Genomic DNA, 115,343 nt, shown 5'->3' with positions numbered 1-115,343 from the left:
CTGCTTTTTCTCTGCGCCTGTTTCACCATACATACCACCTAATTGAACCCAGTACTCAGGTTTATTGTATAGCTTCACTAATCGCTCTAGCACTTCAACCACTTTGTCAGATTGATTGAGTGAGTAGTACATTGCACGTTGTAAAATTAGCCAGTTTTCTTTTGGCATTTCACCTTTGCTGTCAGCTTCTGCAATAGCAAGGTTTATGTTTTCAATGCCTTTTTGATAATCTTTAAGCTGATAATAAGCTTGAGATTTTAATACGTAATACGCATCTGTTTTTGGCTTATCATTGATTTTATCCCACTGTTCCAAATACGTAATTACTTTATCGTAGTCACTATTTGCCATCGCTAATTGCGCTAAACTAAACGTGGTACTTACGCGCAATGTTTCAGGGATTTCTTCTTCTGCCACGACTTTTTCGAACGACGCAATTGCTTTACCAAGATCGTTTTCGTTGTAGTAAATAAAGCCGTAGAAATTATGCATCATAGCAATTTCATACGAGTTCATACTTGATGAACGCTCTTTTATGCTATCTAAGGCAGCAAGACCCGCTTTTGCATCACCATCATCAGCCAGCTTTTGAGCACGCGCCAATTGGCTATACACTTTTTCACGCAGTGCGGGTACGCGTTTGGTTTTTTGCTCTTCGGCATAAGCTGTAGCCAATGTTACCCCAGGTAACATACTAACAACGCTTGGTACTACAAGGCTGCTTGTGAAAGCAGCCGCGCAAATCACGGCAACTTTTAAAGGTTTCATAATCGCATTCCTCTTCTCTAACCGTTAATCTGGAAAGAAATTTTGTTCTGTACGCCCGCCACTTCAACGGCTTCACCGTTAACAACGCGCGGTTTATATTTAAATTTAAGTGCAGCATCCATTGCAGCGCGGTCAAACAGTGACTCAGGTTCCGCTTTAATCACTTTAGGGTCACGCACGGTGCCTTGCTTGGTTACTGTAAACTCAACAATTACATAACCTTCGATACCACGCGATAGTGCTCGGCGCGGATATACAGGCGCTACCTTTACAATGGGTAAGTATTCACCGTCGCTTGATTCAAGTGCTAAACCACCGGATAAGTTAACGTCAGCTTCAACGCTTGCACCAAAGTCAAAGTTTGCATTGCTTGCATTGGGATCACTGTTTTGCATTTGCGGTGATTCCATTGGCGGTGGTGGCTCTTTTGGCGTTGGTGGCTTTTGTGGTTTACGCTCTTTCTTTTGCACTGTCTCTTCTTTTTTCAGACGAACAAAATCAAGTACGTTCCCTTTTACTGGCTCAGACATGGCCCCTTCACCGCCGGTGATCAGTGCCTGCATGCCTAAAAACAGCATGACAGTCACGATACCAGCGATGATTAATGCAACTATATAACGCATCGCTCACATTCCTTATGATGCTTCTTGCGCAGCAATCGACACATCAAATGCGCCTGCAGCTCGCGATGCATCCATAACTTTAATCAGTACATCGGTTGTGGCTTTTTTATCAGCTTGAATAACCACGCTACCTTGAGGGTTTTCAGCTTTTAAGCGCTCAATATTTGCTTGTACCGCACGGATATCTACTTGGCGTTTGTTAATCCAAATTTCACCCTTGTCTGAAATAGCAACTAAAATGTTGGCACGCTCTTTTTTCACAGCGGTTGCCGCTTCAGGGCGGTTAACATCAATACCGGCTTCTTTTACGAATGATGCTGTTACGATGAAGAAAATAAGCATGATAAAAACAACGTCTAGCATTGGTGTCATGTTGATTTCTTCTGCATCGTCTTCTTGAAATAAGTTACCTAGTGGCGCTCTCATTATTTGTCTCCTAGTGGGTGGTGTTTTACATCACCCTAAAATTCATTTAGTGGTCTAAGACCATATTGTCTTCAAGTAATTGCACTTCGCGTTTTGCACGACGTTGTAAATACGTTGATGCAAACACCCCTGAAAGTGCACCCACCATGCCCGCCATTGTTGGGATAGTGGCTTTAGACACCCCTGACGCCATCGAACGCGCACTGCCTGTGCCTGTGATTGCCATTACATCAAATACTTCGATCATGCCGGTAACAGTACCTAACAGACCTAAAAGTGGACATAACGCAACCATTACGTTGATTAGCGCAAGGTTATTATTTAGTTGCATGCCAGCGCGTGAAATCATCGCTTGGCGAATTTGCTCTGCGTTCCAGCTGTTACGCTCTGCTCGATTGTTCCAAGTGCTTTTTACGTCTTTCTTGTAGCGTTTAAAGCCACCAAAGAAATACATAAAACGCTCAAGTATCAATAACCACATCGCGAAGATGAGGACCCCGATGACCAAGAGAACTTGGCCACCCGTGTCGAGGAAATCACGTAGAGCATTGATTGCATCAATCAATAGCACCATGATTTACGCTCCTTTCTCGCTTCGCTCTGCAATGATACCTGCGCTTTGCTCTTGTAAAATTAACAGCATGTTTTTAGAGCGCGTGTTAAGAAGTGTGTATAAAAATACCGTTGGAATAGCCACAACCAGACCCAGTACTGTTGTTACAAGTGCCTGAGAAATACCACCAGCCATTAGTTTAGGGTCACCTGTACCGAACAAAGTAATAGCCTGGAAGGTATTAATCATACCGGTTACCGTACCAAGTAGACCCAATAACGGAGCTACCACAGAAATAATCTTAATGAGCGTTAGGTTACGGGTAATTTTTGGCATTTCACGAATAATTGCTTCGCTTAATTTAAGCTCAAGAGTGTCGTACGCTACATTTGGGTATTGATCTTTCACTTTCATTACACGACCAAGTGGGTTGTCATCACGTGCAACCGTGTCTTTAAGCTGACGACGGATTTTGCCACCCATAATCATCAGTGATACAAAACGCTCAAGTGCGATTAATAAGGCAATTAAACCAACACCTAAAATGATGTAACCGACAGTACCACCTTGGTGAACTTGCTCTTCGGTGTCTGGAGCTTGAACTAAAAGACCTAAGATTGAACCACCTGTTGGGTCAAGTGCAAACGGCACAACACCTGAGTTAGCTTGTTGAAGATCCGATGCCGTCGCTGTGTATCGGCTGCTTGGTTGGCGAGTAAGCTGGCTGATTGTGTTGGTCGCTGGCGTGTACTCTAGGTATTTACCATCCGCGATTAAGTTAAATGCACCAACACGCACCACTTCTTTTTGTGCTTTGCTGCCACCTTCAACAATAACATCCGTCGTAAAGCGAGACACTTTACCCTGCTCAGTCATTTCGCGTTGTAATTCAAACCATACTTTTTCAATATCATCGATTGAAGCAAGCTTCGACGTTGACCCCATTTTTTGAGCAAGCTCATCCATGAAGTTACTACGACCTGGTAGCTCAGCAGAAACAACAGAGGTCATGAATTTGTTGCTTGAGTCACCCGCAACTTGCTGTAACACACCGAATAGCTCTTTAAGTGAACCCATGCGGTTTGAAAGTGTCTCGGTTAAGTTAGCAAGTTTTACTTCGTTTTCTTCAAACTGCGTTTCTAAACGCTCCGACTCGTTAAGCATGGCATTACGCTTTGCTTGTGTATCTTTAAGCATTTGCACTTGTTCGTTTTGGCGCGCCATGAACGCTTGCTCACGTTGTTTATTCTCAGCGCTTTGTTGTGCTTTACCTTGCTCTAATGTTTTTAGTAATGAGTCTAAATCCATTGGCTCAGCAGCAAAGCTACTACCCGCAAAACCAAGGCCAGCTGCAAACACGGCCATTTTTGTCATTGTCGTTAATAATTTCATCTCAAACCTCTTATTCAGCAGCGTGGACTGGCAGTGTTAACATATCTGGGGCAAGTTGCTTACGCGCGATACGTAAACCTTTACTAATTTGACTGATTGCAGAATCGGGTAATTCAACAAACGATTTTGTTTCTTTATCCCAGCTACCTGCTTTTTTGCCGTCGCGTGTTAAATAAATAAGCTCTAAACGGCCGATACGTAAAAAGTCAACTTCGCGCTCTTGACCATCAACATCAAGTAATGCGGTGTACGCTTCGATAGTACGACCGTAATCAACTTCTACTTGGTAGGCTTCCAGTAAGCGGCGGAATTTTTCACTTGATGTGATGTCTGCGCGGTCCATCATTTCTTTTAATGATGCAATACGCTTGCTACGTTCTTCAGTTAAGAAAGGCACGTCCAGTGCAACAAATTGGTCAAGGCCTGTGATCATGCGCATCATTAACGGCGTGATTTGACGCTCGATAACCGATACCTGATCCATAGACTCGTTTAACGCGTCCATTTCAGCAATCTGGTTATTTAATTGCTTGGTAAGTTGTGCGTTATAAACAGTTAAACCGTCAATTTCTTTGTTTAGGGCTTTGAACTGTTGTAAACGACCTTGCATTGAATCTGCAATCTTGTCGATTTTAGTTTGTGATTGCGCAGCAGATTTATTTATCTCACTACTTTTATCAATTACTTTATCTAGATCGTTTGCATGTACTGCTGCAGATGCCGCTACAATACCTGCTAAAATCAGTGGTTTAACGCCTTTCATCGCATACACCTTTACTCGTTAAATTAGCTTAATTTGCTAGTGGGGTTGTTTTAATGAGCGAAAGTCTAACGATGAAAAATGACAAGCGTGTTGCGTAAAAAATACAAAAATATGACAGCTGTAACAATTCGTTTATGTTGGGCAAAAATAAAGGAAAAATCTCGAGGATGTGCCTATAAGTTAGGCATTTATAAACATGTGGGGCAATTATTTTGAAATTTCAGTTAAGAAAAAAGACATTAAATTTCAGCTTTGAGAAAAACTCACGGCAGCGCGTTTTTGCACAAAGATGCGTTAATCGGTACTCGCCAGTAAAGAATGAGTTTGCATTACACGTAACTACGCCAAATAAACCTTTTAAGTAACTAATATCTCGCAGCGCTGCGTTGTAACTGTGACAAGATGTTATCAGTCAACTTTAACCAATTTGTTTCATACTCCCACGTCCTTTTAAAGTCGTCATTGCTCCTTGAGCTTTCAAGCATTTCTCTAAAATCGAAGACATCGGCAAAATTATCATTCGTAACATCATACCTTCCATAGCCCCGGGATTCAGGTCCGATATATTTCAAATAATTAGATTTAAAATCCTTTATAGCACTTACTAATTCCTCCGAACCATTTAGTTTTTCTTCTAAGTACTCTTTTTCAAGGTCTGTAATCGAACCAGTCGCTTCTAAAGTACCAGATTGGTTTATTGATATTCCCCAATTTTTATAGGCCAATGAAGGCGCTTGATTATTTATATCTGAGAGTAATGCATCGTAAGGAGAAAGCATTTTTTCCACAGCCTTCGGTACACTCCCACCAGGCATATATAATTCGCCAGTCGCAACAGCAAGTTCATACATAAAGTCATCAACCGTTTTAGTCATGTCTATTTTGCTCGCGGTCATTGTCAGTGGCTTGCTATATGTTTGCTCTAGTTCAGGTGGCTCGCTTTTGTGATATATGTCATCCGCCAACTTTTTCAGCTCAGTATTTAACAGAGCCTCCCCATCTTTGGGTGATTCTAATGTCACATTTTGATTATTTAGTGGCTGCGGTAAATTTTCAGAAATAACCTTCATAACACGTCCCTGTTTCAGTGATATGATTTTGTATCGGCTTATTTTTATAATTCTTTAAAGCTGAAATGCTGCTAGATTGATGTTAACTCATCACTGGACAATTGTGAGTCAGAGTATTTATTTAGTAACGCCCTGTTAAGGCTTGAGCAACGCAATACCGACGCTACCGCATACCACCTTAAACACTAAACGCAACGCATGGTAAATGCCACACGTTGCGAATCAATCTTAAACAGTTTGTATACATTTATTTCAGGCGATTCTTTTTACGAAGCAACCTGATAAATGTGAATAAGTTAAAGATCACGAACGCTAACAGAGCCCAAACAACCATGACATACAAAGTATCATCAACATCAAAGTTCCACAGGGTTAACTGACTAGTCGAGATTATTTCTACAGCTGAGGGGAGGTTTACATAAAATAGTACAAAAAACGATATAAAAATCGGGAATACCACTAACCAAGCAACATATGCTATTGATTCCCTCTCGCGTTTTCTTGCCTTTCCTCCTGAGGTGTTTTCATCAATGTCTAGTGCAGCACTAATTCTTGGCCAAGCTAAGTTAAATAAAAATGTCACCAGAGTTAATAAAAGACCAGATACAGCAACTACATCATTCAACTTCATTTAAACCTAGCTCCCTACATAAAAGATCATGAGAGTCCTCACTAATTTCATATTGTCCAGCGCTACCTTTCTTCTTGGTGATAGGTTTAAATGTGGGTTCATTTTGAGTTATGAGCATATTTAGCTCATCTTTGACAACGTCTGAATTTATGACAACTAAATAGATTGGCTCCGAGTGAGATGCAGACTCGATGACGTTTTTCATTGTGTTAAGGAGAACATCATCCAGTTTATGCCGGAATCTTGATACTGTGTTTTTCAAGAGGGTTTTACTTTGGCTCTGAGTTAACTGGAAGATCGTAGATATTTGAGATTCTGTTGGTAGCTCATTCTCAAAGTAGCTTTGAATGAGATATAGCAAGCGGTCTTGCTTTGCTTCATCTGCACGATTGGGCATTCCTCCTTCAACCAACATGTTTAAATATTCGTTCAAAGCAGCCTTCGCTATTTTGCTAACAGCTGTTTGGACATTAGCTTCTTCGATTTTCAGAGTTTTCTTGAGCAACTCTTTTTGCTCTTGCTCAAAGACTTCGTCATCTATTCCAAATTGTATTTCCATAATTTCTCCTAAATGTATAACGCCGTATTAAGGTGTGAGCGAAGCGAAACTGCCAAGCGTTGCGAATCAGTCTTAAATGCTTTGTTATAACTGCTATTGCGTGTTACTTCTTGGTTTACAGTACATCTCTGGTATTGTGCCAAGTGGGTCACTTCGCCCAATAAGTAATCGAAGGTCATTTTTACCATTATCAATTAGAAATTCAGGTGAAATAGGTAGACCTTTAAAATCCTCAATAGCAGCCCAAAGCAACTCCTCGGCTTCTACCGCAAAATCAGTTTCAATCTCCAAGTCATCTGATGCAGCCAGCTGGTTCCCTTTACCTGCATGTTTCAAAGAATTGTAAGCTTGCTTATTGAACCTCATTGCTCCGCTAAATACATCTTTTCGCTCTTGCGGACTGAGTTGACGACCCAAGCCATATTCGCGTATTCGTATAACATTCTCAGCTGACTTTTCATGGGCAGTTTGCTTCTGGTGTTCAGAGAGCAACGGGTTGGTAATACCTATAGATGCCCCAGCTAATAGTATTGATTGGATATAATCTAAGTCACTTGTTGCCGTCTTAAATTTACTTATTGCTTCTTCTAGCATATCAGCAGCAATTAGTCGTTTATCGTACTTTTGTTGCATATTGCTTCCTTGTAGTTATAACGCCCGCATAATGGGCGGATTAAACTTGGCTAAAATCAGCGAGGAACGAGCGTCAGCCAAGATTTAGCCGTCCATTCATTAATGCGTTTGTTATATGCCTATGGCCCCCAGTAATCAAATTTGAAAACCACGCCCTTGGGAACAACGAAACTAATAGATGCTCCACAATGGATAATATGCTCACCAGGCACTATTTCTGCTACTTCACCGAGTAGCAATTCCCAAGGTTTGCCATCTAAGAGTAAAGGACCGCATTTACCACCGTTATTATCAATAACACCGAAATATGTTTTACCGTCTAGCGAAGATTCAACTTGGCCTCGGAGATATTCATCATCACTACAAGCAATAAGGGTAAGGCTTAATAAAATTGTGAATAGATACTTCATGCTTTCCTTGGCATATAACATTTTAGTATTTATGCGACACATAGTGTGCGTTGCATAATCGCTTATTGGACTGAGCCGCTACCTGCTCGGAGTGTCAGAGTTGGTGTTGTTTATGCTATGGCTTTACTTATAAAAAAATAGGCTTTTGGAGGCTCTCACTTTCTTAGCTAGTTTAATCAGCTTAGCTAATGTTATGTAAGCTTTCCCTGCATTGCTCAGCGCTTATTATGTATTCATTACACCTAAATTTGCCTTAATAAGCAATTATCTTTTTTACGCGCACAGAGGCCGCTAGCCTGAGCAACTAAGCAGGTTAAAAAATTGATTTTAGGCAGCTCTCTTGTTCTGCTTTGGGTTACTGCCGTAGTTCGTTCAAATTCGACTCTAGAGCATTTGCGTTAAGTGGTTTTGGGGCAGTTATGAGTTAGAGTCGACGGGCGGTTCGGTGCCATGAGCAGACACTGAAGATCTTTAATGTCTGAAATCAAAATTTGGGTTATGCCAATCATACTCATTGCTAGGTCACAAAAAGTGGAACGCCAAGAAAAGCTCGCATGGATAGTCGCCTGTTTGTTTATTAGTTGGTTTTGTTTACTCTTATTTATGTTGATTGCACCACTTAAGCCTAATCAAAAATAGTAATTTGGTGTTGTTCGCGTGTTAAATTAGGTTTTGATTAATGGCTTTTATAACGGCCTGAGTGCGGTCTTTCACGTCTAATTTGGCAAGAATTTGTGACACATGATTACGAATAGTCCCCTCAGAGTTATCTAATTTTTTGGCAATCACTTTGTTTGGCATACCTAAAGACAAACACTGCAATACGGTTTGTTCTTTGTCCGTTAAGCTGAGCTGAGGGCTTAGTTGCTTTTTGAGTAAAAAATCAGTCACCGCACTTTGCAATACTCGCTCACCTGCAACGACCTGCTTGATAGCGCTAATGAGTTCTTCAAGTTCAATGTTTTTAAGCACATACCCACGAGCACCTAGATTAAGGGCTTTGACTAATACATCACAATCTTCAAATGTGGTGATGATCAGCACAGGGGTTTTATCACCCTTTTCACGCATTTTTTGCAGCACGCCGAGCCCATCTAAATTCGGCATTCTCATATCGAGTAAAGCAATGTCAAAACTATGCTCAGCTAATAGTGTAAGCGCTTGCAAGCCATCTTCAGCTTGGGCTTCGATATTAATGGCGCTATCAAGGTTAAGTAAATTAGCGAGGCCTAAACGAACTAATGTCTGATCTTCAACTAGTAGGCACTTTATCATGGCTTTTTTCTTCTAAATTTAGTGGTAGTGTCATGGTATTTATCAGTGTTTCTTGCTCAAGGTGTTGTGAAAATTCACCGCTAAATTGTGCCATTCGCTCATTTAATCCTGCTAATCCGTTCCCTTGTTTTGGTAAATGAGTCTCTGGTTGATTATGATACGCTTTTGCAATTAACAGCGGGTGTTGGCCAACGTGGGAGACATTTACATGCAAAGTAAAATAGTTTGCTTGAGTATGTTTAAGGGTGTTGCTGATCATCTCTTGGGTAAACCGCAATACACACAGGGCGTAGTCTTGAGGGAGCTGCTCTGTCTCCTTACTTAGTTGGAGATCACAGTGTAAATTAGGTGTTAGTTCGCAAATGGCCTCAAGAGCTTGTTTAAGTATCGTTTTGTCATTGCGTTGAGTGGAAACGATTTCGCGCACCTCAGCCAATACTTCTTGGCTAAGTTGGTGACAAAGAGAGAGGGTTTCAACGGTGGCTTCATTTGCTGCTCTTTTAGCAAAATCTAAATTAATGCTGAGCGCGGTAAGCTTATGGCCGAGTGAGTCATGGAGCTCGCGTGATATCTTTTGTCGCTCTTGCGCTGCATGCATCACCCCCATCATGTGTTGGGTGGCTTTTAACTCTTTGTAGTTTTGGCGGGATTGGTAATGTGTATTTAAACTTTCGACAATCCGGCGACTGACAAACCAATTCATCAAGCAAAAGAAAAACCAAATTGTAAACGTGATCCAAGGAATGCCATTTTCCCAGCGCGCATAATGCGTTAAACCATACACCAGCATGGCGGCCACAACGCAAGCCAGTATTTTAGGAAGCGAAAAATGAGGACTAAAAACCGCGGTAAACATCACTAGGTGGATAAAAACTAAGGACGTTGAACTCAGTTGTATCATAACCAAAATAAGCAGGAAATAGCCAAGTGCTACGCCGTGAACAAATTTATTGGGTTGTTTTAACACATACAGCAAAATGGCTAAAATGGAACCACTTACTATGACTTGCAAATATAGTGCTAATTCTGAGTTTGCATAATAGGCACACGCCGATGTCACCCCAAGCCACGATGCCAATGTTGAGAAATGCCAATCGGTTGTATGTCGTATAGTTGATTCCATTACTATGACCATATTTTTTTAGCAATTATTGCAGAACTCGCGATTTAAAAACAGTGACATCTGTCATAGCTCGGGCTATGAGCTTTGTGACTAGTGCCATTATGCCTCAATCATTTATGCTTTATTAATAAAAATTAGTTGGGCACATTAATGAATAAAGACAGTCGATTACATTACATTGATAATTTACGCAGCCTCGCGCTATTGCTCGGCATAGTATTTCATGCCGCTTTAGCCTACAGTCCGTTCTTTAGCAATATTTGGTTTACGGCAGACCCAAGCACACATGGTCTATTTGATTATATTACGCATACGCTGCACTTATTTCGGATGCCGTTATTTTTTATTATTGCAGGGTTTTGCAGTGCACTTTTAATAGATAAATCGAGCAACGCGCGATTTTTACGCCATCGCAGTCAACATATATTACTGCCTTTTATTGTTTTTTTACCGCTAAGCTTTGCTATTTACTACCATGCCTTGAGTTTTGGAGCCGATATAGCTAATCCAATACCGCCAATTTTTGCTGTGTTTCAAGTCATTAAAGAGCCTGTTGTTAGCACTATGCACTTATGGTTTTTGTGGAATTTATATCAGTTTTGCTTAATTCATTGGTTGTTGAAAACAACTAACTTATTAGGTAATAAATTCGATGCGCTTAGCGTTCACCCTTTATTTATGTGGGTTGTACTTCCCATCGTGTTAACGCTTTCATTAATGGGGCAATCTATTCCATTCCCAGCTCCCGATAAGCTCACGCCACAGTTGTGGTCGTATGGTTTTTACGGCAGTTTTTATTGTTTAGGAGTAGGGCTTTATAGAAAACAACAGCTCATTTCGTCATATCATAGGTACTTATGGCCTCTTATTTTGGGTGTTGCAATATCACTGACTGGCTATTTTTCTTTATTACCAGCCGCGCCAAGCTTAGATGAAGTGATTGCTGCCGCAACTACGGGGTCTTTTTCCGCAGCGGGAGAGCTATATGTATTGCATGTTTTATCACAAGGACTGAGTGTTATTTTGTTAACCGCCATAACGTTTTTACTTGGGCATCGTTTTTTAAATCACAAAAGTAAGCTCAGTCGCAGCATATCAAATGCATCATATTGGATTTATTTAATACATGTGCCAGTGCTGATTTATATTCAGATGCCATTGATTAATACTAATTTGCCTGTTTTAGTAAAGTTTATAGTTAGCGTGGTTGTAACATTACTTATAGGTCAAATAAGTTATTTATTATTAGTTAAAAATACATGGTTTGGCGCACTACTTAACGGTAGGCAAACCAAGAGAAAGATAATACAGTCAGCCTAAATGTCGTCACTTGGTAATGACTTAAAAGCAGCAAAACTGACACATTAAGAGCTACATCAAGAGATACTATTATGCATGCAATAACAATCAAATCGTCAATCGCCACGATTCAACAAGGGACAATCAAAGCCGACGGTAGATTTTGGCTAACCAACACCGATATTCATTTTGCACCGTTTAATGCGCAATTTGGGTTAGGACCTTATATGTTTGCACAGCGTGAAATTGTCAAAGTGAGTAAGTGTACTGGTAAAGTTGCAGGTATTTTGCCTTATACACGTGATGCAATTGAAATCATATTAAAAGATGGTAATAAATATCAATTCATTGTGTCAAACGCAGATGAATGGATTAAATTACTTACTCATAGTGCATAGCGCAATCGCTGGTAATTCATCAAAATAGCTATTGTTTTAATGTACCTAATAATGCACGATAAAAATATGACGCTATTTTAATTTGGTATTCAGTGAAGTACATGGATTTAATAAATATGCTTTTGCTTAAGCTCGGATTGGATAAAAAGCTCATCCACTCATCGTGTTAGGGAAAAAACTATCAAACAACAATAACGCGGTAGTTAAGCCGCTTGAGTTATATTGTTTTTCGCCTGATGCGTATTTCGACGATATTAGTAAGTTTGAGAAAGACAATTGTTTTATTGAGTCTTTGGACGATATAGCCCCTGTTAACGCATTGGTGAGAGCGCTGAGTAGTGCAAATGCCGTTGTTTGTATTGATAATCGCTCTGAGCCTTTGCTTGTGTTGCCACTATTACAAAAGCTCGTGCCCATTCGTTTTGAAAAAGCCAACGAGGATCAAATCTTGACTTCAGACATCAAAACTTTTGATTGACTGCTTCGCTCAAAGCAGATCTTTAGAGCATTTACATTAGCTCATTTAGGGGCAAAGACGAGTAATATATCTCGGTCAAAGGTCAGGAACGCGTTGAGTCTATAATCAATAACCCAACATTAACGGGCTTAAAATAGTTTGTTAGAATAGTAAGACACTCAAAATAAACTGTTTTAAGACCCAGTTTAACTATTTGTTAGCCTTGCAATTCGATTAATGAATCAAGTGCTTTTAGTAATAATAGCTCTACAGTCTTTTTCTCCATTTTTGCCAACTCTTCTAAACTGTAATCTTTGCCTATTTCTTTGGCTAAAATGTAGCCTAGGTAATAACCTCTGCGGTATGGCAAATTTGTTTCATCTTTTCTGAAACTGAAGAATGAAGAGTATGTTTCAGGATTTTTCGAGTAAAATTTTCCCTTAAGATCAGTCAGCGAATAACGCAGTCTAGAACGGACATTTTTAATCATATTTTCAGGTATGTTTAGCATCAATTCATCATTACTCGCAGACGAATTCAACTGGTGTGACACGTACGTTGCTAAGCCCTCAGTCCATAGCGAGCACCAGAGTTCATCATTACATTGAAAAAAGTTTTCATGGTAAACATGAAATAGCTCATGATGAAAAAATGGGGTGTCATTCTTCCAGTTATGGTATTTAGCCATCAGATCTACACCAAACATTAAGTAAGATTTGCCATTCAAATCACGTGTTGCCCCATTAAAGCCACCGAGCGAATGGAGTATATATATTGGTGTTTCAGATTTAAAATCTTCAAAAGTAGCAATAAACGAGTCCATGCTACCATTTAAATTTTTAGATAACTCTCTGTTTTTTAATAAGTATACATCTTCTATCTCACTGAAACTTTCAATAGATTTAACAAAGCTCTTATTACTATAGAAAGGCTCAAACTGAGAGGTGAAATATTGTGAAAACTGCTCTGCTCTCTTTTCAGGGGATAACGTTTTGCTTGACTGATATACAGAATAAAAATCATCAGCAAGATTAATTATTTCATAGGTAGCTGATTGGTCTTGGCCAAGTGTTTTGAATGATAACACTCCAAATAAAAGTGTTGTTAGCAGATGGATTTTATAAAAATTTCGCATAATCAAATACATATTATTGATAAGGTTAACGCCATTTTAAGCGGCAAATTGCTGTTAGCTAAAATAGGCAAGACACGAACAAAAAGTTCACGACAATTTGTCCAACTTAGAATGCCTTGTTAGGCATTTACTGCTTTATTTCTTTCCATGTGTCTGCGCCGTCAAAATATCTAATTTTAAGGGCGTTAAGAATATTTGCATTTACTAAACGAAAATTGACAGCCATTTTATCTTTATTGCCAAGTTCTGTTGGTGTGTAATGAGTTAAACAACCGCAGTTATTACAATGATGAAATTCAATGGTTTTATCACCCCAAGAATATGAAGCAATAGAATTATCTATCGTAGTAAATTTAACGTCTTTGGGTGAAAAGTAAGCCCATAATGATGCATACTTACTGCAAGCAGAACAATTACAACTTGTAACCGTATCCGTGATTTCAGGAACCGCTATTTTAATATTGCCACAATGACAACTTGCTTCGATCATTCCGTGATTCTCCTAAATACCTAACAGGTATATATCGAGCTAGTCGGTCATTTTTATACCACGCTGAAGCTCAATTATCTTAAAGACTTATTATTAACAAAGTTATTAACCAATTACTATATATAAAAAGTTGGTTGCTCTTCTTTTTCCATACTCACAAAACGAGTGATTGGGTCGTTATTTTAACTATGCAAGCGCTCAAACCATAACAATAGAAGAATGTTTCAATATTACTCAAATAAATGATTACTCTAATAAATAATTAGTCAAAAAAGTGATATGAAATTTTCCTACTCCCCCTCGTTAAATGACCCCCCTCTTAAAAAACAAAAGAGCTGGCTTTGAGACTATATAAGCGAAAGGATCTGCTGATAACTGGCTTCCCAATCAAGGTAATTAACTGGGATTACATGGTACTCCCCTTTATTTTCGAGCACTAAAGAAGGAAAGCCTTGGATTGGCAGTGAACGCGCTGCGTTTATTTCAGCCATTAATAACACATTGATAGCATCACTTTGAATATCATTAATAAAGGCTGTTTTATCTAAGCCTATTTGCTCTGCGAGATTAGCAAGGGTGCTTATGTCAGATGGGTTTTGTGCGTTTAAGTAGTAGGCTTTTTGAATGGCATAGAGCATTTCGGGCTCTTTAACGTGTTGCCTTGCAACAAGCACCGCACGACATGCTGGATAGGTAGAGCGGCGTGGTTGAGCTGTATGCCAAAAATCATGATTAAATTTCGTACCAAGCTGCTGCTCAATTCGATGCCATGTTTGCTGTAAAAATTGCTGCATGTCTAAAGGCATTGGCTCATCGCTATCAGGTGCAAGCCCCCCTACTTTATACTCAATGCTGAGTTTATCGGTGAACGCAGCCTGCAGTTTTAACCACGTTTCTCTGTACCCCCAACACCAACTGCACATTGGGTCGTAAACATATATTAATCTGGCCATTTACTCGTCTTCTTGTTTATTGGATACAACAGTATTGCGCCCTGCCATTTTAGCCTTGTAAAGATTATCATCGGCTCGCTTAACAGCCTTACTAAACTGACTGGCGTGATTTAAGCTCGCGATACCAATACTACAGGTAATAGACACTGCCATTCCCACATCATAAGCTATACGCTTATCGGCAACATGGGCACATAATTTTTCAGCAACGCTATGGGCTGTTTTAAGCTCGGTATTGGGTAATAAAATTATAAATTCTTCTCCTCCATAGCGTGCTTTTATATCTGTCGTGCGTAGCTTATCGAAAAGCATAGACGTAAAGGCAATCAAAACCTGATCGCCAAAATCATGGCCGTAAGTATCATTAACTAATTTAAAGTTATCTAGATCAATTAACAATATCGACATGGGTAAATGACTTTGTGCATCCGATTCTAAGCGTGGACAAATATGCTCATAAATATAGCGACGATTGGCAAGCCCAGTGAGTGGGTCGGTTAAAGCGTCACGTTTTTCAATAAGGGTAATATCAGCAATTTTTTGATGGCTTTTTTGACGGAAAAATTCACTGATCCCAGAGAACAAAATAACCAATGTGAATGAGGCCAAAAATCGTGTCATTTCAACATGACCATAGCTTACCTGACCAACATCAGCACCAAACAACAAAAGTGTAGTGCTTAAGTACATAATGGCCACGAATACACTACCCACTTTAAGCCCTAGCGTTACATAGGCAACAACCGGATAAAACATTAGCCAATACAATGCTGTATTTTCTTTACCTCCGGTATACACCAGTGAGATACACAACAGCATAATAATTAATAAGATAATGCAGGCGATTGCAGTAAGATTTCCCGTTCGAAAGTAATAAAGCAAACACCCGACGATGGCTATATCGCTTATTAGCAGCATCACCGTAAGCGGTAAGGCATACACCTGATAGTTTAAAATGAGTAATGTGGTAATTAATGCTATGGCAAAAAAGGCCATGGTAAATAACGTGAAGGCACGGCGTTGTTTGTCCGCCGTGTCGACACTTTTTAAGGTAATGGCACTAAGCCAGTTTTGATCCAAAAGTGAGAATACCTTTATACTTTAAACTTCAGAACGAGCTTTTCAAGTTCATAAAACTGCGCTTTAAGTTTAGTGCACTCATTGAGGGTATTGTTTAAGTTACTTTGCCCTTGGTTAGACAACTCACTTATTGAATGAATATCACTATCTAAGCTTTGAATAACATGATTTTGCTCGGTTGTTGCATTTGCAACACTGTGATTTACTTCATCTATTGACTCGATTGCCTGTGTAACCTCGGCCATTTTGTCACCCGCAATATGCGCTTGTTCAACGCTTTTCTCGCTGTCTTTAATACTGGCAGTCATTACTTCAACTGCTGACGCCGAGCCCTGTTGTAACTGCGTTATGGTGTCTTCGATCTCTTGTGTTGATTGTTGTGTACGATGAGCAAGCTGACGTACTTCGTCTGCAACAACGGCAAACCCTCGACCCGCTTCACCCGCTCGGGCAGCCTCTATTGCGGCATTTAAAGCAAGTAGATTTGTTTGCTCGCTTACCCCTTTAATCACTTCGAGTACTTGGCCGATACTGACCGTGTGAGCATCTAAGCTATTAATGGTTTTTTGTGCTTGCTCCATGTTACGTGACAGTGCATTAATTGCATTTAAGTTGTCCGCGAGTGCAGACTGACTTTGCAGCGACTGGCTATTTGCACTTGTCGCTAATTTAGAGGCATTACTAGCACTGTTTGATATTTCGACTGCACTTGAAGTTAACTCATTAATTGCCGTAGCCACATTATCTGTACGCTTCGTTTGATCAGCGTACATAGCGAGTGTGCCTTGAGTTTGATTTACTAAGCTTTCAACTAATCGCTCCAGCTCAACCGTGGTACTTTTTACTTGTTCAATTGAGCTATGAATTTTTTCTATAAAGGCATTGAAGTAATGACTCAATTCGCCAAATTCATCGTTATTCTCGATTTCAAGACGACGTGTTAAATCGCCCTCGCCTTGAGCAATGTCTTTAATTGCATCGCTTAAGCGCTGCATCGGGCGCATTAAATAACGCAATAAAAATTGCATCATCAGTACAATCGCAACAATCCCAATAAGCATGTAAACAGCCGCCATATTTCTAAATGACGCCACTGACGAATACGCTATCTCTTCGTTGATCACCACACCTAAGTACCAATCAACATTCTTAATGCCTTTTATTTTAGTAAACGACACTAGCTTATCTGAGCCCGCAACTTGCACTTCAACAAACTCTGACTGTAAAGATAGATTTTTGCCAAACAAGTCACGCATATTTTTATCATTATATTTCGTGTCGGGATGACTTAAAATACGTCCTTCACTATCCAGTAAAAAGCCATAACCAAACCCTAAAAAGTCAATTTCGTTAACGATTTTAGTGATGGTTTTCATATCGATATCAGCGCCAGCAACGCCACTAAATACACCATTTGATTGCATTGGCGCGACAGCCGAAATAGTTAATTCGTTTGTGGTTACATCAATATATGGCGCGGTGAAAGCCGTATTCGTTTTGTTTTCAACAAGCTTATACCAAGGGCGTGTTGTTGCGTCGTAGTCTGGCGGTAATACAACAGATTGATCATTAAGTACAAACGTTCCATCTGAAATACCAATGTACGTATTTTTAAAATTGCCCGCTTTGTCTGCCGTACTAAGCTGGGTTAAGGTCAACGCTTTGCTGTCACCTAATTGGTAGGTATCAGCCACAGAAGACACGATGGCTAGTTTGGCATTAAGCCAGTTAGCAATATTTTGTGACACCGATTGAGAGATCTCTTGCAGAACTAAAGATAGCTGCTCCTGCGTTTGGCTTCGCATTGAGATAAAATTATTAATTGTGAATAAACCCAGCACTATCACTAATACTAATGACGCAGCTACGGTGACTTTGGTGGTAAATTTAAGCGTGCTTTGCATGGCAACCCTATTTGTTGTTATTTTCGTTGTTAGCCGTTTATTTTTAACAAAATAAAATCACTTTGTCTTATAAATTTAGCTTAAAACCATAAAAACGTCGCTTTTTAAAACCACTTCTTCACGAAAATCGATTACTTTCTGTGTACTCATAATGAAAACCAAACATCAAATTGCAACAGCACAGTTCAACACTTCTATTGGAACGTTCCTATGCCGTGCGTGTTCACGTATCACTGAATACGTATTCATAAAATCATACGGCTAAGGTAATCAGGCATAAAAAAACCCCGCGTCTTAAACGCAGGGTTTTCATTAAAAAGAGGCCGCTTTAACCTATTCGTTTTTTCCACGTGTCGGCAAGACGCACAACATTCAAGCCATACCAGGCAATAAACGCATAGCAAATCACTGGAACGAAGAAGCTTTGTTGAATACTAACGGTATCGGCAACAACACCTTGCACTAAAGGCACAAGCGCCCCACCAACAATGGCTAAACATAACCAACCAGAGCCTTTACTCGTTAATGAACCTAGGCTTTCAATGGCAACTGAAAATATGGTTGGGAACATAATTGAGTTAAATAAACCAATCGCCAACACAGAGTACAGTGCCACATTACCTTCTGTGAAAATTGTCACAAGTAACAATACAATAACCATCATGGCGTTAAAGAACAGCGCTTTAGAAGGGGCTATTTTTTGCAATGCCGCAGAACCGATAAAGCGGCCCACCATCGCACCACCCCAGTAGTACGCAATTAAACTTGCGGCTGCATGCTCTTCAAGCCCCGCAATATGTGCTTCACCAAAGTAATTAACTAAGAAACTACCAATTGACACCTCTGCACCCACGTAACAAAAAATTCCCACGACTCCCATAATTAAATGAGGGGCTTCTTTTAGGCTATGATTTTTTGCTTTGCAGTCTTGCTCTTCTGTGTGCTCGGCAATGACAGGTAATTTAAAGAACGCAAATACCACAGCAATCGTTAACAGCGCTGCTGCTAGCATTAAATATGGAACCTTAACAGACTCAGCCGTTGCAGCGTTTGCCGCCAATGAGCCCGCGGTACCAAAAAATAAGATCCCCCCAACATAAGGGCCAACCGTTGTGCCTAATGAATTGAGCGCTTGCGCAAGGTTTAAGCGAGATGATGCTGTTTTCTCAGGTCCCAATGCGACAACATAAGGATTTGCTGATACTTGTAACACTGTAATGCCTGCAGCTAGTACAAAAAGCGCACCTAAAAATAGCCAATACTCATGCACTACAACAGCAGGGTAAAACAACATACAGCCAATTGACGCAACGATTAAACCGGTTAGAACCCCGTTCTTATAACCCAATTTTTTCACCAACATACCGGCTGGTAACGACACTATAAAGTAGGCGCCAAAGAAGCAAAACTGTACCAGCATTGCTTCGGTATAGGTTAAATCAAAGACGCCTTTTAAGCGCGGGATCAACACATCATTTAAAACTGTAATAAAACCCCATAAAAAGAACAGGGTCGTCATTGCCGTTAAGGGAAGCAGGTAGTTTTTATTTTGCTGCGGCCCCTCAGCGACAAACGATTGGTTTGTATTAATTTCACTCACGTGGTTTTCACTCCGTTAACAAGTTACGCTTGATTCTACACATTGAAGTAAAAATAGCACAAAGATTTAATAGGAACGTTCCAAAATATTTATTTCCTGCTATAGTTGCTTTAATCAAGAAAACCACCGGAGGCAGCATGCATACTGTCGATTTTAAAAGCCCTGATTTCTTAAAGCAGCACATAAAAGACACGCTCGCTTTTTATCATCCGCATTGTGTTGATAATTCAGCAAATGGTTGTGGTGGCTTCTATCAATTTTTTAAAGATGACGGTCAGATTTATGACAAAGAAACCCGTCATTTGGTGTCCAGTACTCGCTTTGTTTTTAATTATGCAATGGCCTATTTGCATTTAAAAGAGCCTGAATACCTCAGACTAACGCACCATGGCTTAGCCCACCTTGAGCGTGTGCATAAGCAAAAATCTGGGGGGTATGCGTGGCTGTTAAAACAAGCCAACGAAGGCAAGGTCACCATTTTAGATGACACGAATCATTGCTATGGCCTTGCGTTTGTACTGCTTGCAAATGCAGTCGCATTAAAAGCTGGCATCAGCGAGTGTGAAAATACCATTTCGCAAGTATGGAATTTACTTGAAACCCATTATTTTGATGCCAAAAATAATGCCTATTTAGACGAATACACTGCCGATTTTAGTCAAGCCGACACTTACCGCGGTCAAAATGCCAATATGCACCTATGCGAAGCACTTTTGATGTGTTTTGAAGCCACTAATCAGCGCCACTATTTAGACCGCGCGCTGCTGTTAGCACAGACATTCACACTAAAGTTGGCGGCAAAAAGTCAGCAGTTTGTGTGGGAGCATTACCATCAAGATTGGCAGCTCGACTTTGATTACAATAAAGATGACCCTCGCCATTTATTTAGACCGTGGGGCTTTCAACCAGGCCACCAAACTGAATGGGCTAAACTGTTACTGATTTTAAATCGCCATGTTGAATTACCTTGGCTAGTTGAGCGGGCTAAAACGTTATTTGATGACACATTGGCTATTGCATGGGATAACGAGCACGGTGGTATTTTTTATGGTTTTGCGCCAGATAAACAGATTTGCGACAGCGATAAATACTTTTGGGTTCAGGCCGAATCATTGGCCGCTGCCGCCCTACTCGCTGATGCTACACACGATGATACATATTGGCTTTGGTATGAGAAAATTTGGCAATACAGTTGGCAACATATGGTAGATCATCAGTATGGGGCATGGTTTAGAATTTTATCAGCAAACAATCAGGCATACAGTGACGAAAAATCACCTGCGGGAAAAACCGATTACCACACAATGGGTGCCTGCTACGAAGTATTAAAAGTAATAACATTGAGGAATACATAATGAGCTTAGTGTGTTTTGGCGAAGCGCTAATTGACTTTTTGTCTGACGGCAAACAGCCTGAATCATTTACCAAATATGCAGGTGGTGCGCCTGCTAACGTGGCTGTTGCAGCAGCAAAGCTAGGATTAAAAACCAGTTTTTGTGGCATGCTTGGCGATGATATGTTTGGACACTTTATAAAAGATGAGCTGGCACAGCATGGCGTTAACACCGATTATTGCCAATTTACCGATGCCGCTAAAACAGCACTCGCCTTTGTTTCACTAGATGAAAGCGGCGAACGTTCATTTAGCTTTTATCGCCCACCCGCGGCCGATTTACTTTATCGGGTAGATGACTTTAACAGTTCGATGTTTGCTGAACATGCCATTATGCATGTATGTAGTAACAGCCTTACTGAGCACAACATCTATCAAACAACGATTTACGGCCTTACTCAGGCGAAAAAAGCCGGTGCAATTTGTAGTTTTGACATGAATTTGCGCGAAAACCTGTGGCCAAGCATGCGCCATACGCTAGATAGAATGTGGCATGTTATCTCTTTGTCAGATATCGTAAAACTTTCATTTGAAGAACTTGAGTTTCTAAATCAAAAAAGTCATCAGGCAATGCCACTTGAACATACCATTGATACCATTTTAAAGGCAGGTGTAACCTGTTTGCTCGTTACCAATGGCGGTGAAGCAATTAACGTTTATCACGCTGATTTTAAAGGCCAAGTAAGCCCACCAGCCACCAACGTAGTTGATACCACTGCCGCAGGCGATGCCTTTATTGGCGGTATGCTGTCAAAGATTGGCCAGCACTGTGAAAATAAGCAACGTTTTAAAGAGTTTTGCCAAACGCAAAGCAATATCGAAGAGACGATTGCTTACGCCGCCAAAGCGGGCGCTTTTGCAGTGAGTCGCTATGGCGCATTTGCATCATTGCCAAGTGCAGCAGACTTAGCCTAAATTAACAGTGAACACGGCAATCACACATGCCGTGTTCATTTTCTTCGTTACAACTTTGACTCTTCATTCGAGCATTTTTCTATAATCGGTAAATATCTAAGCACTTTCATTTGCGGATCAATAACAACATGGTCTCCTTGCTGAATGGCAATATTTATACGACCCTCTTTAGGGTAATAGGTGTTCGACTCTCCATTAATTTCCACAGGGATCGGCATCGGAAACTTATTCCCTTTTAACGAGGCTGTATTCCAACTTAACGTAATGTTATGTGGTGTTTGTGTTACTTCAAGCTCAGGTAATTCAGCCTGCTTTAGATACACATCAAAAAACCATTGATAGTCTTTACCTGTTAAACGATTAACAATGCTAATAAACTCGTCGGTGTTGCGATAACGAGGCGCAATTGGGTAGCTTAACGATGCGGTGTTATTCACACCGTAAAGCAGCTCTCGTGTTGCTTGCCAAAATACATCTTCACCCACAAGCCAGCGAAGAGTATGCAGTGTCCAGCCACCCTTACCATAAATATCAGAGTTAAACGCTTGGTCAGATGTAATTTGACCTTCAAGCACAACTGGCGCACAGTTTTTAAGACCTAAATAGGCTTTATACATACTGTGATTGTAGGCTGCGTCACCAAATTTATATAAGCTGTAACTGGGTTGCATATAAAAACCAAACCCCTCATGAAGCCATGCATCATTAAGCTTTTCGTGGGTCATTAAATTGCCAAACCATTCATGGGCAAGCTCATGCTGTAATAACCAATCATATCCATTGGGATCACGCGCATACTTTTTGCCATACGCATTGACTGTTTGATGCTCCATGCCTAAGTGTGGCGTTTCAACAAAGCCTAACTTTTCACCGCCCCAAGGATAGGGTCCGAGCATTTTCTCAAAAAACGTCACCTGCTGGCGTAAATCATTGTCGATAAGCTCGCGTGCTTTTTGCTCATTTTGTGTGAGAGACCAAAACTCAATAGGCACCGTCGCGCCATTCACACTGGTATACTCTGTTTGAATACGCGTATAGGGCCCAATATTAATCGCAATATTGTAATCACTTGCTGGCACCGATAATAACCAATCGAATTGTTGCTTATTATCACTCAGTTGCGTGATATTTTGCAGTACACCATTACTCACTGCACTTAAACCATTTGGCACAGTTAAACGAATACGCATGCTATCGGCTTTGTCTGCAAAATGATCTTTGCAAGGCCAGAACAAGTCACACCCTTCCCCTTGCACTGCCGTTGCAATCCATGGCTCACCCGATTCGGTTTGTGAAAAAACAAAACCCCCATCCCATGGTGCATTTTTAGCAATGTGTGGTTGCCCTTCATAAGCAACGGACACAGTAGCGACACTCCCTGGCGCTTTTTGTTCACCTAAATCAATGGTGATCACACCTTGATTGCGTTTAAAGTTAAGTGGCTTATCTTGTGAGGTAATCGCGGTAATAGTAAATCGGCTATCCAGTTTAAGTTCGACAAACTGAGTGGGTGCTAAAATTGTAAAGTCGGTTTTTGATAGCCCCTTTAATCGTTTCTTATTTGGTATGACTTCAAGTGCTAAATCGTAATGTGTTACATCAGTCTTAATAGCAATCTCTGATAGCGCTAGTCCTGTGTCACCAATAACAGGGTCTAGGGGTAATGGGTTTGTACTGCACCCCACTAAAATTGCACTTATAACAGCAGCAGCTGTTGATTTAATTAAATTAATACCCTGCAAAACACCTTCTCCATTCATTATTTTTATTATTTCTTTTATCGCATAGCTTTACAGGTAATACAGCGATTTGCGTTGAATTACCCTGTTACAAAAATCTTATCATTGTTGATTAAGCAAATATGGTGAAGGGTTTGTAATCATGGTATGTTTTTTAACTAATTAAAGAAAAAGGAATTCAAGCTATGAATAATAAGCTTCTTGCTGTTGGTGCTGTTGCAATTGTTGCAGGTGCGGTGTTGTATTCACAAAATAAAGCCAGTGTTGATGTAGATTTACCTGAGCTTGCCTATGTGCCAGCAGATACTGCCGTGTTTTACGGGCAATTAAAGCCATTCCCGTATAGCAAATACTTTGCACTTATGCCTGATGCAATGAAAGGCACCAACGACTTCACCCCTATTATTGCTGAGCTAAAACAAACCAGCGATCCAAACGCTGTATTTCTTGCTTCGTTAATGGAAAAGTATCAACAGTCTTTAAGCTCTTATGATGCGTTTAAATCAATGTGGGGGTTTGGCGATGACTATAAAGGAATGATGTATGCGCAAGGTTTAATGCCAATTGTTCGTTTTGAAGTCGCTGACCAAAGCAGTATTATTAATAGCATTAAGCAATCTGCCGACGAAGCAGGTATTGCTTACACAAGCGAAACACTTGATGGTGTAGACTACACACGGTTTAACATTAGCCTTGAAGGCTTAGATAATATCGACCTGATTGCGTCGACGCATAACAACTGGGCGACATTAACTCTAGCAACCCCTCTTTCGAACAATCAAGACTTACGCATTGCCCTTGGAATAGAAAAACCAGCTAAGTCACTCGCTGATACTAAAAAGCTGCCTGAGTTAATTAGCACTTTTTCACTTGATGGCAACTCAGTTGGCTATGTTGATCACCAACATATTGCCAATGCAATTACGGGTAAAGAAGACTCGCGTTTGCACCAAATGCTCACAGAACTACTCAACAAAGCCCAACAAGCCAATGCATTTGACGCAATTTCAACACCCGAGTGTCAAGCTGATATCGCTTACATTGCTCAAAAATGGCCCGCAACCGTATCGGGTACCACAAAATCGCGTATTACAGCTGATTATGCCGATTTCGATGTTAAAGCCGTATTACAAAGTACCGACCAAGACTTACTAAATACTCTGCAGGCCGTGCGTGGCTTTGTGCCAAAACACACCACACAGCTTGATGGTCAAATGCTCAGTGTTGCTTACGGGATTGATGTTGCAAAAGTACTGCCACTCGCCAATACATTGACTGGCGCATTGAAGTCAGCCGAATTTAAGTGTGGCCCGATTGTCGCTCTACAAAATGAAATGCGTGATGTCAGCACTGCGGGGCTTGCTATGGTCTCGGGTTTTGCAAATGGCGTTCAAGGAATGAGTTTAAGCGTACAAGATGCCAAATTTACGCTTGATGACACTCAAGGCCCACAAGTTGAAAGCCTCGATGCCCTAGTGACTTTATCAGCCACTGATGCACACGGTTTATATTCAATTGCGCAGGGGTTTGTTCCACCACTTGCAAATATAAAACTGCCGGCCAATGGTGATGCTGTAGTCATTAATGAATATATTCCTTCGCCTGTCCCGCTTAATTTTGACATTAAAATGGCGATGAAAGGTAATCACATCGTGATTTTCACGGGTGATCAATCAGCCCGTATTGCAAACGAATTAGACGCGCAAAGTGTCACAAAAAATGGGTTTGTGAATATGGCGTTTGATATCCAAAAAATCCTTTTACCGTTACTTGATACGATTGCTGCAACAGGTCAGTTAACCAATGAAGAAATGGCTGAACTTGAAGCCCTGCGTGACCAACCCGTAGGTGTCTATTTTGCCACAGACATTACTGACAACGGCATAGGACTTGAAAGTAACGTACAAATTACTAAAAAGTAATCGCTTAAACTGATAAATGAGAAGAGCGCATTAGCGCTCTTTTTGTTGCTGCCATTTTAAAGAGTTATTAGTATCGCGGCTGCTAAAAATAGTCGTGTCTGAGCTTTCAATGCCACCCAGTTTGGCTAACCTGTCATACAGCACAACATTACACGTAGCAGCTAAATTCATGCAGCCAATGGTAGGCACATAAACCACTTCATCACACCATGTCAGCACGTCTTTACTGACCGAACCATCTTCGGGTCCAAACACATAAAACGCATTTTCTGGGTGCTTAAATTCGGGTAATGGCGTGGCGCCTTCTACAAGCTCTATAACGACCGTTGTTGCGCCTTCTGGCTTCGCTTGCTCAAGGCTTTCAACTTGCGTCAGTGGGATATGCTCAAGCACATTTTTGGTATCAGTGTGGTACTTATTCGCACGCAGATAACGGCTGCCGGTAAAAAAAACCTGCTGGGCGTCGTAACATCCTGCGGCGCGTAATACACCGCCAACGTTGGTTGGGCTTTTGGGGTTTATAAGGCCAATCGATGCTTTTAGCGTAGTCATTAATCGATGTCCATGGTTGGCCATTCAGCAACATATAAATCAAAGTCGTCGAGGTCAACATGACAGTCTTTTATCGTTTTATCACGCACCGAAATACCTAATTGGTGCATCATTTCTTTGCTACCACCATGGAGCAATGGGTGCCAAGACGCAAGACCACGGCCTTCATGCAAACGACGGTAGCTGCAACTTTGAGGCATAAAGAAGATATCTTTTAGGTTTTCTTTGGTGAGCTTTACACATGAAGGCACGAGAGTTTGACGATTAGCATACTCACTACAGCCACAGGTATCGTTATCAAGGTATTGGCATACGATATTCGTGAAAATAAGCTCTTCACCTTCGCGAAGTTGATCTGTTGCGGCGAATTCATCTTCGTCTTCGCTGTCAATAAATGTGTTTAAACAACATTTACCACAGCCGTCACAAATGGCTTCCCATTCTTCTCGTGACATTTGCTCAAGCGAGCGCTTAAGCCAAAATTTATCTTCTAACATGGTATTACTCAAAGCCCCTAACAGCGCGCATTCTAGCTTAAAGCCAGCATGCGCGCAAAGTTTAGAGTGCTAGAGCTATTACTTTTGCTCGCTAACCCAACGCTTAATTTTCTCTTCAAGAATCGGCATCGGTAATGCACCATCGATCAGAATTTGCGTATGGAACGCTTTAATATCGAACTTATCACCCAGTTCTTTCTTACAATAATCGCGTAGTTCTTGAATTTTAAACTGACCTAACTTGTAAGACAGTGCTTGGCCTGGCCATGCGATATAGCGCTCAACCTCAGCGATAATATCACTTTCAGCCATCGACGAATTCGCAAGCATGTAATCAATACCTTGCTGACGAGTCCAGCCTTTTGCGTGGAAACCCGTGTCGAGTACTAAGCGCATTGCTCGCAGTTGTTCGTCAGATAAACGGCCATACCACATGTAAGGGTCGGTAAATAAACCTAACTCTTTACCTAGGCTTTCTGCATAAAGTGCCCAGCCCTCAGCAAACACGGTGTACCCACCAAATTTACGAAACAGCGGTAAGCCTTCAATTTCTTGTTGAAGCGCAATTTGGAAATGATGTCCTGGTGCCGCTTCATGAATTGATAAGGTTTCAAGTAAAAACTTAGGCTGTGCTTTTAAGTTAAACGTATTGATGTAAAAAATACCCGGACGTGAGCCATCTGGTGCAGGTGATTGATACGATGCCCCCGCAGCAGATTCTGCGCGGAAATCTTCAACGGCTTTTACAACGTAAGGCGCTTTCGGCGCAATATCAAACATTTGCGGCAGCTTTGCGTCAATTTTTTCTTTCACTTCTTCATAAGCCGCAATCAGCGCTTCTGGGGTGTCGTAGTAAAACTCATCAGAGGTTCGTAGGTGTTCAAAAAACGCTTTTAAATCCCCTTCAAAACCAACGGCTTCTTTTACTTTTTTCATCTCAGATAAAATGCGTGATACTTCACTTAAACCAATGTCATGAATTTCATCAGCGTTTAGGCTCAGTGTTGTATGCTGCTTAATTTGATACTCATACCATGCTTTACCATTTGGTAAGTCGCTGTAACCAATACTTTCTCGTGCGTTTGGAATATACTCGTTCGCTAAGAAATCAGCCATTTTTTGATACGCAGGCACTAAACGCTCACTGATCATCGCGGTGTATGCACTTGTCAGCTCTTCTTTTTGTTCGTCGCTGAATGACTCAGGTAACTGAGCAATCGGCCCCCAGAATAATGACTCTTCTGGTTTTTCTACGATATGTGTTTGAAATTGTGGTAATAGTTTTTCAGCAAGCGGTTTAGGAAGTACCACCTTGTCTTTCATGCCTTGGCGCATTGATTGCTCAACGCTCTCTAACCAAGCGATAAAGCCATCTGCACGTTTTTCAAATGCTTTATAGTCTTCAACGGTATTAAAAGGCTGTGCGCTTTGCCCAGACCCTAACGCGGCAAAAGTGTTATGCGCGCCGCCCATTTGATTTATGGGCATTAAGTGACTTGGGAATTGTGACCCTTCAATAGCCAAATCCAAGTCTCGAGCGAGTATTTCATAGCTTAGTAAAGACTGGCCTGTTAATTGTGCCTTATCAATATTTGCCAGTTTGTTTTTATATTCTTTAATGAAGTTAAGCTGCTCATTGCGATTGGCTTCATTGATCGGAGCAATAAAATCGTCGTTAAACTCGTTTCGGCCAATATAAGTGCCACCAATCGGGTTGAATTGTAAACCGTCTTCAAAATAATTGGTCAGTAATGTATCCAGCTGTACGCTGGCTGATTCTGTTTTTACAGATGGTTGTGCTGCTGTTGTAGGTGTTGTTTCGCTTTTTGGCGTTGATTCATTACAACCCATTAATGCGAGCATCACTGCTGAACTAAGTAGTGCTAATTTTATGTTTTTCATTCTTTCCCTGCCCTTAAATTAAGTACCCGTAAATTATGCGGGTTTAGCGCCCTGTTTAGCAAGTATCGCTGCAACTTATCGCACTTTATTTACACACACTAACGTGATTGGTAAAGTGAAACTTCGACTTACCAATATTGAATAAAAATGAAAAAAACAGTTCTCGCGATTAGCTTAGGTCTTGCCTGCTTAGCCTCTGTAAATACCTACGCCACAACCTACGTATCGGCAAAAGCCATGGTCGATGTAAATTCAGGAAAATTGATTAAATCACCACTAATCAGTATAGAAAATGGTCAGATAACGGCTGTGCAGACGAATACACAGCCTAGCTTAAAAGATGGCGATAAGCATATTCAATTATTAGAACTCACACTTGTGCCTGGTTTAATGGACATGCATGTACATTTGACCAGCGACCCTACAGTGCCTCGTAGTGCACGAATTGGTCAATCAGTGCCGCGCAAAGCGATTAAAGCCGCCCATTTTGCCGAAAAAACACTGTATGCTGGTTTTACTTCATTACGTAACTTAGGCGCAGAAGGGTATAGCGTTATTGCGGTGCGCGACGGTATTAACGAAGGTGATATTGTCGGACCACGTATTTGGGCTGCGGGCCCATCACTCGGGGTTACTGGCGGCCATTGTGATAACAACCGTTTACCACCTGAAATGAAATACACCGCAGAAGGTGTTGCAGATGGTCCTTGGTCTGCCCGAGCTAAGGTACGTGAAAACATTAAATACGGTGCGAATGCCATTAAATTTTGTGCCACAGGTGGTGTTTTCTCTAAAGGTACTAAAGTGGGTATTCAGCAATATACGCAAGATGAAATGAATGCAATTGTTGATGAAGCTCATTTGCGCGGTTTAACCGTAGCTGCCCATGCTCACGGCACCAGTGGTATTAAAGCTGCCATTGTAGCGGGTGTTGATAGTGTAGAACACGTAAGCTTTGTGGATGACGAAGCAATTAAGCTTGCAAAAAAACACGGTACGTGGTTCTCAATGGATATTTATAATACCGAATACACGCTGACCTTTGGCGAGCAAAACGGTGTTGATGAAGAAAACCTAAATAAAGAGCGTCAAGTATCTAAAAAACAACGTGAGAGCTTTAGTCGCGCCGTTAAAGCGGGTGTGAACATGGTGTTCGGCACCGACGCTGCAATTTACCCACATGGCGATAACGCGAAGCAGTTTTCACGTATGGTTGAATTTGGTATGACACCATTACAAGCACTGCAATCAGCAACCATTAATAGTGCTAAGCTACTGAAAGTTGATGATAAACTTGGCCAAATTAAAAATGGCTTTTTAGCCGATATTATCGCCGTAAAAGGAAACCCTCTTGAAGACATTGCCGTACTTGAAAACGTGCAATTTGTTATGAAAGACGGCATTGTTTATAAGTAATCACCAATTTGCTGGTTTCATTTTATTGAAACCAGCACCTCTCCTTGTTGTTACCAGCGAAAAGTTAACCAACCATTTATAAAATGTTATTTGATTGTATCTAAACCGATTATTTACCCATTTTAGATAAATAACACTTGAAATGAAAACCACTCGCATTATCATTACCGAAAATTTTTAACTTCTTTTCTATAATGACAACTTACAAATACTCTGTTTTAACCCTTGCTTGTATCAGCGCTTTTTCAGTTAACGCTAATGATTTAAACGATGTTGAACGGATTACCGTCTACGACAAACAAAATCGCGTGGTGCTTGAGTCTGGTCTTGCGACAAAATCAAACATGACCTTAATGGAAACACCAGCCCCCGTGGTGGTGGTTGATCAAGCGCTTATAAATTCACAAGGCGCCACAAATTTACAAGATTTGGTACGTAACATCAGCGGTGTAACGCAGGCGGGTAATAATTATGGCATTGGTGATAACTTAGTGATCCGTGGTTTAGGCGCAAACTACACCTACGATGGCATGTACGGTGGTGCTGGCCTTGGTAACACCTTTAACCCTACCCGCTCAATGACTAACGTAGAATCGGTTGAAGTACTTAAAGGCCCTGCCACAGGTTTGTATGGAATGGGCAGTGCCGGTGGTGTTATCAACCTTATTGAAAAGAAACCACAATTCACTGAAAAACACACCGTTAGTGCCGAACTTGGCCAATGGGACAGCTATGCGTTGGGCTTTGATAGCACAGCTGCTTTAACGGATAATTTAGCGTACCGAGTGAATGCAAAAACAGCGCGCAGTGACGGCTATCGCGATTTAAAAGATGACCGTGACGAAATTTACGCGGCGTTGAAATATGTGCTTAGCGACAAACAAGACATAATGCTTTCAGGTGCTTATATCAAAGACGCCATTGCTGTTGACTCGATTGGCCACCCTATTCGTATTTTTAACAGTGACTCTGTAAATGGTAAAACGGCTGGCGAAGTCACCGCTGCTGATTTAGTTAACGATGCAACGGCAAAAGGGCTGCAACTAACAGATCAGCAACGCCAGCAATTAGCAGATTCACTCGCAGCAAATGATGGCCTAACACCGTATACCTTCGGTCATAATGGCATTATTTCGCCGATGGCCAATGATAACGAAGGCGAAGAACTGCGCTTTAAGTTAACGCATAACTACTTTATTACTGATAATTTATTTTTAAATCAACAATTACAATACCGAAATTATGAATCAAGTTTTGCGCGTCAAACTGGAGCGTATAACTATGTGTATTGGAATCGTAATGGTGTGATCAATGCCGACCCTCGCGCCCCGTTAGTTGTTGATGACGTGCTTTATCCCTTTGCTGCGCGTCGCCAAGAGTATCGCCAAGTGCAAGCAGACGAAAAATCATGGCAATACTTTGCAGATCTTCGTTATGACTTTAGTTTTGCGGGTATCGATAACGAATTACTCGTTAACGCCAACTACGAAGATCGTGATATTCGTTTTAAACAATACTCTATTTATGATGCCGATCAGGTCATTAAAAATAAACAAGGCGAGGTTATTTACCAAGGCCAACTCCCGTATATTTTTGATATTCGAACGCCAAATTGGGGCGCGGGAAGTTTTGCTGATTACGATCCTCTAAAGACCAGCGACTACAACAAAGAAGTGCAAGCGTGGGGAGTTGGTATTCAGCATGTTGCCTATATTCATGACACCTTTACCACGCGTGTGGGTGTCGCGTTTAATCGCATTAAACAAAGTTATCAGCATTTTGGCGTTGACCCTCGTTACCGTGCAAGCGCCGCAGAGCCAACACCAGAAGCAGATACTTCAGACAGCGGTATGACCTACAACCTAGGTGCGACATATAAACTAAACGACGATATTTCGTTCTTTGTAAATCACTCGAAAGGCCGCACAGCGTATAGCGTGTTAGGTAGTGTAACGGGTAACGAAGCTGACCGTGATGATGCCGAGTCTATCAGTAACGATATTGGCATGCGTGTAAAGGCCTTTGATGATCAACTATTGGCATCATTGGTCATTTTTGACAGTGCCCGTACCAACCTAGAGTATGCAAACCCAGATTATGAAGCCGGCGTGTCTGATGCTTCTATACCAAAGAGCTTTTATGATGGTGAAGAGCAAACAAAAGGTGTTGAGCTTGATTTAAATGCGGATTTAAATGAGCAATGGCAACTTAACATCAATGGTGTCTATCAGGATGCCCGTGATAAACAAAACCCAAATTCATCAAGCTTTGATTCGCGTCAAAAAGGGGTACCTTATGTCACGGCAAGTAGTTGGTTAAGCTACGATGCTCAGTGGTTTAATTTAGCTCAGCCACTAACGATAAGTGCAGGAATTCAATATGTTGATGACCGCAGTACACATTCAACCTCGTTTGGTATTCCAGATGGTTACGTACCTAGTTACACGGTTTACGATGCCGCAATTCAATACCAAACAGATGAGTGGAAACTACAGTTAAACTTAAACAATTTGTTTAACAAAACGTATTACTCAAAAGCAATGTTCTTAGGCGGTATGCCAGGTGAAGAGCGCAATGCTAAATTAACGTTTAGTTATACGTTATAAGTAGTTACCGGTAAAACTAAACAAGCGCGACCCAACCTAGTCGCGCTTGTTTAATAACCGCTCACTCGTTATTAAAACGTCATCACGATACGACCCGTAATATCGCCTTTTAGCATGTCGTCAAAAATCTCATTGATATCTTCAAGGCGTTTTTCTTCAATAATGGCTTTAACTTTGCCTTTTGCGGCAAAGTCGAGACACTCTTGTAAATCTTTACGCGTGCCCACTATTGAGCCAACTACCGATACACCGTTCAGTACCGTATCAAAAATAGGCAATGGCATGTCTTCTGGGGGTAACCCTACAAGCACGCATTTACCGCCACGGCGCACACTTTTATAAGCTTGCTCAAAACCTGGTTTTGATACCGCAGTGCACACTACTCCATGCGCACCACCGACTTGCTCAAAGATAGTCTCGCTTGGTACTTGCTTCATAAAATCAATGGTAATGTCTGCACCGAGTTCTTTGGCAAGATTCAGTTTGCTTTCACCCGTATCAACTGCAATCACATTAAAACCCATTGCTTTTGCATATTGCACGGCTAAATGACCTAAACCGCCCACACCAACAATGGCCACCCAGTCACCGGCTTTAGCACCTGTTACTTTGAGTGCTTTATAGGTTGTGACCCCTGCACAAAACAAAGGTGCTGCTTCTGAAAAACCTAATCCGTCAGGAATTTTAACCACATAATCGCCATGAGCTACACAGTACTCGGCGTAACCACCATCTACCGAATAACCTGTGTTGTGCTGCTCAAGACATAATGTTTCTTTGCCTTCTAAGCAAAACTCACAGTGGCCACAGGCACTGTAAAGCCAAGGCACCCCAACACGGTCACCCACGGCTAAATGTTTAATATTGTCACCCACTTTTTCGATAGTCCCGACCCCTTCGTGGCCAGGCACCAATGGCATTTTAGGTTTTACAGGCCAATCCCCATGACATGCATGTAAATCAGTGTGGCACACACCACACGCGGCAATTTTGACAAGTACATCGTTGACACCAATGTCTGGACATGGGATGTCTTCGATGCTTAATTTACCTTTGTACTCTTTATTTACTGCGGCTTTCATAACGTTCCTCCATGGTATTATTGGGTTTCAGCGTATACGATAAACAGATTAATTGTCACTGTTATTGATCCACATCAAGCCATACATTTTTACTGGAGTTATAAAAATAAATTAATACATTCAGCTAGATATACCTGCATTGGTGACAACTCAAACTTTAGTCGCAATACAATCAATAGTGGCTATTTCTTTTAGTTATACCCATGGCGTGCTAGCATTTAATTTCTGAAGTTTTTGAACAATGAAAATTATGAGCCTATCTGAAAAAAACGTAGCCTTTGTAATGCACTGTGGTGAAATGGGAAGCCGTTGGGGCTTTAATCGCACTATTGGCCAAATGTGTGGTTTATTAACCATTACAAAAGAGCCGATGACCGCCAACGAAATTGCCGATACGTTAAGTATCTCACGCGGAAACGTAAGCATGGGCATAAAAGAGCTTCAGTCTTGGCGCTTAATTAAAGTGCACCATATTCCGGGCGACCGTAAAGAGTACTATGGCCCAGCTGGCAGTATTTGGGATATGGCAAACCGTGTATTTGAAGAGCGCAAAAAGCGCGAAATTGATCCAACTCTAAGTTTGCTTCGCGATAACCTACTAGAACAAGCCCACACCGACGATGAACGCTTTGCGCAACAGCAAATGCAAGAAATCCACGATCTACTCGAAACCGTTACTAAATGGTCAGCAGAGTTACAACGCTTAAGTCCAGAGCAACTACAAAGTCTCATGAAGCTTGGATCTGGTATTGGTAAAGTACTGGATTTTAAAGATAAGATTTTGAAGAAACCTGGAAAAGAGTAAAATTTGCCAGTTTGTAGGAGGCGTTTTAACGCCGAACATTTGAGATTCACGGCTGAAGCCGTTCCTACGGGTTTAATAATGTAGGCGTGATACTTGTTTCGGGCGTTCTTTTCAGGTCATGTTTTAGTGGATTTTGAACGAATAATCAAAACTGCACTTAATGTTCTTTCATTGCACAGGGAGTAATCTAGTAAGGAGGCAATAAACCGTCAGGCTCAGTTAAAACTAAGCCTAACAGTTAATAACAATAAGTTACTTAATCGCTGGGTAACCGATACGATCTGATAAGTAACCCACACTGGTTGCAAAGTAATACGAGCGATTCCAATGCATGAGTGCTTTGTAGTTATCGTAGGCTAGATACATACGGCCGTTCACGTCATCCGGCATCACCATCGCGGCAGTAATGTCCACGTTTGGTAAGTCACTACCATCCATTTTACGAACACCTAATGCTTGCCAGTCAGCTAGACTGCGCTCTGACTCTTTCCAATATTCAAGCCATTGACTGCGCGTTTTAGTGCCACGTTTAAGAATATTTGCGTTATCAAAGTCTTCCGGTAATTTAACTTGGCGACCCCACGTTAAGTCATCGTTCCACCCTGCTTGCTTAAGGTAATTTGCAATAGAGGCGAAGGCATCTTCTTCGGTTGTCCAAATATCCTTGCGACCATCACCATTGTAATCAACCGCATAAGAATTAAATGAGGTTGGCATAAACTGCGTTTGCCCCATTGCACCTGCCCATGAGCCTTTGAACTTATCAAGGGTAATATGCCCCTCTTTTAAGATATCAAGTGCAGCCCAAAGTTGATTTTTGTACATGGTTTCGCGGCGGCCATCAAATGCAAGTGTCACGAGTGATGCAATCACGCTGTGTCCACCTTGAATTTTACCGAAATTACTTTCAAGGCCCCAAAGTGCAACAATAAAGCGTGCTTGAACGCCATATTCTTTCGCTACTTTTTCGAGAACGTCTTGGTTTTCTTTATACAATTTACGCGCGCGATCAATTTTCCATTGCGGCACACGTTTTGGTAGATAGGTTTCTAGTGTTTCTTTTACTTCTGGCTGATTTTTATCTGCCGAGATTACTTTTTCTTTGAATTTAGCCGTTGCAAAGGCTTGGTCAAGCAGTGCTTGGTCGTAACCTTTTTCAAGCGCTTCTTTTTTTAATGCGGCAACATATAAATCAAAATCGGCTTGTGTTTTTTGTTCTGCCAGTACAGATGTGCTCAACGAGGCACTTAATAAAATAACGGCAAGTTTTTTAATCACTATCAGCTCCCTTGTCTTTTTTAAATTCGGTCAGCAGGTTTTCTTCCGGCGGAGGTAGTTGTAAGTAGAAACCGTGCTCAATTAACGCTTGCTTAACCGCCTCTAAATCTGCAACACCTAACTTTTTACGGCTAGCAAGATTGATCATCATCACATAATGAGGCTGGCCAAATGTCGCTAATAAAGCGTCTGGGACTCGACTAAAATCCTCTCTTTTCTCTACAAAAAGGTAGGTATCCGCTTTTTTCTTACTTTTATACACCGCAGTTAGCATTATGACCCTATAATATCTTGCTTAACGAAGGCGCACACTATAACATGAGTCAAATAATAAGTTATAAAAATTAGGTTAGATTTTTACTGTATAAGCCTTGTTCAGCCTGCGTTTATCTGTAAATACGACTAACCAAGAAAATTCAATTGAGCGTGTATGTCGGAACAAATTTTTGAATTAAAAGGGAACCTCTTTACATTATCTGTTTTACATTTATTTTCAGCAGATACCTCTCTTTTAAGTAAGCAGTTAGATGAGAAAATCGCCCAAGCACCTAAGTTTTTTGCCGGTGCGCCTATCGTAATCAACTTAAGCGACGTACAAGATGAAGCGCTTGATTTCTCGTTTTTAAAGTCTATGTTAACAAGCTTATCGTTTAATCCTGTCGGTGTGTGTAATGGCACGCAAGAACAAAACGAAAACGCAAAAGCAGCGGGCTTATCGGTCTTGAACTATTCACAGGACGTTAAGGGAGCAACCGCTAAACAACAAACAAATACGTCTATCGTTGAAAAAACTGTTCACCTTCCAGCACAAGTCATTCATGGCACGGTGCGCTCAGGGCAGCAAGTGTATGCAAAAGACCGCGACCTTATTGTTATTGGGGCTGTAAGCCACGGCGCTGAAGTCATAAGCGATGGTAATGTGCATATTTATGGCACATTACGCGGCCGTGCAATTGCGGGGGCTAAAGGTTACAACGAGGCACAAATATTTTGCCAAAAATTAGAAGCAGAACTTGTTTCTATTAATGGCAGTTATTGGATCAGCGACTCCCTACAAGGTGAACACTGGGGTAATGCCGTACAAATCCAACAAAAAAATGATTCATTAGAAATTTCAGCTTTGGTTAAAGGATAAATCTCATGGCAAAAGTAATTGTCGTTACTTCTGGTAAAGGTGGTGTTGGTAAAACCACATCGAGTGCTGCAATTGGCACAGGTTTAGCACTTAAAGGCTTTAAAACCGTTATTATCGACTTTGATATTGGTTTGCGTAATCTAGACCTTATCATGGGTTGTGAACGCCGTGTTGTTTATGACTTTGTAAACGTTATTAATGGCGAGTCAAACCTAAATCAGGCTCTAATTAAAGATAAACGTGTTGATAAACTCTTTATCTTACCTGCTTCACAAACCCGTGATAAAGACGCCCTAACCCGTGAAGGTGTTGAACGCGTTCTAAACGAGCTGAAAAAAGATTTTGATTACATTGTCTGTGATTCACCTGCGGGTATCGAAGCGGGTGCCATGATGGCAATGTACTTTGCTGATGAAGCAATTGTTACTACCAACCCAGAGGTATCGTCGGTTCGAGATTCAGACCGTATCTTAGGTATCTTACACAGCAAGTCTAAGCGTGCTGAAGAAGGCCTTGAAAGCGTAAAAGAACACTTACTATTAACGCGTTACAACCCAGAGCGTGTTGAAAAAGGCGAGATGCTATCAGTTGAAGATGTACAAGAAATTCTTGCAATTAAACTATTAGGTGTTATTCCTGAATCACAAGCGGTATTAAGTGCATCGAACTCTGGTCAACCTGTGATCTTAGATTCTGAATCTGATGCGGGCCAAGCGTACACAGATGCAATTAATCGCCTGCTAGGTGAAACAGTTGATTTTCGCTTTTTAGATGTAGAGAAAAAAGGCTTGTTCAAACGGATTTTTGGAGGTTAATGTGTCTTTACTTGACTACTTCCGCTCAGAAAAGAAAAGCAGTGCGTCACTTGCAAAAGAGCGATTGCAGATCATTGTCGCACACGAACGTTCACAGCGTGGTACGCCTGATTACCTACCACAGCTAAAACAAGACATCCTTGATGTTATTCGTAAATACGTGAACGTAAGCACTGATGCAGTTCAGGTTCAATTTGACCAAAACGAAGATGATTTAGCGGTCCTTGAGCTTAACGTCACTTTACCTGACGAAGAAAAGAAATAGTCAAAATTGGGCGCCATGTTATAGATAACAGCGCCCTTTTTTATTTCTGCCACTGCATATGAAACTCGTAGTCGTCCTCGCCTATGGTTTTAAAACCTGCCCGTTGATAAAGCCCATATGCGGGATTTGCTTTAAGAACGGTTAAGTTAATTACATTCGCTTCATTTTTTAGCGCATGTAACACCTTTGTTCCTAACCCCTTCCCTTGCTCTGTTGGCTCTATTTGTAACTGCAGTAAGTTTATGTGATCTTGTTCTCTAGTAAACTTAGCAAGACCTACACATTGTGCCTCTGCAAAGACTAAATGACTGTGCTCAAAATGCTCTGCTACGCGTGCTTGATGTTGCTCAATAGATAAGAACAAACCTTGCTTTTCTAAATGCTCAACCATGGTATTTAAGCGTAAGGTGAGCAAGTAAGGCTTGTCTAGAACTGTCGCTTTTATAAATTTTATCACTGCATGTCCTTACAACAAAAAAGGTACCTTAAGTAAGGTACCTTTTTGGCGTTTAACAAACAACTTTCTGCTAGAAGTTATAGTTTGCACCCAGGTAAAAACGGCGACCTGAATATTGGTTATAGGTAAATCGATTACTTTGCTTCCAATAACCTTCTTCAATTTCTTCTGTTAGGTTTACCACCGACGCTGTAAATGACAACGCATCAGTCAGGTTGTAAGATGCATTCACATCTAACTGACCATAGTCTTTAGTGTATAAGTTGTAGCCCTGGTGAATACCGTTTGCACGATCATCTTTCCAGTTATACGAAGCTCGAACGCTAAAGTCGTCATTTTCAAAGTACACAGAAACATTGTATTGGTGCTTAGCTGTACCCGGAATTTCAGCCTCTGTTTTTTGCCCATCCGTCGATACTTCGCTAGTGCTGGTATCTGTGTAGGTATAGTTAGTTAAAATACCAAAGCCGTTATCAAACGAGTGTTGGAAGAACAGCTCTAAACCTTCAGATTTCGCATCCCCACCACCCACTTTGGTGTTCATTTCTACTTCGATCGGCCCATTACAGCAATCGTGTTCACGTTCTACAATTTCAACAGTCGAAATCGGTAAGTTAGAGATATCTTTAGAGAACAAAGTAGCACCAAGCGCCGAACCATCACCGTAATACCACTCAATTCCTAAGTCGAATTGATCAGAAAGCATTGGCTCAAGGCCGGTATTTACAGAGGTTCCTGTACCTCTACCAGTCCATGAATCTGGTGAGTTAATGTTAACGGGTGGTCCGTATGACTCCGCTTGACTTAAGTCAGAATAACTTACCCTTGCCATAGTACGTGCGGCCGCAAAACGGACGACGAGGTCTTCGGTTGCATCCCATGCTAAGTTAAAGCTAGGTAATACTTCACTGCCATCACTACTGCGCTCATTTGGATCTGTATCATCATCATCTTGGCCAATGACGTCGTCGTATGTAAGGGTGCTAAGCTTAGTGTTTACATAGCGGACCCCTACATTACCTCGCAAGTTTTGCCACTCGAAATCAGCTTGAGAGTAAACAGACCATATTTTTTCTTCAAGCGCATAGGTGCCTGATAGACTTGGCATCACTGTTTGACTGAAATTTTGCTTTAGATAATCATCAAGCGCATTAAAATCAAACGCTAAAAAGTTGAATGCACCTGTATCACCAGCACTATTATCAACAACATGGTCACTTACAAGCGTCGCCGGATCTGGATGAAAATCTGGGTTATGAAACCACTCTGTTCCTGGTAAATAGCCACGGTAACCACCATTATCAGCTATGCCGTCATCCCAACGAAAATCATTACGAATCCCTTTAATCTCGTGATCTCTGTATTTCGCACCCACATAGAAACGAGTGAAAAAGCTGCCATCAAGATCAAATTTTACATCGCTTTGAAGGTAATCTTCTGAATCTTCATTTTCTGATGAATATGAATCAAACCAATCATAGTATTGATATGCTTCTTTATCGGTTGCCAAATCAGTGGATACCTCATAATGCGGCTTACCATTCTCAATTGACCATAACCAGCTATTTACAGAGCCTTGGCGCGCATCAATATTTGCGTACGTTTCTTTTGACGTTCCGCCTTCAGCTTCTGTGTGTCCAAGCTTAACTGTAACGCTGTAAGTATCACCATAATAAGTGCCTTCGAAATCGTAGGTGTTTGATTTTGACTCGCCAAAACGCTCACGCCCAGTTAATTGTGGCGACAACAAACCACGACGAACAGGCACACCCCCGTTTACATCAGCATCACCCAAGTTATTATCATTGAGTAAGCCGTTGTCGCCATTGCCGTACGCGATAACTGTATCGCCATCAAGAACAATACCGTAATACGGATTATGGTTATCATTCCACTCCGCAAATGTAATGCTTTGCCCTGTTTGGTCATAGCCTAACTTGGCACCAAAATAGTTAAAGTTTAGATCAAGTCTGTCACTTGGAGCCCATTGTACTGCGACTTGATAACCATCCCGAGTGCGGTCTTGATTTGAGTTATTCACACTCATAGCACGAGGTGCCCAGACATTGTTGTACACTTCACCAGTTGCCTGGTCGACCAACGCAGGGCGTTCTGCACCCTCAACTGTATCTGAGTGAAAACGCCAGTGTGAGGCATTATTAGTAATTGTTGTCACGGTGCGGTCTTGACGTGTAAAGCCTGCTAATACACCTATGTTTTCGTCATCATTTTTCCATGAATACAGCACATTTACTTGCGGCTTAGTATCTTCGGACACATCATCATAAGTTAATTCAGCACTTAATGCGCCCGAGTTTGCTTCCATTTCGAGTGGCTTACGTGTGTGTAAAATGACAGTACCACCTATGCCTCCTTCATCGATTCGTGCCTCTGCACTTTTATATACTTCAACGCTTTTGATCATACTCGAAGGCAGTAATGTGTAATTAAAACTTCGCGTGGGCGTACCCGAGCCAGATGATGCAATGTAATTACCGTTTAATTGCGTGAGTGTCCAATCAGGTGAAGTACCACGAATACTCACTCGACTGCCTTCCCCGCCATCACGGTCAATCAGCACGCCCGATACACGCTGTAATGAGTCCGCGACGTTTTTGTCAGGAAACTTACCAATATCTTCGGCTGTAATTGCATCAACCGTGGCAGCTGATAAACGTTTAATTGCTAAATTTTCTGCCGTTGAAGATCGTATACCTCGCACTTCAATTACTTCAACATCCTCTTCAGCTTGCTCTGCTGCGTAAGTTGTATTAACCGCCGCGAGTAATGAAAGCAAAATTGCATTGCGTTTAAAATGCCGTCCTTGCCCTTTTCTTTTTATTGCTCTTTGCGTGCCCATGCCTTTCTCCAGTTGTGTGTTCTGCTTATGCTTGTAAGACTAAACTGCTTACAAAAGCACTTTATTGTTGTCGTTTTGAAACTGATTATTGGGAGTTAACAGCTTGTAAAACTCAAACTCAGAATAGGGTGAGTGATTAAAAAGTGATAATAAAAATTCGGTGACAGATATGACAAAATCGGCGTATGGAATATTTTATATTCTTTTTTTTATATTCTGCTTTATAGTAACCCCATAGTTTCTATAGTAATTCCATGAACAAAACCAATTAAAAAAACAAAAACAACCAACTGATTTTAAACAATAAAATATAAATACAAGCTAGTACCGACATTACATTATGTTTAGCAAACTTAACGACCCAAAATATATAAGACAAAAAAACAGCAATGAGTAATGGTAAAATTCTTGAAGTCTGCTTAAACGAAAGTCATTTAAAGCAGCTCGCAAACAATATCTCATCAGCGAGCCAATTAGGCGTGAAACGCTTTGAACTGTGCTGTAATTTGCATCTTGGCGGTTTAACTCCGAGTGTGTCAGCCATTGAATGTGCAGTGAAAAATTTAAAGAATAATGCAGAATTATTAGTGATGATACGTCCGTACAATGATCAATTCGATGTCGATTCTCAGTGTCATAAAATAATGCGTGAACAGATCAAGTACGCAGCAGAATCCGGTGCACATGGTGTAGTATTTGGTGCAATTAAACATCAGCAAGTCGATGAAGACATAACCCATTCGTTGGTTAATACTGCAAAGTATTTTAATTTAACGGTTACTTTTCACCGTGCCTTCGACACGCTTGAATCACCAATAAAAGCCCTTGACTCACTCACTGCATTAAATGTCGATCGCATTTTAACGTCAGGGACACCATGGCAAAGTGGGCGTAATGCAGTTGATGGCCAAACTCAACTTAACACCTTACTCGCGCATGCTAATGCTAAGCCAGAAATTGTAATTGGTGGCGGCATAACGTTAGATAGTGCGCCAACACTGTGGCAATTAATAAACCATCATTCAGCGAAGGCGTCTCTGCATGTTCACTCATGTGTGCATAATTCGATTGGTGATATCGACATAGATGCAATTTGTTCATTGCTCAAAAAGGATTAAATATGACTACAAAGCACCTGTATTATCTAGGTATCGACGGCGGTGGCAGTAAATGTAAAGTTCGCTTAGAAAACCAAGACGGTCATCTATTGAGTGAAGCAATTAGCGGCTCAGCCAATGTCGCTACCAGCGCTGTGCAAAGCCAAGCATCTCTATTGGATGCCACTAAACGTGCATTTGAATATGCTGGCTTACCTCTCACTGAGCTGAAAAAAACCTCTGCGCATGCAGGTCTTGCAGGGGCTAATATCGAGTCAGCAAGCAAAGCAATGGCGCAGTGGCAGCACCCTTTTGCTCAGTTTACTGTGTCAACCGATTTAGTGATTGCGTGTAAAGGCGCTCATCAGCATCATGATGGTGCGGTCATTATTCTTGGGACGGGTTTTTGCGCCGGTTTCCAACGTCATCAGCACATCACCGAGTTAGGCGGATATGGCTTATTACTAAGCGATGGTGCAAGTGGGGGCTGGCTAGGCTTACAGCTATGCCGAAAAGCATTTGAAGTACTCGATGGCGTTACACAGCGCTCAAGTGTTATAAATACTCTGCTAAATGAGCTCGATTGCAAGTCGAGTCAAGCTTTAAGCCAACAGTTAATAACGGCCTCCCCTGGGGAGCTCGCCAAGTTTGCGCCGCTCGTTTTCGCGCATCCTAACGATAGTTTCTGCCAACAATTACTCACCGAGGCAGGCTCTTTTATAGACCGCTATATCGCTTACTTTAAAGCTCAAAATATACACCGTGTTACCTTGGTAGGCGGTATTGCCTCAGCCATTACTCCTTGGTTAAGCCCATCAAGTCAATCTCAGTTAACGTTAGCGCAAGCTAGTGCTGAAGAAGGCGCTATTTTATTGGCAAAACAGTCATGTTAGTCGCCTAATTGAGAACGCATTTGTGATGGTATTTCACCAAACAAACGCCGAAATTGTTTGCTGAAATAGCTTGGTTCAGAAAAACCGCATTGATACGCTACTTGTGATATTGGTATGCGTGTTTCAATTAATAATTTACGTGCGTTTTCGAGACGCACTTCGTTTATAAACTGATTTGGAGTCTTTGCTAAGTGCTTTTTAAATCGCCTTTCTAGAGCGCTAATCGATAAGTGTGCGAGTTCTGCCAGTTCATCAATACTAATTTGGCGATGATAATGTTCGCGAATATACTTAACAGGTTCTTCAATTGCACGCACGTGTGAAAGGGCTTTAGATGTTTTTTGTAAATGGCGCGTCACACCATAGGTGCCAATCACATTACCATCGTGATCTTTGAGTGCGTGCTTAGATGTTGAAAACCAGCCAAGCTCACCTTGCAGGGTTTGATTTAACTCCAGACGGTCTGTCACGATAAAGCCTTCCATCACTCGCTTATCGTCATTCACATATTGGAACGCTAAGTGTTTAGGCGAAAAGTCAAAATCTGTTTTTAGTAAAATTTGCTCTAGAGTTTTATAACCCTGATGTTCAATAAAATGCTGATTACAATGTAATATTCTACTATCCGTATCTTTCACCCAAAAGAGGATATCGGGCAATAGATCAAATGCAGCAATGAGCTGATTGACTCCCGCTTTTTTTATTATTTCTTGAATATTCATAACTAAAACACCCCTAAAAAATGTCATTGCCATTATATTTTAAACGCCGATTTTGTTGCATTGTCAACCGAATTTTTATTATCGCTTATTGCCCAAGCTTACCTATTATCAATAACATGACATTAACAGTAGCAAACGCTACTTTGATTAGGAGCGCTTAAGATGAGCAAAGCTAAAATCCGCATGGCTATGATCGGCGGTGGCGAAGGTGCCTTTATAGGCGCAATTCATCGCATTGCAGCGCGATTAGATGGCATGATAGAGCTTGTGGCTGGTGCATTCAGCTCGGATGCCAACAAATGTAAAGCAACTGGCGAATTACTTGGCCTCGATAGCAGCCGTTGCTACGACAGTTACCTCACCCTATTTGCAGAAGAAGCAAAATTACCTGCTGAAGAGCGCGTTGATTTTGTGGCAATTGTAACGCCTAACCACTTGCACTTTCCGGTGGCAAAAATGGCTCTAGAGCACGGTTTTCATGTTTTATCAGACAAGCCTGCAACTCTTTCACTTGTCGAAGCACAGCAATTACAAGAAATCATTACCAAACAGGGTCTTTTGTATGGATTAACACACACCTACACCGGCTACCCGATGGTCAAAGAGGCTAAGCAGCGCATTAAAGCGGGTGAGCTTGGCTGTATTCGTAAAGTCATTGTTGAATACACCCAAGGCTGGCTTGCACAAAGTGAAGATGAAAGCTCTAAGCAAGCAAGCTGGCGTCTTGATACGAGTAAATCGGGAATAAGTTGCTGCATGGGCGATATTGGTGTGCATGCAGCAAATTTGGCTGAGTATGTATCGGGCCTCGAAATAACCCAACTGTGTGCCGATTTGAACCATGTAGTTGATGGCCGCAGCCTCGATGATGATGGCACGGTGCTACTGCGTTTTAACAACGGTAGCAAAGGCGTATTACTCGCAAGCCAAGTCGCTATTGGTGACGAAAACAACCTACGCCTGCGTATTTATGGTGATAAAGCCAGCCTTGAATGGTCGCAACTAGAGCCGAATAGCTTATGGCTGCGTGCGCATAACCAAGCAGCTATCTTGCTAAGAGCGGGTGTAGGTGTACTTCACACTGATACGCAAAATGCACTGCGCACACCGGCGGGTCATCCTGAAGGATACCTTGAAGCCTTTGCCAACATTTACAGTAATTTTGCAAAGCAAATTCACGCATTTAAACAAGGCGACAGCGCCACAAATCAAGAGTTTGATGTACCCGGTATCAAAGAAGCAGTACGCGGTATGGCATTTATTGAGCATGTTGTAGCCTCGTCAGAGCGCGATACTAAGTGGCACAGTTTACAGATTGGATAATACATAATGAAAAAAATCAAAGGGCCAGCGATTTTTCTGGCGCAATTTATTGGTAATGAAGCCCCTTTTAATAGCTTTCGTGGATTATGTAAATGGGCCAGTGGTTTAGGTTACAAGGCCATTCAAGTCCCTACCTCTAACCCCGCTATTTTCGATTTAGAAAAAGCCGCCGAAAGCCAGCAATACTGCGATGAAGTCACTGGTATTGCAGCCGAGTCAGGCCTTACAATTTCAGAGCTATCAACCCACTTGCAAGGTCAGCTGATTGCGGTACACCCTGCATACGATGAAATGTTTGATAATTTTGCTGCAGACCACGTAAAAGGCAACCCAGCGGCACGCACACAATGGGCAACGGAGCAGCTAATGTTTGCCGCAAAAGCGAGTAAACGCCTTGGTTTAACAACGCATGCGACTTTCTCGGGGTCTTTTTTATGGCATACCTTTTACCCGTGGCCACAACGTCCACAGGGACTTGTTGAACAAGGTTTTAACGAACTCGCTAAACGTTGGTTACCAATTTTAGATTGTTTTGATGAACACGGTGTTGATGTTTGCTATGAATTACATCCGGGCGAAGACTTGCACGACGGGGTAACATTTGAGCGCTTTTTAGCCGCCACAAATAATCACCCTCGTGTGAACATTCTATATGATCCGAGTCACTTCGTATTGCAACAATTAGACTACTTAGCATTTATCGATATTTATCATTCACGCATAAAAGCGTTTCATGTCAAGGACGCTGAGTTTATTGCAAATGGCCGCTCTGGGGTATACGGCGGCTTTCAAAACTGGCAAGACCGACCGGGCCGTTTTCGATCTTTAGGTGATGGGCAAGTCGATTTTAAGCAAATTTTCAGCAAATTAACCCAATATGGCTTCGATGGCTGGGCAGTGCTTGAATGGGAGTGTTGTTTAAAACACCCAGAAGATGGGGCACGAGAAGGCGCTGAGTTTATTAACGCACATTTAATAAACCCCACCGACAAAGCCTTTGACGATTTTGCCAGTGGCGCAACAAACACTGAGCGTAATAATCGAATTTTAGGTTTATAAAACCGACAACAATTGAACACACAGGACACACAATATGGACAACAATAATTATAATCGCATTGTCTTTCGGCTTTGCTGTATAGCACTGATTGTGACCTCGATGACCTTTGCCATTCGCGCTGGTATTTTGGGTCAACTTGGTGGTGACTTTGGTTTAACTGACACCGAACTCGGTTGGGTCAATGCAATGGCGTTTTTAGGTTTCCCCGTTGCGACCATGCTCGGTGGTATAATCTACAACGCTATTGGTGCTAAAAAGCTGGTCGCGTTGGCATTTATTTGTCACTTACTTGGCCTCGCCTTAACCATCACCGCAGATGGCTTTTGGGGCTTGCTGGTATCGACTTTTCTAATAGGCTTTGCAAACGGCTCTGTTGAAGCAGGTTGTAACCCGTTAATAGCTGAAATGTACCCTAAAAACGCCACCACTATGCTTAACCGCTTTCATGTTTGGTTCCCTGGCGGGATTGTAATTGGTGCATTAGCGTCTAATTTCATGTCGGCTGCCGGCCTTAACTGGCAGTGGCAAGTCGCTTTAATATTAGTTCCGACCATTATTTATGGTGCCATGCTAATTAAAGCAAAATTTCCGACCTTTGATACACGTATCCACTCGACCAGCAGCAACATTCGTCATTTATTTACCCCGCTGTATTTATTTCTTATAGCGTGCATGACACTGACCGCCACTACGGAGTTTGGTACTCAGCAATGGATTGAACGTATTTTAGGTTCATCGGGTGCATCACCCATGGTCATTTTAGCACTTATAACAGGGCTCATGGCGGTAGGTCGTTTTTTTGCAGGCCCTATTGTCCACAAGCTTAACCCAACAGGTGTATTACTTGGCTCTGCGCTTTGTGCAAGCTTAGGTATCTTTATGATGAGCCAAGCACAAGGCACCATGATTTATTTAGCCGCTATTTTATTCGCCATGGGTGTAACTTACTTTTGGCCTACCATGCTTGGTTGTGTTGCCGAATACATTCCGAAATCGGGCGCGCTAGGTATGTCGTTAATGGGAGGCGCGGGCATGTTCGCAATGAGTATTTGGAATCCAGTCATAGGAAGTTGGATAGACAGTGCCCGTTTGTCTGCAAAAGCATCAGGTGCCAGCGCGGAACAAATCGAAATTTTAGCCGGACAGGCTGTATTACAAAACCTGTTGATATTCCCGATTATTTTAATCGTGGCATTCATAGGGTTGCATTTAGTTATTAATAACAACAAACGCGCTGAAAAGTGCGCATCTTAAGCAAGTAAATCGTCGAGGAACACCATGTTTAAATCTCTCAAAGCACTGACTTTAGTGCTCACAGTTAGTAGCTGTGCACTCGCTAATGCGACTGATAATCAGCTAACACAACAAGAAAAAAACGCCGGATGGCAGTTACTGTTTGATGGCAAAGACATGTCACAGTGGCGTAATTTTAAAAGTGACTCTTTAAATCCAGCTTGGGTTATTGAAGATGGCGCCATGACCTTAACAAAAGGAGGTGGCGACCTACTAACCAAGAAACAATATCAAAACTTTGAACTGCAAATTGATTGGAAAATTTCAACCAAGGGCAACAGTGGTATTTTTGTGCTGGCCGATGAAACAGGACAAATGATTTATTCACACGCGCCAGAGATTCAAATTATTGATAACAAAGAGCACCCAGATAACAAAATTGACTCTCATTTAGCTGGCTCAATTTATGATTTATTCGCCGCCCCTGCTGCTGCACATAAACCCGCCAATAGCTGGAACCATGTGCGTATAAAAATGCAAGACAACCATCTACAAGTTTGGCAAAACGGCATTAGTACAACAAGCATCGTTATAGGTAGTACAACATGGAACACGCTTGTAAAAGGCAGTAAGTTTGCCAATTGGCAAAACTTTGCAACGGCTAAGCAAGGCCATATCGGGCTTCAAGATCACGGCGATAAAGTGTGGTTTAAAAATATAAAAATTAAGGAGCTTTAAGATGTCTGAATTTAAACATAAGGTATTGGTTGTTGGCTCTGGTGCGGGTGGCGCAATGGCCGCTTACACACTTACAAAACTAGGTCATAAAGTACTGCTGTTAGAAGCAGGTCGACATTATGATCCAAAAACAGAAAGCCCAATGTTTCGCCGCAATAGCGAGGCTCCATTAATGGGGGCAGGCAACAAAGATAAAAACTTTGGTTTCTACGATGCAACGGTCGATGGCGGTTGGCAAGTACCCGATGAGCCATACACCAGTGCAAAAGGCAGCGACTTTTATTGGTGGCGCGCTCGCATGTTAGGCGGCCGGACTAATCACTGGGGTCGTTACTCGCTGCGCTTTAGTGAGCACGACTTTAAAGGTAAAAGCCGTGATGGTCACGGTGCGGACTGGCCTTTCGAGTATGCCGATTTAGCACCTTGGTACGACAAAACAGAAGAGCTCGTTGGTGTGTGTGGCACTAACACTGGCCATGAAGATATGCCAGATTCATCGCCGGGTATTTTGCAGCCACCACCAAAACCCCGCGTACCAGAGTTATTAATTGCTGCTTCTGCAAAGAAATTGGGCATTCAAGCTGTGCCAATGCATCGTGCAGTTTTAACCCGTCCAAAAGACGACCGTTTAGCATGCTTCTATGCAACACCATGTGGCTCTGGTTGCTCAATTGGTGCCGCATTCCAAACAACAACATCGCTGTTACCTATGGCAAAAGCAACGGGTAATTTAAAAGTGATTACTGATGCAATGGTAAAATCGGTGGCTGTTAATGATCAAGGTAAAGTAACGGGTGTAACCTATGTTGATAAGAAAACAGTCACAGAGCACGCTCTTGAAGCTGATGTGGTGATTCTTGCGGCCAGTGCCTGCGAATCAGCGCGTATTTTATTAAACTCTAAACACAAAACACACCCTAATGGTCTTGCTAATTCGAGTGGTCAGGTTGGTCGTAATTTAATGGATTCAACAGGTGCATGGCTAGGAGCACAAATTCCAGCGCTAAAAGGCCGCCCGCGTTATAACGAAGATGGTCATACCGCAAACCACTTATTCATTCCTTGGTGGGGCCATCAAGCTCAAGCTAACAATGAGTTAGATTTCCCACGTGGTTATCACTTTGAAATTGGTGGCGGCTTCAGACAACCCGGTTCAGGTGTGTCTGGCGATAAACAAGGCTACGGCCCCGCATTAAAACAACAAATTCGCGATGCGTACGGCTCTTATGTAGGATTTGCGCTACGCGGTGAAATGTTACCAAATAAAGATACTTACATGGAAATTGACGAAAACGTTAAAGATAAATGGGGTATTCCGGTTTCTAAATTCCACTTTAAGTGGTCTGATCGTGAATTAAAGCAAATTGAGCATGGCTTAAAAACGGCCAAACAAATCCTTGAAAACATGGGCGCAGAGGTTGGTGAGCTCCCGCCTGCCGAAAAAGCTATTTCAAAAGGTGGCGAGATTATCCATGAGGTAGGTACCACACGCATGGGCAGCTCAAAGAAAGACTCTGTGACTAATCAATGGGGTCAAACGTGGGATTGTAATAACTTGTTCGTCATGGATGCAGGGGTGTTTGCCTCAAACCCACATAAAAACTGTACGCTCACCATCATGACGCTGGCAATGCGTAATTCAACTTGGCTTGCTCAACAAATTGATAATGGGGTACTTTAATTATGCATCATCGTAACGAACACGAAACCTATAACTATGTTTCAGGAATGAGTCGACGAGACTCTTTAAAGTGGCTAGGCTTATTAGCCGCAGGCTCAGCGGTCGGGCTAACCGCAGGGTGTACAAAAGCACTTGAAATCGGTGCAGCATCCTCAACTGAGGGGCATTGGCCGGACTTAGATATTAAACCTATTACCGCAAAAGGTTATGGCCAAGATCCCAATTTAGTGATCCCACCACAATCACCATGGCCATTGACATTAACGGCGGACGAAATAACCTTAGTGGCGTTATTATCCGATTACATTGTGCCGCGCGAAGGCACTATTCCATCGGCAAGTGAGTTGCACGTACCGGCGGTTATCAATGAATGGGTTAGCGCACCTTATGAAGGACAACAACGTGACCGCATTAAAATTTTAAATTCACTTGCGTGGATAAACGACGAATCTAAGCTGCGCTTTAAGAAGCCATTTACCGGATTAAGTGAGCAACAGCATCGCGCAATTTTAGATGATATTGCTTATTTTAATGAACAAACACCTGCCCAATTTCAACGTATTGGTAAAGCATTTTTACGCTTTAAAGAGTTGGTGTTAGCCGCTTTCTTCTGCACGCCTGAGGGCTGTAAAGACATTGGCTACTTAGGAAATGTGCCTATTGCAGGCGATTATCCGGGACCGTCTGACGAGGCAAAAGCGCATTTAGATCAGGTTTTAGTAGACCTAGGCTTGAGCGAATACGCCTATACCGATTAGCTTCCCCCCTTGTGTTGTTTTATAACACACTGCAATGCAGGGGGTTAACTCCCCTGCTTTTTTAGGATTTAAATATGTTTAACTCTCGTTATTTATTATTTTTAATTTGCTTTGTATTTAGCAGTCAGTTATTGGCGACTATTCCAGTCAGTGTGCAATTATGGTCGGTTAAGGACTCCCTTAAAAAAGATTTCCATAATACTTTAAAATCACTCTCTGAAATGGGCTTTGATGGCGTTGAGTTTGCCGCAGACTTTGGCCCTTACAGTGATAACCCTGCCGGCCTCAAAGCAAAACTAACTGAATTGGGCTTACTTGCCAGTAGTGCTCACGTCGGCTTTGATGCACTCAATGAAAGCAATATTGATAGCACACTCCTTTTTTACAAAACACTTGGGGTAACAACACTGTATGTCCCTTGGGATGAGCGAGCATGGCATCCAGAAGGCGTTAAATCATTGGTTAAAGAACTGACTAAAGTCAGTAATTATGCAAGCCGCTATGATATGAAGATCGGTTTTCACAATCATAATAAAGAGTTTAATGCATTTAATAACGCAACATTTTGGGATTACATCGCTAGCAACACCCCAAATAGTATGCCATTACAACTAGACATTGGCTGGGTTAATTACGCGGGTAAAGACCCTCTTTATTTCATAAAAAAATACCCCAAGCGAACGCTCTCAACACACATAAAAGTTCGTACTAAAAATGGCAGCATACTCAGCCCCATTATTGGTGAAAACAGCATAGATTGGCCAGAAATCATCGACACCTTAGAAACAGATGGTAATACCCAATGGTTAGTGCTTGAGCAAGAGGAATACCCTGAGGGGTTAACGCCACTGCAAAGTGTAGCAAAATCGAAAAAGAACTTAGATAAAATTTTAGTGGGGATGTAAATCCCTGCTAATGGCGTTATATAGAAAAATAACGAGCGTTATTCAGCATATAATCGGTAAAATTCTCGTTAATTTCTTCACCCAATAAATTTAAACCGCATTATGTTACATACTGATTCAAAAAAGGAATTTCATATTAAATAATACAATATAATCAAAAAAGGGACAGAATACCCTCTTTTAGGCTGGTTGTCATATATTAAAAGGATCGTAATATAAAGAAAAACATCTCAAGGATAGAGCATGAAAGTCCTAACGCTGAAGAAAAATTCAGAGAAAAGCGTGTTATTAATACTCGCTTTTATACTATTTACCCTGTTGATTCTTTTAGAATATTTACCTGAAAAGTATCTCATTTATCAATTAACGTTGCTAACAACCGTTTGCATATCTGCAATAATTATCGTCTTAGTTATTAGCTCCAAAAGTGAATTAACAATATGCCATCATGGCGTATTTTATCGTTCTATGTTCGGCAACTTTCACATTGAAGCCAGTCGGATCAAATTGCTCCGTCACTATTCAAAATGTGGTTTTCACTGTGTCATTATGTTTGGTGATAGGTTCTTTCTTTTTGCCCCCTTCTACACGTTAACCTCACGGCAAACACAAGGACTAAAACGCTATAATTCCAATTTATTAAATTGGCTACACGAAAAAAATAAACACAGAAAACTGCTCTAACCGCTTAAGCAAAGGAAAGATACTTTAATAAAAACATGTTGTGAAAACGCACCATGCTTATATTTATTAAATCATACTATTTAGAGGGTGTTATTTAAGACATTGAATTTTAATGCGCTTTATAGAAGCAGCCACCAGATGGTTTGACTATTTAGTGAAAAATATAGTCAAACCACAGTCAGGCTCTGTTTAAAGAGTGGGCTCTTAGTTATCCCATTCTTTAAGAGCATCTTTAACATATTCATAGCGCCAAGAATTGAATAAGTCAGGCTTAGATGACGTTTTTCGTTCTTCGTTATCGAGCTTCCAGTTCCAACTTATTAATTGGTTAATTTGCTTTTTAGACGCTAAAACATCTTCTGGAATACCCTGCTCTTTTGCTACTTTAGTGATCTTTTGCTTAATATCTTTCGCCGCCTTTTTATAAGCTGGAAAATCAATAAGACGCTTTAATTGCTGCGGATACTCACTAACGTCAATCGCTTTTCCTCGCTCGATGCATTGTAATATTTCAACCCCCGAACGATTTACTTCCATCGGCTCAATACCCGGTACACGGCGTAAAGAGTTTAAGCTTGCGGGTTTACGTTTGGCAATTTCAACCATATTGTGCTCTTTCACTACAAAGTTAAGCGCGAGGTTTTTTCGCTCAGCTTTTTCACGGCGCCATGCAGCAAGCTCTCGTAATACGGCTAAGTCATGAGGACGTAATTGCCATGCATTTTTAATATCTTTATAAAGCTGATCATAAGGCGTTTGATAAGCCCGTTTTTGCGCAACCAACTCACTTTCACTAATGACGATATCAAAAAAGCCAGCTTCATCAATTTGCTTTTTAATTATTTCGAAACAAGGTAATAAATGAAAAGTATCGGCTGCTGCGTAATCTAGCTGTTTTTTGGTTAATGGGCGTTGTAGCCAGTTTGTTCTTGATTCGCTTTTATCTATTTCGATATCAAGTAATTCTTTGACCATGTGGGCGAACCCCATACAGTTGCCATGCCCTAAAATTTGCAGTGCAAACTGGGTATCAAACAAGGGGGTGGGAACAAAACCCGCGTACTTTTGAAACACCTCAATATCTTCTGACGGAGAGTGCAATACCTTTAAAACATCTGGGTTTTTAAGCACTTGCCAAAAATCATAAAGCGACAACTCTGCCAATGGATCGATTAGCGCTAAGTGCTCACCATCAAAAACTTGAATAAGTGCGACCTCTGGGTACAAGGTGCGACGGCGCATAAATTCGGTATCAATAGCAAGCACAGACTTGCCTGTAATTTGTTCTACAAAATCATTTAATTGGTTTTGCGTTTCGATCACTTGGTATTGCACTTATACCCCTTTAAATATCAATTACCATAAAAAAAGCCGGCTAATGCCGGCTCTTATTATTTTTCGTCCTTTAAGGCTCTTCTCAGAATCTTACCAACGTTTGTTTTTGGTAATTCATCCCTAAACTCAACCAGTTTAGGCACCTTATAGTTCGTTAAATTATCACGACAGTGTTTTATTATATCTTTTTCAGTTAAAGATTGATCTTTTTTCACGACAAAAACTTTAACTTGTTCACCACTTACTTCATGCGGGATACCGATTGCTGCGACTTCAAGCACACCTTCGTGCATTGCAACCACTTCTTCAATCTCATTTGGGAATACATTAAAGCCCGACACAATGATCATGTCTTTCTTACGATCCACAATATAGAAGAAACCTTCATCATCGTATGTCGCAATATCACCTGTTGCAAACCAGCCGTCTTTTAAACACTCAGCTGTGGCATCTGGGCGATTATAATAACCGAGCATAACTTGTGGGCCTTTAACCCATAGTTCACCGGGTTCACCTTTTGCTGCTTCTTCACCGTTTTCAAGCATTAGCTTAATATCAGTGCTTGGCGCAGGTAAACCAATTGAGCCATTGTAGCTGTCTAGATCGTATGGACTCACTGTAACAAGTGGCGCACACTCAGTTAGGCCATAGCCTTCCATCAATTTGGTTTTTGTGACAGCTTGCCATTTTTCGGCAACAGGACGTTGCACCGCCATACCACCGCCTAATGACATTTTTAAACTTGAGAAATCAAGTTCAGCAAATCCTGGAGTATTCAATAAACCATTAAACAACGTATTTACACCCGTCACGGCTGTAAATTTATGTTGCGCTAACTCTTTGACGAAACCAGGCATATCACGTGGGTTTGTGATCAGCACGTTTAAGCCACCATATTTCATGAAGGTTAAACAGTTAGCTGTCAGTGCAAAGATGTGATAAAGCGGCAGCGCTGTAATAACCACTTCTTTACCGCGCTCTAAAACATTATCTAAGCAACCTGATACTTGTTCAAGGTTACCAACCATATTACCGTGCGATAACATAGCCCCTTTTGACACACCGGTTGTTCCACCTGTGTATTGTAAGAATGCTAAGTCGTTAAGATCGATATCTGGCTTTTTATAGGTTGCTTCATCACCCGCAAGCACATCAGAAAACTTGATTACATTTGGGAGTGAGTAACTTGGCACCATTTTTTTGATATATTTAACAACAAAGTTAACGATATGCTTTTTGAGGCCGCCAACCATGTCGCCCACTTGTGTGACCACAATGTGTTTGACGTTCGTTTTTGGTAATGCTTTTTCGAGGGTGTCAGCAAAATTAGCAAGAATAAATATTGCAGATGACTCAGAGTCATTTAACTGATGCTCTAATTCACGAACCGTGTAAAGTGGATTGACATTAACCACTACACAACCAGCGCGAAGAATACCTAAAATTGTTACCGGCGTTTGCAGTAAGTTAGGCATCATTACCGCTACTTTATCGCCTTTTTTTAGACCAAGATCATTTTGAATGTACGACGCAACACGTTTTGTTGCATTGTCGATTTCGCTGTAGGTCAACACTTTACCCATGTTAGTAAAGGCTGGAAGGTCACTATAGTCAGCAAAACTTTTTTCAAACAAGTCGAGTAACGAGTGATAATGCTCAGGGTCGATTGTTTCAGGCATACCTTCTGGGTAGCGCTTAAGCCAGATTTTTTCCACTCTTAGCTCCTGTTTATAATTATATTTTTTAATAACCTTAATCTAACTAAGGCCGTTTCACAATGGAGTAAATACTCTAATGGTGCAGATAATCCCATATTTGGTGCAATTATACAATTAACTTGCTTTATCGTGCCTAATAAATGCATGAATGTGTTCTAAGGTTAATGCAGGACTTTGCATATGGCAATGGTGACCGCCTGGTATCTGATGAATTTTTAACTCCTTGTAATATTTACCATAAGCATCTAAGTTTTGTTTTACGAACTCAAATCCTTTATCGCCCATTATAAGCTGGCATGGGGCTTTAATGAGTTTAATTGTTGCTTCACATTGTGCCTCATTAAAACGAAACCCTGAATGATTTTTAAGCTTAGGATCGGTTCTCAAGTACCACTTACCACCCTTTTCATAACAATTACGCTCCATGAGGAGCGCAGCGTGCGGGTACGCTAAATCACCACTGGCGAGTCTTGCACTAATAATGTGCGCCTTTGACTCAAATGCGCGTGGCTGTTTACTGTTTACACGTGCCCGGTTCAAAATTGCTTTTCGAAGTTGACTCGCTGTATCTGAACTGGGTGTAGTCACACAGCCTATCCCTTCTATAAAATTGACCGAGGCCACTTTTTCTGGAAAGCAACTTGCGAAAACGCCTGCAACCATCGCTCCCATCGAATGACCAACTAAGTGAACACGATCCACATTGAGTGTCGCAAGTAACATATAGATATCATCAATGTAATCTATAAAATAGTAATGTGCATCTTTATTACGCCAATCTGATAAGCCGTGCCCCGGAAAATCAACGCAATACCATGTGTGGTTTAAGGTCGCATTATGTAGCATAGGCAGGTAACTATTTGCGTTATCTAGCCATCCGTGTAAAGCAATCACAACCTCTTCACCATGACCAAAGGTTAGGCCATGCAAGGTTTTATCGCCAGTTTGATAAGAAAAAGGCTGCACACTTGCTCCTATTTTTTAAACGTTTCAACTTAAAGGCGTTTATTTATCGTCTGGCTAGTATACAATAATCTCGGCAGTATAAATAAGGGCACAATAATAAGGTTACATCAATGAAATTTAAATTAAGTCTTTTAGCATTATTATGCTCAGCAAGTTCAGTTATGGCTGAATCTGCACCAAAAAATATCATTTATATGATTGGTGATGGAATGGGCCCTGCATATACCACCGCTTATCGTTACTTTAAAGATGATCCAAACACCAAAGTTGTAGACCCAACTGTATTCGATACTATTTTACGTGGTATGGCGCACACTTACCCTGATGACCATACTTATGTGACAGACAGTGCAGCGGGCGCAACAGCGTTAAGCAGTGGACGAAAAAGTTATAATGGTGCTATCGCCGTTGATACTGACAAAAAGCCAGTCAAAACAATGCTCGAAATAGCTAAAGAGCGTGGTATGACAACGGCTCTTGTGGCAACGTCACAAATTAATCATGCAACACCTGCGAGCTTTGCAGCGCACAATGAATCTCGTCGTAACTATGACGAAATCGCTAACGACTATATTGATAATAAAATCGCCGGTAAATTACCCGTCGATCTTATGTTAGGTGGCGGTACGAAATACTATGTACGTGATGATCGCAATCTTGTAGAAGAGTTTAAATCGGCTGGTTATCAGTACAGTGATGACTTTGCAGCCCTTAATGAGATAAAGCAAATACCTGCTCTGGGTTTATTTGCCGAAGTCGGTTTACCGTTTGCGCTGGACGAAAACTCAACACGTTTAACACAAATGACGTCTAAAGCGCTTGATTTACTTGATGGTCAAAATGATAAAGGGTTCTTTGTCATGATCGAAGGCAGTCAAATTGATTGGTGTGGTCATGCGAACGATATCGCGTGTGCAATGGGTGAAATGGACGACTTTGCAAAGTCTATCGAACAGGCAAAAGCGTATGTTGATAAAAACCCAGACACGTTACTTGTCATCACAGCTGATCACTCAACAGGTGGTTTAACTCTGGGTGCTCACGGTCAATATAAATGGGAAACAGAAGTCGTTAAAGGTGTTAAAGCGACGGCGGGTACCATTACTGATGAGTTACAAAAAACTGACGACTTAAAGTCAGTATGGCAACGTTATACTAATATTGAATTTACCGAAGAAAATAGTATCAAACTTGAGCAAGCTAAAAAAATGGGTGATAAAGCGTTACTCCTTGCTGTAAAAGATATCATTAACCACGCTAGTTTTACTGGCTGGACAACGGGTGGTCATACAGCTATTGACGTACAAGTTTTTGCTTACGGTCAGCGCGCAAAAGACTTTTACGGTTCGCAAAACAACACAGACATTGCTGATAAGTTGATTGATTTTATTAAACAGTAATCGTTTTAAACGAAAAAAGCCTAAACAAGTGTTTAGGCTTTTTTATGTTTATCGTTTTCACATTAAGCGTACACATCTACACCTATCAGGCTTTGCACCTCAGCACGTCGCTCTAAATTAGCAAACTCGGTATACGTCGAAATAGCACGGCTAATTTTCGGGTTATTTGGCTTATCGTAAATGGTTTGCTGATAGTTTTGTGACTCTGTTTTAAATTCGGCTGCGAGCGCAACACCTTGAGGGCTCGTTTTAACGTATTCCGTTGACGATTTTTGCTCAGCCGATTGGTCTGATATCGCCTTAGGCGCATCAGTTACGGTATTTTTACGGCTATACTGACCCGGTATATCGCCAGTGAAAAAGCCTGAGCCAATCGGTAACGTCAAGGTCTAAATCCCAATTTAAAGATGCTTAAATTATGTGTCATAAATGCCAACGCTGCAAGTTTAGGGTGTGGTTATTACCCATAAATAGGCTATAACGCAGCACACATACCAAACATGCGCTGCCCTTCGAGTTCTTCCTAGTGACGATTAACTCTTGGTTGCCTACATAATATAGGTGAGAGGCTGAGCAGCACGCGGCAGTTTTGCTTAATTATTACTTAGCTCACTAGGTTACAAACCTCGCACCGCGATTAAATCCCTTCTAGCGTGAACACATTTTAATTATGAAAGGTCAACATGTTCTCGTTATTCACGCCCGGGAAGCTTTTTCCACGTTACGGTATCTCGCACATATTTAGGTTGAGCATTTGCAGCACTTACCGTATCACCTTTTTCAAAGGCACTGGCAACCGATGCCAACATGTACTGAGCATCAGGCAATAAAATATCTGGACTTACGCTTATATTTGCCATTTCACTGACAAGTTCTGGGTACGTTTTCCAGCCTGTACCTACCGCCGTTGCGGAGTTATCTGGCAGGGTAAGTAGTTCTGGTTTAATCACTTGTTCTTCATTCACAAGTGTCATTAAACCGTGCTCATTTGCTTGATATTGAGCAAAGTATATTTCCCCCATACGTGCATCAATTGCTGAGAGCACATCTGAAACATGATGTTGTTCATGTGCTTGCTGAGCCATCATTTGCAGCGTTGATACACCCACAAGCGGTAATTTGGCCGCATAGGCCAAACCTTGCGCGATGGCTACGCTGATACGTACCCCCGTAAAACTGCCGGGACCTTGACCAAAACCAATCACGTCTAACTGCGTTAATTTACACTGTGCTTTGGTTAATAATCCATCAATCAAAGGCAATATTTTTTGACTGTGCTGTTGCGGGCACTCTTCAAAATGATGAAATGTTTGCCCTTGATAATGAAGCACAATTGATAAGGCTTCTGTTGATGCATCGAGGGCAAGAATATTTTGTTTAATCATCTACATTACTCTAATTGATCTGTTCTAAAAAGGCGTTTGCCATTGCTAAATCACGCGTACGTCGCATGGGTGGCAAACTTTTTAAAAATACTTGGCCGTATTGGCGTGTCACTAATCGATTATCACAAATAACCAATACACCTTTATCTTTGTTATCACGAATAAGGCGCCCTACTCCTTGCTTCAGGGCAATTACCGCTTGAGGTAATTGAATATGCGCAAAAGGGTCTTTACCTTGCAGTTGGCAATCTTGCATGCGCGCTTGAAGCAGGGGGTCGTCTGGTGCAGCAAACGGCAATTTATCAATAATAACACAACTTAATGTACTGCCTCTAACATCCACCCCTTCCCAAAAAGAGGCAGTGCCAAGTAAAACAGCATTACCGTGGCGAGTGAATTTTTCAAGAATAATGCGTTTTGACATTTGCCCTTGCATGTACACCGGGTAATCTAATTGTGTGGTTAACCCTTCCGCCACCAAATGCATCATACGGTAACTTGTAAACAGTACAAAGCAACGCCCTTTGGCTGATTTAATAAGCTCAAGCGTTAACTTAATAATGGCATGTGGCATGTTGTTAGCGTGCGACTCAGGTAAATAGCGAGGTAAACACAGCAAGGCCTGTTGTTCATAGTCAAATGGGCTTTCAACAATCATGCTTTGCGCGGGTTTTAAACCAAGGCTGGCGTTAAAGTGGCCAAGATCATTATCTACCGACAACGTGGCTGAGGTAAAAACAAATCCAGCCCCAGTGTCTTTCATCATCTGTGCAAATTTTGCCGACACGTTCAGCGGCGTAATGTTCACCGTTAAATAGCGACGCGTGGTTTCGTACCAATAGCTATAACCTGTTTGTGCTGTATCGAATACGCGTTCAAGCTGCCCTTTAAAGGCCAACGTGCGTTCAAAGGGGTGCTCTATTTTTTCACTGCGGTCTAAGCATAGTTTTAGTACTTGATATAAAAAGTCGAGATCGCTTATCACCCGATGCAGTGCCGCGCAGATATCTTTATCGGCCAGCTTTTCTCGCCAATCTCCGCGACTCCCATCAATACCAAACTGCAAGCGTAAGTCAGCCACACTGGTTTCTAGTTTATTGAGCGTTTTACCCAGCTGCAACATATCGGGGATATCGGCACGGTAAATTGCCCGCAGATCATTAATTAAATCCACCAGCTTTTTTGTACTGACACTTTCACCAAAGTAATCACTGGCAATCTCACTTAATTGGTGTGCTTCATCAAAAATATAGGCATCGGCTGTTGGCATTAATTCAGCAAAACCGGTGTCTTTTACCGCCATATCAGCGAAGAATAAGTGGTGATTAATCACCACAACATCGGCTTCCATCGCATTTAATCGTGCTTTACGTATATAACAATCTTGAAAGTCAGGGCACTCTTTCCCTAAGCAATTATCGGCCGTTGAACTGACATAGGGCAGCACTTTTGCATCTTCTTCAATACCAATACAATCGGCTAAATCGCCAGAACGTGTTTCGCTGGCAAATTTTGCGACCATTGCTAATTGATGCATGACATCCGGGTCATCTGTTGGCACGTGCGCTACATGCTGACTTAACCGATATGTACATAAATAGTTTGCACGGCCTTTTAACAAGGCCACTTTTTTTGTCGCGCTTAATGCTTTTACTAAGTTTGGCAAATCACGATGAAACAACTGCTCTTGCAGGGCTTTTGACCCAGTAGAAATAATTGTCTTACCTTTTGATTTTAATGCAGGAGCCAAGTAAGCATAAGTTTTACCCGTCCCCGTTCCTGCCTCAACCACTAATTGATGACGTTTTTGCAAGGCGTCATCAACCGCAACAGCCATATCAATTTGTGGCTGTCGAGGTGTGTATCCATCAAGAGAAAGCGCAAGAGGGCCAGTGGCACTGAAAAGTTGTTTGATAAACTTCGCCAATAGATTAAAAGTGATGGCCAGATTTTACGTAACTGACTTGCCAAGGGCAAGACTAAATGAGGAAGGCGGGCTTCCTCATTAGCAAAAAGGACGATTACTGTGCTTGAATCGTTAACGTTATTCCCGACGCAGCACGGTATCCCTGTATATCTATGTACCAAGTACCACTTTGCGGGTTATCAATTTGGCATGTTTCTTCGTTGCCATTTTTATAGGGGCGACACTGATAATTTGAAGCTGTGGAAGCTGAGCCATAATTCACATACAAGTCGGCATCACCGCTGCCACCTGAAGTTGCCACGGTTAAACGACTCAAACCCGCCGGTATTTGCTGTGTAAAACGTTGCCAACTTCCAGCATCGACACTAATATTACTTTCTGTACGGTCGATACTACCGACACTCCCCGTCTCGTTAAAACGACCCGTTAGGGAGACACCTGAAATTTCATTCCAAGCTTCAACCATCACATGATAAGTACCTGCTTTAATGCTCGCTATTACACAACGCTCGTTACTTGATGATGTTGTACTCTTACAGTCAAAATCTTGCAATGTTGGTTTGCTGCCAAATTTTATATATAAGTCGGCATCCCCCGTGCCACCTTGAGTAACAAACTCAAGATTACTGCTCATTGCGGGTACTTCAAGGGTAAAAAATAACTGTTCTTTGGCTGCCCCTGCAATGTTCGTTGTGGCAATGCCATTTTCAAGTTCATTACTTGGCTCTTGAACAACATCTCCGGCATTTTTAGCTATCTCAGCCAAATAACTCACGGCAAGTTTTGCAAATTTACTGGCATGTTGTGGGTCAAACTGTAAATCGTTGGAGGTATGAATCAGCGGGTTAATATCACTCATACGCGATTCAAAGGGCATTGAAGCAGCAAAACCTTGTTGATACCACGACGCATGATCTGAACAACCATAACCACATTGGTCAAACCCGTAACTAACGTTTGGTTGATACGCATCTAAAAGCTGTGATAAATACTGGTTTTGTGCTGCGTTTGTATAGTCTGTCATCATAACAATGTCGGTGCTACTGCCATGATTACCGGTCATGTCAAATTGCACCATGCCTACCACCTTTTTCCCTTGTGCTTTGTAATTGGCAGCTATTTCTTTTGAGCCTCTAAGCCCAACTTCTTCAGCAGCAAAGCCCATAATTTGAATGGTTCGTTGTGGCTGATAGTTATTCTCGACTATCGCTTTAAGCGCTTGGGTGAGCACGGCAATACCCGATGCATTATCATCTGCGCCAGGAGCCCTACCATTACTTGGATTTGACTGATTAATTGAATCTAAATGGCCACCGATGATCACTATTTCGTTCGCTTTTTCTGCACCGGGTATCGTTACAATCACTGACGATTGTGAAAAACTATGGCTAAAATAATCAACACTGATATCGCTACGACTACTGGCTATTTGTTGCCAATGCCCTTTTAACCACTGGGCAGCATCAACACCACTTTGTGCCGAGTAATATCGATTATGAAAGTTCATCATGCTGTTAACGGTATCAGTGAGCTCACTGCTGTTAATAGATGAAAGTAGCGCGTTGACTGTAGCGGCATTATCAAGACTATAATTAACTAAACTTGAGCTCGCAGCTAACTGCGAAATCCCCTTTAACTGTTGAGTGTAAAGCTCGGCGTCTGTTAATGAATCATGAGCAACAAAACCACCACATCGATGGTAATTATCATGCATGAACTCACTTAACCCAGCGATCTCTTGCTTATTCAAGCGCATAAAATTTACTTGGTTTAGCGTTGATGATTGCATGGCAAAATTGTTATCTTGCTTACGTTGACTCATTGTCTCTTTTTTAAAGTGCTCTGCTGCAAGCGCATCAATAGTCACCCAAATAGTTTCGTTTGACCCGGCATGACTTAGTTGGCTAACGGAGAGTGTGGCAATGCCAATTAAGCACCGCGTAAGGAGGGTTGTCATAATCAATCCTTTTTATCTGTGAGAAAAAAGGGAGCCGAAGCTCCCGAAGAATAGGCTAGTTAGCCGAAATGGTCAGTGTTACACCGCTTGCAGCACGGTAGCCGCGAAGGTCGATATACCATGTACCCGCTTGTGGATTTGTGAATGTACACGTTTCGCTATTACCGTTTTTATAAGGGCGGCAATCATAGCTTGACGTAGTAGATTGAGAACCAAAGTTAACATACAAATCCGCATCACCTGATCCACCAGAAATAGTCACATCAAGCGATGAGTATCCCGCATCGAGGTCTTGCGTGAAACGAGTCCACCCACCTGAGGCAACACTCACGTTAGATTCAGTACGGTTAATTGGTGTGGCACCTCCCCCGGTGCTCGTATCAAAACTCCCTGTTAGTGATACACCTGAAATTTGATTCCATGCTTCCACCATCACAAAGTAAGTACCCGCTTGCACATTACTGATCGCACAGCTTTCCGTACTCGTAGATGACGTACTTTTGCAATCGAAGTTGCTAAGTGTTGGTTTTGAACCATACATCACATACAGATCGGCATCGCCGCTGCCACCTGTAGTATTAAACTGCAAGTTAGTTGCATCGTCAGGCACTTCAAGGGTAAAGAACAGCTGCTCTTTTGCTGCACCACTTATGCCTGTGCGAGCAACCCCATTTGTTAGTTCTTCATCGCCTGTAGGTGGTTCTGTTGTGCCACCACAGCTGCTACCTGCACTGAGGTTTGACGTTACACCCACAGCCGCAAGTGCAGCTTGAACATCAGCGGGTTCATAGCTTAAGTCACAGGCAGCATCCATAACACCGTTACCCGCAAGATCCCAGTTTGTGCTAGCAGTCCAATAAAGTTGGTTCGCACGAGCCATAACCACAAAGGCTTTTTGCGTATCCCAACCTGGTGTTGTTGCAAGGTTGTAGAATGCCTTATTGAATACACCTGAGCTGTAGTGAACATCCATACCCGAGTAATAGTCATTCTGATGATCAATCGAGCTGCCATCTTGCGTTGGATTATTCATATAGCGCAACGCACCATTGCCTTTAAAGATCTCTTGACCAACTAACCAGTCGTTTGAGCCTTTCATATAAAATTCGGCGGCTTCACCTGCCATATCAGAGAAAGCTTCATTCAAACCACCTGATTTACCAGAATACACCAGACCAGAGTTTTGCTCGGTAAAGCCATGACTTACTTCATGCGCTGAAACATCAAGACTGACTAAAGGATAAAACGTGTTTTGACCATCGCCAAAGGTCATCGCACTTCCATCCCAAAACGCGTTTTCGTAGTTATTTCCGTAGTGAACACGCATTTTTAATTGGAAGGTTAAGGGGGCTGTGCCGACCCAATCGTTATACATATTAAAAATAACATTGCCAAAGTAATGAGCGTCGTTTAATGGCGAATACGCACCATTGATTTCTTTAAATGTATTTTCTGGACAAGTAAACGAATACGCCGTTGAGCCACTGGTACTACCATTAAGATTAATGGTTTTTACATTGGCATTATCCATCGTACAAGTGCTGCCCGACTGAGCCACATCTAGACTGTCAAAGTCAGTGCCATAAATATACTTACCCGTTTTTAAATTTCCGCCAGGGCCTGTTGCACTGGCATGTTGAAGGTTATCAAAGCTAAATAAAACTTCACCGCTGTTTGCATCAATAATTTGGTACGGACGAGATGGGTTATCGCCATACGTGACATAAGACACTTCATACACCAGATGTGCCACACTATTTTCATCTAACCAAATAGCTAAACGAGACTGTTCATTATGCTTTTTTAAGCCAACCGATTTAATTGCTGCCGGTGAATTTGCAAGCCCTTTAGAAACGGCTTTTTTCTTGCTAAGTACAGGAGATACTGAACTAATATCTGCTGCAATATCATACACCGCCGCACCATGTGCGCGTTTTAACTGGCCATTACTATCAAATGTAAGGCTAACCGTGTCGCCGATGACAGGTAGACCTTGATACATTTGCTGATAACGACGGGTTGTATGGCCGTTATTTGTTTTGATTTCTTTTAATACAACTAAATCATTCCCTGCACCTAGACCAACTAACTGATTAGGGCTTGCCATCAATACCGATGCAGCATTAGTTTGCAAAGCTTGGTTAATCCCCATTTGTTGATTTAAGTATTGCTTATTCGCAGCTACTGCACTTGTTGCTTGAGTCAAAGCAAAAGCAGCAAGAGTTGCTAGTGTGATTTTAGATAAATTCACGTTTACGCTCCGTTAGATTGTTATGTATTTAATGTTTTTTTAGTAACCGGACTGCACATGTTCCCGATTAGTGACCAGCCTAGATGGGTAAACGCAAAAATGAAAATGAAACAAAAAATTTACAAATAAAGTATTAGCTCTAAAAATAAAGTTCATATATTACAATGTATTGGAAATTTAAAGGTAACTGAAATGTTAACAATTAACGGTGTACTGTAAATTATTTCATACATTTTTATAACATTAATTATACATTTGTACCTTTTATTTTTTCACCAACTGATTACTCGTATGCTCTGTTGATAAAAACCATATCAGCAGGTTTTTCCTCCTCAATAGCTAGGTACATATATTGCAGGTGACAGCAAGAACTTCAGGCGTAAGGATTGAAGATGTTTTCTGAATTGGCACAAAATGTGTGGGTAAACGAGCCATGGCTACTCGTAATTGGTGGCACATTTATAGCTGCTATTATCTTGTTTTTAATAAAGTTTATAATTATTTACTGTTTAAAAACGTGGACCCAGCGCACAGACTTTGTGTTTGACTCTTTGCTCGTCGACTCAATTTCCACGCCACTTACTTTATGCACAATGATGGTGCTTGTGATCATTTTTGGTCATTTATTAAACATGACTGATTTTCTAACTGACTACCCGCTTCCTATCGCAGCGACTGCGAAATCAATATTAATTTTTGCTTTAGTGCTATTTTTAGATGACTTCTTATTCGGTACCGTTGACTATTACAGTTCGCGCTCGTTAGTGGTGTCTAACAGCCGCAGCATTATTAAAGGAGTGATCCGCTGTGTCATTGTCAGTGTTGGACTACTGGTTTTATTAGGCACATTAGGTATTTCAATCACGCCTATTATCGCGTCGCTAGGGATCACTTCCCTCGCCGTTGCTCTTGCCTTACAGCCGACATTAGAAAATTTTTTCTCTGGGGTTCAACTGGTTATCGATAAACCTATTAGAGTCGGCGACTTTATCGAGCTTGAGAGTGGTGACCAAGGGTTTGTTGAAAAAATAGGCTGGCGATCAACGTGGGTGAAAATGTTGCCCAATAACATGATAGTGATCCCCAATAGTCAGTTGTCTAAATCGCGAATCATCAATTATTTTTACCCTGAAAAAGAGCTCAGTGTGCCAGTGGAAGTGGGGGTACATTATGGTTCCGATCTTGAAAAGGTCGAGCAAATAACACTTGATGTAGCAAGGCAAGTTCTAAAAAGCCATGAATGGGGAATTGATGACTACGACACGTTTGTCGTGTTTCACACCTTTGATCAATCAAGTATTAATTTTACTGTGATGCTAAGAGTGAAAGAGTACTTTAATCGTTTTTGGGTGAAATCGGCTTTTATCAAAGCATTACATAAACGCTACGCCCAAGAAGGTATTGTGATTCCTTACCCTATTCGTGCTATAAACACGACACAAGAGTCTGCGTCGTTTAAAGACTCACATTGACCTAGCTAAATTTATGATAATTGCACTTTCCAACAGGTTGGATTTGTCTCTTTTGAGACAATTTTAACAGCAATTATACAAATGCAATCAGCACCTTGAATTTTTACTCTAAAATTTAATGAAAATCGCATAAACACTGTGACATACGTATGATACAGGCGTACCATATGCGCCCAGAAAGTGACTGCTTTCTGTGTCTTGTTTATAAAATATTTAAGGTCAAACAATGAATGCTTGGTACCTCATTTGTTTTCTTTCAGCATTAGCTATTTTTATTGCTTTTGCTAACCAGTTCATCCTCAAAATGCAAACAACAATTGCTATAACAACAGGCTCTGTTGTTATTTCTTTACTCCTTATTCTCGCCGTTAAAATGCTCGGTGATTCCACAGCCCTCGAAATGACTCAGGTGGTTTCAAGTATTAACTTTAATCAGTTATTGTTAAAGGGCATGCTAGGGTTTTTGCTGTTTGCAGGTGCGCTTGAAATTAATTTAGCAGCGCTGCGTAAACAGCGGTGGGAAATAACCGCATTAGTGCTATTTTCAACCATTACTTCAACCGTGATTGTAGGGTACTTGAGCTATTATTTATTTGCTTTTGTGGGCTGGCCTGTCCCTTTCATTTACTGTTTGTTATTTGGAGCATTAATTAGCCCTACTGACCCTATTGCCGTGTTAGCCATTATTAAACAAATGCGAGCCCCAGAAGGTATTTCTGTGCAAGTGGAAGGTGAGTCTTTGTTTAATGATGGTATTGGTTTGGTGATCTTTACCACTATTTTCTCGGTGGCTTTTTATGGTACAGAGGCAACGTTTACTGACGTAGCAGAGTTATTTTTAGTCGATGCAATCGGCGGCATTGTGTTTGGTTTAGTAATCGCATTAGTCGGGCACTTTTTAATCATTAATAGCCGCGATGTTAATATTCGCTTATTACTAACACTCACCATTCCTACTGCGGGCTTTGCAGCTGCTAACATTTGGGAAATATCAGGTGCTCTGGCAATGGTCACAAGTGGTATTTTGTTGGGTAATATTACCCGCTCAAAAGCGACTGAACGAACCGGTCCTGAAGATACTCGCTATGTAAAAGACTTTTGGCATGCAACCGACAGCTTCTTAAATGCCTTACTATTTTTGATTATCGGTATGCTAATTGTCACTATGCCTATCACCATTCAAGAAATTGGTCTTGGCTTACTCATGGTACCTGTTGTATTACTTGCGCGTTTTATCAGCGTGGGGACGCCATTTATGTTCTTCAAGAAGTATAGGCAATACGACAAACATTCTGTGAAGATTCTAACATGGGGTGGCCTAAGAGGCGGCTTAGCACTGGCAATGGCTGCGGCAATACCTCGCGACCAAGTAATGATTGCGGGCTCAGACCTTCATGATTTAATTGTCATTGTGACTTACGTCGTCGTCATTTTTTCTATTATTGTGCAAGGCTTAACTATTTCACCACTTATTCAAAGCAGTATTCAATCTGCCAAACACGTAACTGGGAAATAGTATCGCTGCATGTGCGTTATACCAATTGAGTTAATTGTTGAACCTAATAAAAGTTAAACATTTGACTCGGTTGGTATTAATAGGTTCTTTTTTATCACTTTTGTTTTGTACATTCGGCTATCTGCTAGCGCCAATAGGTGTGACAGTGAGCATGGTTTTTGCCCTGAAAAATTGGCAATCCCATGCGAAAAACTAAGGTTAAATTTATGCTTAAATTGGCCTGACAATTCACTAAATGATTCAGCTAATCGCTGCATAATGACTTCGCATTCTTGGGTACTCAAATCAGTAAACAAAATAACAAATTCATCGCCACTCAATCGGGCAAACAAATCTGCTTTTCTGCAACACGATGCTAGAACATTGGCGAAGCCTTTCAATACCTCATCGCCAGTAGCATGACCAAACGTATCGTTAATCGGTTTAAAATTATCGAGATCAATAAAGACCAACTTCGCTTTTAAATTTTGTCTGATACATAAATCTAAATAACGCTCAGCCGTACTGCTGAAACTTCGTCGATTAGGCAATAATGTTAACTCATCAGTTGTTGCCAATTGCATCACTGCGAGCTCCCGTTCAATAATGGCGGTAAAGTCTTTTAACACATTCGCTTGTTCTTGGGTGAACGACCGAGGCTGATGGTCAATTATGCATAAAGTGCCAATACGATTGCCTGACTGCAATGTAATAGGGCTGCCGGCATAAAAACGAATGTTGGGCTCACCTGTTACCAAGGGATTATCAGCAAACCTAGGGTCTAGCAAAGCATCACAGACTACCAATGGACCATTATCTAAAATCGCATGGGCACAAAAAGAGATATCACGCGGTGTTTGTTTTACGCTGACCCCAATGCATGACTTGAACCACTGCCGGTGTTCATCAACAAGGCTAATTAAACAAATAGGGACCGAAAAGAACTGCTGAACAAGGCGCGTTATTCTATCCAGCGCTGGATCATTTGGTGTATCTAAAATTTCGAGTGCACGAAGCTCTTCAAGGCGCGCTTTTTCACTAAATGGTACTGCTGGCTTATCCATAATATCGCCTTGAATCTGAAAATTAATTTTACTCTATAAACCTAGCACAAAGTACTAGAAAACGAGATAAAAATAATTTTATTTTCTTAAGCATTAAGCCCATGTATCGAGGTGCTTATTGCCGTCTTCATCTTCTTCGATAATATCTTTATCATTTTTATCAGCACTTTTATTAGCACTTTCGGCTGCTTTTTTACGCCGTTCAATTTCGCGTTTTTGCCGCTTTTCGAGTTCAATTCTCTGCACGTTCGCATCTTTTACGCCCGCAATGTGGAATGCACCTTTACTCTCAAGTTGTAAACGCGTGATGCGTCCTAAAAAGGGGATCATGATATCCATTTGTACCTCCTACCCATCCACTTATTATCGACCGTTATAGCATATTCTTTAATTGCAAAAAAAAGTGCTTGCCAAAAATATTAAAAACATGTTTATCTATATACGTAAATTATTTAAACAGATTAACGCACTTGTTTACACAAACGAGTGCAACACAGGAAAGATTATGCGCTTCAACTTGACAACTATCCATCATCACCATCATTCACCGGAATAGCCTGTCAGGTTTTTCGCTGAGAGGTTATTCCTAAAAGGAACCTCTGGCGAGTAATCAACCACATTATTTATTTTCGCCCTGAGGTTTCCTCGGGGTTTTTAGTTTTTGAATTAAAGGAAAATGAATAATGAGTAATAACAACCGTTTACGTATCGCCATCCAGAAAGGCGGCCGACTATCAAAAGACTGCCAAGAGCTTTTAAAACAGCTAGGCGTTAAATTGAATCTTCGTGAACAACGCCTAATAGCACACTCTACTAACATGCCCATTGATGTACTTCGTGTACGTGATGACGATATTCCAGGCCTAGTTATGGACGGTGTGTGTGACTTAGGTATCGTTGGCGAAAACGTACTTGTTGAAGTACAAGCCGAGCGCGAGCGCCAAGGCGCTGCATTTGAAGTAAATAAACTGTCAAAACTTGATTTCGGCTATTGCCGCTTAGCACTGGCTTGGCCACAAGAGCTAGGTGTGCAAAAGAAGAGCTGGTTTGAAGGCAAGCGCATTGCCACTACCTACCCTGAAATTCTAGGTCAATATCTAAAACGTGAAGGCATCAACGCAAGCACAGTTATGCTAACAGGCTCTGTAGAAGTGGCTCCGCGTGCAGGCCTTGCCGATGCTATCTGTGATTTAGTGTCTACCGGTGCAACACTTGAAGCCAACGGCTTAATGCAAGGCGATACTATCCTCGAATCAAATGCCTGTTTAATCCAAAACAAAGACCTGACAGATCAAAGCAAACTTGATTTAATCAACACCCTAATGCCGCGTTTACGGGGTGTACGCCAAGCTAAAGAAAGTAAGTACATCATGCTACACGCGCCAAAAGCAAAACTCGATGAAGTGTGTGATTTACTGCCTGGCACAGGTCAACCAACATTACTTGCTTTAGCCGGTAGTGATGATTATGTGGCACTGCACATGGTGAGCAGCGAAACCTTATTCTGGGAAACGATGGAAGAGTTGAAAGCACTCGGTGCAAACTCGATCCTCGTAATGCCAATTGAAAAAATGATGGAGTAAGTATCCATGTTTCGCTGGAATGAGGAAAACCAACTCGCACAGCAAGCGGTACTTACCCGCCCTGCTGTCACGGCAAGCAAAGAGATCGAATCAATATGCATCGATATCTTAGCGGCAGTCAAAGAGCAAGGTGACGCTGCGCTTTTAAACATGGCAAAACAATTTGATAAGCGCGAAACACCGCGTTTATTAGTGCCCGTTGAAGAAATTGATCAAGCAGAACAGTTTTTATCGAGCGAATTAAAAGCCGCGATTGAAACAGCTTACGCTAATGTAAAACGCTTTCACCAAGCACAATTACCAAAAGACATTAAACTAACAACTCAACCTGGGGTGTTATGTGAGCTTAAATACCAAGCGATTGAAGCAGTGGGTATATACGTACCCGGTGGCAGTGCGCCATTACCTTCGTCGGTTATTATGCAAGGTGTCCTTGCACAATTAAGCGGTGCAAAAACTGTTGTGCTTGCAACACCTGTTAAGGGCGATGAAAGCATTAACCCTGCAATTCTCTATGCAGCTAAGCTATGCGGTATTAGAACAATTGTTGAAAGTGGCGGCGCAGGGGCAATTGCAGCGATGGCTTACGGCACTGAGTCTGTACCGAAGGTCAATAAAGTATTTGGCCCAGGCAACAGTTTTGTGACAATGGCAAAACAGCTTGTCGCCCAGACGATTCCGGGCATGGCAATTGATATGCCTGCAGGTCCTTCTGAGGTACTGGTGATTGCTGATGAACGTGCAAATCCTGAATTTATTGCTGCCGATTTATTATCGCAGGCAGAACACGGTGCTGATTCACAAGTAATCTTACTGTGTAATAGTGAGCGCATTATTGAACTTACGCAGCAAGCATTAACAACGCAGCTTGCAAAATTAAGCCGCAAAGAAACCGCTGAACAAGCCCTTGCAAATTCAAGCTTGATTTTAGTCGACTCTATTGAGCAGGCATTTGAAGTATCAGCACAATATGGTCCTGAACACCTAATTTTACAACTTGCTGATGCTCAGCCTTATTTAGGCTTAGTTAAAAATGCTGGATCTGTCTTTGTGGGCGACTATACACCGGAATCTGCAGGCGATTATGCGTCAGGTACTAACCACGTACTACCAACGTATGGTTACAGTGCCACCTATTCGAGCTTAAACTTACTGGACTTTTTTAGAACTTACACAGTACAAACCATTAGCAAAAATGGGTTACGTGAATTATCTAAAGCAATTTTACCTTTGGCCGCAGCAGAAGGGCTTGATGCTCACGCTAATGCTGTTTCAATTCGTCTTGAGGCACTAAATAATGAGCGATAACTCAACACTTACCACACTGTTGCCAGACAACATTGCAGCACTAACAGCTTATAGCTCAGCAAAGAGCGAGAAACTGACTGGAACAACGTGGCTAAATGCCAACGAAAGTCCCTACTCTCGCACGCCTACTGTGAGTTTGGCCGATTTAAATCGCTACCCCGATCCACAGCCAACACAGGTTATTAACCGTTACGCATGTTATGCCAACTTAGAGCCAGAGCAAGTGCTGATGACACGCGGTGCCGATGAAGGCATTGAGCTATTGGTGCGTACATTTTGCCGCCCAGCAAAAGACAGTATCGCGCTATTTTTACCAACCTATGGTATGTACAAAGTCACTGCCGACACTCACAACGTGAGCATTAACGGTCTCACCCAAGAGTTACTGTTAAAAGGCACGGTGGATGAAATTGTTGCTGCGATAGCTGACTCGAAATTAGTTTTCATTTGTAATCCTAATAATCCAACAGGCAGCATGGCGAGCCTAGACAAGATCAGAAAGATTACCCAACAACTTGCGGGTAAAGCCATCGTCGTGGTAGATGAAGCTTATATAGAGTTTTGTCCAGAACACACTGCAGCAAGCTTAATTAATGAATTTAATAATCTTGTGGTGCTAAGAACCTTATCTAAAGCGTTTGCATTAGCAGGTTTGCGTACAGGCTTCACACTTGCAAACAGTGATTTACTGGCACCGATCCGTAAAGTAATTGCGCCTTATCCAGTATCAACTGTAGTCGCACGTATTGCGGCTGATGCACTCAGTAGCGATAACATCGCCTCAATGCGTCGCCAAGTTACTATATTAAATAGTTTAAAAGCCAAACTAAAAGACTGGCTTGAACAATCATCGGCCGTGGTTAAGGTGCTTAGTGGTGAAGGTAACTTTGTAACCTTAAAGCTAAAAGATAAACAGTCATTTAATATTGCATTGGCACAAGGTCTTGTGATGCGCGCATTCACTCTTTATGGTGAAAATGATTGGCTGCGCATTTCAATCGGTAATGAACAAGAATTAGAACAAGTAAAAATTTGGCTAGATGGTTTATCACTTGCCAGTAACACAGTAGAACAGGAAGTATAATGAGTAACCCGTATTTATTTATTGACCGCGATGGCACCATTATCGAAGAGCCAATCACCGATAAACAGGTAGATAGCCTCGAGAAATTAGTATTTTTACCCAATGTGATCCCTGCTCTACTGCAACTTCAAGCAGCGGGATACCGCTTAGTTATGGTATCGAACCAAGATGGACTAGGTACAGATAGCTTCCCAACGGCTGATTTTGACATTGCGCAAGACAAAATGATGAATATCCTCAACAGCCAAGGTATTAAATTTGACGAAGTACTGATTTGCCCCCACTTTGATGCAGACAATTGCAACTGCCGTAAACCTAAAACAGGGTTGCTGACTGAACTTATGCGCTCAGGCAAAGTAGATTTAGCCCGTTCATTTGTCATCGGTGACCGCCAAACAGATATAGGTCTTGCTGCTAACTTATGCTGCGAAGGCATTTTATACACCGGCAGTTGGGATGCCATTGTCACTCAGCTAACAACACAAAACCGTGAAGGTCGCATAACCCGCAACACCAAAGAAACGCAAATCGATGTGCAGGTTAATTTAGACCAAACCAAAAATGGCGACATTAGTACTGGCCTTGGCTTTTTTGATCACATGCTTGACCAAATTCGCACCCACGCCAATATCGGACTTAATGTTCAAGCCACGGGCGACTTACACATTGATGAACACCACCTCGTTGAAGACATTGGCATTGCCTTAGGGCTTGCACTTAAACAAGCGCTGGGTACAAAAACGCAAATTGGCCGTTATGGATTTGCGCTACCGATGGATGAATGTAAAGCCGAGGCGCAAATAGATTTATCGGGCCGTGCATCGTTTGTGTTAAATGCCGATTTTAGCCGTGAAAAAGTCGGCGACTTAGATGTGCAAATGGTTGAGCATTTCTTTAAAAGTTTAAGTGACAACGCCGCAATGAGCCTGATTTTGTCAGTCAGCGAGGGTAACTGTCATCACCAAGTAGAAGGCTTATTTAAAGCCTTTGCCAGAGCGCTGCGCGCTGCTATCGCAAAAGATGCCACGCAACAAACTGCCAGCTCAAAGGGGTGTTTATGATTGCCATAATTAATACGGGTTGTGCCAATATCAACTCGGTGCGTTTTGCGTTTGAGCGACTCGGTCAAAATCCAGAAGTGATCACTTCGCCTGAGCAACTAAAAAGCTTTGAACGTGCTATTTTACCCGGTGTAGGCCATGCTTCTGTGGCAATGAAGCGCCTAAAAGACGGTGGCTGGCAACAAGCCATTGATGAATATCAGCGTCCGCTTATGGGCATTTGTTTAGGCATGCAATTACTTTGCGAAAGCACCGAAGAAGGCAATGTTGATTGCCTAGGTAAAATCCCAGGTATTGTTAAGCAACTTGATGTAGGTACATTGACATCACCGCATATGGGCTGGAACGACCTAACAGTATTAAAAGAGCATGCGCTCACTAAAGGTTTAACAGCGCAAGATCATGTTTACTTTGTGCATAGCTTTGCTCACACCGTCAACGATGCCACGCTTGTCAGTGGTGAATACGGAAACACTTTCTCTGCGATTGTTGCAAAAGATAACTATGCAGGCATGCAATTTCACCCAGAGCGCAGTGCCAAAGTCGGCACCCGATTATTACAAAACTTTTTAGATTGGCAGCTGTAAGCGCAGCACAAAAATAAGAGACCAAAACGTGATTATTCCAGCACTTGATGTATTACAAAACCAAATTGTGCGCTTATACCAAGGTAAGTATGATACAGCACAATTTTACCCATACGAACTAGGCGCACGCTTACAAGCGTACGCAAACAGCGGTGCAGGTAAGCTGCACCTTGTTGATTTAGAAGGCGCACGCGACCCGAGCAAAAAGCAATGGCAACATATTCAAACCGCGACCAAAGCATTAAACGTCCCTTATCAGGTTGGCGGCGGTATTCGCTCTGAACACGATGTGGCCGACTGGCTAGAAGCCGGAGCTAACCAAGTTGTGATTGGTTCAATGGCCGTTGAAAAGCGCGAGCAAGTCCAAGCATGGATTGAAAAGTTTGGGGCCGAACATTTCGTGATTGCCCTTGATGTAAATAAAACCGAAAACGGCTGGGCTCCTGCCACTCACGGTTGGTTAAGTGAATCTGAGTTTGGATTATTTGAACTTGTTGATTTTTACGTAGCATTGGGCGTCATTGACTTTCTGTGCACTGATATCAGTAAAGACGGCACCATGACAGGCCCTTCATTTGCACTGTATGAAGATTTAATAAACCACAACAGCCAAATAAAAGTACAAGCATCTGGCGGCGTAAGCTCGCTTGACGATATCGCCAAGCTTAAAAAACTCGGTGTGGGTGGGGTTATCTTAGGTAAGTCATTGCTTGATGGTGCCTTTAATGTTGAGGAGGCGTTAGCATGTTATCAAAACGCATAATTCCTTGCTTAGATGTCAAAGACGGCCAAGTCGTAAAAGGCGTTAAGTTTAAAGGCCACGAAGTAGTTGGTGATATTTTAACACTTGCAAAAGCATACAGCGATGCCGGTGCTGATGAACTGGTGTTTTATGAGATTAGCGCCAGTGTCGAAAAACGCCTACTTGATGTAAATTGGGTTGAGAGTATTGCCCGCCATATTGATATTCCATTTTGTGTGGCTGGTGGCATTAAATCAGTTGCCGATGCAGCGCGTGTGCTAGAGCGCGGCGCAGATAAAATCAGTATCAACAGCCCTGCCATTGCACGCCCTGAACTTATCAAAGAATTACACGATGAGTTTGGTAAACAATGTGTGGTTGTCGGCATTGATAGCTTTTACGATGAAACCACTGGCGAATATTTAGTGTACCAATTAACGGGTGACCCTAATGCATCAAGCCGTACACGATACAAAACCGAAGAATGGGTCAAGCGTGTGCAAGACCTAGGCGCAGGTGAAATCGTGTTAAACTGCATGAACCAAGATGGTGTGCGTAAAGGTTACGACAATGTTCAGCTTTCTAAAATGCGCGCATTATGCGACATTCCGCTAATTGCATCAGGTGGTGCCGGCACAATGCAAGACTTTGTTGATGTATTTCAGCAAAGCCACGTTGACGGTGCACTTGCTGCCAGCGTATTTCATAAGAACGTCATTAACATTGGCGAACTAAAACAATTTTTAATCGATAATAATATAGCGGCACGACTATGCAATTAACCAAAGATAACCTTACTCAAGTCGATTTTGCCAAAAGCGAATTGATCCCAGCCATTGTGCAAGACGCACGCTCTGGGATTATTTTGATGCAAGGTTTTATGAATGCGGACGCCTTAGCCGCCACCTTCGACAAGCAAAAAGTGACCTTTTACTCACGTTCAAAGCAGCGCTTGTGGACCAAAGGCGAAACATCAGAAAACTACCTTGAAGTCGTCTCTGTTCACACCGATTGTGATTACGATTCTATTTTAGTACTCGCAAACCCATTAGGCCCAACCTGTCATTTAGGCACGCAAAGCTGCTTTGGTGATGACGCTAAACCCAGCCTAGCTTTTTTAGCTGAACTTGAACAAGTGATTGTTTCACGCAAAGACGATGACCCAAGTAAAAGCTACACAGCGTCTTTATTTTCAAAAGACTTAAGCCGTAGTTGCCAAAAAGTCGGTGAAGAAGGTGTTGAAGTAGCACTGGCAGCCATGAAGCATGACAACGATGAATTAACCAATGAATCGGCTGACTTACTGTATCACTTAACCGTGTTACTACAGCGTCAAGGCCTTTCACTGGCTGATGTCGTGAGCTGTTTACAAGGCCGCCATAAGTAACATTAAAAGCTTAAGATGCCGCTAAAAAAGGCGCATCTTAAGCTATTACATAAAAAATTTTAAACCCATTTAAACCTTTCTCCTCCACGTTTACGACTAAGCTAACAACACCATACATATAAAAGGGAAAGTCATGTTGAGCACAGTTAAAACGTTATCACTCATTGCCGCAGGTTTGTTATCAGCGCAAACATTCGCGTGGGGCGATATGCCACTACAAAACACTAAAAACCTGACACTAAACGCAAAATCACTAAGCGCTCTAAAAGTAGAAGCTGGTTCAGGTTTTTTACACATAACAGGCAGTGACAGTGATGAAGTAACCGTAAAAGCTGAAATTTACCAAGATCAGCCTCACGATGAATACTGCTTAGGACTTGAGGCTAAAGGCAGTAATGCAGAGCTTTCTGCTGGCCAATGTGACTACCACACGAATAAACAAACACGCATTGATTTAACCGTCAGTATTCCACGTTCATTTAATGTCAACGTGCACGACGGCTCTGGCGAAATTATTATTCGCAAAGCTGCTAACACCGTGATCAACGATGGTTCAGGTTCCATTGAGGCAATCGACATTCAAGGCACACTTGAAATCAATGATGGCTCTGGCAGCATTAACGTAAGAAACGTCAGTCGTGATATTAAAATTCACGATGGTTCTGGCAACATTGATGTCGCACACACCCAAGGTAATATAAATATTCACGACGGCTCTGGTGGCATCGACTTAAACGATATCGCAGGTGATGTGGTTATTTCAGACGGTTCTGGCAGCATTCGTGTTGATAAAGCAGCTAACTTTGAACTACTTAGCGATGGCTCTGGTTCAGTTAACGTAACGAATATTTCAGGTAAAACAACGTTATAAATACGCGTATGTATAATAATGTTATTCAATTGCCCCTTATTTTATGGGGCAATTTGTCATCACAAAACCTCCCGCCAATAAATCTTTATTAGCATTTTTACAAGGGCTTAGGTATCCTTTAGGAAACGTTAAAGGAACTGCTATTTAAAAGGATAGCCTGATATGAAAAAGCCACTCGCCGCCTTACTTTTTGGCCTTGTTTTAACAGGTTGTACTGGCCTTACGACCGAGCAACAAGCCGCCATAGATAATTTGACACCTTGCGAGAAGATTAATGCACTTTTAGGCGCATACGACAATCGCTTTGAAGGCTTAAAACGCAGCCGTGTGAACACAAAATACATGGAAACATGGACAGCAAAATACAACCTAATTTCCGACAACTGCCAAATTACAGCGCTTGATAATGACAATGTCACGTATCGTTGTGTAGGTAACTATGCGCAACAACAGCAAGCGGTTGCAGATCATACTCGAGCAGTCAATTTTACCCAAGCCTGTTTAGCAGATAAAAACTGGCATCAAACCCAAAAAGAGTCTGCAGAATCACTGCGTACAACGTTTGTGCTTGATGAAAATACCCCCGTTATTTCTATTCATTCGGGTAAAACATTATCGCGAAAACAGCCTTGGTCAACCACTCTTGAAATTGGTAAGCCTGTTGCAGGTAAATAACCTATCGAATGCATTAAGGCCACATTGTTGTGGCCTTAACATTTAGCTCGCATGACAGACTCTAAAAAGCCAAAATCCACATATAAAACTGACTGCATTGGGCAATGCCATCGACTTAATGGCTACTGCACTGGGTGTGGCCGAACGAATGATGAAATTTTTGATTGGATCATTTTATCTGAAAAAGAAAAGTGTGCGATTTTAAATACCCCTCGCCCTGACATAAAAACGAAATAATGCTGACACCCCAGCGTCATTAAAGCTTGTTAGCCTGATTAAAACGACTCATCAGGTAAGCATAATGCCCCCTATTTTTGTAATTAACTTAGCAAGCTCAATAGAGCGTCTAAACCGCGTAAGCTATGAGCTTAATGCACAGAACTTAGCATTTGAGCGCATTGATGCTGTCGATGGTAAAACATTAACAGACGCAGATATCGCCAAGCATTACAATGCACGTCTAAACCTTAAAAAGTACCACAAACCTTTAAGTCGAGGTGAAATAGGCTGTTACCTGAGTCATCGAAAAGCATGGCAAACAATCGTCGATAGGCAACTCGACTACGCCATTATTTTAGAAGATGATTTTGTGCTCGACCGCTCAATTCACAGTGCTATCGAGAACATCAATCACTTAAAACAGCCATGGCAACTCATTAAATTGGCCGCGTATAAAAATCGCAATCGTGACATTGCATACGCAAAACCGCTTGCAGATGATCAGCACTTAGCAATTCATAAAAAACTCATGTCTGGTTGCTGCGCAACGGCTATTAGCTTAGCGGGGGCTAAAGCACTGCTTAAGGCCACAGACACATTTGCGCGCCCTGTAGACTGCGATTTGCAACACGTGTGGGAAACCGGCGTTTATGGCTTTTCACTCCTGCCTTACCCTGTTATACAACCTGACAGTGCGCAAAGCGATATTCGTGATAGGTCTTGTCAGGTTAAAAAGTCATTTTGGCGACGTAAAAAGCAACAGCTACACAGTGCAATTTTAAACGCAAAATACACCAAACAGTTTGTAAAAGCCCAACAAACGCCCGACAAAAAGAAAGGAGCCGTAGCTCCTCTCTTACCAATCAAAAATCATTAAATGTTTACTTAGCTTGGTTTGGGTGGTCAACACCCATCCATGCTTTAAACAACGCCATTTGAGCAGGTGTAGCATCTTTTAATGCTGTTACTTTTTTCTCTTTATCGAAGTCTTCGCCAAGTGTGAGCGTTGTGCTTTGCAGCGCATCACGGCGGATAAAGTCAACAGTCACTGTGTCGCCCGCTTTAAACGTTTCTAAGCTTGCTTTTAAATCTTTGCCAACATGCTTTTTGTTGAAGGCAACGATTTTATCGTCTGTTGTTAAACCTGCTTGCCATGCTGCACCACCACGACGAACATGTGTAAGCGTCAGTAACTCACCGCTATTTTTAGCGAATGAATCAATACTCGGTACTGATTTTGCGCCTTCAGGGCGAGTCAAACCTAAGCCAACTTTTGCTAGTAAGGCATCAAAATCAATGGCTGCTGGCTCATCCACATTAGCTTGCCACCATGCGCTGTAATCACGACCCGTTAGCTCTTTTAAAATGGCTTTGACATCATCAGGTGTAAAACCATCTGGCAAACGATGCTTATTGTAAAGCGCACGGTGCACATCACGATAACTGATTTTGCCATCACTTTTCTCTAGCAAGTCGATATCAAGTGCCATTGAAATTAACGAGCCTTCAAGGTAGATATTAGTGCTGTAGTTGCGAGCATGGTCACCACCTTGATTGATCCACTTATCAAAGCTGGTTTCAGCGGCGCTTTGTACTTCACGACCTGGGGTTTGCAAGTGGCGGTTAATAGTTTTAGTTAGGGTATCAAAAAACTCATCCGTTTTTGCAATACCAGAACGCACTAACAAATGATCTTCAAAGTAACTTGTAGAACCCTCTGCAATCCACAGTGTTTTAGCGTAGTTAATATTTGTGTAATCGTAAGGAGCGATGCCTTTCGGACGATACGCCTTTACATTCCATGTATGAATAAACTCATGGGCAGCAGTACTAATGAACGCTAAGTAGTCTTTACGAGAGCCAAAACGGTCACGTGGGCGCTGAATAATTGTTGAATTTAAATGCTCTGTAGCTCCCCCTGCACCAGACGTTGCATGTACCATAAATACATAACGCTCATACGGATAGCTATCCCAAATTACATTACCTGTAGCCACTAGTTTTTTAAGGTCCGTTAGCATTTGCTCAACGTCGTAGTTACCGTCGCCCCAAATAACCAGCTCGTAGTCTCGGCCATCCACCGTGAATTTATGTAACTCGTTAATGCCTGTTTCAATTGGCGAGTCGACCAAAATATCGTAATCAGCCGCTTTAAAACTGTGTTTTGAACCCGCATTTTCCATACCCGAAACAGAGCGCCATGCTTTAGGCACATCAAGCTTTACCGTCACAGGGTCTTGGCGAAATGATTCACTGAACATGAAAAAGCCCGATGCATCAATAAACGCATGGCTGTCATCGATGTGACGCGCGCGTTTACCAAGTTCATTGGCATAGACTTGATAATCAATATTAACGTGTGTTGGCTCATTTAAATGAACACGCCATGTGCTGTGGTCAATTTTTTCCCATTTTAACGGCTTACCATTATCATCTTTCGCATCGAAAAAACGTACCCCATTCGCAAGGTTTAAAATTTCGTAGCGTCCAGTACGCCATGCCGGAAGTTTTACGTCTAAATGCGCTTGTGCTGTCTCAGGAAACTCCACACTAACATTACCTAAGTGATGTTCAGGTTCAGTGATCGCCAGTGAATAGTTTACATCTGCAAACACACTGCTAGAGCATGCGGCCAAAATTGACATAGCCAAAAACTTTTTCATAACAACTCTTTTTTATTACTATCGATAATTGCGAATTAGCCTATCAACTGAGATATAAAATGTGAATTAAAAACCGATAAACTGCCGTAGCAATAAGCCTGATAGACAAAATAGTTAAGTTTTTGACTTATCACCTACATCTCACAATAAATTGTTGTAGACTTAAGGTACATAAATATAAAACTTGATGGCGGTGTAAGTAAGTGCAGCAACAGCATGATGTTCTTAATAAAAAGTTAAAGCAAGCGATCGACGCAAGGATGGTTGTCGAGGATGCGCGCAAACATCAAGTTGAAGTACTTTCACAGTTTGCGGCGAAGTTATCGCTGAGCTGTAAAGGACTAGACATGGAGCTTGATAACCGCCTTGCTAAATACCGAAGTGCTCTAAAAAAAGGCGTTGATTTTAACCTACTAGCCCCCTTTATTGACGATGTTCTCGGTTTACTCAAACACCAAGAAGCAAAACAAATTGCCTTGCAGCGCGATCTTAATAAAAGCGTATTAGATGCAGGCAAGCAGTTACAAAAAGTAAAAGGGTTACCTGATGATGCGCGCCGCTCGCTGCGCAACTTGCTTGACCGTGAGCTTGACAATATTCAATCGAACCATGATTTTGTGCCCATTTTATCCAAGCTGGTTGTTATTTATCACCAAGCCCTGCAAGCAAAGCTAGCTGAAAGTGATACCGGCGAAGCTTTAATTAAACCCGAGCTTGCCTCTGAGCTAATGACATTGGCTAATGGACTGTTATTTGAAGACGAAAGTGCTGAACAAATAAAAAATATCAGAAACCAAATTACGCGCAACGACAGCGTTGATGAGCTACTTGATGCTGCGATTGGCATTATTACCATTATTTCACAAAATATAAGTAAAGAACGCCAGTCGGCGCAGAGCTTTTTAATTTCGTTAAATCAGACAATTGAAGATCTGCATCATTCTATTGTATCAACCACTAAACACTCTGAGTCACTGAGTGCAGAATACGATTCACTTAATAAAAGTATCGAAAGAAAAATTAAAAATCTTAATCAGCAAACTCAACAAGCAACATCAATTTCGGCGCTTAAAGAATTAGTGGAAGAAGAGCTCAAATCATTGAGCGATGATTTAATCACCAAAGAAAAACTTGAACACGCTGAGCGTGAAAACTTACTTGCAAGCTTTAAAGACATTAATAATCGGGTAAGTAGTCTAGAGAGTAAACTGACAACTTATAAGCAACGTTTAAACGAACAACGTTTTAAAAGTTTGCTTGATGGCTTAACGAAACTTCCGAACCGTGCCGCATTTGATGAGCGCTTTGAACATGAATTCCAGTTGTTTTTATCGCAAGGTTCTGAGCTTACTTTAGTCGTTATTGATGTCGATCATTTTAAATCAATCAACGACAGATATGGCCACAGTGCAGGCGATAAAACACTTCAGGTGATCGCCAAAGCGCTGCAAAAATCAGTTAGAAAGTCTGACTTTATAGCCCGTTACGGCGGTGAAGAGTTTGTACTTTTAATGACTGGTATGCCACTTGAAAAAGCCGTAGCCCCCTTAGAAAAACTACGAAAAACAATTCAAAGTATCCCATTCAAATTTAAAGATACGCAAGTTGAAATTACGATTTCAATTGGCGCGACTCAACTTAAAAAAGGCGATACGCAATTGATTGCCTTTGACCGAGCTGATGAAGCGCTTTATACAGCTAAAAATGAAGGACGAAATAGAGTTTGCATTAGCAAATAAAGACCTCATGTATACCTTACTTAGGGTCTTTAATACATATTAGACAGGCTCATTGACGAGCTAGGAGAGTGCTTATGTTAAAACAACTGAATCCTACCGGTGTACTGGATTTACTATCACAACTAGAAGTTGATCTACTCGAACAATCATCCACCAGCGAGCGTTATAAATTATTTAGGAACTGCGTGCTCGCTGTTCTCAATGTGGGTAGCCACACAGACTCAAGTTCTGAAATTTACGACAAATATGAAAATTTCGACATTCGCTTATTAAGCCGTGAGCGCGGTATTAAAATTGAATTAGAGAATCCACCAGAATCCGCGTTTGTCGATGGCGAAATAATCACGGGTATTCACGAACATATTTTCTCAGTGATCCGTGACATCCTGTTTATTTGCCAAAAATACGAAAAAGATCTAACAGAGCAAAAGGCCATTACCCATATGGTATTCGACATGCTCAGAAACGCAGGAGCACTCAGAGTTAATAGCGATCCTAGTATGATTGTATGCTGGGGAGGCCACTCTATTAACGAAGTCGAATATAAATACACCAAACAGGTGGGTTACGAGTTAGGATTGCGTGGTTTAAATATTTGCACCGGTTGCGGCCCAGGTGCAATGAAAGGCCCCATGAAAGGGGCGACCATTGGCCATGCAAAACAGCGTATTACCGACAACCGATATTTAGGCTTAACGGAGCCTAGTATCATTGCCGCTGAGCCACCTAACCCTATCGTGAATGAGCTGGTTATACTGCCTGACATCGAAAAACGTTTAGAGGCTTTTGTACGTTCTGCGCATGGTATTATTATTTTCCCTGGCGGCGCGGGCACTGCTGAAGAGTTGCTCTATTTATTAGGCATCTTATTGCACCCTGAAAACGAGAAGCAATGTTTACCCGTTATTCTTACAGGGCCTAAACAAAGTGAAAACTACTTTATTGAGCTTTGTAAATTTGTTGAAAACACACTCGGCAAAAAAGCCCTTGATAAATTTGACGTCATAATTGATGACCCTGAACGTGTTGGCAGAACCCTTAAAGCTAAAATGGCAGACGTACGCGAATACCGTAAAAGCCAAGGTGATGCCTACTACTTTAACTGGACATTAAAAATTGATAACGATTTTCAGCAGCCGTTCGCGCCGACACATGCTAATATGGCAAGCTTAGATTTACATTTAGATCAACCTACTCAACAACTTGCAGCTAATCTACGACGCGCATTTTCGGGTATTGTTGCTGGCAATGTAAAAGATGAAGGCTTACAGGCGATTAAACAGTACGGCCGCTTTGTACTCAGTGGCGAGCCTGCATTAATGGCCGATATGGATAAACTGCTTGCCGCTTTTGTTGAGCAAGGTCGTATGAAGTTACCTGGCAGCAAGTATATCCCTTGCTATGAAATCAAAGCATAACTGGAGAACATGTGACCACCCAATTACTTTTAATAGATGCGTTAAACCTTATTCGGCGCATCTATGCCGTTGATAGTAATCAGAGTCATCACAGTGAAGAGCATATGATTAAAGCAAGCTGTGCCCGCGTGGCACATGCTTGTAAAAAATTACTAAGTCAATGCAACGCCACCCATGCAATTGCGGTGTTTGATGGCGATAAAAGCTGGCGATATCATTACTACGCTGCTTACAAAAGCACGCGTTCCCCCATGCCTGATACTCTAAAAAACAATTTAGCGCGTTTTAAACACGCTATCGAAGAGACCGGTATCGTGGTGTTCTCACCTGAGAACGACGAAGCAGACGATATCATTGCCACGCTTGCCTACAAAGCAGCATCTAATAATGTCTCGTCCACTATTGTGTCTACCGATAAAGGCTTTTTACCGTTTTTATCAGCGCATATCGCCATATTCGATTACTTTAAAAAACACTATATTGAGCATCAAGACATTAAACAGCGGTTTAATGTCCCCCAGCACCGCCTTATTGACTTTTGGGCACTTGCAGGTGATAAAACCAATGACATACCGGGCGTTAAAGGAATTGGTAATAAATCGGCTGAGCAATTAATTAATGACTATGAGTCGATTGAAGCGGCCATGATGGACGACGCACTCAATGCCACTTTAAAACGTAAGTTAACCGCTGATATGGATAAGCTGATTATCTCTAAAAATTTAGTAATGTTACGAACAGATATAAACTTAGGCTTTAGTTTAAAGCAGTTAAGGCTCAATTAGTCGCAATCTCGTAGCACAGTTTATCAACTGCGCGTATACTGAAAATTCGTGTTTGTTTTATAGAGTTACACATGATTAAAAAGGTTTTCCAATATCTGGTATTAGGGTTAGGTGTTTACGCACTTATAGCAGCCCTAGTGATCACTTTTTATAAAGATGATCCGCAAGCCATGATCTGGCAAGACCGTGAAGCCTTCAACAAACGCTACATCGCCAAGCTTTCAATAGAAAAACCCGAAAACCTCAATGCCGTGCTTGATTATTTAGGTAGCCCCGATTTAACCTATGCAAAACGCGTTGAAGACAATGTATGGCAAATTATTTTTTATCGCACTCAACATGTTAAATCAGATGGCATAACCACGATTGATGAGTGTACAGGCTTACTGTTTAAAAATGGCCAACTTGTATTATGGGGGCCCAGTGCCTATGAAAGTTATCAGCAAGAAAGTTAGCACACAATGATGGACACTGTGACGCCGCGGGAATTGGCACGCTTATTCGATAGCACACATCAGCTACTTAACCTGTATTATCAAAAACGTAAATGGTCACAAATTTACCCATTACTCAGTAATCTTGCTGAGCGTTATTACCTGGTATACCAAACATACCCTAAAAGTCTGCAGGCACAACTTAACTTATACGTCGCAGCCCATGGTTACACAACGAACCTGGTTGTTAACCAGTGTGTCATTGCGTGCATAATGTGCCATAGCCTCAATTATAATAAAGCAGTAAGTGAGCAAATTATATGTTGCTGTCTTGCTAATTATTTATGTGTGCAATCACAAAGTAATAAGCTCGCATCAGGGCAAACACTGACCGAGCAAGACAAAAAACTGTGGCATTGTCGTCATCAACTTGCTGTAAAATTGCTCCATGCAGCGGGCCCAAATACGGTTTCAATTCAGCACTTATTAGCGCGTTTAAATAAATATAAGCAAGCCTTACTCAGCGCACCAAAAGTGATGATTTACGATGGTGCGACAACCCTTGTTGCACTCGCTAATATCATCGCGATGAATACTACCTACCGAGAGTCCGGTGGCCATATTAGTGTGCATAAAGCATTGGCCGATATTTACCTTCGTACACCTAATGAGTTTGCGCAAAATGCAATTAAAGCCTTTATTGCACATATCGGTCCGTACATTCCCGCAAGCGAAGTGAAGTATGCCGAGCAAACCTTAATATACCTAACGACTGACGAGCAACATCGGCATATTTTAATTGATGTGTCTCAACCTGAAAAAATTCGTTGGCATCGATTTAAAGCCCCCCTGTCAATTATTGATAAACAACGTGTTTGCAATGATTCACGCTTGCTTTATACCGTTTGGTTTAGTGAAAACATCAATTTTGTGCTGCCTCCCCCAGCAAATCAGCGTCGCCAGCAACAGTATCTAACACTGATCAGCGAACTTAAAATAGCAAAAGAGTACAGTTATCGGGCGTTAGACAAATTACTGAGTCCATACCCTGAACTTATTCACCAGCTTACGTACGCTGTTAAGCCTTATAATAAAGAGCACCAACGCGCAAAAGATTTACGCCATTGCTTATCTATGGTGGGCTATGACAATGCGCCAGCGATTATCCAGAAAGTATTGTTTCAGCGCTTAGTTGCCACCACATCGCACCCTTTATATCCGCACATAGCCAAACGCCTTGAAAACATAGTACGGATTATTCAAGCACTGTTTAAACACTCACCTATTCAGCAATTTGAGCAAGTCACCTTGCCCTTATATGCCTATGTCTTGTATCTGTGTGAGAATCAGGCAACAAGTTTGTCACGCAAAACCGTGTTTGAACACGCAGAAGAGCATACGGTAAGCCCCCCACTTGCGTGCTTGTTTGGGATTAACACGCTTGATGTGGCTCCCCTGAGCGAATACCTTACCCAGTTAATCGGCGATAATCCTTGGACACAGCATTTACTTAACAGTGAGCAATTAAAAAAACAACAATTACAACAGAATGAAAAGCTTTGGATAGCAGTAAAATTGTTCAGTTATTATGTATTTCAACCTAAGGCTATGTTTAGTAGTTGGCAAGAAAACATTATCGCTGAAACATTAACGACGGTCGGTTGGCAGTCAAAAGCGGATTTTTATTCATACCTTCGCACATGCGAGTTTGCTGATAATTTTTAAAAAATGGTGCTAAAACGTTCGAAGTCGTTAAGAAAATATGAACTTTCGTCTATTTATAGTCAGTATTCACAGTATAAACTGGCAAAAAGCTGAATAAATTGCTATAAAAGCCGCTTAAATTTTCAAACACATCCACGTAAATCCTCTAACAAGTAAATCGCGCTCATTTTCGCGGTGTATTTACGTGTATATCTACTCATAAATAGGAAAAGTAAATGGCTAAACAAACCATCACAGTGATCAAAGGCGACGGCATTGGTCCTAGCATTATTGATTCAGCACTTGAGATCCTAAATGCCGCAGGTTGCGATTTTGATTATGAATTCGTTGATGCTGGCCTTGCTGCCCTAGAGAAAACAGGTGAGTTGCTTCCGCAAGAAACAATCGACACTATCGCACGTAACAAGATCACTTTAAAAGGCCCATTAACGACGCCAGTAGGTGAAGGTTTTACGTCTATCAACGTGACACTTCGTAAACAATTTGGCCTTTATGCTAACGTACGCCCAGTTAAATCTTTTGAGGGTACTAAAGCGCGTTACGATAATATCGATATCATCACTGTTCGTGAAAACACGCAAGGTATGTACTCAGGTCTTGGTCAAGTAGTATCTGAAGACGGTAACGAAGCTGAAGCATTATCAAAAATCACCCGTGAAGGCGCTGAAAAAATTGTTACATTCGCATACGAACTTGCAGTCCGTGAAGGCCGTAAAAAAGTAACCGCTGTTCACAAAGCAAATATCCTTAAATCAACATCGGGTTTATTCTTGAAAGTTGCACGTGAAGTAGCAGAACGTTACCCACAAATCGAATCAACAGAGATGATTGTTGACGCAACATGTATGAAACTAGTCATGACCCCAGATGAGTTTGACGTTATCGTTACGACTAACCTATTCGGCGACATTTTATCTGACTTATGTGCTGGTCTTGTTGGTGGTCTTGGTATGGCTCCAGGTGCAAACATCGGCGAAGATGCCGCTATCTTTGAAGCAGTACACGGTAGTGCGCCAGACATCGCAGGCAAAAACCTTGCTAACCCGACGTCAGTTATCTTAGCATCAATCCAAATGCTTGAGCACTTAGGTATGGCTGACACAGCGGAACGTATTCGCAGTGCAGTCGCTGACGTTATCAAAACAGGTGACCGTACAACGCGTGACCTTGGCGGCAGCCACGGTACAACAGACTTCACACAAGCAGTGATTGAACGTCTATAATTAGTTGTATGCTAAATAATAAAAAAGCCAGTTTTTAACTGGCTTTTTAATGCTTAAAATTTGCCATACCTGCGTATAATCAGCGGGCTAAAAATCAGTAATAACCACCAGATAGCCCCGCCACTTGATCCCGAATTACTCTGTGTTTTAACAACCGTGACTGATAAGCTTGTTTGTTCTACAGCCTGCGTTTGGGTGTCTGTTACTGTTAACGTGACTGCGTACGTCCCCTCATTTGTGTATTGGTGTGTCGGCGATGCTGAGGTACTTGTACTGCCATCGGCAAAGTCCCACTGATAGCGATATTGCCCTGTACCACCACTTATTTGACTTGAAAACTGCACGTTCAAACCTTGTGCATTAAAACGAGCACTGGCATTTAAAGGCACATCCACAGTGACTGCAAATTGCGAAGATGTTGACTCCATGTTGGCATCAACCACCGTGACATTCACATCAAAGCTACCCGACAACGCATATTGATAACTGACCGTTGCCGTTGATGCAGCACTTCCGTCGGCAAAATCCCAGCTATACTGATACGGTGCAATGCCCCCTTGTGCAGTGGCTGTCGCAACCAGTAAACCATTTTCATTCGCTGTAACCGAAAGGCTAAGTGTTAGCGGCTCACTAACAATAATTTCTTTGTTTAACCGCGTAACCTCTCCCGACTCAGTCGTACGCTCAAAAACGACAGTATAACGGCCATATTCTGCATACTGATGGGTTGGCGCGAGCACCGTTGACTGCTCGCCATCACCAAACAACCACAGAAAAGTATCGGTTTCATTTAAAATAAGACCGTTGATACTAAACGACACATCTCGGTCGCTACGTTGGGCACTAATACCAGAGGTTGCATCATAGTTAAGCTCTACATTCACTTCACTGCTATCCGTTGCTTGCGACACAATGCGCCAACCGAAGCCCAATGAAGGTACATTAACCCCCGACGCAGGCTGAATTGGGAAGCTGTAATCTTGAGAATCTGAAAATGAGCTAATTGCTAATAGGTGCTCGTCTCCCAAGCCCTGGCGTTGATCATACAAACTAAATGCCGCATCGCGCACTTGAATATCAGTATTGGCAGGGCCTGATGTTGTGCCCTTACGAATCGTATTTTGGTCAGCATCAACCACAAGTGCAAAGCCTTCACCTGGGTGAGAAGCTGTGTTGTTATTTTGCTCAGCAGGGTCAACATACCACAACAATACCCCTGGAGAGTAAGACTCAAACTGGAGGCCACTGTCAATGCCGGCATAATCTCTTAGCTGTAAAAAGTAATGTGTTGGTTGCTGATAAACGTACTCACCAATACGTGAGAAACCTGCTAGTTGAGCGATTGATGATTGCTCTGCATCATCTTTAAATACAACGGTATTCCCCTGAGTGATAGTTAAGTCGTCAACCACAATGCCATAAAAGTGTATGTTCACATCGGTGACATACGTAATTTCAAGCTCGATTGTTTGCCCTTCATAAGCAGACAAATCAAATCGCATATCAAGGTGACCGTGCGGCAACTTTGCGCCATCTTTAAATTGCGAGTCGCCACTTAAATAAGGACCAATGTCACCATAGTGTGGGTTTATCGCCTTGGTATAGCTATTAGCAAGTGCAACACCATTTACTTTAATTTGTGCATAGTCGTAGTCTTGTTCAATGCTAAAATGTGATAACAACGCAAGCTCGGTACTGCCAGCAGTAGAGGGTAATGTAATGCGTTGCTTGTAACTGTGTACAAGCTCATTCCCTTTACCTGAGTAATACTGATAGCGCCCTTGTAACGGTGCTTTAAAGCTTTCTAATTTAGCGGGTAAGGTGACCTTTAACTGATTTACGCCAGAACTAAAGCTACTCGACGCTTTTAAATTATGTTCAGAGTCTGTATTGACGTCAGTTAAGTCAATTTCGGTTTGATGTAGCCAATTTCCTTTGTAACGTGTTTGCAAGTAGTCAAGCGCGTACGCACTAAACATCACTGGCGCTGAACCTCTTGGCGACCCAGCCCAACTCCCGCCGGCCATAATAGACCAAGACGCAACAGGTTCACCAATTGCGCTGCCCATTAAGTCATATTCATCAGGCAATCCAAGATCGTGACCAAACTCATGAGCAACAACCCCAATTCCCGCATCGATGGGATTAATCGTGTAGCCAAATAATTTCACATTACTGCCAGCAACAGTAGCGGGTTGGTTCGCATTGTTTGTAACGAAAAAACGGTGTGACCAAATAGCATCGGTGCCCAGTACTCCACCACCCGCTTCTTCTCCAATACTAGAGTGAAACACCATTACATGATCGATAATCCCATTAGGTTCGTTTGTAATACCGTCACCATCAATATCATCGAGATCGGTTAAATCGTAGTCTTGTAAATTAATATTAAAGGTTGTAACGGCTTTTTCTACCGCTTCTAATATAAGATCTGGGGCGTTTAGATCACGGATGTCACCTTCTCGCTCACCGTAAAACTTAGCGGGCTTATCTGCACTCACCCACCCATAAACATCTCCGGTAAATGCAAAGCTTTCACCTGATGCTTGTTGATAATAATGATGAACCGTGTTTAACGATTGACCCGATGGTCCCGGGTACGATGTGTCATTAAAGAGCATTTGTTGATAGTGAGCTTGGCTGTAATCGCTGTAGTACATAGGTGTATCTTCAGCAGTGAGTTGATTATTGTCGTAAGGCAAGTCAGGAAAGTCGATTAAGATTGCCAATACTTTAACGTTTGTTTTGTCATCGGTTGGGATTAACGATACAAAATTTGTGAACTTATTATCAAGCACTGCTTTATTGTGCACCTTTGCGGGGTCTAACACTCTGGGTTTAATCGCAACGCGTTGAGCTGTATTCACTTGCCCAATGTAGTCTTCTAAAGCAGCTTGCTCGTCGCGCTGATTAAGTTCACCGCGTTTATTCAGCCAATACACTATTTGTTCTTTATTGATCAAGCCAATATCATGAGTCGCTACAGGCTTTGCAAACACCGAAAAGCTCGACAACAAACACACGCCTGCTAAATAATTAATAAATCTCACAATTAATACCCTACCCCAGTTTCGTATATGGCTAATCATAGCTAAGTTATGCATAAATAACATGGCCTTAGGTTATTTATTACAGACACTTAACGCTTGCCACACGAACAATTTAATGCATAGTTACACCTTAATATACGTGCAAAAAATGATTTTAGATGCAATAAATACAAATCACCGCACCAAAAAAGAAAAATTAATGCAAAAAGATGCTTTTGCGGTTGACATCAGTTTCCAAAAGGCTTAAAAATAACCCTAACAAATTTTAAACAGTAGCCGTCTAGTCGGCTGTTATTTTTATAAAGAAAAAAACAATGAATTTTCGCAGCCATCTTTTAGTCGTCAATGTACTCGTACTGGTCTTAGTAAAAAGCCCAGCGGGGACGTATTAAAAGATGAAAGCACGCTTTTAAAAACCCCCGCCATTTGCGGGGGTTTTTTTATGCTCTTGTAGCTAGCACACAGAGGAATGAGGATGAGTACAGCAGAATATAATGGATCCGAACTTGTTGTTCGGGCACTTAAAGAATTAAAGGTTAAATATATCTTTGGCTACCCAGGCGGGTCAGTGCTGGATTTATACGACGCACTTTTTCAACAAGATGATATCGAACATATCTTAGTACGTCATGAACAAGCAGCCACGCATATGGCCGATGGTTATGCCCGAGCAACGGGCGATGTCGGTGTGGTGCTTGCAACTTCGGGTCCTGGAGCAACAAACTGCATTACCGGTATTGCTACCGCTTATATGGACTCCATTCCTATGGTTGTGTTGTCTGGTCAAGTACCCACAGGACTGATTGGCGATGACGCCTTTCAAGAGACCGATATCGTTGGCTGCTCTCGTCCGATTGTAAAGCATAGCTTTAACTGTCGAAGCGCAAAGGAAATCCCGGCCATTCTTGCCAAAGCATTCTACATAGCCAGCACAGGGCGTCCTGGTCCTGTTGTGGTCGAATTGCCAAAAGACATGCTAAATCCAGCCATTAAATTTCCATTTGATTTTCCAAAAACAACAGAGCTTCGCACATACAACCCAAATACCAAGGGTCATTCAAAGCAAATTCGTAAAGCTGTCACTGCCATTCTAGAAGCGAAAAAGCTTGTTATTTATTCTGGTGGCGGCATTATTCTCTCGAATACGTCAGAGCAATTAACCCATCTTGTAGAGTCACTTAATGCTCCTATTACAAATACATTAATGGGACTAGGTGGTATTAGCGGCACACACCCTAACTTTATCGGCATGTTGGGTATGCACGGCAGTCTAGAGGCAAATAAAGCGATGGCCCATGCCGACGTTATTTTAGCGTTAGGGGCACGATTCGATGATCGGGTAACCAATAATGTAAAAAAATTCTGCCCGAACGCCACTATTGTTCATGTTGATGTTGACCCTACATCGATTTCAAAAACCATAAAAGCACATATTCCTGTCGTTGGTTGCTTACAAACGGTACTTGAACAATTACAAAGCGCAATTGATAAAAGCTCCATTGCGATTGACCGTTCTGCACAAGAGGATTGGTGGCGACAAATTATTAGCTGGCGAGAGCAAAAGTGTCTGAGCTACAGCACCGATGGCGATAAAATTAAACCGCAAGCGGTTATAGAAGCAATTTACAAAGCAACCAATGGCGATGCGTATGTCAGCTCTGACGTAGGCCAACATCAAATGTTTGCAGCTCAGTACTACCCGTTTAAACACCCGCGCCAATGGATTAACTCTGGAGGCCTTGGCACGATGGGCTTTGGCTTGCCTGCGGCTATGGGTGTAAAACTGGCTTTCCCAGACAAAGAATCAATTTGTGTTACCGGTGATGGCTCGATTCAAATGAATATTCAAGAGCTTTCGACTTGCTTGCAATATAACCTTGCTGTGAAAGTCGTGTCACTTAATAACCGTTCACTAGGCATGGTTCGCCAATGGCAAGACATGATGTATTCAGGGCGTCACTCATCATCGTACATGGAATCATTACCTGATTTTGTAAAACTGGTTGAAAGCTATGGCCATGTCGGTATTCGCGTAGATCATATTGATGAACTACAACCAGCCATTGACAAAGCGATGTCGATTAACGACCGATTAGTATTCTTAGATATTTGTGTTGATGAAAAAGAGCATGTTTACCCAATGCAAATAAAGCTAGGGGCTGTGGATGACATGTGGTTACGTAAAGGAGTAAAAGCATAATGCGCCGTATTTTATCGATTTTATTAGAAAACGAACCGGGTTCACTGTCTCGCATTGTTGGCTTATTTTCACAGCGCGCTTACAACATTGATAGCCTGACAGTGGGCACCACTGATGACCACTCACTTTCACGTATCACTATCACCACAATGGGTGATGACCGCATTGTTGAGCAAATCACAAAGCAAGTAAATAAACTTGTGGATGTACTTAAAATCATTGATTTAACAGAAATGGCACACATCGAGCGTGAGTTATTGTTAGTTAAAGTCTTTGCTCAAGATGAAAACACCCGTGCCGCAGTCACGCGCGTTGTCGATGTGTTTCAAGGTGCCATACTCGATATGGGCCGCCACAGCTATACATTACAGCTTGTCGCAAGTACCGAGAAAATAGAATCTTTCTTAGACACGCTTCGCCATGAAACAGACTTAATTGAAGTCGTGCGTTCGGGTGCGGTCGGCATTGGTCGAGGTGATAAGGCGTTAAAGGCTTAAGCCTTTACCGCTTTATTACAGACACAAAAAAAGGGCTATTAGCCCTTTTTTTAATTAATAAGTACTTATTCTTATTAAGGATTAACTTGGTCTTTAAGACCTTTACCCGCTTTAAAGCTTGGGATAGTTGCTGCTGCGATTTGGATTTCTGCACCAGTTTGTGGGTTACGGCCAGTACGCGCTGCACGCTCTTTTACCGAGAATGTGCCGAAACCAACTAATGCTACTGAGTTACCTTCTTTAAGAGAGTTAGTAACTGCGCCAGTGAATGCATCTAGTGCACGCGTTGCTGCCGCTTTTGAGATTTCTGCATCAGTAGCGATTTTTTCAACTAATTGAGCTTTATTCATTGTTAGATTCCTATTCGTTATTATTTTGCCTTCGCAAAACCTATCTTTATGCATTTTTGAAAAGTTAGCAACAGCAAATTGCTATTTTTACGTAAATTATTCAAAAATGGCTACATTTTAACTATCTATCACTAACTTAGTGACATCAGGATTAATAAAGACTGAATTTAACCATCTTCCAAAAGGTTTTATGACAGCTAAACGATCATTCGATTTTCTCGATAACCAAGGTTACTTCCCCAACCTCGACACCAAACTTATCAATAGCGGTACGGTTAATCAAGCGCGATTGTGTTACCAAGTACATCCAATCATCGAAGTTTACAACTAAAGTACTATCGTTATAAGGAAGTTCTACCGAGTAAGTCCAATGAAACACACTGCCGTTACTATCCCCTTTCGCTTCACCCACTACATCTGAAGCGGTACCTGAAATACTCCCGTCATCATTTAGAGTGATATACCAAGTGCGAGTTTGCGTTTCCCCATCGTCATAAACAAACTGCTCATCAATCACCCCTTGATTGCCTTGCCAGCTTGCTTGCATATCAACAACTAACTTACGCGTTAACTCGCCCTTGTGGTCTTGAACAACGCCGTACGCTTTGAGTTCACCACTGAAGAAACGTTTAAAGTTAAATTCTGGCTCTGTCCCTTTATAATAATCAACATCAGGGGCTGAACAACTCGCAACTAAAAATACCATAGCTGAAATGAACATTGCTTTGAGCTTAATCATGTTTCCCTCCTATAAGCTGTTTTCTAAGTGAAGGCTCTGTTGTGTCGGCACTAAGCCAAATTGCTAAAAAATTATCGGCAAACCTTTCATCTTCAATAGCACCGAGTTTTTCGTTGTTGAAGTAAAAAGTTCCGATTCCCTGTTGGTTTGTTTCAAATGACAAGGAATCGTTTTCTTTTATATCTGGCCATAAATCAAGTAATTGAGAATCAAAGGCACCAACCATTTCATCAAAGCCCAAATGCTGCCATTGCTCATTAGTGGCTTTAACAATATCTTTTGCCGAAAAATCTCGCAGGTACGTTAAGGTGAGTTTGGTTGGATGCTGGCCAAATACATAGTGTCCTGTGGGCGTTTCTAGTTTTGCGTTATACACATCCCAAAACAAGTATTCCATTTTTGCTTGGCCTACGGTTTTAAAACCCGTAGCGTTAGCGTTTGTCATTAATACCAGTGAGAATAATAGGAGTAATGCGAGTCTGTATTTCATTGTTCTATACCTTAAAACATATCTTTTAGACACTACGCATCACAGGGGCTAAGTGATCATTTTGAGGTTAAATAGCGTTTGTTTATGACAATAATTGCCATGAACATCGAGGCCCAACTAATGCCATAACACAACCAGAACATCCAAAGCGATATATCGATGTTTAAAACACCAAAACGCGCCCCTGCATAATAGCTACCCGGTGCAAAAAGAGCGCATACAAGCCACCCTAAATACCATGGAAGCTTTTGCAGAAACTGCATTGAAGTATTGATGGTTAAAAGCAATGCTCCCCAAAGGAGTACCAGCCAAAATGGAAAGGGGTAGACTTTAAAACTCAGTAAATTTAAGGATGTCGCAAGCCATTCAAAGCCTAACGCAAGGGGCAGGCCACACACTAGAAGCAAAAGGTCTTGCTTGCGTTGCTCGGAAAGATAGATCATCAATCCAACAACGCCTAAAGCTGGAATAACGGCTTGTTGCTCAAGGAGTAAGGCCATAAACCACACTCCCTGAAACAACACGAAATTAATAATTGAGCGCAATGTCATCGCCTGAGTGAACAAAACGAGGTCGACGAGCAACCAAATGAACTGTGCTAATCGAACGCGTTCTGAACGCGCCTTCGCAATAAGCCAAATAAAATAGCCACAAGCGATAGAAGCGTTGATCGAATTTTACTTTATCGATTTCAGGCCAGCTTGCCACAAAGCGTTCACGCCAGTCAGCCAACGTTCTGGCGTAATGCACCCCAATGTCTTTAACACTGTGAACAACCATGTCAGTTTGCTGTTTAATTTGCTTGTTCATTTCATCTAAGCATGGCAAACAACCGCCGGGGAAAATATACTGCTGTATAAAATCTGAGTTCTTTAAGTAATGGCTATAGCGTTGATCCGCAATTGTGATCGCTTGTATAAGCATTGCCCCATTAGCTTTTAACAGTGACTGACACTTAGCAAAAAAGCCAGGCAAATACTCGTGACCCACAGCTTCAATCATCTCAATAGAGACAAGCTTATCGTAGCGGCCCTCAAGGAGTCGATAATCGTGTTTAAGCAACGTTATTTTGTGCTCTAAATTTAATTCTTTTATTTTTTCTGCAACATAATCATGCTGCTCATCAGAAATAGTGGTGGTTGTGACATGGCAATCAAAATGCGTTGCAGCATAGATAGCAAATGCCCCCCACCCGGTTCCAATCTCAATGACCTTATCGCCAGGTTGCAAGTCGACTTGCTCACATATAAGAGCGAGTTTGTGTGTTTGTGCTTGTTCTAGCGTCGCTGCTTTCGATGGATACACAGCGCATGAATAAAGCATTTCGTCACTTAAAAATGCGCTGTATAAATCATTGCCTAAATCATAATGCGCTGCGATGTTCTTTTTAGAACCCGATGCAGAGTTTTTATTTTTTAAGTGGTTGACTCGGTGAGCAATACCACTTAAAAAAGCGAATTTTTTTTCAAAAGCGTCTAGTTTGTCTTGGTTGAGGGCAAATATTTCGATGAGTTGCGTTAAGTTATCACAATCCCAATACCCTAAAATATACGCTTCACCAGCCCCCACACTGCCCGACATGGCAAACATTTTGTACATTGCGGCGTCATTTACTGTCACCGTAACACTGAGCGAACTGTGTGGATTACCAAACTGTTCGCGCTCGTTGCCATCAATTAATGTGATGCAGCCTATGTCGATACTGCTGAACGCACCTGTCACCAGTTTCTTATAAATTTTTGACAACCAACCTGTTGTAGAGGATTGCGTTAAATTTGATACTTTTTCCATCACATCACCTAATTTTAATTCTCTTGCTTGCCTGAGTGACCAATAAAGGGCACACGTTTGCAAAATAGTTTCAGCGCATGAATGTAAATACCTTTAAAAATACTCAACGTCATCGCTGGAAACTGTTTCAGCACGGCACTAACCTGCTCTTTAGTCAGGGCTTGCCTTTGCAAACGAAGTGTTGCATCAAACAAAAGAGTGTCGTCTTTTTTATTTTCAATATGAATCATAGCGTTATCAGAATTAAGTCTGACATTCCAATGATAGTTCATATCTAAGTTCATGAAAGGTGATACGGAGAAAACCTTTTTAAAGTTCACTTTTTTTTCTAAAGGTACGACATAATAATGACGTTCATTCCACGGCGTGTTACTCACTTCTGCAAGCATGTGTGTAAAATTGCCATCGGAGGTTTGATAAAAGAAAAAATTTACGGGGCTGAAGTAAATGCCAAAACAGCGCATTTGCCCCAGCATATAAACATGGCTAAACGTTGTGTTAACCCCCAGTTCCGCAAGCTTATCCAGTGCGCGTTGCTGCAATGATAACTGCATGTTGGTTTGATAGTTAAAATAATCGCTTTGTTTAAACTTTAATAGTTTAAAGCCATTACAACCAAGCCAAGGATGAATATTATTCAGCTCCTCTGGCTTGGCTAAATCGACCCACATCATGTAAAGCGGGTATTTAAAGTGATGCTCTTTTACTGCAAAACGCCGATGTCGAACATCACCAATGTAAATAGCACTATTCAAACTCAACTCCGAGTTGTTTAGCAACATTCACGGCACTTCTTACACTATCTTCATGAAAACCATTGTACCAATAGGCACCGCAGAAATAGCTGTTTTTATGGCCATCTATCAGCGCTTTTTTCTTCTGGGCAGCAATAGATTCTTTGTTAAAGACAGGATGGTGATAGATAAATTCGCGTAAGATTTTGTCTTTGTTAATTCCCTCTAAGTGGTTCAAGGTCACACAGAATTGTGGTTTACTTTCAATTCCTTGCAAAATATTCATTTGGTAAGTAACCACAGCAGCTTTATCTGTGTTGTTATTAAGCAAATAATTCCAACTTGCCCAGGCAGCCTTACGTTTAGGAAGCAAAGAGGTATCGGTATGCAATACCACCGAATTCGCTGTGTATGGAATCGCAGAAAGTACCGCTTTTTCATCCTCAGTTGGGTCTAACAAGAGCTTTAAAGCTTGATCTGAGTGACACGCAAAAACAACTTTATCAAACGTTTCGCTGTGACCATCATCAAAATGAACATGGGCACACTCTTCACCACGCGATACAGAACTAATATTACTGTTAAGACGAATTTTGTCTGCAAAACCTTTAATCATTGGCTTGATGTATTCACGAGACCCTCCCGGAATAACATACCACTGAGGGCGGTTGGTAATATCTAAAAGGCCATGGTTATAAAAGAACTTAACGAAGAACTCTGTTCCCACTTTGGTCATTTCTTTAATACTGGTCGACCAAATTGCAGCTCCCATTGGCAGGATATAGTGGTAACGAAAAAATTCGTTAAAATCATGCTCATCTAAAAACTCACCTAGCGTTTGGTTAGGTTGATAATTTTGATCTGCATGTAACGCCTTACACACATCATTAAAACGCACGATGTCTTTGAGTAGTTTCCAAAACTTAGGACGAAAGATATTTCGCTTTTGTGCAAATAAACTAAAAAAAGTGTGGCCATTGTATTCAAAGCCCGTTTGTTCGTTATGCACACTAAAACTCATTTGCGTTTTTTGTCGTTGCACTCCCAATCGGTCGAGCAATTTTTCAAAGTATGGATAGGTTCTATCATTAAACACAATAAAGCCTGTATCAACGGCATAATCAACACCGTCAACGTTGACATCAATTGTGGCAGTGTGACCGCCTATATAGTCATTTTTTTCAAACACTGTTACATCATAATGTTTATGAAGTAGGTGCGCACAGCTTAAACCTGCTATACCCGACCCAATTACGGCCACTTTTTTCAACGTGATAATCCTTTTGCAAGCTTCAGCCATAATGGCGTAGGAAGCATTCGTAATAATTTTAAAATGAGGGTAAATCGATAAGGGAAATGCACTTCCTTACGTCGTTTTTCAACCCCTTTGTATATGTAACTAGCTGCTTTTTCTGCGCTAACCGCCATGGGCATAGGAAAGTCGTTTTTATCTGTTAAAGGCGTTTTCACAAATCCGGGATGAACCAAGGTCACGTCTACATCATTTAAATCAACAGCAAGGCTGTTGGCCAAATAACTGACTCCCGCCTTAGAGGCGCCATAGGCTTGGCTTCGTGGCAAGGGTAAATATGTGACGCTTGAACTGACAATGACCAACTGGCCACCCGGCTTAATTTTTGGCAGCAAGGCCTCTAAGCAGAAGCCCATGCTTAATAAGTTTGTTGTTACAACGCGGGTAAATAATGCACTGTCGAAATTACGCGCATCATCAATATATTCACAATTTCCTGCGTTTAATATAACGCGATCAAATTGTGTGTAGGCCACGGTGCTTGAACGAATGTCTTGCAAGTTTGTGGCATCAAACTCACAACGTTCAATGTTGCTGTGGGAACTTAATTTAGCAAGCTTGTCGGTGTTACGACCACAGGCTATAACCTGCTCGCCAGCATCTGCGTATTTATACGCAAGCGCTTCACCTATGCCAGATGTCGCGCCTGTAATTAGTGTTGTCATTATGCACTCGCTCTTTTATCAATGAAACGAACTGCTGAACCAAGTAACGGAATGTGTCTGTACAGTAAGGCACCCGCATCGAAATAATCGCGATGTTGGATAATTTTTTCGTTAGAAAAAACGAGCCGACTGTGCCCTTCCACCGCTATTTTTTTACCTTTGTTTAATTTTGGATGACGGTAAAACATTGTCCAATAAATAAAGGCTTTGTTGGTCGTGTGCTCGACATCAGTGATGTTAAATTCACAAGAAATAACATTAGCGTACAAATTTTTAAAATAGCCGTGTAAAGCGGCTAAACCATCCACTGCATGAAGGGGGTCTGAAAACTGGATATCTTGATGGTAGATTTCATCAAGCAGATGCAAATTGTCTTTATTGAGTGTTTGATAAACATTAATAAATCTGTCAAGGGTCGCCTTGTCCATATCACACCTTAAACGCGTTCAACGCACGCTCTCGCGCCGCTTTATGATCAACTATTGGAGACCAATAACTGCTTTTACTTCCCTGTTTAGCTAAGTAGTCATGTGGGAAGTGAATGTGTTTCGCAGGTATTTTTTCCAACTCTGGTAGATATTTACGGATAAACTCACCATCTGGATCAAAGCGCTCGCTTTGGGTAATTGGATTAAAAATACGAAAATAAGGTTGAGCATCACACCCTGTGCTAGCAGCCCATTGCCATCCACCATTGTTTGACGCCAGATCGCCATCAATCAAGTGTTTCATAAAAAAGCGTTCGCCTTTGCGCCAATCAATAAGGAGGTGCTTAGTTAAGAAACTAGCAACCACCATTCGCAACCGGTTATGCATCCAGCCGGTTTGCAATAATTGTCGCATTGCTGCATCCACAAGCGGATAGCCGGTTTTACCTTCACACCACGCATTAAAGTCATGTTCGTCGTCGCGCCATGCTAGGGCATCGTATTTATCGTTAAAGTTGGCGTATTTACTCAAATTTGGATAAATCGCAATCAGGTGACGATAGAACTCGCGCCAAATCAACTCGTTTACCCAGCAAAACAGACTACTTTTAGCATTTTTCAATACATCGGGATGACGCTGCTGAATGAGCGCCAGCAACTGATGAACACTAATAATACCCAGCGCTAAATAAGGGCTTAAACCTGAGGTGCCTTTAATACTTGGGATATCACGTTGTTCCTGATACGTACCAAGCTTTTCGTCGATAAAGCGTGCACATACATGGCTTAGCGTTTCATCATCAACCGGCCATTTTTCGGAGCTGCCGTCAGAGGTTAATAATTCATTTTCTTGCCACTGAACTGCAGGTGGCATATTAGGAGGCTCGGCAAAATAAAAATGCGTATCTTGAAACTGCTTTAACCACGCATTTTTGAAAGGCGTGAACACTTTAAACATCTCGCCACTTTGGTTTTTAATACTGCCTGGGGGGGCAATAACATCACCATCATAGCTGTAAAAATGTACATCTAGCGAATCAGCTTTAGCTAAAAATGCATTATCTCGTTCAACTTCATTGAGTTCGTATTCATTATTTGCATAAACATTTTCAATAGAATGCTGTTGGCAAAACGCTGAGAGCTTATCAACACACCCCGAATAATCGTGTGCATCAATAAGGTGTAATGTAATGCCTTTATCAGCTAAAAGTTGCCCTAAAAATGCTAAACGGCGCTTTAATAAATCAATCTGAATAGGTGCTACATCATGTTGTTGCCATTGTTTTTCGGTTATAAAAAAAACCGCATCTTGGCATCCATTGTCGATAGCGCGATATAAAGCGTCGTTATTAAAAAGGCGCAAATCGCGCCTAAACCAAAATAATGTCTTCATTAAATTCCGTAGCGTAATTTCAGTTCGTTCGGGTAAGGGTCAAAATAGACTTGCTTTGCAAGGTATTCATTGGGATGTATTTTTAGATGGTGCTTAATTAAGGTAAGCGGTACGTACAAAGGAACAAGTCCTTTTCGATACTCATCAATCGCATCGCGAAGCTCTTGCTTTTCAATTTTAGTGAGCGACTTTTTAAAATACCCCTGCAAGTGCATTAAGGTATTGGCATTATTTTTTCGCGAAGCAGGTTTCTTTAATGCGGTCATTAGTCCCAAAATGTACTCATTCGCGAGCGCATTAATATCTTCGCCATCAAATGTGCCCAGTAAGTTACCCAAGTTTCGATACGCCTCGTAATTATGAGCCATCAGCAAATATTTATATTGCGCATGAAACTGCGTTAAACGGTGCACGGTAATGGGTTGCTCATTAAGCGTTTGCCAATGTTTGTAGGTGTAGACCCGCATGACAAAGTTTTCTCGCAGGTGCATATCGTTTAAGCGACCATTTTCTTCACAGGGTAGTAGCGGGTTGTGAGCCATAATTTGCTCAGCAAAAAAACCAACGCCCTCAGAAGTATTTCCGGTACCCGCTTCATTGTAAATTTTAATCCGTTCCATGCCACAGCTTGGGCTTTTTGCACAAAACACAAAACCGCTTAACTCAGCAGTTTGTTCTGTTGCCACGCGCTTACCATACTCGGTCAGTTTAGGGCCAACATCGCCCGTGCCATCTGGTCGACATACTTTTATCGTGTCACCGACACGCACTTGGCGAATGGTCGGTCGCGGTATTGGCAAACCAACCGCGACTTCAGGGCAAAACTTTTTATACTCGACATGATTAGCTAACTCATCCATGCAAAAGTTTGATTTTTTGTGGCCACTATCAAAACGCACTTTATCGCCTGCTAAGCAAGCACTAATACCTATTTTTATTGTCGATTGCAGCATAAAGTTCCTACTAATAAATCAAATTACCAATTGGATTAAGTAATTTGCTGATACCCTTGTTAAAGTGTAGAGCACTGCTCACCACCGTAAAACATAAGCACCCTTGCGCCGTTTTAGGCGTATGATTATGACGCCCATCAAGCATCATAAAATCTCCAGGTACGTAACTGCCTTCTTCATCACTAAACTCACCCTCTAGTAGTAAGGTTAGCTCAAATCCAGTATGTGTGTGCTCTGGAATTTCACCCCCTGCATCAATATGTAAAAGACTGGCTCTTAAAGCACCGTCGTCTATGTCAATGCGTGAGCGCGCCAACTTACCAAGTTGCATAAAGTTACTGTGACCAATACGTGTTAAGGCGCGAGGCAATGTGTAAGTTTTGTCTTTAACATCAACCGTAATGGGGGCTTGCTCGTAAATTTCGTCGATTGCATCGTCTGCTGTAATTGCATCGAATAAGCCTGCATCAAATGAATCTTCACTATCAGCATCAAATCCTGCAAATACATTATCAGCCTGTTTGGCTTCAAGTGCTGCAATCTCTTTTTTACACACGGGGCACATTTCAACATGAATAGCGACAGCGATACTCAACGATGCTGGCAAATTGCCTTCGCTGAACTGCATGAGAATGTCGTTAGAAGGATGGTGCTTAATCATGTTGGTCTCCCATTTCGTTGCGTAACTTCTGCAAGGCCAAGCGAAGACGAGACTTCACTGTGCCTACGGGAATGTTTAAATGCTCTGCAAGTTGATCTTGCGACATATCTTGAAAATACACCCCACGTACAACTTCACGTTGCGCCTGAGGCAGCTTGTTAAGGTACTGCTTAATTTGTTTGTCTTCTAAATGGTCGCTAAATTCGTGTTGACCCGGAGTCGCTTCATCAATAAGTGGCCAAATATCTTCGCTGATACACTCTTCTCTACTACTTTTCATTTTTCTTAGCATGTCGAAAGAAGCATTACGCATCACGGTATAAACCCATGTCGTTGCAGCCCCTTTATCCTTGTGATAGAGGTGTGCCTTGCGCCAAACAGAAGTAAGCGTTTCTTGCACAAGCTCCATTGCTTGCGCTTCAGAGCCAAATTGTTTAATTCCAAAGCGCTTTATTTTTGGCGAAAAATATTGGAACAACAGCGCAAACGCCCGTTTATCGCGGTGCGTTGCAACTGCAAATAATGCATCTGCAAGCTCTTTGCTTGGTGTATCTGGCATGGCAGTGAATTGACCTGTGTTAGGTTTACAACCTGTTTGAAGTTGTTGACTTACCATTTTAATGTCATCCAATTATTGTCGTTACGTACATTACGCAGAGCGACAACAAACAGATCACATTAATCAGTAAATTCGGTATTAATCAAAGTATGGAGGAAACTTAGCAAATTTTCAAAGTTAGATTTAAAGGCAAGTTGTTGTTTTTTAACTAGTGAAATGGGTAATATTTCGAGCCAACGCGCAGCAACCCACGCAAGGTTATCAAATTGAGGGGCTTTATAGAGTGCAGCTAAATCAGGTTGATTCGCAAATACAGCTTGCAACGTATGGCTTAGCAATAAGTTTTCATCGGTGACGACTGATTTTACATACCAGCTCGGTTTCGACACGCGCTCAACATCAGCATGACGAAGCGCTTGTTTATCATAAAATGGTTGATTGATAGACACGGCATGCTCTGCATACACATCAATGAGTAACTGCCCGCTATCATCTTGATTAAAATCGGTTATTTGCATCATACAACCGAACTCAGGCAGGTTAAGCTCTGTGTCGTGTTGGTATGTGCAAAGCACAAATCCGGTGTTGTCTTTAACAGCTTCTTTTACCATGGTTAAGTAACGCTGTTCAAAGATTCTTAGCTTTGTGTACCCTTCAGGTAAAATAAAAACCGGTAAAGGAAAAATCGCACGCTTCATAAAGTCTACTATCAAAAAACCACATGCCTTTAGTTACGTGCGCTTTTAGTCCGCCGATCAATATTTCATGAAATCTTAATTCTATTTCCTATCCTAAAAGTTGAACCATTGTGCAACATTACGAAATAACTCGATTGATGCATACGCACTGAGTAAACTCAACACAGGTGCAACCATTAGTAAAAATAAGCTGATTTCACTACTCATTGTCCTGCCTCCTTACTGCTTGTTAGTTACTTCAGATGTTTTTGCAGCCAACGTTACGGCTTCTTTTGAAGCGGTGTCCGCATCACCCATGTAACTTTCAAGTAATTTTTGAGCATCAAACTCAATGCTTTTATTCACACTTTGCTTAAGCTCTATACTTGCTTGTTGAACATAGCTTTTAATGGTTTGTGTGATGGTGTTACTAATGTCTAATTCAAAGTCAGTAGCACTTGCTTGAGCAGACCCTAATACAAGTAACGCAGCAGTCGTAAGTTTTAGTGAGTTATTCATAATGATATTCCTTGTCTCTTTAAGTAATTAGTCGTAATTACATAATCAAAGGTTGTGCCATCATGAAAATAATTTATAAGAACTTGTTTTTAAATAAATTTTTTAGGTGATTAATTTTTACACTTATTCAGCATTGGTTAATAAAACCAATAAAAATTACTTTTTTAACCAACTTTTAGTGAAAAAATAAGCGTTGATAAATTCAGCGTACACTTGTACACTGAAATTGTTTTTTAATTCATTTTTATTAGATGGTCTATGACAACTGCGCTTCCTTATTCACGCCAAGAAGAACAACTTAATGTGCTCACACATGGCTTAGGTGTCCTATTTTCTGTGTATGTACTGTGGGACTTAGTGTCACAATCAAACGCAATATCAGCCACCGTGAGTGCTGTTGTGTATGGCTCAAGCTTATTGGTACTTTTTTTAGCCTCAACGCTCTACCACGCAAGTACAAAAGAGCGCCTGCGTGCTATTTATAAAAAGTGTGACCACTGTGCAATTTACTTACTGATTGCGGGTACCTACACGCCTTATTTAGTTATTTCGTTGTCGGGCGCGTGGGCAGTGGCCGCATTAGTGTTTATTTGGTCTTTAGCCATTGGCGGGGTAATTTATAAGTTGCTTGTAAAGCATACCAATAAAAAAATATCGCTCACAACATACTTATTGATGGGTTGGTTTGCACTTGCTCTTGTTTACCCTTTATATTTGAATCTTGACCCAAGTGCGTTGTGGTGGTTACTCGCAGGCGGCATTGCTTATAGCTTGGGAACTTTCTTTTACAGCGCTAAAACGCGACATTACAGTCACGCTATATGGCATGTATTTGTACTTATCGGCTGCGTATGTCACTACCTATCTATTAGTTTATACGTGTATTGAGGCGGGTTTATAAATTTATAGCGGGCGTAGTGGCTTAGTCCCATTGATGTATACGCATATTAATTTTTGACTTGTTAAAGGTGACACCCTCTATTATCAGTTTTTGACGTTGCTCACAATGTTTAGGTGTGCCTTCAGGAAAGGATATTTTGCCCTGACTATTGACCACCCGATGCCATGGAATTTTAGAATCGCTTGGCATCATTTTTAATAATCGTCCCACCAGTCTTGCATTATTAGGATAACCAGCAAGACCAGCTACCTGCCCGTAGCTGGCTACTTTTCCCTCTGGAATAGAGGCTATAACCGTATAAATAAGTTCTTCTTTAGTTGCTTGTTGCACGAATTGAATCCAAATACTGTTTACTTACTTCACTAAATGCCTGCCAAATAGCCCTCGCAACCGGGCCATGGTGCACGGAGTGCTGTCTAAATACGCGAATTTCTGCGCCAAATTGATGCTCTCTATCTGTAATTTTTATTTGCTGTAAAAGACCTGCTTCTATTTCACTTTGACAGTGCTGTAAACTGATCATTGCCCACCCTGCCCCAGAAAGCAAAAACGATTTAACACTGGTTATATCATCAATTTTCATCAAGGCAGACCCTAGCGTATAAGAGAGTCTGTCGCTATCAAAACTTAAGTCACTCTCAAACATTGCCAGACACGGGTAATTTTGAATGTCGGCAAAGCTAATTTCCGCTGGCACGACACCTGGCGCACTCACAATGCCAATGTCAAATTTACCAATGGGTAAACTTTCTAGATCACCCGTCGCATGAAACAAATCAAACCATGGGCCAATTCCTAAATCTGCTTGATGGCTATTTACTTGCTCTAGCGAAACAAAGCGTTTACCAGACGAAATACTAAACTCGGTGCTCGAAAAGCGCTTGAAAGTGTGGCTAATGACTTGGTTATAACTATGTTGATGGCACAGCTGCTCGTAACAAATTCGGTAATTAGCTTCATTACCGAGTGCAAGCTCTTTAGCTAACGAACTTAACTCACTGTTAGCATTAAGCAACTGACGCGCCTCTCGATAAAAAATACGCCCTTTTTCAGTCAAATGTAATCGGTAGTGTGCACGGTCTAATAACTCAAAGCCTAGTTCAGACTCTAGCTTCTTGATGGCAATTGTAAGGGCGGGTTGTGTTTTATGAAGCTTTACCGCCGCTTGGCTCAAACTAGAGCTTTGCACGATAGCATCTAAAATAATTAATTGATTTAAATTCATTAACCGCAAACCCTATTAATAAAATTAATGATGTTTCTAAAATTTAATAATTTTTATTTTATATCTTTGCAGCGTATCCTGCAGCAAATTTATGCTTTCATATCTATGGAGAAGACAATGAGATTGGCATCCGCCGTGTTATTCACCACTGTATTATGGTCACTTGCGGCATGTACAGAGCAAACTGCGCAAAGCAACGCTGAGCCGGTCATACGCCCTGTTAAACTTTTCAATACCAACAGTCAGTCAGATCAGGCTATTCGTAGTTTTCCTGCAGAAGTCGTTGCCAACCAAGGGTCTTACTTGGCCTTTAGGGTCAATGGTGAATTACTTGAGTTTCCTGCACTTGCTGGCCAACATGTTGAAAAAGGCCAACTTCTTGCCAAACTTGATCCAGAAGATTTTCAGCTTCAGTACGAAGAGCGAAAAGCACGTTTTGAGCTTGCTGACTCGCAACTTGAACGCGTTCAAAAGCTATTTGATCGCTCCATCGCAAGCCAAGCAGAGCTAGACCAAGCACTGGCAAATAAGCAAGTGGCAGAGTCTGCTTTAAAAATTGCAAAAACCAATTTAGATAACAGTGAACTTCGCGCTCCTTTTGCGGGGACTGTGGCAAAAGTTTTTGTAAAAAACTTTGAAAATATCCAAGCAAAGCAAAACATATTACGTCTTGAAACCCGCGACTTAATGGATGTGGTTATCCAAGTGCCTGAAAAACTCATTGCACGCATTGATAAAGACGTTAACTATCAACCTGATGTTATTTTTGATGGCTACCCAGACAAGTCGTACCAACTCACCGTAAAAGAATTTGACACCCAAGCTGACCCAACCACCCTTACATACAAAGTGGTGTTTTCGCTGCCAGTGCCTGAAGACTTTAATCTTCTTGCGGGAATGACAGGCCGTGTTGATATTGATTTAAGCAAAATCACCCACTCACAATCAGCGTATATTCTGCTGCCTGTTGAGGCAGTGTTTTCAGAGCCAACAGAGTCTGAAAAAAATAATAGCTATGTATGGCTGTATGACGAAAACACCGGTTTAGTTCATAAAAAAGCGGTTAAAGTGGGCCAATTACACCGCAACGGTATTGAAGTGCTTTCAGGTATTGAGCAAGGTCAAATGGTGGTTGCTGCAGGTGTGCATTCCTTAGAGGAAGGCATGAAAGTACGTCCATGGCAAAAAGAGCGAGGCTTATAATGAGCTTTGCTGCACTTGCTATTGAGCGAAAAGTTATAAGCTGGATGTTCGCACTGTTTTTGCTAATAGGCGGCACCGTGGCTTATTTTGGTTTAGGGCAACTTGAAGACCCTGAGTTCACTTTGAAAAAAGCAATGGTGATCACTCTGTACCCAGGTGCCTCACCACAACAAGTTGAAGAAGAAGTTACTTTTCCAATTGAAAATGCAATTCAACAATTACCCTATGTTGATTATGTCACCAGTATTTCGTCGCCCGGTAAATCACAAATTACCGTTGAGATGAAAAGTAATTACCGCAAACAAGACCTTCGCCAAATTTGGGATGAATTGCGCCGTAAAATTAACGACCAAGCCGCAGCAATGCCTTCGGGTGTTTACCCAAGTAAAATTATGGATGATTTTGGTGATGTTTACGGTGTGATGTATGCCGTGACAGGTGATGGCTATTCGTATGATGAGTTAAAAGACTACGTTGATTATTTAAAGCGTGAGTTAGTGCTGGTTGATGGCGTAAGCAAAGTAACCGTTGGCGGTGAGCAACAAGCACAGGTAATGGTTGAAATTTCAACCCGAAAATTAGCACAATTAGGTATTTCGCCAGACCGTATTTACCAGCTTTTGCAAACCCAAAATAGTGTTTCTAACGCGGGGAAAGTACGGGTTGGCGATGAATCAATTCGTTTACACCCCACCGGTGAATTTAAAGACGTTAAAGAGCTTGAAAACCTATTAATTTCAAAGCCGGGTGAAAACGAGCTTATATATTTAGGTGATGTTGCAACGGTATTTAGAGAGTACGCAGAAGTACCAAATAACATTATTCGCTTTAATCAGCAGCAAGCACTCCTTGTAGGCGTGTCGTTCAGCACAGGTGTAAACGTGGTTGATGTGGGCGCTAAAATAGACGCGCATTTAGCTTCGTTAGAATACCAACGCCCACACGGTATAGAGATTAATAGTGTTTATAATCAGCCAGCAGAAGTCGAAAAGTCAGTCAGTGGTTTTATTATTAGCTTACTTGAAGCCGTTGCTATCGTCATTGTGGTGTTGCTGGTATTTATGGGCTTTAAAAGCGGTGTACTAATAGGTGTCATTTTACTCCTAACCGTACTCGGCACCTTTATCTTTATGAAGCTATTTGCCATTGATTTGCAGCGGATTTCGCTCGGCGCTCTGATCATTGCGCTCGGTATGCTGGTTGATAACGCGATTGTTGTTACCGAAGGTATTCTTATTAATTTAAAGCGCGGGCAAACTAAACTACAAGCTGCAACCAATATTGTTGATCAAACTAAATGGCCGTTATTGGGTGCAACCGTGATTGCGGTTACTGCATTTGCCCCAATTGGTTTAAGCTCGGATGCCAGTGGTGAGTTTGCAGGTAGCTTATTTTGGGTGTTGTTTATTTCGTTATTACTCAGTTGGATTACGGCAATTACACTCACACCTTTCTTTGCTGACTTAATGTTTAAACAAGCCACGGAAAAACAGCCTCACCACGATGAAGACCCTTATCAAGGTATCATCTTCAATGTGTATAAAGGTGTTTTGCATTGCGCAATGCGTTACCGTAAAACCACCTTATTGCTCATGGTGATCATGCTCGTTAGTGCGGTATTTGGCTTTAAGTTTATTAAGCAATCATTCTTTCCGGCCTCGAACACCCCCATGTTTTATGTCGATTACTGGCATACTCAAGGTGCCGATATTCATACCACGATGGACGGGGTAGCAAAACTTGAAGCGTTTCTACAAGCCGACCCTCTCGTTGAAGAAGTGACCACCACGGTTGGCCAAGGTGCTCCTCGCTTTATGCTGACATACGCGCCAGAAAAGTCATACCCAGCTTATGGACAGTTGATTATTCGTGTACAAGATCGTGAGGCCGTGAAAGCCATGATCAAAAAAGTGCGCGACTACCAACATGAACATGTTCTCGATGCGCAGCTTAAAGTTAAACGCATGGAAATTGGGCCATCGACCGATGCAAAAATTGAAGCGCGCTTTTCAGGCGCTGATCCTGTCGTACTTCGTCAGCTCGCTAAGCAAGCAAAAGACATTCTTCATCAAGACGCTGGAGCCTTTAATATTCGTGATGATTGGCGTGCTCGCTCTAAACTTATTCGTCCGCAGTTCAACGAACAAAAAGCACGCCGTTTAGGGATTGCTAAGTCTGATCTTGATCAGCTTTTATTAACAAGCTTATCGGGTAAACAGGTCGGCGTGTATAAAGACGGCACGCAAATGCTGCCCATTATTGCACGCTCGCCTGCAGAAGAGCGGTTAAATGTCGAAAGCCTGCGCGACTTACAAATATACAGCCCTGTATTGGGAGTCTTTGTGCCAGTTACGCAAGTAGTTGATGACTTTGTTGTTGAATGGGAAGACAGTTTAATTATGCGCCGTGACCGAAAACGCACTATCACTGTCATGGCAGACCATGATGTGATTGGTGATGAAACACCTGCGAAGCTGTTTGCCCGTGTCCGCAAAGATATTGAAGCGATTGACCTGCCACACGGCTATGAGTTGCAATGGGGCGGCGAGTTTGAATCAGCAAGCAAAGCACAAAAAGCGATTTTTGGCTCATTACCGCTTGGTTACTTGGCAATGTTTGCAATTACTGTATTGCTGTTTAACTCAGTTAAAAAACCACTGGTTATTTGGGCCACAGTGCCTCTGGCAATCATTGGTGTATCGGCAGGTTTGTTATTAATGAATGCAGCGTTTAGCTTTATGGCACTGCTTGGTTTACTGAGCTTAAGTGGCATGTTGATTAAAAACGGCATCGTATTAGTGGATCAAATTAACCTCGAACTCGATAGCGGAAAAGAGCCCTATCAAGCCGTGTTTGATTCAGGCGTTAGTCGTGTGCGCCCAGTCGCTATGGCAGCGATCACGACTATTTTAGGAATGATCCCACTTTTATTTGACGTATTCTTCCAATCAATGGCGGTCACAATCATGTTTGGGCTTGGTTTTGCGACAGTACTGACGCTTATTGTCGTGCCAGTGCTTTATACACTGTTGTTTAAAATTAAAGTACCTAAACAACGCCACAGTAATTAAGTACTCTTGTATTTGTTCCTCCCCTGAAAGGATATTTTCAGGGGAGGCACTACAAATTAATTGTATTTGTATCCAATCAATTGCTCTAACCGATGCGCAATTGCAATCAACTCTTTTTCACTCAATGCACCCCCCGTAATAGAAAGTCCAACGGGCATATGATGCACTTTACCCATAGGCAGCGTTAAATGAGGGTAGCCAGATACAGCCGGGTAAGTAGAAAAGCTGCCTGTGAAGTGATCCCCATTGATACGGTCTATTGACCACGCGGGTGTTAAAGTCACAGTAATAATTGCATCAAGATTGTGTTCTTTAAGCATTTTATCTAAGCCATCTGCTCTGGTTGCTTGATGCACTTTTTGTAATGCTGTTAAATACTTCTGGTCGGTTAACGTTGCTTTTTGCTGCGACTTTTCAAATATTTCTTGTTGAAAGTAAGGCATCTCCTTAGTAGCGTGAGCTTGATTAAACTGGATCAACTTTTCTAGTGTCAGCGATTTATATTCGTTTGGCAATTGAGCAAGGTAGTCATTTAAAGTCGCTTTAAACTCATAGAGTAAAACATCATAACTATCTTGATAAAAATGATCATATGGCTCTGTCGATAACCCCTCAACTAATAAAGCACCTTCTTGTTCGAGCATCTGTTTAGTCTGGTTAAAAAGTGACTCAACTTGCTCATGAGCAAGTGGCGCAGCATACAGTACACCTAAACGCTTGCCTTTTAATGAGATGGCACTTTGCTCTGGCGTATAGTCATAATTAAGGTGCCCTTTTGCGATGTTTGTTGCGGGATCTTTTTCATCAAAACCTTGCATAACTGACAGTATAATGGCCGCGTCAATTACCGAGCGTGTCATAGGCCCCGCTGTATCTTGCGTATGAGAAATAGGCACAATGCCATGGCGGCTCAATAAACCTACCGTGGGCTTTATACCCACAATACCATTTGCAGAAGACGGACACGTAATAGAGCCATTTGTTTCAGTTCCAATCGCAGCAACACTTAAAAAGGCGGCAACAGCAGCACCAGAGCCTGAACTAGACCCGCACGTAGAACGATTTAAATCATGGGGATTACGCGTTTGCCCCCCAATCGCACTCCACCCAGACGATGAACGTTCAGAGCGCATATTGGCCCATTCACTTAAATTTGTTTTGCCTAAAATAATGGCCCCTGCACGTTTAAGTTTGGCAATAATTGGCGCATCTCTGTGCGTAAAATTATCTTTTAATGCTAACGAGCCTGCCGTTGTAGGCATAGTCTCAGTTTCGATATTATCTTTTACTAAAATTGGTATGCCATGCAAAGGGCCGCGTAACTTACCATGACTAAGCGCTTCATCAAGTTGCATAGCTATGCTTATAGCATCGGGGTTCATTGCAACCACAGCATTTAATTGAGGATTGAGCTCATCGATTTGCTGAATAAAAAACTGTGTTAATTCAGTTGCTGTGAGCTGTTTTTCTTTCATTGCCTGAATTAATTGCGGGATTGTACTTTGTTGAACAAGGTTTTTTAGTTGTTGATTTCTTTGTTCAGAGAGTGGGGTATTTTCTTTTGCAGACACGTTAACTGTAAAGCATAAAGCGGCTAAAAAAACACTTAATGCGAATGCATGTAAAGCACGAATAACCTGACTAATTCCTGTGTACATTTGTCGTTCCTGTTTTATAGAGTGTTGTTGATTGTTATTTTAAAATCGGTATTTACCCATACTTTTATCAAAAATTGCTATTTTTTTACTTCACAATGGATTAAACACTGAGCGTTCTCTTGCCCATTACCAGCACCAAATACCCATACTGTTTAATAGTCTAGCCCGACGAAGGTACACGGTGCTAAATGAGTGTTTTATTCAAATCAGCGATATTGGGCATGCACTGCTTATCTTTTAATTTAACGTCAATCGCGTCAGTTACAAAGCAGCATTTTCAATCAGCGCTTACTCATAGCCATCACGTTAAATATTCTCACGAAGAAAATTGAGTCTATAGCCAGTGGTATTGATTAAACAGGCGCTATTTTGTAATCACTGCCGCCAAGGCATGCCGTTTCTTATTGTTCAAGCAGATTATCTGGCCGCAGGCTGTTAAAGAGCATGGCTGACGGTGAAATAAACCGCTTTTTGGTGTTCATCCTCCCCCTTTTTAATCATGCGGTACGACTGTCTTTAATTACCTAAAAATGTATATACATGGTATGTGTGAATGTATTTTAAACACACTTAAACAGTGATTTTTCCACCAATAAAAAACGCCATAAATAGGGTTAAACACACCAAAGTATTGCATTTAAATAAATAATAAAAACCATTCAACCGCTATTTACATGTAATTAAAAATACAAAGACATGAATAAAAAAACAAATTTAAAAACCGATTAATCCTTCTTTACCAGTTTATTTATAAAATCAAGACTAACCCTAACGTACTAAAAAATACTCCTTACACTACCCTTAGTTAGGTACTCCTTACTAGGTATATCATCTCTCTAAAATTTATACTTAAATTAATTATTAAATTTTCTGTAACACATTAACCCCACTCGAAAAAACACATGTAGTTAAATGTTATCTAGTCAAAAATTGATCAAGGTCACTAAAATCATTGTAAAGAAGAGTAAGGTTATTAATGAAAAAAATAAAACAATATAACTTTCCTAAATAAAGCCATTTATAAGGAATTGTTGGTGCTGTTATGAATATAAAATCAACCTGGCTTTTGTACCTCTGCGCGATGATGTTATTTATACTTACATTACCCTGCGAGGCGGTGTTTGTAAGCCCACCAAAAGATCCCATGCCATTCATTGAGGAAATTTTTCCTCAAGCGACACATATTGGTGAAAAACAGCGGATATCTAACGACGAAAGTGCGCCTTTCGCATGGGTCGTTTATCAAGACAAAAACGTACTGGGCTACGCTTTTGAAACCAATGATATTGCCAAAATTCCAGCTTATTCGGGCGAGCCAGTGAATATGCTCGTTGCCATTGACCCCCAAGGTAATTATTTAGGGGTGAAAGTATTAGAGCATCACGAGCCGATTATTTTAACGGGTATCCCAGAATCAAAACTATGGGAGTTTACTGAACAATACACGGGCTTACATGTTAGCGATCGCCTTAAAGTAGGAGGCAGCAGCTCAGATAATATCGTCAACATTGATGGACT

General features: G+C 41.6%; 108 protein-coding genes (2 of these 108 running past the window's edge). 49 read left to right on the top strand and 59 right to left on the bottom strand.

The window, feature by feature from the left end; genetic code table 11:
- From D0907_RS17345 to D0907_RS17290, 11 genes are all read right to left on the bottom strand, one after another.
- Positions 1-768, bottom strand: partial view of a tetratricopeptide repeat protein gene (locus D0907_RS17345; protein WP_065979086.1) — the 5' portion only. 540 nt of this gene lie to the left of the window's left edge; 768 of the gene's 1,308 nt are visible here — the first part of the coding sequence; its start codon is at positions 766-768; its stop codon lies beyond the left edge, outside the window.
- 17 nt (positions 769-785) lie between these two features.
- On the bottom strand, positions 786-1,391 hold the full coding sequence (locus D0907_RS17340; protein WP_065979085.1) for an energy transducer TonB: 606 nt from the start codon (positions 1,389-1,391) through the stop codon (positions 786-788).
- Between the two features lie 12 nt (positions 1,392-1,403).
- On the bottom strand, positions 1,404-1,817 hold the full coding sequence (locus D0907_RS17335; RefSeq protein WP_063707380.1) for an ExbD/TolR family protein: 414 nt from the start codon (positions 1,815-1,817) through the stop codon (positions 1,404-1,406).
- Between the two features lie 46 nt (positions 1,818-1,863).
- Complete coding sequence (locus tag D0907_RS17330) at positions 1,864-2,391, bottom strand: MotA/TolQ/ExbB proton channel family protein (protein WP_065979084.1); 528 nt, start codon at positions 2,389-2,391, stop codon at positions 1,864-1,866.
- Positions 2,392-2,394: 3 nt separating this feature from the next.
- Entirely contained in the window at positions 2,395-3,762 is a 1,368-nt protein-coding gene (locus D0907_RS17325; protein WP_036971873.1) for a MotA/TolQ/ExbB proton channel family protein, read from the bottom strand.
- Between the two features lie 10 nt (positions 3,763-3,772).
- Positions 3,773-4,525, bottom strand: coding sequence for a DUF3450 domain-containing protein (locus D0907_RS17320; RefSeq protein WP_074989093.1), 753 nt, complete (start codon positions 4,523-4,525; stop codon positions 3,773-3,775).
- A 365-nt stretch (positions 4,526-4,890) separates the two neighbouring features.
- Positions 4,891-5,595 (bottom strand): hypothetical protein, encoded by a 705-nt coding sequence (locus D0907_RS17315; protein ID WP_118844915.1) that lies wholly within the window; start codon positions 5,593-5,595, stop codon positions 4,891-4,893.
- Positions 5,596-5,842: 247 nt separating this feature from the next.
- Positions 5,843-6,226 (bottom strand): hypothetical protein, encoded by a 384-nt coding sequence (locus D0907_RS17305; RefSeq protein WP_118844914.1) that lies wholly within the window; start codon positions 6,224-6,226, stop codon positions 5,843-5,845.
- Complete coding sequence (locus D0907_RS17300) at positions 6,213-6,785, bottom strand: hypothetical protein (protein ID WP_118844913.1); 573 nt, start codon at positions 6,783-6,785, stop codon at positions 6,213-6,215. Before D0907_RS17300 ends, D0907_RS17305 begins: the two co-directional genes overlap by 14 nt.
- 93 nt (positions 6,786-6,878) lie before the next feature.
- The gene (locus D0907_RS17295) at positions 6,879-7,418 is read right to left on the bottom strand and encodes a hypothetical protein (RefSeq protein ID WP_118844912.1); all 540 of its coding nucleotides are present in this window, start codon (positions 7,416-7,418) and stop codon (positions 6,879-6,881) included.
- Between the two features lie 119 nt (positions 7,419-7,537).
- Positions 7,538-7,828, bottom strand: a complete 291-nt coding sequence (locus D0907_RS17290; RefSeq protein ID WP_118844911.1) for a hypothetical protein — start codon at positions 7,826-7,828, stop codon at positions 7,538-7,540.
- A gap of 474 nt (positions 7,829-8,302) precedes the next feature.
- Between D0907_RS17290 and D0907_RS21080 the strand changes: the two genes are divergently transcribed.
- Entirely contained in the window at positions 8,303-8,467 is a 165-nt protein-coding gene (locus tag D0907_RS21080) for a hypothetical protein (protein ID WP_155950849.1), read from the top strand.
- Between the two features lie 21 nt (positions 8,468-8,488).
- On the opposite strand, the gene D0907_RS17285 is transcribed toward D0907_RS21080, so the two are convergent.
- Positions 8,489-9,103 (bottom strand): response regulator, encoded by a 615-nt coding sequence (locus tag D0907_RS17285; RefSeq protein WP_118844910.1) that lies wholly within the window; start codon positions 9,101-9,103, stop codon positions 8,489-8,491.
- Positions 9,081-10,226 (bottom strand): sensor histidine kinase, encoded by a 1,146-nt coding sequence (locus D0907_RS17280; RefSeq protein WP_118844909.1) that lies wholly within the window; start codon positions 10,224-10,226, stop codon positions 9,081-9,083. The genes D0907_RS17285 and D0907_RS17280 overlap by 23 nt, the downstream gene beginning before the upstream one ends.
- 150 nt (positions 10,227-10,376) lie before the next feature.
- On the opposite strand from D0907_RS17280, the gene D0907_RS17275 reads away from it, so the two are divergent.
- The 3 genes from D0907_RS17275 to D0907_RS17265 all read left to right on the top strand — a co-directional run bounded on the left by D0907_RS17275 (position 10,377) and on the right by D0907_RS17265 (position 12,401).
- On the top strand, positions 10,377-11,546 hold the full coding sequence (locus D0907_RS17275) for an acyltransferase family protein (protein ID WP_036971879.1): 1,170 nt from the start codon (positions 10,377-10,379) through the stop codon (positions 11,544-11,546).
- Between the two features lie 71 nt (positions 11,547-11,617).
- Positions 11,618-11,923, top strand: a complete 306-nt coding sequence (locus D0907_RS17270) for a hypothetical protein (protein WP_036971881.1) — start codon at positions 11,618-11,620, stop codon at positions 11,921-11,923.
- A 163-nt stretch (positions 11,924-12,086) separates the two neighbouring features.
- Entirely contained in the window at positions 12,087-12,401 is a 315-nt protein-coding gene (locus D0907_RS17265) for a hypothetical protein (protein ID WP_036971883.1), read from the top strand.
- Positions 12,402-12,597: 196 nt separating this feature from the next.
- Here the strand turns inward: D0907_RS17265 and D0907_RS17260 are convergent, their stop codons facing one another.
- From D0907_RS17260 to D0907_RS17235, 6 genes are all read right to left on the bottom strand, one after another.
- On the bottom strand, positions 12,598-13,515 hold the full coding sequence (locus tag D0907_RS17260) for a DUF5700 domain-containing putative Zn-dependent protease (RefSeq protein ID WP_162898067.1): 918 nt from the start codon (positions 13,513-13,515) through the stop codon (positions 12,598-12,600).
- Between the two features lie 127 nt (positions 13,516-13,642).
- Entirely contained in the window at positions 13,643-14,005 is a 363-nt protein-coding gene (locus D0907_RS17255; RefSeq protein WP_051501848.1) for a GFA family protein, read from the bottom strand.
- A 347-nt stretch (positions 14,006-14,352) separates the two neighbouring features.
- Positions 14,353-14,958, bottom strand: coding sequence for a DsbA family protein (locus D0907_RS17250; protein WP_118844907.1), 606 nt, complete (start codon positions 14,956-14,958; stop codon positions 14,353-14,355).
- Positions 14,959-16,038, bottom strand: coding sequence for a GGDEF domain-containing protein (locus D0907_RS17245; protein WP_244223168.1), 1,080 nt, complete (start codon positions 16,036-16,038; stop codon positions 14,959-14,961).
- A 14-nt stretch (positions 16,039-16,052) separates the two neighbouring features.
- Positions 16,053-17,942 (bottom strand): methyl-accepting chemotaxis protein, encoded by a 1,890-nt coding sequence (locus D0907_RS17240; protein WP_065979075.1) that lies wholly within the window; start codon positions 17,940-17,942, stop codon positions 16,053-16,055.
- A 328-nt stretch (positions 17,943-18,270) separates the two neighbouring features.
- Entirely contained in the window at positions 18,271-19,542 is a 1,272-nt protein-coding gene (locus D0907_RS17235; RefSeq protein ID WP_118844906.1) for a sugar MFS transporter, read from the bottom strand.
- 137 nt (positions 19,543-19,679) lie between these two features.
- On the opposite strand from D0907_RS17235, the gene D0907_RS17230 reads away from it, so the two are divergent.
- Together D0907_RS17230 and D0907_RS17225 are read left to right on the top strand one after the other, a co-directional pair.
- Positions 19,680-20,897 carry an AGE family epimerase/isomerase gene (locus D0907_RS17230; RefSeq protein ID WP_118844905.1) on the top strand — a complete coding sequence of 406 codons (1,218 nt, stop codon included), beginning with the start codon at positions 19,680-19,682 and terminating at the stop codon, positions 20,895-20,897.
- Complete coding sequence (locus D0907_RS17225) at positions 20,897-21,850, top strand: carbohydrate kinase family protein (RefSeq protein ID WP_036971904.1); 954 nt, start codon at positions 20,897-20,899, stop codon at positions 21,848-21,850. Before D0907_RS17230 ends, D0907_RS17225 begins: the two co-directional genes overlap by 1 nt.
- Before the next feature lie 47 nt (positions 21,851-21,897).
- Here the strand turns inward: D0907_RS17225 and D0907_RS17220 are convergent, their stop codons facing one another.
- On the bottom strand, positions 21,898-23,592 hold the full coding sequence (locus tag D0907_RS17220; protein ID WP_244223167.1) for a M1 family metallopeptidase: 1,695 nt from the start codon (positions 23,590-23,592) through the stop codon (positions 21,898-21,900).
- A 182-nt stretch (positions 23,593-23,774) separates the two neighbouring features.
- Here D0907_RS17220 and D0907_RS17215 point away from each other — a divergent pair, with 182 nt between their 5' ends.
- Complete coding sequence (locus tag D0907_RS17215) at positions 23,775-25,511, top strand: hypothetical protein (protein ID WP_118844903.1); 1,737 nt, start codon at positions 23,775-23,777, stop codon at positions 25,509-25,511.
- A gap of 30 nt (positions 25,512-25,541) precedes the next feature.
- Here the strand turns inward: D0907_RS17215 and D0907_RS17210 are convergent, their stop codons facing one another.
- The 3 genes from D0907_RS17210 to D0907_RS17200 form a co-directional block, all read right to left on the bottom strand.
- Complete coding sequence (locus D0907_RS17210; protein WP_036971908.1) at positions 25,542-26,063, bottom strand: RNA methyltransferase; 522 nt, start codon at positions 26,061-26,063, stop codon at positions 25,542-25,544.
- Positions 26,063-26,560, bottom strand: coding sequence for a YcgN family cysteine cluster protein (locus D0907_RS17205; RefSeq protein ID WP_036971911.1), 498 nt, complete (start codon positions 26,558-26,560; stop codon positions 26,063-26,065). Before D0907_RS17205 ends, D0907_RS17210 begins: the two co-directional genes overlap by 1 nt.
- 78 nt (positions 26,561-26,638) lie before the next feature.
- On the bottom strand, positions 26,639-28,462 hold the full coding sequence (locus tag D0907_RS17200; RefSeq protein ID WP_118844902.1) for a DUF885 domain-containing protein: 1,824 nt from the start codon (positions 28,460-28,462) through the stop codon (positions 26,639-26,641).
- A 147-nt stretch (positions 28,463-28,609) separates the two neighbouring features.
- On the opposite strand from D0907_RS17200, the gene D0907_RS17195 reads away from it, so the two are divergent.
- The gene (locus tag D0907_RS17195; protein WP_118844901.1) at positions 28,610-29,878 is read left to right on the top strand and encodes a Xaa-Pro dipeptidase; all 1,269 of its coding nucleotides are present in this window, start codon (positions 28,610-28,612) and stop codon (positions 29,876-29,878) included.
- A 194-nt stretch (positions 29,879-30,072) separates the two neighbouring features.
- Positions 30,073-32,484 (top strand): TonB-dependent receptor, encoded by a 2,412-nt coding sequence (locus D0907_RS17190; protein WP_118844900.1) that lies wholly within the window; start codon positions 30,073-30,075, stop codon positions 32,482-32,484.
- A gap of 71 nt (positions 32,485-32,555) precedes the next feature.
- Here D0907_RS17190 and adhP read toward each other — a convergent pair whose 3' ends face one another.
- Positions 32,556-33,566, bottom strand: coding sequence for an alcohol dehydrogenase AdhP (gene adhP, locus D0907_RS17185; protein ID WP_118844899.1), 1,011 nt, complete (start codon positions 33,564-33,566; stop codon positions 32,556-32,558).
- 250 nt (positions 33,567-33,816) lie between these two features.
- Here adhP and D0907_RS17180 point away from each other — a divergent pair, with 250 nt between their 5' ends.
- Positions 33,817-34,371 carry a GbsR/MarR family transcriptional regulator gene (locus tag D0907_RS17180; RefSeq protein ID WP_118845272.1) on the top strand — a complete coding sequence of 185 codons (555 nt, stop codon included), beginning with the start codon at positions 33,817-33,819 and terminating at the stop codon, positions 34,369-34,371.
- A gap of 252 nt (positions 34,372-34,623) precedes the next feature.
- Here D0907_RS17180 and D0907_RS17175 read toward each other — a convergent pair whose 3' ends face one another.
- Positions 34,624-35,649 (bottom strand): lytic murein transglycosylase, encoded by a 1,026-nt coding sequence (locus D0907_RS17175; RefSeq protein ID WP_118844898.1) that lies wholly within the window; start codon positions 35,647-35,649, stop codon positions 34,624-34,626.
- Complete coding sequence (locus tag D0907_RS17170) at positions 35,642-35,923, bottom strand: YcgL domain-containing protein (RefSeq protein WP_036971922.1); 282 nt, start codon at positions 35,921-35,923, stop codon at positions 35,642-35,644. Before D0907_RS17170 ends, D0907_RS17175 begins: the two co-directional genes overlap by 8 nt.
- Before the next feature lie 156 nt (positions 35,924-36,079).
- On the opposite strand from D0907_RS17170, the gene minC reads away from it, so the two are divergent.
- Genes minC through minE form a run of 3 tightly spaced genes read left to right on the top strand, consistent with a single transcriptional unit; the run spans position 36,080 to position 37,864 of the window.
- Entirely contained in the window at positions 36,080-36,784 is a 705-nt protein-coding gene (gene minC, locus D0907_RS17165; RefSeq protein ID WP_036971924.1) for a septum site-determining protein MinC, read from the top strand.
- 5 nt (positions 36,785-36,789) lie between these two features.
- Complete coding sequence (gene minD / locus D0907_RS17160; protein ID WP_036971926.1) at positions 36,790-37,599, top strand: septum site-determining protein MinD; 810 nt, start codon at positions 36,790-36,792, stop codon at positions 37,597-37,599.
- Between the two features lies 1 nt (position 37,600).
- Positions 37,601-37,864, top strand: coding sequence for a cell division topological specificity factor MinE (gene minE, locus D0907_RS17155; protein WP_036971927.1), 264 nt, complete (start codon positions 37,601-37,603; stop codon positions 37,862-37,864).
- A gap of 40 nt (positions 37,865-37,904) precedes the next feature.
- Here the strand turns inward: minE and D0907_RS17150 are convergent, their stop codons facing one another.
- Together D0907_RS17150 and D0907_RS17145 are read right to left on the bottom strand one after the other, a co-directional pair.
- On the bottom strand, positions 37,905-38,321 hold the full coding sequence (locus tag D0907_RS17150; protein ID WP_036971928.1) for a GNAT family N-acetyltransferase: 417 nt from the start codon (positions 38,319-38,321) through the stop codon (positions 37,905-37,907).
- A 70-nt stretch (positions 38,322-38,391) separates the two neighbouring features.
- Entirely contained in the window at positions 38,392-41,181 is a 2,790-nt protein-coding gene (locus D0907_RS17145; RefSeq protein ID WP_118844897.1) for a TonB-dependent receptor, read from the bottom strand.
- A 389-nt stretch (positions 41,182-41,570) separates the two neighbouring features.
- Here D0907_RS17145 and D0907_RS17140 point away from each other — a divergent pair, with 389 nt between their 5' ends.
- Positions 41,571-42,299, top strand: a complete 729-nt coding sequence (locus tag D0907_RS17140) for a copper homeostasis protein CutC (protein ID WP_118844896.1) — start codon at positions 41,571-41,573, stop codon at positions 42,297-42,299.
- Positions 42,300-42,301: 2 nt separating this feature from the next.
- Complete coding sequence (locus tag D0907_RS17135; protein WP_118844895.1) at positions 42,302-43,171, top strand: glucosamine kinase nucleotide-binding domain-containing protein; 870 nt, start codon at positions 42,302-42,304, stop codon at positions 43,169-43,171.
- Here D0907_RS17135 and D0907_RS17130 read toward each other — a convergent pair.
- Positions 43,168-43,893, bottom strand: coding sequence for an AraC family transcriptional regulator (locus D0907_RS17130; RefSeq protein WP_118844894.1), 726 nt, complete (start codon positions 43,891-43,893; stop codon positions 43,168-43,170). The genes D0907_RS17135 and D0907_RS17130 overlap by 4 nt on opposite strands.
- A 162-nt stretch (positions 43,894-44,055) precedes the next feature.
- Between D0907_RS17130 and D0907_RS17125 the strand changes: the two genes are divergently transcribed.
- From D0907_RS17125 to D0907_RS17095, 7 genes are all read left to right on the top strand, one after another.
- Positions 44,056-45,216, top strand: a complete 1,161-nt coding sequence (locus tag D0907_RS17125) for a Gfo/Idh/MocA family protein (protein ID WP_036971931.1) — start codon at positions 44,056-44,058, stop codon at positions 45,214-45,216.
- A gap of 6 nt (positions 45,217-45,222) precedes the next feature.
- Complete coding sequence (locus D0907_RS17120) at positions 45,223-46,275, top strand: sugar phosphate isomerase/epimerase family protein (protein ID WP_065979061.1); 1,053 nt, start codon at positions 45,223-45,225, stop codon at positions 46,273-46,275.
- A gap of 34 nt (positions 46,276-46,309) precedes the next feature.
- Positions 46,310-47,530 (top strand): MFS transporter, encoded by a 1,221-nt coding sequence (locus D0907_RS17115; RefSeq protein WP_118844893.1) that lies wholly within the window; start codon positions 46,310-46,312, stop codon positions 47,528-47,530.
- Between the two features lie 24 nt (positions 47,531-47,554).
- A complete protein-coding gene (locus D0907_RS17110) occupies positions 47,555-48,247 on the top strand; it encodes a 3-keto-disaccharide hydrolase (RefSeq protein WP_036971934.1) in 693 nt (230 codons plus the stop codon).
- A 1-nt stretch (position 48,248) separates the two neighbouring features.
- Positions 48,249-49,928 (top strand): GMC family oxidoreductase, encoded by a 1,680-nt coding sequence (locus D0907_RS17105; protein WP_118844892.1) that lies wholly within the window; start codon positions 48,249-48,251, stop codon positions 49,926-49,928.
- 2 nt (positions 49,929-49,930) lie between these two features.
- Complete coding sequence (locus D0907_RS17100) at positions 49,931-50,686, top strand: gluconate 2-dehydrogenase subunit 3 family protein (protein ID WP_065979057.1); 756 nt, start codon at positions 49,931-49,933, stop codon at positions 50,684-50,686.
- Between the two features lie 74 nt (positions 50,687-50,760).
- On the top strand, positions 50,761-51,591 hold the full coding sequence (locus D0907_RS17095) for a sugar phosphate isomerase/epimerase family protein (RefSeq protein WP_118844891.1): 831 nt from the start codon (positions 50,761-50,763) through the stop codon (positions 51,589-51,591).
- Between the two features lie 888 nt (positions 51,592-52,479).
- Here the strand turns inward: D0907_RS17095 and rnd are convergent.
- From rnd to D0907_RS17075, 3 genes are all read right to left on the bottom strand, one after another.
- Complete coding sequence (rnd, locus tag D0907_RS17085; protein WP_118844889.1) at positions 52,480-53,610, bottom strand: ribonuclease D; 1,131 nt, start codon at positions 53,608-53,610, stop codon at positions 52,480-52,482.
- Positions 53,611-53,666: 56 nt separating this feature from the next.
- Positions 53,667-55,325, bottom strand: coding sequence for a long-chain-fatty-acid--CoA ligase FadD (gene fadD, locus D0907_RS17080; protein WP_118844888.1), 1,659 nt, complete (start codon positions 55,323-55,325; stop codon positions 53,667-53,669).
- Between the two features lie 117 nt (positions 55,326-55,442).
- Entirely contained in the window at positions 55,443-56,294 is an 852-nt protein-coding gene (locus D0907_RS17075) for an alpha/beta fold hydrolase (RefSeq protein ID WP_036971941.1), read from the bottom strand.
- Positions 56,295-56,404: 110 nt separating this feature from the next.
- On the opposite strand from D0907_RS17075, the gene D0907_RS17070 reads away from it, so the two are divergent.
- Positions 56,405-57,694 carry an alkaline phosphatase gene (locus D0907_RS17070; protein ID WP_065979052.1) on the top strand — a complete coding sequence of 430 codons (1,290 nt, stop codon included), beginning with the start codon at positions 56,405-56,407 and terminating at the stop codon, positions 57,692-57,694.
- A 62-nt stretch (positions 57,695-57,756) separates the two neighbouring features.
- Here D0907_RS17070 and D0907_RS17065 read toward each other — a convergent pair whose 3' ends face one another.
- The 5 genes from D0907_RS17065 to D0907_RS17045 form a co-directional block, all read right to left on the bottom strand.
- Positions 57,757-58,080: a hypothetical protein gene (locus D0907_RS17065; protein ID WP_065979051.1), complete on the bottom strand. Its 324-nt coding sequence runs from the start codon at positions 58,078-58,080 to the stop codon at positions 57,757-57,759.
- A 306-nt stretch (positions 58,081-58,386) separates the two neighbouring features.
- Positions 58,387-59,079 carry a tRNA (adenosine(37)-N6)-threonylcarbamoyltransferase complex dimerization subunit type 1 TsaB gene (gene tsaB, locus D0907_RS17060; RefSeq protein WP_118844887.1) on the bottom strand — a complete coding sequence of 231 codons (693 nt, stop codon included), beginning with the start codon at positions 59,077-59,079 and terminating at the stop codon, positions 58,387-58,389.
- A 10-nt stretch (positions 59,080-59,089) separates the two neighbouring features.
- Positions 59,090-61,006, bottom strand: a complete 1,917-nt coding sequence (gene yoaA, locus D0907_RS17055; protein WP_036971947.1) for a DNA repair helicase YoaA — start codon at positions 61,004-61,006, stop codon at positions 59,090-59,092.
- A gap of 94 nt (positions 61,007-61,100) precedes the next feature.
- The gene (locus D0907_RS17050; protein ID WP_118844886.1) at positions 61,101-62,963 is read right to left on the bottom strand and encodes a M20/M25/M40 family metallo-hydrolase; all 1,863 of its coding nucleotides are present in this window, start codon (positions 62,961-62,963) and stop codon (positions 61,101-61,103) included.
- A 55-nt stretch (positions 62,964-63,018) separates the two neighbouring features.
- Positions 63,019-65,214, bottom strand: a complete 2,196-nt coding sequence (locus tag D0907_RS17045; RefSeq protein WP_118844885.1) for a M4 family metallopeptidase — start codon at positions 65,212-65,214, stop codon at positions 63,019-63,021.
- A 392-nt stretch (positions 65,215-65,606) separates the two neighbouring features.
- Between D0907_RS17045 and D0907_RS17040 the strand changes: the two genes are divergently transcribed.
- The gene (locus D0907_RS17040; RefSeq protein WP_118844884.1) at positions 65,607-66,686 is read left to right on the top strand and encodes a mechanosensitive ion channel family protein; all 1,080 of its coding nucleotides are present in this window, start codon (positions 65,607-65,609) and stop codon (positions 66,684-66,686) included.
- 226 nt (positions 66,687-66,912) lie between these two features.
- Positions 66,913-68,202, top strand: coding sequence for a cation:proton antiporter (locus tag D0907_RS17035; RefSeq protein WP_118844883.1), 1,290 nt, complete (start codon positions 66,913-66,915; stop codon positions 68,200-68,202).
- A gap of 53 nt (positions 68,203-68,255) precedes the next feature.
- Here the strand turns inward: D0907_RS17035 and D0907_RS17030 are convergent, their stop codons facing one another.
- Both D0907_RS17030 and D0907_RS17025 read right to left on the bottom strand, forming a co-directional pair.
- Positions 68,256-69,245, bottom strand: coding sequence for a sensor domain-containing diguanylate cyclase (locus D0907_RS17030; protein WP_036971958.1), 990 nt, complete (start codon positions 69,243-69,245; stop codon positions 68,256-68,258).
- Positions 69,246-69,338: 93 nt separating this feature from the next.
- Positions 69,339-69,584 (bottom strand): hypothetical protein, encoded by a 246-nt coding sequence (locus tag D0907_RS17025; RefSeq protein WP_118844882.1) that lies wholly within the window; start codon positions 69,582-69,584, stop codon positions 69,339-69,341.
- A gap of 344 nt (positions 69,585-69,928) precedes the next feature.
- Here D0907_RS17025 and hisG point away from each other — a divergent pair, with 344 nt between their 5' ends.
- The 12 genes from hisG (at position 69,929) to D0907_RS16965 (ending at position 79,639) form a co-directional block, all read left to right on the top strand.
- Positions 69,929-70,828: an ATP phosphoribosyltransferase gene (gene hisG, locus D0907_RS17020; protein WP_036971963.1), complete on the top strand. Its 900-nt coding sequence runs from the start codon at positions 69,929-69,931 to the stop codon at positions 70,826-70,828.
- 6 nt (positions 70,829-70,834) lie between these two features.
- Positions 70,835-72,136 carry a histidinol dehydrogenase gene (hisD, locus tag D0907_RS17015; RefSeq protein ID WP_036971965.1) on the top strand — a complete coding sequence of 434 codons (1,302 nt, stop codon included), beginning with the start codon at positions 70,835-70,837 and terminating at the stop codon, positions 72,134-72,136.
- Positions 72,126-73,220: a histidinol-phosphate transaminase gene (gene hisC, locus D0907_RS17010; protein ID WP_118844881.1), complete on the top strand. Its 1,095-nt coding sequence runs from the start codon at positions 72,126-72,128 to the stop codon at positions 73,218-73,220. Before hisD ends, hisC begins: the two co-directional genes overlap by 11 nt.
- Positions 73,220-74,281 carry a bifunctional histidinol-phosphatase/imidazoleglycerol-phosphate dehydratase HisB gene (gene hisB, locus D0907_RS17005; protein WP_065979045.1) on the top strand — a complete coding sequence of 354 codons (1,062 nt, stop codon included), beginning with the start codon at positions 73,220-73,222 and terminating at the stop codon, positions 74,279-74,281. The genes hisC and hisB overlap by 1 nt, the downstream gene beginning before the upstream one ends.
- Complete coding sequence (gene hisH / locus D0907_RS17000; protein ID WP_118844880.1) at positions 74,278-74,868, top strand: imidazole glycerol phosphate synthase subunit HisH; 591 nt, start codon at positions 74,278-74,280, stop codon at positions 74,866-74,868. The genes hisB and hisH overlap by 4 nt, the downstream gene beginning before the upstream one ends.
- Positions 74,869-74,896: 28 nt before the next feature.
- The gene (locus D0907_RS16995) at positions 74,897-75,631 is read left to right on the top strand and encodes a 1-(5-phosphoribosyl)-5-[(5-phosphoribosylamino)methylideneamino] imidazole-4-carboxamide isomerase (protein WP_036971973.1); all 735 of its coding nucleotides are present in this window, start codon (positions 74,897-74,899) and stop codon (positions 75,629-75,631) included.
- Positions 75,613-76,392, top strand: coding sequence for an imidazole glycerol phosphate synthase subunit HisF (gene hisF / locus D0907_RS16990; RefSeq protein ID WP_036971975.1), 780 nt, complete (start codon positions 75,613-75,615; stop codon positions 76,390-76,392). Before D0907_RS16995 ends, hisF begins: the two co-directional genes overlap by 19 nt.
- Positions 76,383-76,997 (top strand): bifunctional phosphoribosyl-AMP cyclohydrolase/phosphoribosyl-ATP diphosphatase HisIE, encoded by a 615-nt coding sequence (gene hisIE / locus D0907_RS16985; protein WP_036971977.1) that lies wholly within the window; start codon positions 76,383-76,385, stop codon positions 76,995-76,997. The genes hisF and hisIE overlap by 10 nt, the downstream gene beginning before the upstream one ends.
- A gap of 133 nt (positions 76,998-77,130) precedes the next feature.
- On the top strand, positions 77,131-77,868 hold the full coding sequence (locus tag D0907_RS16980; RefSeq protein ID WP_118844879.1) for a DUF4097 family beta strand repeat-containing protein: 738 nt from the start codon (positions 77,131-77,133) through the stop codon (positions 77,866-77,868).
- Between the two features lie 162 nt (positions 77,869-78,030).
- Positions 78,031-78,543: a hypothetical protein gene (locus tag D0907_RS16975; protein ID WP_036971979.1), complete on the top strand. Its 513-nt coding sequence runs from the start codon at positions 78,031-78,033 to the stop codon at positions 78,541-78,543.
- Positions 78,544-78,594: 51 nt separating this feature from the next.
- Complete coding sequence (locus D0907_RS16970; RefSeq protein WP_065979042.1) at positions 78,595-78,780, top strand: DUF1289 domain-containing protein; 186 nt, start codon at positions 78,595-78,597, stop codon at positions 78,778-78,780.
- 64 nt (positions 78,781-78,844) lie between these two features.
- Positions 78,845-79,639, top strand: a complete 795-nt coding sequence (locus D0907_RS16965) for a glycosyltransferase family 25 protein (RefSeq protein WP_118844878.1) — start codon at positions 78,845-78,847, stop codon at positions 79,637-79,639.
- A 4-nt stretch (positions 79,640-79,643) separates the two neighbouring features.
- Here the strand turns inward: D0907_RS16965 and D0907_RS16960 are convergent, their stop codons facing one another.
- Positions 79,644-81,425, bottom strand: a complete 1,782-nt coding sequence (locus D0907_RS16960) for a M61 family metallopeptidase (RefSeq protein WP_118844877.1) — start codon at positions 81,423-81,425, stop codon at positions 79,644-79,646.
- Positions 81,426-81,685: 260 nt separating this feature from the next.
- Here D0907_RS16960 and D0907_RS16955 point away from each other — a divergent pair, with 260 nt between their 5' ends.
- The 6 genes from D0907_RS16955 to D0907_RS16930 all read left to right on the top strand — a co-directional run bounded on the left by D0907_RS16955 (position 81,686) and on the right by D0907_RS16930 (position 88,749).
- On the top strand, positions 81,686-83,164 hold the full coding sequence (locus D0907_RS16955) for a GGDEF domain-containing protein (RefSeq protein WP_074988816.1): 1,479 nt from the start codon (positions 81,686-81,688) through the stop codon (positions 83,162-83,164).
- Between the two features lie 74 nt (positions 83,165-83,238).
- The gene (gene ppnN, locus D0907_RS16950) at positions 83,239-84,582 is read left to right on the top strand and encodes a nucleotide 5'-monophosphate nucleosidase PpnN (protein ID WP_036971989.1); all 1,344 of its coding nucleotides are present in this window, start codon (positions 83,239-83,241) and stop codon (positions 84,580-84,582) included.
- Positions 84,583-84,593: 11 nt separating this feature from the next.
- On the top strand, positions 84,594-85,367 hold the full coding sequence (gene xni, locus D0907_RS16945) for a flap endonuclease Xni (RefSeq protein ID WP_118844876.1): 774 nt from the start codon (positions 84,594-84,596) through the stop codon (positions 85,365-85,367).
- Between the two features lie 71 nt (positions 85,368-85,438).
- Positions 85,439-85,822, top strand: coding sequence for a DUF3192 domain-containing protein (locus D0907_RS16940; RefSeq protein ID WP_036971993.1), 384 nt, complete (start codon positions 85,439-85,441; stop codon positions 85,820-85,822).
- 6 nt (positions 85,823-85,828) lie between these two features.
- A complete protein-coding gene (locus tag D0907_RS16935) occupies positions 85,829-87,526 on the top strand; it encodes a hypothetical protein (protein WP_118844875.1) in 1,698 nt (565 codons plus the stop codon).
- Between the two features lie 215 nt (positions 87,527-87,741).
- Positions 87,742-88,749 carry an isocitrate dehydrogenase gene (locus tag D0907_RS16930; RefSeq protein ID WP_036971995.1) on the top strand — a complete coding sequence of 336 codons (1,008 nt, stop codon included), beginning with the start codon at positions 87,742-87,744 and terminating at the stop codon, positions 88,747-88,749.
- 53 nt (positions 88,750-88,802) lie between these two features.
- Here D0907_RS16930 and D0907_RS16925 read toward each other — a convergent pair whose 3' ends face one another.
- Complete coding sequence (locus tag D0907_RS16925) at positions 88,803-91,799, bottom strand: immune inhibitor A domain-containing protein (protein ID WP_162898066.1); 2,997 nt, start codon at positions 91,797-91,799, stop codon at positions 88,803-88,805.
- 475 nt (positions 91,800-92,274) lie between these two features.
- Here D0907_RS16925 and D0907_RS16915 point away from each other — a divergent pair, with 475 nt between their 5' ends.
- Positions 92,275-93,999 carry an acetolactate synthase 3 large subunit gene (locus D0907_RS16915; RefSeq protein ID WP_075593260.1) on the top strand — a complete coding sequence of 575 codons (1,725 nt, stop codon included), beginning with the start codon at positions 92,275-92,277 and terminating at the stop codon, positions 93,997-93,999.
- Positions 93,999-94,496 (top strand): acetolactate synthase small subunit, encoded by a 498-nt coding sequence (gene ilvN, locus D0907_RS16910; protein WP_036972002.1) that lies wholly within the window; start codon positions 93,999-94,001, stop codon positions 94,494-94,496. The genes D0907_RS16915 and ilvN overlap by 1 nt, the downstream gene beginning before the upstream one ends.
- Before the next feature lie 74 nt (positions 94,497-94,570).
- Here ilvN and D0907_RS16905 read toward each other — a convergent pair whose 3' ends face one another.
- The 15 genes from D0907_RS16905 to D0907_RS16835 all read right to left on the bottom strand — a co-directional run bounded on the left by D0907_RS16905 (position 94,571) and on the right by D0907_RS16835 (position 105,767).
- On the bottom strand, positions 94,571-94,846 hold the full coding sequence (locus tag D0907_RS16905; protein ID WP_036972004.1) for an HU family DNA-binding protein: 276 nt from the start codon (positions 94,844-94,846) through the stop codon (positions 94,571-94,573).
- A gap of 205 nt (positions 94,847-95,051) precedes the next feature.
- Positions 95,052-95,585 (bottom strand): DUF3833 domain-containing protein, encoded by a 534-nt coding sequence (locus tag D0907_RS16900; protein WP_036972006.1) that lies wholly within the window; start codon positions 95,583-95,585, stop codon positions 95,052-95,054.
- The gene (locus D0907_RS16895; RefSeq protein WP_118844872.1) at positions 95,578-96,075 is read right to left on the bottom strand and encodes a chalcone isomerase family protein; all 498 of its coding nucleotides are present in this window, start codon (positions 96,073-96,075) and stop codon (positions 95,578-95,580) included. The genes D0907_RS16900 and D0907_RS16895 overlap by 8 nt, the downstream gene beginning before the upstream one ends.
- A 56-nt stretch (positions 96,076-96,131) precedes the next feature.
- Positions 96,132-96,626: a DUF2878 domain-containing protein gene (locus tag D0907_RS16890; RefSeq protein ID WP_036972010.1), complete on the bottom strand. Its 495-nt coding sequence runs from the start codon at positions 96,624-96,626 to the stop codon at positions 96,132-96,134.
- The gene (locus D0907_RS16885) at positions 96,604-97,866 is read right to left on the bottom strand and encodes an SAM-dependent methyltransferase (RefSeq protein ID WP_075593257.1); all 1,263 of its coding nucleotides are present in this window, start codon (positions 97,864-97,866) and stop codon (positions 96,604-96,606) included. Before D0907_RS16885 ends, D0907_RS16890 begins: the two co-directional genes overlap by 23 nt.
- Positions 97,867-97,880: 14 nt before the next feature.
- Positions 97,881-98,621 carry a DUF1365 domain-containing protein gene (locus D0907_RS16880; protein ID WP_036972014.1) on the bottom strand — a complete coding sequence of 247 codons (741 nt, stop codon included), beginning with the start codon at positions 98,619-98,621 and terminating at the stop codon, positions 97,881-97,883.
- Complete coding sequence (locus tag D0907_RS16875; protein WP_118844871.1) at positions 98,614-99,870, bottom strand: NAD(P)/FAD-dependent oxidoreductase; 1,257 nt, start codon at positions 99,868-99,870, stop codon at positions 98,614-98,616. Before D0907_RS16875 ends, D0907_RS16880 begins: the two co-directional genes overlap by 8 nt.
- Positions 99,867-100,577 carry an SDR family NAD(P)-dependent oxidoreductase gene (locus D0907_RS16870; RefSeq protein ID WP_118844870.1) on the bottom strand — a complete coding sequence of 237 codons (711 nt, stop codon included), beginning with the start codon at positions 100,575-100,577 and terminating at the stop codon, positions 99,867-99,869. The genes D0907_RS16875 and D0907_RS16870 overlap by 4 nt, the downstream gene beginning before the upstream one ends.
- Complete coding sequence (locus tag D0907_RS16865) at positions 100,577-101,005, bottom strand: nuclear transport factor 2 family protein (RefSeq protein ID WP_036972020.1); 429 nt, start codon at positions 101,003-101,005, stop codon at positions 100,577-100,579. Before D0907_RS16865 ends, D0907_RS16870 begins: the two co-directional genes overlap by 1 nt.
- Before the next feature lies 1 nt (position 101,006).
- Positions 101,007-102,398, bottom strand: coding sequence for a deoxyribodipyrimidine photo-lyase (phrB, locus tag D0907_RS16860; protein ID WP_118844869.1), 1,392 nt, complete (start codon positions 102,396-102,398; stop codon positions 101,007-101,009).
- Positions 102,398-103,351 carry a YbgA family protein gene (locus D0907_RS16855; protein WP_036972023.1) on the bottom strand — a complete coding sequence of 318 codons (954 nt, stop codon included), beginning with the start codon at positions 103,349-103,351 and terminating at the stop codon, positions 102,398-102,400. The genes phrB and D0907_RS16855 overlap by 1 nt, the downstream gene beginning before the upstream one ends.
- Before the next feature lie 10 nt (positions 103,352-103,361).
- The gene (locus tag D0907_RS16850; protein WP_036972025.1) at positions 103,362-104,012 is read right to left on the bottom strand and encodes a ChrR family anti-sigma-E factor; all 651 of its coding nucleotides are present in this window, start codon (positions 104,010-104,012) and stop codon (positions 103,362-103,364) included.
- Positions 104,005-104,628 carry a sigma-70 family RNA polymerase sigma factor gene (locus tag D0907_RS16845; RefSeq protein ID WP_118844868.1) on the bottom strand — a complete coding sequence of 208 codons (624 nt, stop codon included), beginning with the start codon at positions 104,626-104,628 and terminating at the stop codon, positions 104,005-104,007. The genes D0907_RS16850 and D0907_RS16845 overlap by 8 nt, the downstream gene beginning before the upstream one ends.
- A gap of 62 nt (positions 104,629-104,690) precedes the next feature.
- Entirely contained in the window at positions 104,691-105,269 is a 579-nt protein-coding gene (locus D0907_RS16840; protein WP_036972030.1) for an LON peptidase substrate-binding domain-containing protein, read from the bottom strand.
- Between the two features lie 219 nt (positions 105,270-105,488).
- Complete coding sequence (locus tag D0907_RS16835) at positions 105,489-105,767, bottom strand: hypothetical protein (protein WP_051501856.1); 279 nt, start codon at positions 105,765-105,767, stop codon at positions 105,489-105,491.
- A 258-nt stretch (positions 105,768-106,025) separates the two neighbouring features.
- Here D0907_RS16835 and trhA point away from each other — a divergent pair, with 258 nt between their 5' ends.
- Entirely contained in the window at positions 106,026-106,655 is a 630-nt protein-coding gene (gene trhA, locus D0907_RS16830; RefSeq protein WP_118844867.1) for a PAQR family membrane homeostasis protein TrhA, read from the top strand.
- 34 nt (positions 106,656-106,689) lie between these two features.
- Here the strand turns inward: trhA and D0907_RS16825 are convergent, their stop codons facing one another.
- Both D0907_RS16825 and D0907_RS16820 read right to left on the bottom strand, forming a co-directional pair.
- The gene (locus D0907_RS16825; protein ID WP_036972032.1) at positions 106,690-106,998 is read right to left on the bottom strand and encodes an MGMT family protein; all 309 of its coding nucleotides are present in this window, start codon (positions 106,996-106,998) and stop codon (positions 106,690-106,692) included.
- The gene (locus D0907_RS16820) at positions 106,982-107,893 is read right to left on the bottom strand and encodes a LysR family transcriptional regulator (protein WP_065979037.1); all 912 of its coding nucleotides are present in this window, start codon (positions 107,891-107,893) and stop codon (positions 106,982-106,984) included. The genes D0907_RS16825 and D0907_RS16820 overlap by 17 nt, the downstream gene beginning before the upstream one ends.
- A gap of 117 nt (positions 107,894-108,010) precedes the next feature.
- Here D0907_RS16820 and D0907_RS16815 point away from each other — a divergent pair, with 117 nt between their 5' ends.
- Positions 108,011-109,096 (top strand): efflux RND transporter periplasmic adaptor subunit, encoded by a 1,086-nt coding sequence (locus D0907_RS16815; protein WP_118844866.1) that lies wholly within the window; start codon positions 108,011-108,013, stop codon positions 109,094-109,096.
- Entirely contained in the window at positions 109,096-112,167 is a 3,072-nt protein-coding gene (locus D0907_RS16810) for an efflux RND transporter permease subunit (RefSeq protein ID WP_118844865.1), read from the top strand. The genes D0907_RS16815 and D0907_RS16810 overlap by 1 nt, the downstream gene beginning before the upstream one ends.
- 56 nt (positions 112,168-112,223) lie before the next feature.
- Here D0907_RS16810 and D0907_RS16805 read toward each other — a convergent pair whose 3' ends face one another.
- On the bottom strand, positions 112,224-113,825 hold the full coding sequence (locus D0907_RS16805; protein ID WP_118844864.1) for an amidase: 1,602 nt from the start codon (positions 113,823-113,825) through the stop codon (positions 112,224-112,226).
- Between the two features lie 1,042 nt (positions 113,826-114,867).
- On the opposite strand from D0907_RS16805, the gene nosR reads away from it, so the two are divergent.
- Positions 114,868-115,343, top strand: the 5' end (the start) of a protein-coding gene (gene nosR / locus D0907_RS16795; protein WP_425274521.1) for a transcriptional regulator NosR. The gene runs 1,660 nt beyond the window's last position; the window shows 476 of its 2,136 coding nt (coding positions 1-476); it begins with the start codon at positions 114,868-114,870; the stop codon falls past the right edge of the window.

It is taken from the genome of Pseudoalteromonas lipolytica (assembly GCF_003515105.1).
Taxonomy (GTDB): Bacteria; Pseudomonadota; Gammaproteobacteria; order Enterobacterales; family Alteromonadaceae; genus Pseudoalteromonas; species Pseudoalteromonas lipolytica.
Note: the sequence above shows the minus strand (reverse complement) of the source record. Positions and strands in the feature narration are given on the sequence as shown.

What these genes read in the sequence shown, in the direction of transcription:
- D0907_RS17340 (WP_065979085.1), bottom strand. Translation starts at nt 1,391, where the DNA reads ATGCGTTATATAGTTGCATTAATCATCGCTGGTATCGTGACTGTCATG.
- D0907_RS17335 (WP_063707380.1), bottom strand. Translation starts at nt 1,817, where the DNA reads ATGAGAGCGCCACTAGGTAACTTATTTCAAGAAGACGATGCAGAAGAA.
- D0907_RS17330 (WP_065979084.1), bottom strand. Translation starts at nt 2,391, where the DNA reads ATGGTGCTATTGATTGATGCAATCAATGCTCTACGTGATTTCCTCGAC.
- D0907_RS17325 (WP_036971873.1), bottom strand. Translation starts at nt 3,762, where the DNA reads ATGAAATTATTAACGACAATGACAAAAATGGCCGTGTTTGCAGCTGGC.
- D0907_RS17320 (WP_074989093.1), bottom strand. Translation starts at nt 4,525, where the DNA reads ATGAAAGGCGTTAAACCACTGATTTTAGCAGGTATTGTAGCGGCATCT.
- D0907_RS17315 (WP_118844915.1), bottom strand. Translation starts at nt 5,595, where the DNA reads ATGAAGGTTATTTCTGAAAATTTACCGCAGCCACTAAATAATCAAAAT.
- D0907_RS17305 (WP_118844914.1), bottom strand. Translation starts at nt 6,226, where the DNA reads ATGAAGTTGAATGATGTAGTTGCTGTATCTGGTCTTTTATTAACTCTG.
- D0907_RS17300 (WP_118844913.1), bottom strand. Translation starts at nt 6,785, where the DNA reads ATGGAAATACAATTTGGAATAGATGACGAAGTCTTTGAGCAAGAGCAA.
- D0907_RS17295 (WP_118844912.1), bottom strand. Translation starts at nt 7,418, where the DNA reads ATGCAACAAAAGTACGATAAACGACTAATTGCTGCTGATATGCTAGAA.
- D0907_RS17290 (WP_118844911.1), bottom strand. Translation starts at nt 7,828, where the DNA reads ATGAAGTATCTATTCACAATTTTATTAAGCCTTACCCTTATTGCTTGT.
- D0907_RS21080 (WP_155950849.1), top strand. Translation starts at nt 8,303, where the DNA reads ATGTCTGAAATCAAAATTTGGGTTATGCCAATCATACTCATTGCTAGG.
- D0907_RS17285 (WP_118844910.1), bottom strand. Translation starts at nt 9,103, where the DNA reads ATGATAAAGTGCCTACTAGTTGAAGATCAGACATTAGTTCGTTTAGGC.
- D0907_RS17280 (WP_118844909.1), bottom strand. Translation starts at nt 10,226, where the DNA reads ATGGAATCAACTATACGACATACAACCGATTGGCATTTCTCAACATTG.
- D0907_RS17275 (WP_036971879.1), top strand. Translation starts at nt 10,377, where the DNA reads ATGAATAAAGACAGTCGATTACATTACATTGATAATTTACGCAGCCTC.
- D0907_RS17270 (WP_036971881.1), top strand. Translation starts at nt 11,618, where the DNA reads ATGCATGCAATAACAATCAAATCGTCAATCGCCACGATTCAACAAGGG.
- D0907_RS17260 (WP_162898067.1), bottom strand. Translation starts at nt 13,515, where the DNA reads ATGCGAAATTTTTATAAAATCCATCTGCTAACAACACTTTTATTTGGA.
- D0907_RS17255 (WP_051501848.1), bottom strand. Translation starts at nt 14,005, where the DNA reads ATGATCGAAGCAAGTTGTCATTGTGGCAATATTAAAATAGCGGTTCCT.
- D0907_RS17250 (WP_118844907.1), bottom strand. Translation starts at nt 14,958, where the DNA reads ATGGCCAGATTAATATATGTTTACGACCCAATGTGCAGTTGGTGTTGG.
- D0907_RS17240 (WP_065979075.1), bottom strand. Translation starts at nt 17,942, where the DNA reads ATGCAAAGCACGCTTAAATTTACCACCAAAGTCACCGTAGCTGCGTCA.
- D0907_RS17230 (WP_118844905.1), top strand. Translation starts at nt 19,680, where the DNA reads ATGCATACTGTCGATTTTAAAAGCCCTGATTTCTTAAAGCAGCACATA.
- D0907_RS17225 (WP_036971904.1), top strand. Translation starts at nt 20,897, where the DNA reads ATGAGCTTAGTGTGTTTTGGCGAAGCGCTAATTGACTTTTTGTCTGAC.
- D0907_RS17215 (WP_118844903.1), top strand. Translation starts at nt 23,775, where the DNA reads ATGAATAATAAGCTTCTTGCTGTTGGTGCTGTTGCAATTGTTGCAGGT.
- D0907_RS17210 (WP_036971908.1), bottom strand. Translation starts at nt 26,063, where the DNA reads ATGACTACGCTAAAAGCATCGATTGGCCTTATAAACCCCAAAAGCCCA.
- D0907_RS17205 (WP_036971911.1), bottom strand. Translation starts at nt 26,560, where the DNA reads ATGTTAGAAGATAAATTTTGGCTTAAGCGCTCGCTTGAGCAAATGTCA.
- D0907_RS17200 (WP_118844902.1), bottom strand. Translation starts at nt 28,462, where the DNA reads ATGAAAAACATAAAATTAGCACTACTTAGTTCAGCAGTGATGCTCGCA.
- D0907_RS17195 (WP_118844901.1), top strand. Translation starts at nt 28,610, where the DNA reads ATGAAAAAAACAGTTCTCGCGATTAGCTTAGGTCTTGCCTGCTTAGCC.
- D0907_RS17190 (WP_118844900.1), top strand. Translation starts at nt 30,073, where the DNA reads ATGACAACTTACAAATACTCTGTTTTAACCCTTGCTTGTATCAGCGCT.
- adhP (WP_118844899.1), bottom strand. Translation starts at nt 33,566, where the DNA reads ATGAAAGCCGCAGTAAATAAAGAGTACAAAGGTAAATTAAGCATCGAA.
- D0907_RS17180 (WP_118845272.1), top strand. Translation starts at nt 33,817, where the DNA reads ATGAGCCTATCTGAAAAAAACGTAGCCTTTGTAATGCACTGTGGTGAA.
- D0907_RS17170 (WP_036971922.1), bottom strand. Translation starts at nt 35,923, where the DNA reads ATGCTAACTGCGGTGTATAAAAGTAAGAAAAAAGCGGATACCTACCTT.
- minC (WP_036971924.1), top strand. Translation starts at nt 36,080, where the DNA reads ATGTCGGAACAAATTTTTGAATTAAAAGGGAACCTCTTTACATTATCT.
- minD (WP_036971926.1), top strand. Translation starts at nt 36,790, where the DNA reads ATGGCAAAAGTAATTGTCGTTACTTCTGGTAAAGGTGGTGTTGGTAAA.
- D0907_RS17145 (WP_118844897.1), bottom strand. Translation starts at nt 41,181, where the DNA reads ATGGGCACGCAAAGAGCAATAAAAAGAAAAGGGCAAGGACGGCATTTT.
- D0907_RS17140 (WP_118844896.1), top strand. Translation starts at nt 41,571, where the DNA reads ATGAGTAATGGTAAAATTCTTGAAGTCTGCTTAAACGAAAGTCATTTA.
- D0907_RS17135 (WP_118844895.1), top strand. Translation starts at nt 42,302, where the DNA reads ATGACTACAAAGCACCTGTATTATCTAGGTATCGACGGCGGTGGCAGT.
- D0907_RS17130 (WP_118844894.1), bottom strand. Translation starts at nt 43,893, where the DNA reads ATGAATATTCAAGAAATAATAAAAAAAGCGGGAGTCAATCAGCTCATT.
- D0907_RS17125 (WP_036971931.1), top strand. Translation starts at nt 44,056, where the DNA reads ATGAGCAAAGCTAAAATCCGCATGGCTATGATCGGCGGTGGCGAAGGT.
- D0907_RS17120 (WP_065979061.1), top strand. Translation starts at nt 45,223, where the DNA reads ATGAAAAAAATCAAAGGGCCAGCGATTTTTCTGGCGCAATTTATTGGT.
- D0907_RS17115 (WP_118844893.1), top strand. Translation starts at nt 46,310, where the DNA reads ATGGACAACAATAATTATAATCGCATTGTCTTTCGGCTTTGCTGTATA.
- D0907_RS17110 (WP_036971934.1), top strand. Translation starts at nt 47,555, where the DNA reads ATGTTTAAATCTCTCAAAGCACTGACTTTAGTGCTCACAGTTAGTAGC.
- D0907_RS17105 (WP_118844892.1), top strand. Translation starts at nt 48,249, where the DNA reads ATGTCTGAATTTAAACATAAGGTATTGGTTGTTGGCTCTGGTGCGGGT.
- D0907_RS17100 (WP_065979057.1), top strand. Translation starts at nt 49,931, where the DNA reads ATGCATCATCGTAACGAACACGAAACCTATAACTATGTTTCAGGAATG.
- D0907_RS17095 (WP_118844891.1), top strand. Translation starts at nt 50,761, where the DNA reads ATGTTTAACTCTCGTTATTTATTATTTTTAATTTGCTTTGTATTTAGC.
- D0907_RS17070 (WP_065979052.1), top strand. Translation starts at nt 56,405, where the DNA reads ATGAAATTTAAATTAAGTCTTTTAGCATTATTATGCTCAGCAAGTTCA.
- tsaB (WP_118844887.1), bottom strand. Translation starts at nt 59,079, where the DNA reads ATGATTAAACAAAATATTCTTGCCCTCGATGCATCAACAGAAGCCTTA.
- D0907_RS17050 (WP_118844886.1), bottom strand. Translation starts at nt 62,963, where the DNA reads ATGACAACCCTCCTTACGCGGTGCTTAATTGGCATTGCCACACTCTCC.
- D0907_RS17040 (WP_118844884.1), top strand. Translation starts at nt 65,607, where the DNA reads ATGTTTTCTGAATTGGCACAAAATGTGTGGGTAAACGAGCCATGGCTA.
- D0907_RS17035 (WP_118844883.1), top strand. Translation starts at nt 66,913, where the DNA reads ATGAATGCTTGGTACCTCATTTGTTTTCTTTCAGCATTAGCTATTTTT.
- D0907_RS17030 (WP_036971958.1), bottom strand. Translation starts at nt 69,245, where the DNA reads ATGGATAAGCCAGCAGTACCATTTAGTGAAAAAGCGCGCCTTGAAGAG.
- D0907_RS17025 (WP_118844882.1), bottom strand. Translation starts at nt 69,584, where the DNA reads ATGGATATCATGATCCCCTTTTTAGGACGCATCACGCGTTTACAACTT.
- hisG (WP_036971963.1), top strand. Translation starts at nt 69,929, where the DNA reads ATGAGTAATAACAACCGTTTACGTATCGCCATCCAGAAAGGCGGCCGA.
- hisD (WP_036971965.1), top strand. Translation starts at nt 70,835, where the DNA reads ATGTTTCGCTGGAATGAGGAAAACCAACTCGCACAGCAAGCGGTACTT.
- hisC (WP_118844881.1), top strand. Translation starts at nt 72,126, where the DNA reads ATGAGCGATAACTCAACACTTACCACACTGTTGCCAGACAACATTGCA.
- hisB (WP_065979045.1), top strand. Translation starts at nt 73,220, where the DNA reads ATGAGTAACCCGTATTTATTTATTGACCGCGATGGCACCATTATCGAA.
- hisH (WP_118844880.1), top strand. Translation starts at nt 74,278, where the DNA reads ATGATTGCCATAATTAATACGGGTTGTGCCAATATCAACTCGGTGCGT.
- hisF (WP_036971975.1), top strand. Translation starts at nt 75,613, where the DNA reads ATGTTATCAAAACGCATAATTCCTTGCTTAGATGTCAAAGACGGCCAA.
- hisIE (WP_036971977.1), top strand. Translation starts at nt 76,383, where the DNA reads ATGCAATTAACCAAAGATAACCTTACTCAAGTCGATTTTGCCAAAAGC.
- D0907_RS16980 (WP_118844879.1), top strand. Translation starts at nt 77,131, where the DNA reads ATGTTGAGCACAGTTAAAACGTTATCACTCATTGCCGCAGGTTTGTTA.
- D0907_RS16975 (WP_036971979.1), top strand. Translation starts at nt 78,031, where the DNA reads ATGAAAAAGCCACTCGCCGCCTTACTTTTTGGCCTTGTTTTAACAGGT.
- D0907_RS16970 (WP_065979042.1), top strand. Translation starts at nt 78,595, where the DNA reads ATGACAGACTCTAAAAAGCCAAAATCCACATATAAAACTGACTGCATT.
- D0907_RS16965 (WP_118844878.1), top strand. Translation starts at nt 78,845, where the DNA reads ATGCCCCCTATTTTTGTAATTAACTTAGCAAGCTCAATAGAGCGTCTA.
- D0907_RS16960 (WP_118844877.1), bottom strand. Translation starts at nt 81,425, where the DNA reads ATGAAAAAGTTTTTGGCTATGTCAATTTTGGCCGCATGCTCTAGCAGT.
- D0907_RS16955 (WP_074988816.1), top strand. Translation starts at nt 81,686, where the DNA reads ATGGTTGTCGAGGATGCGCGCAAACATCAAGTTGAAGTACTTTCACAG.
- ppnN (WP_036971989.1), top strand. Translation starts at nt 83,239, where the DNA reads ATGTTAAAACAACTGAATCCTACCGGTGTACTGGATTTACTATCACAA.
- D0907_RS16940 (WP_036971993.1), top strand. Translation starts at nt 85,439, where the DNA reads ATGATTAAAAAGGTTTTCCAATATCTGGTATTAGGGTTAGGTGTTTAC.
- D0907_RS16935 (WP_118844875.1), top strand. Translation starts at nt 85,829, where the DNA reads ATGATGGACACTGTGACGCCGCGGGAATTGGCACGCTTATTCGATAGC.
- D0907_RS16930 (WP_036971995.1), top strand. Translation starts at nt 87,742, where the DNA reads ATGGCTAAACAAACCATCACAGTGATCAAAGGCGACGGCATTGGTCCT.
- D0907_RS16915 (WP_075593260.1), top strand. Translation starts at nt 92,275, where the DNA reads ATGAGTACAGCAGAATATAATGGATCCGAACTTGTTGTTCGGGCACTT.
- ilvN (WP_036972002.1), top strand. Translation starts at nt 93,999, where the DNA reads ATGCGCCGTATTTTATCGATTTTATTAGAAAACGAACCGGGTTCACTG.
- D0907_RS16905 (WP_036972004.1), bottom strand. Translation starts at nt 94,846, where the DNA reads ATGAATAAAGCTCAATTAGTTGAAAAAATCGCTACTGATGCAGAAATC.
- D0907_RS16900 (WP_036972006.1), bottom strand. Translation starts at nt 95,585, where the DNA reads ATGATTAAGCTCAAAGCAATGTTCATTTCAGCTATGGTATTTTTAGTT.
- D0907_RS16895 (WP_118844872.1), bottom strand. Translation starts at nt 96,075, where the DNA reads ATGAAATACAGACTCGCATTACTCCTATTATTCTCACTGGTATTAATG.
- D0907_RS16890 (WP_036972010.1), bottom strand. Translation starts at nt 96,626, where the DNA reads ATGACATTGCGCTCAATTATTAATTTCGTGTTGTTTCAGGGAGTGTGG.
- D0907_RS16885 (WP_075593257.1), bottom strand. Translation starts at nt 97,866, where the DNA reads ATGGAAAAAGTATCAAATTTAACGCAATCCTCTACAACAGGTTGGTTG.
- D0907_RS16870 (WP_118844870.1), bottom strand. Translation starts at nt 100,577, where the DNA reads ATGACAACACTAATTACAGGCGCGACATCTGGCATAGGTGAAGCGCTT.
- D0907_RS16865 (WP_036972020.1), bottom strand. Translation starts at nt 101,005, where the DNA reads ATGGACAAGGCGACCCTTGACAGATTTATTAATGTTTATCAAACACTC.
- phrB (WP_118844869.1), bottom strand. Translation starts at nt 102,398, where the DNA reads ATGAAGACATTATTTTGGTTTAGGCGCGATTTGCGCCTTTTTAATAAC.
- D0907_RS16855 (WP_036972023.1), bottom strand. Translation starts at nt 103,351, where the DNA reads ATGCTGCAATCGACAATAAAAATAGGTATTAGTGCTTGCTTAGCAGGC.
- D0907_RS16850 (WP_036972025.1), bottom strand. Translation starts at nt 104,012, where the DNA reads ATGATTAAGCACCATCCTTCTAACGACATTCTCATGCAGTTCAGCGAA.
- D0907_RS16845 (WP_118844868.1), bottom strand. Translation starts at nt 104,628, where the DNA reads ATGGTAAGTCAACAACTTCAAACAGGTTGTAAACCTAACACAGGTCAA.
- D0907_RS16840 (WP_036972030.1), bottom strand. Translation starts at nt 105,269, where the DNA reads ATGAAGCGTGCGATTTTTCCTTTACCGGTTTTTATTTTACCTGAAGGG.
- D0907_RS16835 (WP_051501856.1), bottom strand. Translation starts at nt 105,767, where the DNA reads ATGAATAACTCACTAAAACTTACGACTGCTGCGTTACTTGTATTAGGG.
- trhA (WP_118844867.1), top strand. Translation starts at nt 106,026, where the DNA reads ATGACAACTGCGCTTCCTTATTCACGCCAAGAAGAACAACTTAATGTG.
- D0907_RS16820 (WP_065979037.1), bottom strand. Translation starts at nt 107,893, where the DNA reads ATGAATTTAAATCAATTAATTATTTTAGATGCTATCGTGCAAAGCTCT.
- D0907_RS16815 (WP_118844866.1), top strand. Translation starts at nt 108,011, where the DNA reads ATGAGATTGGCATCCGCCGTGTTATTCACCACTGTATTATGGTCACTT.
- D0907_RS16810 (WP_118844865.1), top strand. Translation starts at nt 109,096, where the DNA reads ATGAGCTTTGCTGCACTTGCTATTGAGCGAAAAGTTATAAGCTGGATG.
- D0907_RS16805 (WP_118844864.1), bottom strand. Translation starts at nt 113,825, where the DNA reads ATGTACACAGGAATTAGTCAGGTTATTCGTGCTTTACATGCATTCGCA.